The organism is uncultured Tenacibaculum sp. (genome assembly GCF_947498805.1).
Lineage (GTDB): Bacteria > Bacteroidota > Bacteroidia > Flavobacteriales > Flavobacteriaceae > Polaribacter.
Genome location: NZ_CANMLT010000005.1, coordinates 230,685 through 346,027, shown reverse-complemented (window position 1 = coordinate 346,027; position 115,343 = coordinate 230,685). Strand labels below are relative to the sequence as shown.

The following is a 115,343-nucleotide window of genomic DNA, read 5'->3' as shown; positions in this document are numbered from 1 at the left end:
GATTTTTTCTCCTGCACGAAGTGTAAGAGCAAATACAACGAAACACACTTTAGATAATGCAGAAGATACAAAAGAAGTGGTTATCAATGTGGTGAATTATGATATCGTTCAACAAATGTCGTTAAGTAGTACGATGTATCCTAAAGGGGTTAATGAATTTGAAAAAGCAGGATTAACCATGTTACCTTCTGACGAGGTAAAGCCTTTTAGAGTAGCAGAATCTCCAGTTCAGTTTGAATGTAAAGTAAATGATATTATATATACTGGATCTGAAGGAGGAGCAGGAAATTTAATTGTTTGTGAAGTGGTAAAACTTCATATAAATGAGGATGTTTTAGCTGAAGATGGAAGTATAGACCAATATAAGATAGATTTGGTTGCTAGAGCAGGAGGAAGTTTTTATTCTAGAGCAAGAGACGGTTTTTTTGAAATTCCAAAACCAATATCTACTTTAGGAATTGGGGTAGATCAAATTCCGTTTGAAATTAGAAATAGCACTGTTTTAACAGGAAATAATTTAGGAATGTTAGGTAATGTAGAAAAGCTTCCTAGTAATGAAACTGTTAATAACTTTGCTAAAGAACATCCAGAATATGTTTCTATTAGCACTGAAAAAAAGCATACATTTGCACAAGAGTATTTACAAAAAAATGATGTAGAAAGCGCGTGGAAAGTGCTTTTAATTAAATAGTTAAGAATATGGAAGTTATAGGGAAGATTAAATTGATCAATGAAACACAGACTTTTGGATCAAACGGATTCAGAAAGCGTGAAATGGTTGTGACTACTGATGAGCAATATCCTCAAATGATATTAATTGAGTTTATTCAAGATAAGTGTGACTTATTAAACAGTTACCAAGTAGGACAAGATGTAAAGGTTTCTATCAATTTAAGAGGAAGAGAATGGATTAACCCTCAAGGAGAAGCGAAGTATTTTAACTCTGTTCAAGGATGGAGAATTGAAAACTTAGCACAAGCAGCACCACAAGGAATGCCAGCTCCAGATCAGTTTGAGCCAGCTCCAGATTTATCTGCTAACGAACCAGATGATTTACCGTTCTAAACGAGAAAATCAATAAGATATAAAAAAAGCCTATGGATTAATTCATAGGCTTTTTTTATGGAAAAACTTTAAATGCTAGGGATCCAGCAATATGATCGATCTTGTTTTTCGAATAATTTTCTCGTTCTTTTCAAGTACTTTTAAACTTCTTGATATTGCTTCTCGTGAAAAGTTTAAATCTTCAGAAATTTCTAGAAGAGGTATTTTGATTTCTGAACTTTTATAGAGTTTAGATTTTGTTTGTATATAGTTAAGTAAAAGAGTGTCTAAAGGTTGATTACTAATTTCTTGGGTTTTAGAAATAATACTCATATAATGATATTGAAATGAACTAACCATAAAATCTCTTAGTTCAATATAAGTACTTGTCCATTCTAAGAATAAACTATTAGGAATGTTTAAGATGGTTGCATCTTTTAAAACAGTACTACTTATTACTTCAGAAGAGATATTAGGACTATTGGTATAATTCATTATTTGTGGACTACTACAATCAATATGATATAGTAGAATTTTTTTATTGTTATGATTTATTGATATTTTGACAATTCCAGAGGTTAAAATACATACACCTTCGTCGAAGCGACGACAGCTTTGTAATAAATATCCTTTTTTATAATGTAAAAGCTTTCCATGTTTTTTAAAAAGATCAATAACCTCTTTAGATAGGGGTAAGTTTTCTAGCATATGTTTAGTTTGTTAGATTAGTTGGTTATAGCATTTTTTGTCCTTAAAAAAAGGGTAAAAGGAGCCTTTGGATTTACATGTATATAAACCGTGCTCTATAAAATTTATGTAAGTTTAAAATTACACTACCAGCTGTATGGACCTTGGTTTACCAATGATCTTATGCTGATTTTCTAAACGTTTAATAGCTCTAGAAATAGAAGCTTGGGGAGTTTTTAAATCTGAAGAAATTTCAGCTCTTGAAATATGAATTTCCTTTTTCTGATAAATGTTTGATTTGTTTTTTAAATAATAAAACAAACGATTTTCTAGAGAATGCGTTAGTAAGTTCTTTAGTCTATATACCATAGTGCTAATATTATATTCACTAGAGTTGATAATCGCTTTTTTAAAGGACAAATAAGTACTTTGCCATTCGGCAATTTTATCATTAGGAAACCATAATAAGATACTATCTTCTATTGCAGTAATTGAGATAGGAGAAGCCTGAGCTTCCGTCATGTTCATTAGTGCTATAATTGGATTGTTTTCTGGAGATATATGATAAAGTAACAGCGAACTATCGTCTTGATCAAGATGTGCTTTTAAAACACCTTCAATTACAATAGCACTATGATTTAAAGGAACATCCTTAAGTAAAATAGGATCACCTGAAATATATTTCTTTTTAATAGCATAAGATTGAATTAATCTAGTTGTTGATTCGTTACAATTAATGAGGGACTCTAAAATCATTATAAATTATTTAAATTAATTAGTACTTAAATCTGTAAGCCGTTATTTAGTAGTAAATTATATAATGTTCTTACATTATATCTAAACAGTGTATAAAAAGAAAACCCTATGACTCTTTAATATGAAATACTTATGCGTTATAAATAATTCTTATAAGTATAAAATTGAAGCTAAGGAAACCGTTACAGCTTTTTAGAAAAAGTACATGTTTTTTTCATGAACTTGGTTTTAACATTCTGGTTAAAACGAATTTAGTGTAAAATGTTAAATAAATGTTAATTTATTTAATAAAAAAATAAAATTCAAGGCTTTAAGAAAAGTAATCAATGTTAATTTCTTCTGTGTAAAATATAAGTGTCTTAATTCGTGGGTTTTATGGCGGTGTTAAATGTGATGTAGGTCAAATATTGATGTGTGTTAAATAGTGACCGTGGTTAAATGGTGATTTCAGTTAAATCGAATGGTTTTTCTTAATTCAATTTTGTGGGCTTGTAATTAACTACTAGTTAGTTAGAATTTTTAACCATTAAATAAGTATAAATGAGAAAAACAATTTTTTTAATTGGCGCATTGTTATGTGCCAGTTATAATTTAAAGGCCCAAGGGAGTACCCATATAATTTACTTCGATACAGATGGGAGTCACCAGGGATCTGAAGGACTTTATATCAACGGAGGTGTTGGAGGAGGTACCATAACTACTTTTAGATCCTATACAACAGGAAATATTTCTGAAGTAAACTTTAAAGCTAATAGAGAACTAAGAGTTAAAGGTCGCTTTTACTCAGATGGAGATGCTTTTTTTGCACGAGGAGCAAATTTTAGTCGGGGTTTAAGCGCTTCAGGGAACAGTACATTTTCAAGAATAGGAATTGGAACTACTCCCCAAGAAGCGATTCATGTTAGAAGTCAAAATATTCGAGTTGATGGAGGAGAATTTCAAAGTCATGGTCCTTTAGTTTTTCATCCTGATGTAGATAACACTGGGGATGATATCATTTCATTTAGAAATAGTCAAAATGGAGAAATGGCATCGTTGAAAGATGGTGTTTTTACAACCAATAGAGGTGTTTTTAATAATAGTATTTCTGCCGTTGGAGGGACTTTTGGAAGTGTATCCTACAACAATAGTACAGGTAGACTTAGCTTAGGACACGGTGAAAATGAAAAGATAACTTTTATGAATGGTCAAAATAACGAAATGGCCACATTGAAAGACGGAGTTTTAACTTTAGATAAAGTTGTATTAAATGTAGGATCATTTCCAGATTATGTTTTCTCAGAGAAATATAAACTAATGTCTTTGAAAGATGTAGCAACTTTTATAAAGAAAAATAAACACTTACCAAATATGCCTTCTGAAGCTGAAGTAATAGCTAAGGGAATGGATATAAAACAAATCAATACGGTTTTAGTGGAGAAAGTTGAGGAACTAACACTGTACCTTATTTCTCAAGAAGAAAAAATAACAAAGCTATCTGGAGCATTGAATAAAGCAAAAGAAGCGGAGAAAAAAATGGAAATTCTTTTAGAAAGAATCTCAAATTTAGAAAAGGAGTATCATTCGTTAAAAGCTAAAAATTAAAAATGAAGATGTTTAAAAAAATTACATTAGTAGGTTTATTATTAGGAGCAAGTATTACACAAGCGCAACATGTTATCCAAACTGTAAGAGGAATTGATATTAGAGCCGATACCGATGCGAAAGGAGGTAATGAAGGAGTTGTTTTGTATGCTGCAAATAAGAAGTTAGCATATTTTACTCCTGCTAACAACGTACATTTAATGAGAACTTTTTTTGATAAGGAAGTTTACTTCGACGGACTAACTTATTTTAGAAAAAATGTACAAATAAATACCAACTTAAATGTGTCTGGAACGAGTACCTTTTCTAAAATCGGTTTAGGAATAACACCAACCGAAGGAATACATGTAAAAAACAAAAATATTCGAGTAGATACTGGAGAGTATCAAAGTTGGGGGCCAATAATTTTGCATCCAGATGTAGATAACAATGGAGACGATATTATTTCTTTTAGAAATAGTGCAAATGGAGAGATGGCAAAAATTCATGATGGTGTTTTAACAATTAATACTGGTGTTTTTAATAACAACATCTCTGTAAATAGTGCCCAAATTCAAGAAGGTACATTTGGTAGTGTTTCTTATAATAGTAATGGTAGGTTAAGCTTAGGACACAGTACAAATGAAAAAATAACTTTCTTAAATGGTAATAATGTTGAAATGGCAAGTTTAAGAAATGGAGTTCTAACCTTAGATAGTGTTGTTTTGAATGTTGGATCATTCCCAGATTATGTGTTTTCTAAAAACTATAGGTTAATGCCTTTAAAAGAAGTAGCTACCTATATAAAAGAGCATAAGCATTTGCCTAATATGCCATCTGAAAAGGAGGTAGTAGTTAATGGGATGAATCTAAAACAAATCAATACAGTTTTAGTAGAAAAAGTAGAAGAACTTACGCTACATTCTATTTCTCAAGAAGAAAAAATTGAACAACTACAAAAGGAGTTAGCACTTATAAAAGAGGCTATACAATCAACAAAAAAATAAGTAAGAAACATGAAAAACAAATTGATGTTGTTTTTGTGCCTATATGTTTTAGGCGCAGGGATGGTCATTGCCCAAGATATAGAGTTATTTAGGTTCACAAATGCAAATATTGTAGATGGAAACGAAATGGTGTTATACCATAATACTTCTGATAATTCAATTAAGCTATTAAAAAAATCGAGTTCTAATCTAAATGAAAAAGATGGTTATTTACAGTCTTTTATTCTAAAACGATTAGAAAGAGGCAACGTTTTAATAGCATCTGCAAAACAAAAAAATCACTTTTTAAAATTTAGTAACACTTCAAGTGATGTAGTTTTTTCTACTATAGAAAACTCTAATGAGTTAGAAAACTACACATGGAGAATTCAGTTTGCTGGTTCAGGTAAAATATTGATATCACCTCTAAGTAACCTTAACAAAGGCTTGGTACAAAAGGAGGGGAATATCATAAAACTAGAAGAATTTAAAGATGGTAATAATCAAGAGTTAACCACAGGAAAAATAGTGGGAGATCAATACAGGTTTACCATGGAAAAAATAGCAAACGTACTTTAAAATATTAAACATGAGAAAAAATAAAATTATAGGCTGTTTAATAATAGCTCTATTGCATTCATTTTCTTTGTTATATGCACAACAATCGCATGATCTGGCTGTATTGCAAATACAAAGTAAAGGAAAGTATCATAGAATTTTTAACCCTCAAACTAAACTAAATAGTTTATTAAATAACGGAATAAATAATAAAGCAACTATTGAGTTTTGGGGAATGCATAATACAGGCACTTCAGGTACTAATGAAGTGGTAAAATGGCAATTTTCAAACTTAGAAACAGGAGCAAAAGAATTTACTCTTCGTATAGAAGAAGATAAGGTTGCATTAAGAATTGGAAACAATGAACAAGTAGGAGATTTTTTACTTACCGAAAGATTGTTTAAAAATACATGGCACCATTATGCAATTACATTAGATAAAGAGTATAATGAGTTACGAGTATATATTGATGGAGTTGAGTATTTTTATAGCACCAAACTTACCTTTGATGTACAAGAATTGTACTTTTTAACAAATAAAAAGACAGACCTGTTTTTAGCTGAATATAGAGGATGGTCTACGGTAAAAAGTAAAAAACAAATTCAAGAAGAACAGTACCGAACTTTCTATAAAGAAACTCAAAATTCGTTGGAAGAATTGAAAAATAACGGATTGGAGATTGTGTATACAAATACAAATTATAGAAATGAAGATTATTTGGGAGGAAATGTACTTACTTCTATTTCTTGGGATAATTTATTGTATGAATATTTTCCTAACGACAATTTAGTGAAGGAAGCTGAATTTTCTTCAAGCTTAAAAACAAATGAAGTAGGAAGAATAGGTTCAGATATACAACACCCAGTACTGAATTTAAATAAAATTATAGTACGTGCTAGTGATGGAGATGGTATAGATAATACATTATTATCAGGAGCAAATGGAATTTTAATAGAATGGCAACATGTTAGAAATGTTGAAAGCTATGAAATTAAAAGAAGAAACTTAAGAGCAGGAACAACCAGTACAGAAATCCATTCTTTAAAAGATACAGAAACAAGAAGTCCCTCAGAATCTTTATTTTTTGTAGACAAAGGAATACTACCAAATGAATTGTATGAGTATACGGTAGAAGCTAAGAAAAATGGAGCAACAACATTATCTGGTAAAGATGTTGGATTTGTATTGCCAAATGGAAAAGTAAGAGGAATTATAGAAACGTCTTCTCGTGTAGCAACAAAGTTTGCAAAAGTTGAAGCTATTGCTGAAGGAAATGTAAATCCAGGAGGAGCTCTTAAGTTTATACCAGGGAAAAAACCATTACTTATTAAGAATATCAATGCTTTTAGAAAAGCTAAAGGAGGAGCAACCTTAGAGTTTTGGTATAAAACTCCGAGTGTATCTCAAGGAGAAAATAAGATTCTTAAAATCGGAAATAGTGAATTAGTTCTTCAAGAAGATAAAATAGTAGTTAGATTAAATGGAAGTACATACTTAGAAGGAGCAAGAACATCAGATACCAATTGGCATCATTATGCTTTTGCATTTAATACTACAGGAGGAGTTCTTTATGAAGATGGAGAACCAATAAATAATGCAAGTACTTCAACACTATTTAATTTAGATTTAAGTAATGTAAATACATTTTATCTAAGCGAAACAACCAACGTAACTTATTATATTGATGAGGTTCGTTTATGGAATACACCAAGAACATCGCTAGAAGTAAAAAACTATGCAAACCATATTATTGGAGGAGATGTAAGTGATTTGTTTGCATATTATCGTTTTGATTTTAATAGTACTCGTAAAGTATTTAATTTTTCATCAACGAGAAGAGGTGAGTATATCGCTGAAACGGAAGAAGATTTAGAGCGTTTACCTGCGGAAGAACAACCACAAATTACATATGCCACTTTTACAAATGAAACAGGAAATTATGAGTTTAATACGTTGAATACAGGTATACAAGGTGTAACAAACAATGACAATAAGTTTGAGTATACTATAAAACCATCAAAACCACGATTCGAATTTTTACCTAAAAATAGAGTGGTTGGAGTACCAAGAAGATTAAATGGATCGGAGGTAAATGATGTGAACTTCAACGATGTGTCTAGCCTACCTGTTACAGGAGTAATTTCGTATAAAGTAGGAGAAGAACTATACCCTGTAATAAAAGGAACTTCATTAAAAGTAGATGGATCTGTAATTCAAAGTAATGAGGATGATAAAGTAACTACAGATAATACAGGAACATATGCTATAAAAACTGCTCCTGGAAGACATATTATTACTCCTAATCCAGTACCATCATTAACTAATGAAGAATTATTAAATGAAGGAAGTTTACAATTTGATGGAGCAACAGGATATGCTCGTACTTTAAAATCTATAACTAACAATGGAGAAAGTTTTGTATGGTCTGGATTTATAAAACCATATTTAAAAACCAATGTAGATGAGCAAGTTATTGCTGTTCAAACTATTTTAGATTGGGGAGACCTATCATTAAAACTGATAAACAATAGTGTCTTAAAGGTTTATGTAGGTAATCTAGAAAAGCTATCAGAAGTCTTACCATCCAATAGTGTAGGGCAGTTTTCGTTCTTTGCTATAAATTACAATAAGGTAAAAGGAACGATGTCTCTTTATGTAAATAGCAAAAGAAAAAACACATCGTTAAGTAACCTTACAACAGCTGGAAACCTATTTGTTGGAGCAGAAGAAACTGTAGATGGCTATGCGAATTTTTCAAAATCTCAGGTCGATTTGTTAGAGTATAGAACAACTGCTTTGGAAGAAGAAGATATAGTAAAGATATTAGAAGGGAAGTACCTTTCACCTGAAGAATCACAGTTGCAATTATCTTATAGTTTTGATCAGAAACATGGAACCAAAGCAATCAATTCTATTGTAGGTGATGCAGAGAACAACTATTTACAATTTGAAGGAGGATGTAATTTTGATAATACATCGCATAAACAATACGTAAGAGAAATACAATATACATACAAAGCGACTAATACAAGTTTAAATCCCGAAGGAAATAGTTATGAAGTTGTCTTGGAAGAACCTTTACAAAATGTAAATTTTGAAAATACTACCAGACGAAGTTTTATTGGAAATATAGTAGTTCCATGTAACAATAGTGTGGGGGCATGGACAGGAAAGATTGTGCGTACAGATATTGAGTTTCCTAAGTTTGAAAAAACAATTAATGCTGCTAACTTTAATAATGATGCAACCGTTTTTACAGTGAATGATTTATTACCAGGACAATATCGTGTTGAAATTACGAACACAGATACCAATAGACTATTGAATAGTCCAATTATAGATTTAAGACGTAAAAATGTAGTTTATGATTTTGAATTTAGAAACGATATCGAACTAGAAATTGAGTTGTATAAATTCGATATGGCTGGAGTTAGAGATGTAGATAACATGAGAGATTATGTAGGAGAACAAATAAATAGTACCTGCGAGGGAAGTTATACGTTCAATTCTCATGATGGATTTAAAATGGATGTGAAGGTTTTTGAAAGATATGGAGCTAATAAATGTCCGGTAGAAGGTGCTGAAATTACTTTAGGAGGTGATGCTATTTTATCAGATAGTAATTTATCAGGAAATAGTTTAAGTCAAGGAATATTGGAATTTTTTACACAGGTTTCATCTCCTAATTTCTTAGGAGACCATACAAGAAGTTTTTTAATCTCTGCTGAACACAACGGTAGAACAGCTTCCATAACTAAAAAAGCAATTATTTTAGGTGCTCGTCAAGGAAATTCAGACTTTACATTGATAGATCCTCAAGTAGGTTTTGTGCTACATGACCCTCCTGGAGATAATAGTTCTGCAACCTTAGCAAAAGGAGCTACCTACTCTTATTCTTTTTCAGCAGAAAATGGTATAGGTTTAGAAGTAGATAATTCAATAGGAGCGAAGTTAAAAGTTAAAAAACAAATTCTAACTGGAGTTGTTGCGGCACCATTAGGAGTTGGAACAGTGGCAGGTTTTGTGAATCCAGTATTACAAACAAGTAGTGATACCAAAGGTTTAATTGGAGGAAAATTTGACTATGTAAGACATAGTGGTAATTCAGAAACGGTTACTTTAGAACAATCAGTTTCTACACCTTCAGATCCTACTTATGTAGGCGAAGACGCAGATGTATTTATAGGAACATCAAAAGTAATTACGTTTGGAACAGGGCAAGTATTAAAATTGAATGGTTGTTCACCTGTAGTTCAAAATTCAGACAAAGTTGCAAAGCCATCTACGGTTACTCCTTTTATTTATACAAAACAGAGTTTAAATGATATTGTAATTCCTAATTTATATCAGTTGGCAATAGCTAAATATGATAAAAATAACAATATTGAAACAGCGCCAGATGATAGAGATTATTTAGACTTAGAAGGTACTTTAGAAAAACTTTTGGCAAGTACACCAAATGATAGAGAAGATAAAGACATTAAGAATTATTTACATCAAATCTCTAGGTGGAAAGCAATTATAAAAAAGAATCATGATAAGCGTACAAAAGCTTATTTCGATAGTGCTCCTGACTTTAGTTCAACCACTAAAAAACTAACCAATGATAATGATGTTGGTCAGAGTGGTGCAGGGTTAAATGCTTCCGTATTAGATAAGCGAATTACATTTGATGCCTTAACAGAGATTAGTTATACATTATCTAGAGGAAAAACGAAAAGTACTGGAAATTCATTTAGTGGAGGACCTTATGTAGGTGTTAGTTTTTCAACAGACTTTACAGTCTTTGGAGTTGGACTTACGCTAAACAACGAAACCAAAGTACATAACTTTAACAGTAGAACAGATACTGATGAGAATGGAAACAATAGAGTAGATAGTTTCACATTGAATGATGACGACGCAGGAGATCACTTTGATGTGTTGATAAAGAGAGATCCAGAATATGATACGCCAATGTTCTTAACGAATGCTGGAAGAAGTTCTTGTCCTTTCGAATCTGGAACTGTTCCTAGAGAAGGAGTAGAATTAATTGTAGATAAGGTAGTTGGTTATGGTACAGGAGATGAATCTATATTATACAATTTAACGCTTCGTAATACCCAAATAGCAAAAGACGCTACTAGAAAAACCTATATTGTAGGTATGTCAGGTGCTTCGAATCCTTTAGGAGCAGTAGTTAATTTGAATGAATCACCAATTTTTGAACCAACAACATCGTCAAAATTTGTATTTGATTTAGATTCAAGTTCTCCTACTGGGGTAAGAAAAGAAATCAAGGCGCAATTACGCATCTCTAGAGGAACAGATGCTCCTTCAGAAATTTCATATGAGAATATAAAAATTCAAATGTATTCTGAATGCGAACAAACAGGAGATAGGTACCGTTCTTATGGTGTAGATGAGTATAATGAAGTAGGTATAAAACCGTATGCTGAAATATTAGTAACTGCCCATTTTACAGGAGCTTGTATTGAAGAAATCACCTCAGATGCACCACAAAATGATTGGGTGGTAAATGGTTCTGATAAAAAGAAACTCGACTTTAACTTTAGAATTCCTGAGTTAAAAGATATGTCAGATGATACTGATTTCTCTGTAGATTTAGAATATACAATTGAAGGGAATAACTCGCCTAAAATATTAAGAAAGCTAGATTTACAAACATTAAAGAGACATTTAAACTCAAAGACAGATCAAGTAGAGTACAGCGCAGATGTTTCTGGTTTAACAGATGGAACGTATAACTTTAGAATTGTACCCGTATGTGGAGATGGTGGTTCAGATAATCCAAATAATAGGAAAAATCCAACTCCATTTGTAACAGGGAAAATAGCAAGACAAGCACCTCAATTGGTTTTAACAACACCAGATAATGGAGGAATTTTTACCACAGGAACTATTTCAGCTAAATTCTCAGCTCCAATTAATCCAGCAACGGTAAATTTAAATTCATTGGCAATGCGTGGAATCTTAGGAGGAGTACCAAAGCCATTAACGTCGGTGAAATTAGACAATGTATCTGATGTTATTACTGTTCCTCATAATGATAAGTTTAGCTTAGAAGATAAGTTAACTATTGAAATGTGGGTGAATCCATCAAAGTATCCAGCAGGAAGCAACGTACCAATTGTTCAAAAAGGATCAAATTACCACGTTTCATTAATGCCAGATGGTAAGATTATTACAAATGATGGAATAAAATCAACAAGAGGATTACAACCATTTACTTGGACTCATGTAGCGGTTGTATTAGATAAAACAAATGGGAATGCTCTTATTTATTTTAACGGAGGAGAAGTTGGTTCAGGAAATATTTCTACTATAAGTAATGAAGCAAATACAGAGGATTTCATAATATCTCCAATGGGAGCAACAGATTCTTTTGTAGGTTCTATAGATGAAATGAGATTGTGGCAATCTGCAAGATCTCCATTAGAAATTGCAAGTAATTTCAAAAACCAATTACTAGGAAATGAAAATGCTTTAGAAGCATATTTTGTTTTCAATAATAATACATTGGCAAAGCAAGGGATAAATGGAAATCCGGATGAAGCAATTCAAGATTTTACCGGAAATGCGCAAGGTACAACCGCATCAGGTATTGATTTTATAACAAATGAAGAGGCAGCTCCATTAGATGAAACAAAAACTGTGGAGGACATTCAATTTACAACAACCATGTCTGAAAATAATACCATTATTAATTTCAATATGAAAATTTCAGACTTAGAATTCGTAGAAGGAGCAAGATTAACTGTTTTTGTAAAAGATAAAAAGTTAGAAGACCCTTTAGGAAATAAGATAGATAAAACATCTTGGAGTTTTATTGTAAATAGAAGTAAGTTAAAGTGGAGTCATAACAACATCTCGATAACACAAAATCAGGGAGAAGCAACATTGATCGATTATATTGATTTGATTAACGAAGATGGAGGAGTAGATGTGGCATATACTTTTGAAAACTTACCAGTTTGGTTTAGTGTGAACAAAGGTGCAAATCCAGACAAAGATGCATTGAATGTTATTCGAGCTACAGAAACTAATAGAGATTTAGAATTTGAAGTAAAAAATTATCTAAATCCTGGTGTTCATACCGCTACGATTTATATAAAAACGAGTAACAAAGAAACTGGTTTAAAATTAGGAGTAGAGAGTTTTAGAGTTGAGGTAACTGTTCAGTGTCCGGAGCCACCTGTTGAAACTGGATTTGAAAACAAGTATCCATTTTCAATGAACATGAAAGGTAATCTAGTTATTAATTCTCAAACCTCTGCAGACATTAATGATATCGTAAAAGCTTATGTAGGAAATGAAATAAGAGGATATGCAAAAGTTGGAGCTAACGGTTTGGTAGATTTAACTGTATTTGGAAATATTGGAGAAACTACAGCCTTAAACTTTAAAATATGGGATGCTTCAGAATGTACCGAGTATGAAGGAATTATTGAAAACTACAGTTTTAATTCAGATGCTAGAATAGGTTCGAATGCTGCACCAGTTAAGTTTACGGTAGGAGAAAAAGTTAGAAGAAGAATACCAGTTGTAACGGGATATCAAGAATTAAGTTTTAATTTAAAAGATAGCGAAGCATCAAATAAATTATCATTGACAGCAATCAAAGGGTTACCGATTAATTCACAGATTCTTGATTTATCTGATAACAGAATAGCGGTACTTGGTTCAAACAATATTTTTACAGGAGGTTTAACAGAATTAGATATTACAAAAGCATATTTAGTTAATGTAGCGGCTTCTCATGAAGATGTAAAGTATATTGAAATAACTGGTGTTCCTGTAAGTTTAGATAAAAACCTTACTATAAATGGAAGTAACGTTAGAAACGCACTTCCATTTTATCCAAATGATTTGCAGCGCACAGGTTATGCATTGCGATCATTTACCTCAACTAAAGTGAGTGAAGGAGATAGGATTGAAAGAAGAGGTTTATTTGCTGAGTATTCAGCAGCCAATGGTTGGAGAGGTAGTTTAACTCATTTAACTCCGGGATTAGGGTATATTTTTAAATCGCAAAACCCAGGAGCAATTAACTATTCAGGAATTGTTAAGAATGAAGCAGCAAGATCATTTGTTTTAGACAACTCAATAAAAAATGAGTCAATTACTACAAGTGAGCTAGAAGAAACTCCTTCATATAAAGATTTAGATTTAACAATTGACGTTAATAAATACGCTAATTTTATGTACATCAATGGTGTTATTGATGATGAAAATGATGCTTCTGATGAAGCACAAACCATTTTAGCTTTTGTAAATAATGAGTTAAGAGGGGTTTCTAAAGCAGAATATATTAACGGAGCATATCATTATTATATTGGTATTGGGAATAATCATGATATTGAAAAGGTTAAGTTTAAACTATATAACGGAATTGATATTACTGAGCTAGGTAATGCTGAGAAGTTTGAATCGAACCAAGTATTAGGAGATATGAATACTCCATACATTTTTAGGTTAAAAGCTAAAGAAATTGAATCTAGTATAGATTATGGTTTGTCACTATCCCAAAATAGACCAAATCCTGTAGATGGATATACCAAAATCAGTTTTAGTATTTCGAACGAGGCGCATGTAAACTTGAGCTTATATAACTTACTTGGACAGAAGTTACACACATTTATTTCAAGAAAAGTACAGCCAAATACAAAACATGAAATACAATGGAATGGAGAAATTAGGGGAACTAAACTTCAAACCGGAGTATACATGTACGAATTAAGAGCCAATGGAAAAAGACTAAAACGTAAATTAATAATCAAGTAAAATGAGATAAATCAATTAATAAAGGGAGGTTGTAGAAACAATCTCCCTCTTTTATTTAGTTGAAAATCTGATAAATATGTAGGCTTTGCCGAGATAATAAATACAATAGAAATCCTATGAGTTTTTCATAGGGTTTTTTAAACTTAACTTGTTACTTTAATTATTGTTAGGTTTGATGAAAGTCAAATTTTTAACAATTTATGTAAGGAATTTATAAAATAAAGACTGATGCTAATCAGTCTTTTAACCCCCCGAATCTATGATACTAGAATTAAATTCAACTGTCATTATTGAGTTGTTTCATTTATTTTTTTTAATAATTATTTGTGCTATCATTTTTAATGATAGAATTAGATTTACATCAATAAAAAGTAAATTTTTATTGAAAATACTATTCATAAATCTAATGTTTGAATCTATTGAAAGATTATATGAAATCAAGTTTGGGAGCTATATTATTCCAACAAAGTATTATTACTTCTCAATATCTGAAACAATTTTTTATTCTTTTTTAATTGAAACTTTACGAATTAAATCAAGATATATTTATCCCATAATAATTACACATATAGTAGGAATAAATGTTTTATATAATCAATACTATCCGCCATATTTTTTAGCATTTGATTACGTTTATAAGCTTATCATGTTACTATATTTTTATTTTGAACTAAAGACTTTTGTACGAGATAAGTCAAAACGATTTTTTATTCAAAATAAATTTTTCATTTACTTTTTATTTACTTTGATGTTTGTCTGTTTTGCTTATTATATTTCCCATTCATTGTATATGATAGCATTTTATTTTTTTCCTAATTTAATCAAAGAGGTTACTTATCTGGACGGTTTAATCGGTGTTTTTAGTTTACTTTTTTTTAGATATCTAATAAAACAAAAAGTAAGCTTTAAAATAAAAGAGGTTAAAAAGAGAAGCATAGTTTTAAATTCAAAGAAAGTAAAGAGTATCATATATAACCTTAAGGAAAAGAAAGATTTTGATAAATTGTCGGAACTAATACTATTTAGAGGGATTTATAAAAATTCTAAAGTAACAATTTCACATATTTCGGGTATTACGGAAATGCATACGAAATATATATCTAAACTGATCAATACATTTACAGAAGGAAATTTTAATGATTTTATAAATAGATTAAGAATAGAGGAGTTTAAAAAGAATTTAGATAAAAAAGACTATAAAAACTATTCTATATTAGGAGTTGCTAAAGAATCAGGATTTAGCTCAAAATCTACTTTTTATAAAGCATTTAAAAAGCACGAAAAGATGAATCCGAGTGAGTACATGAAAATATTTCATGATGAAAAAAACAATTATGGGGCATAACTAAATAAAAAAGTTGACAACGTAATTAAGAAATTACAAAATTTAAAAGCCAGATGCGTTAATTTATATACGTATCTGGCTTTTTGTGGTTTTTAAAGTTATGTTATGAGACTCTTTAAAAAAATAATATTTAGGGTTGAACTTAATGAGTTTCTTTACAGATAAAAGAGATAATTATTTTTCAAGATATCTAAATAATTTGAAAGTAATGTATATCAAACTTATTTTAAATAAAGTGCTGAGTAACCTTAGAAAGTATTTAGTAGATTCTTTCGTTTTTAATAAAAAGCCTTATAACTGGCAAGTATGTTTTTTTAAAATAAGTCCAATAAAAGGAATGAAGACTTTTTTATTAAAAGGTATTTATATACAAGGTCTCATATTCAGATAGTAGGACTTTATTCGTTTATTTGTCAGGGGGGTAGATTCTGTTTTTGGTGTTTTAACATCATACAAACCCTCGAATATGATTTATCTTACATACAATTTATTCCAACGAATTTGGTTTCTAACAAATACAATTTGCATACAATTACAAGTGACAAATATTGTAGCACGAAGTAAAATTCACGCAGTTATTTTTCAAACATAAATATCAAAAGTCAAATAGTCATTTGATTTAAAATTCATTTTTTCTTGAGATAGTGTTCCATTGAAAATCGATGTTGTTCAATCGATAAAAACGGAAGTTGCAATAGGCTTTTATGAAAAGTAAAAAGTCTAAGGGAACCTTGTTTTTTATTGAAACGGATGATTGACTTCTCATAGTAAAAAATAAATACGGTTTAGATCAATAGAATTGGATTCTAAGCTACCAATTAAGTTGATAAAATAGCTTAAAACATTAAGAAAAAAATAGTCAATTAAATTTAATTCCAACAAGTATGATGAATAGATCTCTGTACTATGTTTTTATTAAAAAATTAAAAAGTAAAATAAGTAGATCTTCCTTTTTTGACCCATAGCTAAATAAACTAAATAGGCATATAAAATATTTAAAAGTAAGAAACTTTTTAGTCTAATAAACAAATAAAATATAGTAACAAATACATAAACAATAATTTAAAAATATATAACAATGAAAAAAATAATATTTATAGGGCTATTACTAATGTCCATGAGTAACTTTAAATTAAATGCACAAGATTTTAAGGAACCAATTCTCAATTTTTTTAGAGAAAAAGTTATTTCGAATGGAAATGCAATAGTCTATAAAGCAGATACTAATGGAGGTTTTATTGATCGTGTAGAAGGTCATGGTTTTGTTATTGGTAATAAACAATATGTTGCATTTTTACCTGAATTTACATGGTTTCGTAATAATATGAAAATCGCGAATGGTTTAGAAGTTAAAAACAATGCGAAATTTTATAGCAGTTTAAGTATAGAAGGTGGATTAACAGTTGTTTCAGCTTCTAGCTTTAGTGGTAAAGCTAATTTTAAAGATGAAGCTAATTTTAACGGTAATGCAAATTTTACGGGTAATGCGAATTTTGATGATGGAACTGTAACTTTTAAAGGAGCTAATTTTTCAGATCTTGTATCTTTTAAAGGAGCAACAAACTTGAGTGGAACAACAAACTTGAGTGGAACCACAAATTTGACTGGAACAACAAATTTCTCTAAAGGGTTTTCAGCTAAAGAAGGAGTAAAGAAATTATTAGTGGTAGATAAAAATAAAGTTGAATCTCAGTTGCCTTTTTCATCATATTCGGTAACAACAGGAGATATAATAGCAAATAAAGTTACCTTAAGAGTAGGGTCTTTCCCAGATTATGTATTTGCCAATAATTATGACTTAATGCCTTTACAAGAAGTAGCATCTTTTATTAAAAAACACCAGCATTTACCAAATATGAAATCTGAAAAAGAAGTGGTAAAAGAGGGGATGGATTTAAAAGAACTTACGTTAAAATTAGTCGAAAAGGTAGAAGAGTTAACCCTGTATACTATAGAACAACAAAAGTTAATAGATGATTTACAAACAAAAATTGCAACAAACAAAAGTAATACGAAATGAAAAAGATAATAACGATAACAGGAATGTTTCTTTTAGCAAGTTTGGGTAACACTTATGCTCAAGATCATTCAGTAAGTGGTGATTGGGAAATTAATGTAGATAACAATAATAACGATATCAAAATCGACCAATTTTGGGTGAGTTATGGTAAAGAACGGAAAAAATTATTTGAAGTTAATCCAGAGGAAATCAAAGCAAATTCTAAAAGATTTGATTTTAGTGCTAAAGTAATAGATCGGTTTGGAATACACCATAATAGTTCAATTTCTTCTGGAGCCTACGGGATTCAACTTCATCAAGGAGAAGGAGGTTCATTATCAATAACTCAAAGTGGTATTAGTGGACAATCTCATGATTCATTTGCATTTAGTTTACCGCATCATAATTCCAATGGAGACTTATTTGAAAATAACTTTAGAGTTACAAAACGCTCTTTAGATGGTAGAATCAATAGAAAATTGATTATTGATGAAAAGAACACTCGAGTTTTTAACAGTTTAGTTGTTCTAACCGATGTAGGAGTAAATAGAGATAAGGTAATATTAAAAGCTGATGAAAACCTCGTGGATGTGCAAGCAGCTTTATTAAAAGGAAAGAAAGCAGTAATAGAAAGTAGTATTTCTGCTAATGAACTCATAGCTTCCGATAAAGTATCAGCGAAGGACATTAATGTTACTAATCAAGTCACTAGTAAAACTATCATTGCAGACAAAGTGACTTTGCGCGTTGGATCTTTCCCAGATTATGTATTTGCTAATGACTATAAATTAATGCCTTTAGAAGAAGTAGCATCTTTTATTAAAAAGCACCAACATTTACCAAACATGAAATCTGAGAGAGAAGTGGTGAAAGAAGGGATGGATTTAAAAGAGCTTACCTTGAAGTTGGTCGAAAAGGTGGAAGAATTAACCCTGTATACTATACAGCAACAACAATTAATCAACAAACTACAAGCAAAACCAGCTGCAAATAAAAAGTAATAGTATATGAAAAAAATAAGCATAACAATACTGCTTTTATTACTTGGAATCGTAGTAAAAGCACAGGATGATATTACCTTATTCAGATTAGTTAATAGCGATTCTTCACTCAATAAAACATTTTTGGCTAGCCATAATCCAGAAAATAATTTGTTAGTGCCAAAAGAGATAACTAACAGTGAATTCAATATAAGAACGGCGTATTTAAATGCACTAATGCTTGTGCCTCATCCAACTTTGAAAAGTAAAGGAGGTGTACTCATAGTGTTGGCCAAAAACAAAAAATTATACCTTAAAAATAATATAGGCAAGGCAATAAGTTTTGAAGATTATTCATTGGATTCTCATGAATCAGAAAAAAACAAATATGTATGGTATTTGAATTATGCCGGAGTGAATAATAAAGTATACTTAACCCCTTTCTATTTCAGTACAGGAGATAGCGAATGGGGAGTAAAACGAGATAATGATAGTTATTCGTATACAATTTTGCACGATTCAAATGATGTAAGAAGAAATGATACAAATAAAGATAAGTGGAAAGTCGATAATCGTTTTGTTTTCAATTTACAATCAATTAAGAATTCACTTTAATTTTAAAACAAGCAAATGAATATAATTACACATAAGTATAAGTTATTAGTGATAGCACTGATAGCTTTATGGAGCCCTTTTGTACTGCTGCAAGCACAGAATAAGTTATCAGTATTGCATGTACAAAGTCATGGGAAATATGAACGAATATTTACGCCACAAACCAATTTAAAAAAGTTATTGCAAGCAGGGAGTAATCAACAGGCAACGGTTGAGTTTTGGGCTAAGCACAATACAGCAGGAAGTACAAGCAGTGCTCCAGTGAATTGGAGTGTGACTAACTTTGAAGGTGGAAACACCAAATTTTCTTTAGATGTTTCTTCAAATGAAGTGTCTTTATCAATAGGAGATAAAGAAACAAAAAGCAGTTTATTGTTAAACGAACAGTTGTTTAAAAATAGCTGGCATCATTTTGCAATTACCTTTGATGGAAATGCCAATGAAGTGAGAGGGTACATAGATGGTCAAGAAAAATTATTTATACAAAACTCTAATTTTGATATTGAAGATTTGTATTTGATAAGTGATGCAAAAACAGACTTGTTTTTAGCGGAATACAGGGCTTGGTCAGCAAAAAAGAGTAAAGAACAAATTCAATTAGAGCAATACCGTAGTTTTTATCAAGAGAGTAAGAATAGGTTGTCGGAGTTGAAAAACAATGGATTACAGACATTGTATACAAACGATATAGTTTCTAATGAAGATGCTTTTGGAGGAAAAGTGATGATAACCACTTCCTGGAAGAATTTATTATATGAACATTTTCCAAATGATAATTTGGTAAAACAAGCCTCTTTTGTAAGTGCATATAAAAATACTGGAATAGCAACGGTTAACTCAAAACTCAAACATCCTATTTTAAGTCTTGATAAAATTATAGTGAAGGCAAGTGATGGAGATGGTAGTAGTCATACCTTATTGTCTGGTGCGAATGGGGTTGTTGTAAGTTGGTTACATGCAAAAGATATGGATGAATATCAAGTACTAAGAAGAAATATTCGCGAAGGAACAATCAGTACAGTAATCCATACAGAGCGCAATGTAAGCAGCAAACAACCTTCAGAGGAAATAGTATATATTGATAGAGAAGTCTTACCAAATGAATTATATGAGTATACGATTCAAGCAAAAAAACAAGGAGGAGATGCCTTAGTAGGTAAAGATGATGGTTTTGTATTACCCAATGGTAAGGTAAGCGGAATCATTGAAACATCTTCACGTGTAGCAACGAAGTTTGCAAAAATAGAAGCAAAAGCAATGGTAAACCCAGGAGGAGCTTTGCATATAGAAAAAGATGCAGCCCCTATTTTTATTAGAAATATAGAAGCCTTTAGAAAAGCGACCAAGGGAGCCACTTTTGAATTTTGGTATAAAACACCGGTGATAGGTGCAGAAACTAATACAATTCTAAAGATAGGGAATGCCGAATTAGAAATGGCTAAGAATACTATTGTTGTAAAGCAGGCTGGTAAAGAATATATAAAAGGAACAAGAACCTCTGATACGAAATGGCATCATTATGCCTTTACTTTTGGAGAAAAAGGAGGAATGTTGTTCGAAGATGGAAAATTATTATCAAACGCCAGTACATCTAATTTATTTACCATTGATTTAAGTGGAACCAATGCTTTTTGCTTAAGTGCAGCTACCAAAACGGGTTATTATTTAGATGAGGTGCGTTTTTGGAATGTAGCAAAAACACCAGTAGAAATAGCAAATTATGCAAGGCATATTGTAGGAGGTAATGAAACTAATTTATTTGCCTATTACCGATTTGATTTTAATGATGCTCATAAGACTTATAATTTTTCTTCTAGTAGAAGAGGGCAATATACTGGAGAAAGCAAGGGAGTTTTAAAACATTTAGCAGCAAATGAGCAGCCTACAATAAGTTATGCTACTTATACTAATGAAACGGGTAATTATGAATTTACATCCTTAAGTACAGGAGTTCAGGGAATAACTAATAATGATAATAAGTTTGAATATACCATTGAACCTTCGAAACCTCGATTTGAGTTTTTGCCAAAAACGAAACAAGCAGGAGTACCTAGGAGATTAAATGGAGCAGAAGTAAAAAATGTAAATTTTACAGATGTATCAAGTTTACCGATTACAGGTGTTATTTCTTATAAAGTAGGAAATGAATTGTACCCTGTAACAAAAGGAACGTCTTTAACAGTAGATGGTTCAGTAATTCAGAGTGCAGAAGATACCAAGGTTACTACAGATAATACAGGAACTTATGCAATTAAAGTAGCTCCTGGAAAACATATTATCACTCCTAATAAGAAACTGACTTTAACTAATGAAGAACGTTTAAATGAAGGAAGCTTAGGTTTTGATGGGAAAACAGGATATGGAGAATCCAATCAAACGGTTGATAGTAATAACGAAAGTTTTATGTGGTCTGGGTTTGTTAAGCCTTATCTTAAAAAGAAGAATACAGATGTTATTCCAACAACCCAAACTATTTTACAATGGGGAGATTTAAGTTTAAAATTAATAAACAATACTACGCTTAAAGTATTTTTAGGAACTCAAGAAAAACTATCGGAAGCAACATCAATTACAGAACAAACTCAATTTGTGTTTTTTGGAATAAGTTACAATAAAGATAGTGGAACGATGACTCTTTATGTTAATAATAGGAAAAAGAGCACAGCAATAAGTGATTTAACTATAGATAGTAAGTTAATAATTGGTTCCGAAAATGTAAATAATAAGTTTATCAATTATGCTAAATCACATGTAGATTTATTAGAGTACAGAAGTACTGCTTTAACAGATGAAGATGTTAAAAAGCTAAGAGAAGGAAAATATATTGCTGAGAGTATATCAAAATTAGCATTGTCTTATAGTTTTGATCAAAAAAATGGTAGAAAAGCAATCAATATTGCTAATATCTCTAAAGTGCAAAATAATTACATACAGCTTAATGAAGGTTGTAATTTCGATAATACAATACGTAAACAGTACATAAGAGAGGTAGAGTATTCGTATAAGGCAACTAATGTAGATTTTGATCCTAAAGGTAATAGTTATGACCTGGTTGTTGAAGAACCCCTACAAAATGTAAATTTTGAAAATACTACGAGACGAAGTTTTATTGGAAATATAGTGGTTCCATGTAACAATAATGTGGGAGCATGGACAGGAAAAATTATACGAACAGATATTGAGTTTCCTAAATTTGAAAAATCAATCAATGCCGCTAACTTTAATAATGATGCAACTGTTTTTACAGTGAATGATTTATTACCTGGACAATATCGTGTTGAAATTACCAATACAGATACTAATAGAGTATTGAATAGCCCAATTATAGATTTAAGACGTAAAAATGTAGTTTTTGATTTTGAATTTAGAAATGATATTGAACTAGAAATTAAATTGTTTAAGTTCGATATGACTGGAGTTAGAGATGTAAATAATATGAGAGATTATGTAGGGAATCAAATCAATAGTACTTGTGATGGAAGCTATACTTTTAAATCTCATGATGGTTTTAAAATGGACGTTAAGGTTTTTGAACGTTATGGAGCTAAGAAATGCCCGGTTGAAGGTGCAGAAGTTACTTTAGGAGGTGATGCTATTTTATCTGATAGTAATTTGTCAGAGAATAGTTTAAGTCAAGGAGTAGTGGAGTTTTTTACTCAAGTTTCATCACCAAATTTCTTAGGAGATCATACAAGAAATTTTTTAATATCAGCTAAACATAACGGTAGAACAGTTTCAATTAGCAGAAAAGCAATCATTACGGGAGCGCGTCAAGGAAATTCAGATTTTACATTGATAGACCCTCAAGTAGGTTTTGTACTACATGATCCTCCGGGTGATAACAGTTTTGCAACCTTAGCAAAAGGAGCAACGTATTCCTATTCTTCTTCAGCAGAAAATGGAGGAGGTTTGGAAGTAGATAACTCTATAGGAGCGAAATTACGAGTAAAAAAACAAGTACTAACGGGAGTTATTGCTGCTCCATTAGGAGTTGGAACAGTGGCTGGTTTTGTAAATCCAGTATTACAAACAAGTAGTGATACAGAAGGTTTAATTGGGGTAAACTTTGATTATGTAAGACATAGTGGTAGTTTAGAAACGATTACTTTAGATAAAGCAATCTCTACTCCGTCGGACCCTACTTTTGTTGGTGAAGATGCAGATGTTTTTATAGGAATGTCTAAGGTGATTTCTTTTGGAACAGGAAAAGTACTTGAAATGAATGGTTGTACTCCTGTAGTCAAAAATTCTGATAAAGTAGCCAAACCTACGTCGTTAACACCTTTTGTATTTACCAAACAAAGTTTGGTTGATAACGTGATTCCTAATTTATACAGATTGGCAATTGCAAAATCAGATAAGAATAACAATATTGAAACAGCGCCAGATGATAGAGATCATTTAGATTTAAAAGGAACATTGGATAAGCTATTGGCAAAAAATCCAAAAGACAAAGAAGATAAAGATATTGTTAATTATTTGCATCAGATTACTACTTGGAGTAAGATTATAGATGATAATCATAAAAAATTACAAGCAGCTGCTTTTAATACGGCTCCTGATTTTAGTAGCACTACAAAAAAACTAACAAATGATAATGATCAAGGGCAAAGTGGAGTTGGAATTAATCCAGCTACTTTAGATAGAAGAATTACCTTTGATGGGTTAACAGAGATTAGTTATACTTTATCAAGAGAGAAAAGTAAAAACTCTGGAAATTCGTTTACAGAAGCTCCTTATGTAGGAGTTAGTTTTTCTAAAGACTTTACAGCTTTTGGTGTCGGATTAAGTTTATCTAATCAGAGTAGGATTCATAATTTTAATAGTCAAGTGAGTTCTACTGATAAAGGAAACAATAGAGTTGATAGTTTTACATTTAAAGATGATGATGCTGGTGATCAATTTGATGTTTCTATTAGAAGAGACAAACAATATGATACACCAATGTTTTTAACCAATGGAGGTAGAAGTTCGTGTCCATTCGAATCAGGAACTGTACCTAGAGAAGGAGTTGAGTTAATTGTAGACAAAGTAGTAGGTTATGGCACTGGTGATGAATCTGTATTATTTAATTTAACACTTCGTAACACACAAATAGCAAAAGACGCTACAAGAAAAACTTATATTGTAGGTATGTCTGGAGCTTCGAATCCTCTAGGTGCTGTGGTGAATTTAAATGAGTCACCAATTTTTGAACCAACAACATCTTCAAAATTTGTATTTGACTTAGATCCAAAATCACCAACGGGTGTGAAACAAGAAATCAAAGCACAATTGCGTATTGCTAGAGGAACAGATGCTCCTTCTGTCATTTCATATGAGAATATTAAAATTCAAATGTATTCAGAATGTGAACAAGATGGAGATAGATACCGTTCTTATGGTGTAGATGAATACAATGAAGTAGGTGTTAAACCGCTTTCAGAAATACTAGTAACCGCTCATTTTACAGGGGCTTGTATTGAAACTATTACGGCAGATGCACCTCAAAACGATTGGGTAGTAAATGGTTCTGATCAAAAAAAGCTAGATTTTAAATTTAAAGTTCCAGGCTTAGTTAAAAAAGATGATAAGTTTCCTATCAATGATTTTTCAATTGATTTAGAATATACTATCAAAGGTAATAATATGCCAAAAGTCTTAAAGAAACTAGATTTAAAAGCGCTAAAAGCAAGTTTAAATGAAAAAACAGGTTTTGTAGAGTATAGTGCAGATGTTTCTGGATTAACCAATGGAGAATACAATTTTAGAATTGTACCTGTTTGTGGAGATGGAGGATCTGATAATCCTAATAACCGTAAAAACCCAACTCCATTTGTAAAAGGAAAAATAGCAAGACAAGCTCCTCAATTGGTCTTAACAACACCAGACAATGGAGGGATTTTCACCTCAGGAACCATTTCTGCTAAGTTTTCTGCTCCAATTAATCCAGCTACTGTTAACCTGAATTCGTTGGCAATGCGAGGTGTTTTAGGAGGTATACCAAAGCCACTAACATCAGTGAAGTTGGATAATGTTCAAGATAAGATTACCATACCGCATAATAGTAAATTCAATTTAGAAGAAAAGGCAACAATTGAAATGTGGGTAAACCCAGCAAAATACCCAACTGCAGGTAGTGTTCCGATCTTGCAAAAAGGAAATAATTATGCTGTTTTACTAGCATCGGACGGTAAAATAGATTTAGGAAACGGTATAAAATCGTCTGTAGGACTGCAACCATTTACATGGACACATGTAGCCGTTATTGCTGATAAAGTAAATGGAAAAGTGACCATTTATTTTAATGGAAAACCTGTTGGCTCTGGAAATATATCAACAATATTAAAAACAAATGAAGATCCTCTTGTAATAGCTCCAGTAGCAAATAATGATGCTTTTGTTGGTTCTTTAGATGAAATACGTTTATGGAGATCTTTAAGAACACCTGCACAATTGGTAAGTAATATGAAAAGCCAATTATTGGGTAATGAAGATACTTTAGAAGCCTATTTTGTTTTTAATAACAATACTTTAGCCAAGGAAGGAATCAATGGACAGCCTGATGAAGCTATTCAGGATTTTACAGGTAACGCTTCAGGAACAACAGCAACTAGTATCACTTTTGTTACCAATGAAGAAGCTGCACCTTTAGATCAAACTAAAACTGTTGAAGATGTACAGTTCACAACAACTATGTCTGAAAATAATACCATTATCAATTTCAATATGAAAATTGAAGATAGAGAGTTTGTTGAAGGGGCGCGATTAACAGTTTTTGTAAAAGATAAAAAGTTAGAAGATCCGTTAGGAAACAAGGTTGACAAGACTTCTTGGAGTTTTATTATTGATAGAAGTAAGTTAAAATGGAGCCATAACAATATCTCTATAACACAGAATCAAGGAAACTCTACACTAATAAATTATGTAGATTTGATAAATAAAGATGGAGGTGTAGATGTAGCTTATACTTTTGAAAATTTACCTGTATGGTTTGAAGTTAAATCAGGAGCTAACCCAGCAAAAGATGCTGTAAATATTATTAAAGCAACTGAAACCAACAGTAACTTAGAATTTGAGGTGAAAAGCTTCTTAAATCCTGGTGTTCACAGTGCAAATATTTATATTAAAACAAGTAATAAAGATACTGGTAAAAAACTGGGAGTAGAAAGTTTTAGAGTTGAAGTAACTGTAAACTGTCCTGAACCTGTAGTTTCTCAAGATTTCGCAACAAAGTATCCTTTCAATATGAATATGAAGGGTAATATACTGATAAACAGTCAAAAATCATTTGATGTCAATGATGTTGTTAAAGCCTATGTAGGAAACGAATTAAGAGGATATGCAAAAGCGGATGCCAATGGATTGGTAGATTTAACTGTATGGGGTAATATTGGAGAAACTTCCGCCTTAACTTTTAGAGTTTGGGATGCTTCAGCTTGTACCGAATATGAAGGAATTAAGGAAAACTATAGTTTAAGCATTAATTCAAATGTAGGAACTAGTTTTGCCCCTATTAAATTTACGGTAGGTACTAAGGTAACTCAAAGAATTCCAATAGTAGCAGGGTATCAAGAGTTAAGTTTTAACCTAAGAGATAATGCAAGTACAAGCACATTATCTTTAAATGCCATTAAAAAATTACCTGAAAATTCGCAAATAGTGGATATTTTAGACCCTACAAAAAGTGCGTCTTTAGGTGGTAATGGAGTATTTACAGGTACACTAAAGACTATAGATATAAATAGAGCGTACCTAATTAATTGCGCTGCTTCACATGATCAGATAACATATTTAGAAGTAAGTGGTACTCCGGTTGATATAAATACCAATATTACGATTAAAGGAGGAAAAATAACGAACGCTATTCCTTTTTATCCGAATGATTTACAACGTACAGGTTATGCATTACGATCATTTACCTCAACAAAAGTAAGTGAAGGAGATAGAATTGAAAGAAGAGGTTTATTTGCTGAGTATTCAACAGCCAATGGATGGCGTGGTAGTTTAACACATTTAACTCCAGGATTAGGGTACATTTTTAAATCGCAAACCCCAGGAGTAATTAACTATTCAGGAATTGTTAAGAATGAAAGAGCAAGATCATTTGTTTTAGACAACTCAATAAAAAATGAGTCAATTACTACAAGTGAGCTAGAAGAAACTCCTTCATATAAAGATTTAGATTTAACAATTGACGTTAATAAATACGCTAATTTTATGTACATCAATGGTGTTATTGATGATGAAAATGTTGCTTCTGATGAAGCACAAACCATTTTAGCTTTTGTAAATAATGAGTTAAGAGGAGTTTCTAAAGCGGAATTTATTAATGGAGCATATCACTACTATATTGGAGTAGGAGGTAATACACCAGTTGAAAATATTAGGTTTAAATTATATAACGGAATTGAAATTGCAGAGTTAGGTAATGTTGAGCAGTTTGAAGCGAACCAAGTATTAGGTGATATGAAACTTCCTTATAGTTTTAGATTAAAAGCTAAAGAAAGTGAATCTAGTATAGATTATGGTCTATCGCTATCTCAAAATAGACCGAATCCTGTAGATGGATATACCAAAATTAGTTTTAGTATTTCGAACGAGGCGCATGTAAACTTGAGCTTATATAACTTACTTGGACAGAAGTTACATACATTTGTTTCAGGAAAAGTAAAAGCAAATACAAAACATGAAATACAGTGGAATGGAGAAATTAGAGGAACTAAACTTCAAACCGGAGTATACATGTACGAGTTAAGAGTCAATGGAAAAAGACTAAAACGTAAATTAATAATCAAATAAAATAAATCAATTAATAAAGGGAGATTGTAGAAACAATCTCCCTCTTTTATTTGGTTGAAAATCTGATAAATATGACCTTTTGCGGAAAACTACATTTTAAATTGCGGAAATCCCATTTTGTAAACTAAAAAGAGGTTGTATGTTTGTGTCATCATCGCCCAGCAATGGGAGAGGAATTTAAGGGGAAAAAATAATCCGCATAGGTTAGACTTATGCGGATTTATTTATTAAAGTATATATTGTTCTTATTTTTTCTCCGGCATCGGACCTCTTAAATGAATAATTAAGCCATTTAAAAAATTACGTAGAAATTGATCACCACATACCATATACTTAGGGTGGTTTTCGTTTCTAAAAATTGCATTTATTTCAGATTTAGAAACTTTAAAGTCAACTAAAGCACAAATTTCAATGATGTCTGTATCTCTTAATTTGTGAGCTACTCTAAGTTTTTTAAATATATCGTTGTTTGTAAGTCCCATATGTGTTTTTTAATTAAGTGCAGAAAAAATCGCCCATGCGTATAAAGCAAAACGCACAAAACGGAATAATCCAACAATTACAACATTTTTAAAAGGATATTTAATCATCCCCGCTGTTAAACAGCTTATAGCAAAAGGTAATGGTAATAAAGCTCCAACTAAAATTAAAAAACCTCCCCATTTACTGGTGTTTTTTAAATTTTTAGCCATTTTTACTTCTAAATAATTTCTTACTGAATCTATTTTAAGTGAAGCTCTTCCTAAAAAGTAAGCGGTTAATCCTCCTAAATATGATAAGGTAGCTAAGATGGCTAAGTTTAAAACAGGATCTGCTGTTTTTTTAGACCAACCAATAAAAATCTCTGGTGGAATTAATCCAAGTATGGTTTCTGAAATAAAGAAGGTAATTAATACTCCTGTTCTAGAAAAAGTTTGTGTCATAGCCTCTAAACCTTCTCCAATATTATAAACGTATTTGTTGAATAATAACAGACCTACTACAGCAATCACTATGGGTAAAAAAGCCTTTTTTAAACTTTCCCATATAAACATATAAAACCCTGTTCGCTGATAATAATTATGCAAACGCTTTACATGTGGTTTTTTGTTTCCTTTTTTCTTTTTTTTCTTGGTCATGATTTTGACATCAAATTTTAGAGACTGCAAAAATACCACTTAACATGAGTATAACCCAAGAAATTACGAAGTATATTTTGCAATTACTGCTTCTGCACATCGCTCACCATCCATAGCGGCAGAAATAATTCCACCTGCATAGCCACCACCTTCACCACAAGGATATAGTCCTTCTATTTGAGGATGTTCTAAATCTTCTTTACGGGGAATACTCACAGGAGACGACGTTCGAGATTCAACTCCAACAATATTTGCCTCATTCGTATAATAACCATGCATTTTTTTTCCAAATGCAGCAAACCCTTTTCGTAACCTTCCACCTATAATTTTTGGAAGTAAAGAGTGTAGAGGAGAGGAGTTTAATCCAGGTTGGTAAGAGGTGTCATTTAAAGAGTTAGACAAACGCCCTTCCACAAAATCGGTTAAACGCTGGGCAGGAGCTACTTGGCTTCTTCCACCAGCATTAAAAGCAAGTTTTTCTAAGTCTTTCTGAAATTGTAATGCTTTTAACTCACCAAATTGCTCATATTTTGGTAAATCCTTTTCTACATTAATTTCAACTACAATTCCAGAATTTGCAAACTTATTGTTTCTTCGAGATGGTGACATTCCATTCACAACTACTTCATCATTTGCTGTAGCAGCCGGAACAATAAATCCTCCTGGACACATACAAAAAGAATAGACACCACGATTGTTTACCTGATGTACTAAGCTATAAGCCGCAGCTGGTAATAATTCATCTCGCTCACCTGGGCAACTATATTGAATTTGATCTATTAATTCTTGAGGATGTTCAACACGAACTCCCATTGCAAATGATTTTGCTTTAATTAGAATGTCTTTTCTATCTAATAATTCAAAAATGTCTCTAGCAGAATGTCCAGTAGCCAAAATCACTGCATTTACAGCCATTTCGGTACCATCTTTTAAAATGATAGCTTTTAATTTGTTATTGGTAACAACAAAATCTGAAACACGTTTTTCAAAATGAACTTCACCGCCATATTTTAAAATTGTTTCTCTAATATTTTGAATAATCTTAGGAAGTTTGTTTGTTCCAATATGAGGATGCGCATCAATTAAAATTTGTTCAGTTGCACCATGATAAACTAGGTTTTCAAAGATTCTGCGAACATCTCCACGCTTTAAGCTTCTAGTATAGAGTTTTCCATCAGAATATGTTCCTGCACCACCTTCTCCAAAGCAATAATTCGAATCTTCATTTACGGTATGAAATTGGTTAATTGCTCGTAAATCTCTACGTCTATCTTGTACATTTTTTCCTCGTTCTAAAACAATAGGTTTATAACCTAATTCGATACAACGCAATGCAGCATACATTCCTGCTGGTCCGAAACCAATGATGTGTACTTCTTTAGCATTCGAAACATCTTTATAGTCGAAAATATAATCAGGAGTTTGAGGAAGAGGTTCGTTTATATAAACGGCAATTTTATAATTAAAAATAGTTTCTTTTTTACGAGCATCAATTGATTTTCGTAACACTTTAACAGCAGTAATGTTTTTTGAGGCTATTTTTAAGCTTCTAGCAGCTTTCTTTTTTAAAATATCTTCAATTCTCTGTTCAACTAAATTTACTCGTACCTGAATTTCTTTAACCATGGTGCAAAACTAGGTAAAATCAATTGATTGATGATGCCAGATTTAAAATATCAGCGAATAACTTAAATAGGTTTTGATTATTTTAGCAAATCAAACTTAGTTTTATAAGCCCTCAATGATAGATTAAGTGTAAAAAGTAATGTTTTTTATATAGCATTATACAATCTAAATTAGGTAGCTGTTTAAATTTTAAATAAATGAAAATTACTCAGGTTATAGAAAATGTATTCAAAAAATACTTACCATCACCTTTTACCATTGCTATCTTACTAACGTTAACTACACTATTACTTGCATTATTATTTACAAAACCAATAGATACTTCCATACCTAACTATACATTAGATATTCTAAAGTTTTGGGAAAATGGAATTTGGTCTAATGGTTTATTAGTTTTTGCTTATCAAATGATGCTAATATTGGTGTTGGGGCATGTGTTGGTTTTGAGTAAACCAGTGAGTAGTTTAATTTTAAAAGTAACAAAGTACTGCACTAATACGGCAACTAGTGCGGCAATTGTAAGTTGTACAACTATGATTGTTGCTTTTTTTAATTGGGGATTAGGTTTAATATTTGGAGCCTTGTTGGCCAGAAAAGTGGCAGAACATGCACAAAAGAAAGGGATAAAATTAAATTACCCAATTATTGGAGCTGCTGGATATGTAGGATTAATGGTTTGGCATGGAGGAATCTCTGGATCGGCACCTATTAAAATAAACGAAAGCGGTCATATTAAAAGTATCATGCAATCTATTTCTTCGGAAGGAGTCTTGGCACAAATTCCAGAGGTAATCGACTATTCTGAAACGGTATTTAGTTGGTGGAATTTGTTGATTTTTTTATTGGTACTTATTGCGGTGTCTTTTACTTTCTATTTCTTAGGAAAGAAAGCAACTCCTACAGAAATAAACTTACCAGAATATAAAATGAATTCTGAAGAAGAAGCTGTTACCAAGGCCGAAAAGCTAGATAGTTCAAAGGTATTGGCAATTTTATTCGGTATGATTATATTGATAGCTTTTGGTTATCGCTATTGGGAAGATATTCAAGAATTAAAAATAACACCTAATCTTATTAATTTCTTTATGCTAGGATTAGGAATTATACTGCATGGAAGTTTTAAGAAATTTACAAATGCAGTAGGAGAATCTATAAGTGATGTTTCTGGAATTTTAATTCAGTTTCCTCTGTATTTTGGTATTATGGGGATTATGAAAAGTACAGGAATGGTTACTTTGATTTCTAACTTTTTTGTGTCAATTTCTACAGCTACTACGTTACCAATATTTACTTTTTTTAGTGCAGGATTAGTAAACATTTTTGTGCCAAGTGGAGGAGGACAATGGGTAGTACAAGGGCCTATTGTTGTTGAAAGTGCTTTGCAATTGGGTGTACCGTTGCCCAAAGCAATAATGGCTTTAGCATATGGAGATCAAATAACAAATATGTTACAGCCTTTTTGGGCATTGCCTTTATTAGGAATAACAAAATTAAAAGCAAAAGAAATTTTACCTTATACATTAATAGCAATGGTTGTAGGGAGTGCAGTATATTTATTAGGATTAGTAGTTTTATAGATGATTTGGTTAAGTAAAGAATTAGTATTTCCTCCGTTGGAATTGGCAACCGAAGATGGTGTTTTAGCCTTGGGAGGTGATTTATCTATAGCTCGTTTAATTTTAGCATATAAAAGTGGAGTTTTTCCTTGGTTTAATGAAGGAGAACCTATTGTATGGTATGCTCCTTGGGAACGTATGGTGTTGTTTCCAGATCAAATAAAGGTATCAAAATCCATGAAGCAAGTACTTCGAAAGAAGAATTTTACAATTACGGAAAACAAAGCATTTGCTGAAGTTATTTTTAATTGCAAACATATTGATAGGAATGATCAATATGGAACGTGGATTACAGATGATATGGAAAAGGCCTACTTAAAATTGCATGAGGTTGGATTTGCTAAGTCTATAGAAGTTTGGCAATTTGATGAGCATTTAAAAGAAAATGTATTGGTAGGTGGTTTATATGGAGTGGATTTAGGAAATGGTGTTTTTTGTGGCGAAAGTATGTTTAGTAGAGCTAGCAATATGAGTAAAGTAGCATTCATACATTTAGCGCAAAACTGCAATTACAAACTTATTGATTGTCAAGTATACAACGAGCACCTAGCTAGCTTAGGTGCTCGTGAAGTCTCTAGAAAAGAGTTTTTAGGATTTTTATAAAAGCTCCTGTTAATCTAATTGAATCAAATCAATATCACTATTTTTTACTTTCTTATTTAACTCTTTAACTTCGTTATTAAAAAGTGCGTTAAGTTTAGTAAGTTCAATATCTATTAATTGAGTAATTTCATTTTTAAAATCAATAGCTTGTTGAGTAGGAGCATAGTTTCCTATTCTAGTTAGCGAATTTAAATGTGCTAGTTTATTATTCAATCGAATCGGAAAGTTTAAAGGATCTTGATTACTCTTACTCTTTGTTTGGTATAAAGTTTCTTCTATAGTAGTCATATTTTTTACCAATTTATCAGCAAAGTCTATTAAGTCTTTATACTTCTTTTTGTCTTTGATAGATTTCTTTAAAGAAGTAACTTTAGTTCGTACTTTCTTTACATTTTTAAGAGCCCTATGAATCTCGGTCATTTTAGAATTGATATCATTAATAAAATCGAACTGAGCCTTCATATCTGCTTCAGTAGCTTCAGACATAGGATTTCTAAGAATAATAAACTCTTGAGATTTTTTTACACCGTTCACATCTAATTCAACATGATAAGTTCCTGGTAAAGCTATCGGACCGTTTAATGAAGCCCACCACAAAATCATTCCTTTTACTTTTTCAGCTCCAGGATACATCATATCCCAATAAAAAATATTGTTTCCGTCTGTTACTTTTAGTTTTCCTTCTTTTTTCTTCTTTTTATCAGGTTTGTTAGTGTACTTTTTGATGAATTTTTTGTTAGCATCAAAAATTGAAAGATTGATGGTGTCATTTTCTGCTATATTTTTGATAAAATAGTTTACAGCTACACCACCAGCATGATTGGTTCCATATCTTTTGGATGTTTTACCCTTTCCTCCCGATAAATTGCAAGCATCTTTAGGTTTGTAAAGAACAATGTTTTCCTTTGTTAAAGAGTTACTTAATTGATGTAATGGTGTTAAGTCATCGATAATCCAAAGTGAACGACCTTGGGTAGCAGCAATTAAGTTATCGTCTTTTATAGCTAAATCTGTAATAGGTACAATGGGTAAATTTTGTTGAAATGATTGCCAGTTATTTCCATCATCAAAAGAAACATACATTCCTCTTTCTGTCCCTGTATATAATAACCCTTTACGTTTTGGGTCTGCACGCAGTGCTCTCGTAAAATCTTCAGAAGCAATTCCATTAGTAATTAACTTCCATGATTTACCATAGTTTTCTGTTTTATAGATATAAGGTTTGTATTCTCCTGTTTTATATTTGGTTCCTACAATATAAGCACTTCCTTTATCAAACGGATGAACTTCAATACAATTAATCATCATCCATTCTGGCATTTTTTTAGGAGTAACATTCTCCCAAGTATCGCCATTGTTCTTACTAATATGTATCAAGCCATCATCAGAACCTGTCCAAATTAAGCCTGGTTCTAATTGAGATTCCGTAGCTGCGAAAATAGTACCGTAGTATTCAACTCCTGTATTGTCTTTTGTAATCGGACCTCCAGATGGACCTAAGGTTTTAGGATCATTTCTTGTTAAATCTGGACTTATGACTTTCCATGACTGTCCTTCATTTTCTGTAACATGCAAATGATTAGAAGCTGCGTATAATCGTTTCTTATTATTTGGTGAAAAGAAGATAGGGAAATTCCATTGAAAACGGTATTTGAAATCTTCTGCTCCATGTCCCATAGGATCATCAGGCCAAACATTAATAGCTCGTGTTTCGTTGGTTTTATGATTTTTTCGAGTTAATAAACCGCCATAACTTCCTCCATAAACAATATCATTGTTTAAAGGGTCTACCGCAATATGAGCGCTTTCTCCTCCTGCTGTAGATTCCCAATTAGAATCGGTAATAAAGCGACCAGAAGTTCTGTGTGAAATTCTAATGGTTGAATTGTCTTGTTGCGCTGCATAAATTCGATATGGAAAATGATTATCGGTGGTAACTCTGTAAAATTGAGAAGTAGGTTGATTTAAATAGGTACTCCAATTTTCACCTGCATCAAAAGAAATTTGAGCGCCTCCATCGTCTCCAATAATCATACGTTGATTATCATTAGGATCAATCCATAAATCATGATGATCTCCATGAGGGGCGTTATAGGTTTTATATGTTTTTCCTCCGTCGGTAGAACGATGGTAACGCACATTTAAAACATATAAAATATTTTCATCTTGAGTGTCGGCATATAAACGGGTATAATACCAAGCACGTTGACGTAATTTTCTTTCAGAATTAATCAATTTCCAAGTCTTACCAGCATCTAAAGATTTATATACCCCTCCTTTTTTATTTTCAATTAAGGCATATACGATATCAGAATTTACTGGAGAAACAGTCACTCCAGAAATTCCCCAAATACCTTTTGGCAATCCTTTGTTCGTAGAAATATTTGTCCACGTTTCTCCTTCATCTGTACTTTTCCATAGCGCAGAACCTTCGCCTCCCGAAGATAAACTATAAGGAGTTCTTCGAACATTCCAGGTAGTAGCATATAAAATTCTAGGGTTGTTAGGATCTATGATTAAATCTACTACTCCAGCATCTGCATTTGAAAACAATACCTTTCGCCAAGTTTCTCCTCCATCGGTAGATTTATAAACTCCACGTTCTTGTGTAGATTTGTATAAATCACCTAAAACACCCGCATAAACAATATCTGGATTTTTAGGATGAATTCTAACTCTTGGAATATGTCTTGAATTTTTTAATCCAACATGACGCCAAGTTTTACCGGCATTTTCAGATTTCCAAATACCATCACCCGAAGAAACATTACCGCGAACGGTTTTTTCTCCCATACCAACATAGATCACATTGTTGTCAGATTCTGAAACAGCAACAGCTCCTACAGAACCTCCAAAAAAGCCATCAGAAATATTCTCCCAAGTATTACCAGCATCATTAGTTTTCCATACTCCACCGCCCGTAGTTCCCATATAAAACAGGTTTGCCTTTTCTGAAACACCAGTTACAGTAGCACTTCGCCCTCCTCTGAAAGGACCAATATTTCTCCACTTAACTGCACTAAAATATTCCTTTGAAATGGTGTTTGAAGTTTTTTGAGCAACAACATCAATGTTTGCTATTAGAAACAAGCATATAGTTGATAAAAGAAGTTTTTTCATGAGGGTTAGTAGTTTGTTAGCTTTAAAAATAAGAATTAAAATTAACCTTTTTCTAATTTTTAAAAACTATCAAAACCATTCTTAGCAAGTTTAACAAAAAAGAAAAAAAAGTTCAAATTTTTTAATCTCTTTTGCACATCTCAAACAAGTAAAAAACGAAGACTATTTTAGTTAAAGTTTATAGAGGTCTATAAAACGATTCTTAGGCTTGTTGAAATAATTCTGGATTGTTTTTTACCAAAACAAAAACAGCTACGATCATTCCAATAATCATTAAAGGAACTATAACTAAAAGTAGTACAGGTATGAACTTCAAAAATTTGACAACAGATTGCGTAAAATTAAGTTTATAGAGTTTACCATATGCATACAGGTAATATAGAATAACAATAAGCATACTTAACATAAAGATCTGTGGATGCACGAAAATGCTTAATAAAAAACAGATAACCATGGTGTACATTGTAGTTCCTTGCAAATAGGCATTTGCTACAATATGCTCCCCATAATTTAAACGTTTGTTATAAGTAAGTTTACTTATAAGTGCATAAAAAGGAAGGAAGAGAAATGTTGAAATATTGAAGTATTTTAATAAAAATGTAGACCATTTCTCTAGAAAACTTATTTGAATTTTGGCAGTACTTTGCTTTATTTTTAGTTTTTCTAACTCTTTTTCTGTAAGTCCTTTTATAGTGGTTAAATCTTTACTTATTAATTCTTTTGCTTCTGCTATTTGTTCCTTATTGAAAGATTCTTGTATTCTTAAATAATCGTCCGAGAAATAGTTAAAAACAATTAACGAAACTGCAGCTCCAACCGCTAAATAGGCAAAAGGGTTTATGTAGCGTTTTCTTACCCCTCCTAAATATTCTTGAATAACCTCATGAGGAGCTGTAAACATCTTTTTTAAAGTAAGGAAATAAATGCTTTCAAATCCCATTGAAGCAAACAATTCCCCTAATAAAAAACGTAGGCTTATTCTGTTTTTGATAACTTTTGCACCACAATGGTCACAAAACAATGCTTCGTCTTCAAGTACTTCATTACAATTTTTACAGTTCATGGCTCATAGTTTATGTTACAAATATGAGCATTTCATTTTTAAATAAAAAGCTCGTGTTATAAACACGAGCTCAAATGATTATTTTAATACAGTAAATTCTATACTGGAATCTGTAAAAACAGAATGTGTTTGCGTTTTAAAATCATCTTCATTTGCTTTGTAGATATTGTCTACATAGGTTTGAGGGTTTAGATCTATCAAAGGAAACCAAGTACTTTGTACTTGAATTTGTAGTTTATGTCCTTTTTTCAACGTATGAAATACATCTTGTAACTTAATGTTAACGGCTGTTTTTTTGTTAGGAACAAATGGTTCTGGATTAGAGAAACTATTTCTGAAACGTCCACGCATAACCTCACTTCTAATCATCATATGATAATTACTTAATTTTAGGTGCGTTTGCATTTCTTTATTATCGTTCTTTAAGTCATGAGGGTGTACATCAATAACTTTAACAATCCAATCAGCAGCAGTTCCTGTTGTAGCAACATTTAGCTTAGCTAATATATCACCAGCTAAAGTTAAATCTTCAGTTAGCACATCAGTTTCAAAAACCAATACATCTGGTCTACGCGCGGCAAAACGCTGGTCATCGGTCATATATTTTCTCGGAGTAAACACAGTCTTAATGTCTTCTGAATAAGGAACAGGACGTTTTATATCACTCACAAAATTTATTTTTGAATCAGATTTTTTTGAAGAGGTTAATTCTTGATTTTCTGATAAAAAGAAAGCTTGTTTCTCTATACCTTCAGGAGGCCAAACGCTATAATCTTTCCATTCTTTTTTACCAGTATCAAAAACATGTGCTTCTGCTAATCCGGAGTTAGGAGAGCCTTCACCTTTTAAAAAGTGGTTAAAGAATTTTGTTTCTATGTTTTTCTGAAAGTTTAATGAAATAGAATCTCCAAAATAATAATTACCTACTTTATTAGGCACTTTATTTCTTGACCATCCACCGTGATCCCAAGGTCCAAATACTAAAGTATTGTAATTATTTGGTTGATTTTTTTCAATATTCTTATACGTTTCTAATGGACCGTAAAGATCTTCAGCATCAAACCAACCACCTACAACCATGGTAGCAACTGTAGAAGGAACTTTGTTTAAATGTTGAATAATACCTTTGCTTTTCCAAATAGAATCATAGTTTGGATGCTCTACAATCTCTTTCCAAAAGAAGTCATCAATACGATTTTTGTTATCAGCAGTTTTAGTATCTAACTTATCGTATTGGAAATATGAATTTAAATTTTTCAACGGACCTTTGTCTAAGAAAAATTGATATTGATCTTGCGTCTTCATATCTGGAAAAGAATACCAAGCAGAATCTGTTGGTTGGTCTTTATAGGTTCCGAATAAAGGAATTACTTTAAAATAGCTTAATAAAAAAGCTCCGTTATGATGGAAATCATCAAAGAAGAAGTCTCCAATACAAGCTTGTGGAGAAGCTGCTTTTAAAGCAGGATGCGCATCAATAGCAGAAACGGTAGCATAATGTCCAGGGTATGAGATTCCCCAAGTACCTACTTTTCCGTTATTATGTTTTACATTGTTAACAAGCCAATCGATTGTATCGTAAGTGTCTGTAGTTTCATCAGCTTGCTTCTCAGTTTTATTAGGAATATAAGCACGCATATTATCATACACACCTTCACTTTTCCATCTTCCTCGAACATCTTGATAAACGATGATGTTTCCTTCTTTCATTAAAATTGGATTTGGACCAATTTTTTTTCTGAATTTATCTTCTCCGTAAGGTCTACAACTGTAAGGTGTACGTTGTAGTAAAATAGGATATGTTTTACTCGTGTCTTTAGGAGAATAAATAGTTGTGTGTAATTTGATACCATCTCTCATTTCAATGGTAACCTCTTGTTTAGAATAATTATCTTGAACAAAAGTGTCTACTTTTTCTTCTTTTTTAGTAATAGTCTTTTTGGTACAGCTCGCTATAATAAATAACGATAATAACAATAGTTTTAGTTGTGATTTCATGAGGTTAATTGTAATAGTGTTGTAAATATATAAAAAGAGACCTAGTAAATTAGGTCTCTTTTATATTTATATTATTTTGGATTTAAAATAGTGTCAATTCTATCAAGTGCATCTTGTAAGTGATAACGGCTAATAGTATTTCTTGCTGATGGAATACTACGTTTAATATCTCTTTTTAAACGATTTAATTCGCCTCTAACTACCGGTTTAATATCCGATTGATTTATAATAACCCCTGTTTGCTTAACATAACCTCCATTGTTAATAGTTTTTTGATCTTTTGCTTTGTTTAGTAAAAAGTCAAGACGTTCTAAATAAGCTCTTTGAAGGTTTCTTCTATAGGTATCTATTGAACGATTATTATATAATTCTCCCCAAATACCTTTGCGTAAATCAGACATCATCTCTACTAGTGAATATGCTTTGCTACCGTTTAAGGTTTCATTTTCAATCATACGTGTCATACGACCAGTTTTTAAAATACGATTCAAAGTCCTTACCTGTAAACGACTAATATCTTCTCCTGAACCAGAGAATTCTGTTTTACTATAAATGTTTTTATCGATTAACCAATTAGGTGTTTTAAATAATTGTTCGTTGATAAAGCGTAGAGAATTTTTCTGATGGTTTTTAGTTACATGGGTATAAACGGCTCCATCTTGATCAGCAGTTTTATAGTTTTCATATACCCCACCAATATTAGAGCTTACATGTCCCATGTATCTATTAAATTGTCCAACAAGTTGTCCGTACATCGTGTTTAGCTCATCATAATTTTCACCTTTTTCTGTGGTCCATTCTTCTAAACGAGGTAAAATACGTTTTAAGTTTTTGATTCCGTATTCACTTGCTTTAATTGCATTATCACCTAAATCTTCTGTTTGAGAACTTGGATCTATTACATTACGTGCTTGTTGATGTCCAAAACGATATAGAGGATTGTCTGCTTTTTCTGTAATCCATTTGTTTAATACTGATTTTTCATCTTCAGCAGCAACATTTAAAATAGGTCTATACCCCCAATTGATGGCATATTTATCATACGGACCAATATCTGGCATCATAGCCACTCCTTTATCTTCTGGTTGTGCAATGTAATTGAAACGTGCATAATCCATAATTGATGGAGCCGTACCAAACTTTTTAGTAAAAGAAGCAGAACGTAATGAATCTACTGGGTAGGCAACAGAACTTCCCATGTTATGAGGTAATCCTATAGTATGACCAACTTCATGAGCAGAAACAAAACGAATTAAGCGTCCCATAACCTCATCTTTAAATTCATTATTTCTAGCATCAGGATTGATGGCAGCTGTTTGAATAAAAAACCAATTATGAAGTAAGGTCATAACATTATGATACCAATTGATATCAGATTCTAGAATCTCTCCAGATCTTGGATCACTAACATGAGGTCCGTTTGCATTTGGTATTGGAGAAGCTAAATATCTAACAACAGAGTATCTAACGTCTTCTGGAGACCAGTCTGGATCTTCTTCTTTTGTAGGAGGATCTTTTGCAATAATGGCATTTTTAAATCCAGCAGCTTCAAACGCAATCTGCCAATCTTCAATTCCTTGCTTTAAATATTTTCTCCATTTTTTTGGAGTAGCTCTGTCTATATAATAAACAATTGGCTTTTTAGGTTCTACCAATTCGCCGCGTTTAAACTTTTCAATATCTTCTTCTTTAACCTCTAATCTCCAACGATCTAAATAGGTTATTTTTTTACTTTTTTGAACATCTAAGCCATAATCAGTTTGAGAACTCGTAAACCATCCTACACGTTGATCAAAATACCTACGTTTCATTGGTTTTTCAGGAAGTAAAATCATTGAATTACTAATTTCTAATGAAATAGAACCTACACTTTTATTTGAAGGAGGTTGATTAGAAGCATATGTTTTTACATGTCTGATCTCAATATTCTTCGGATAACTACTTACTCTATCTATATATGAACGAGCAGCATCTAACTTGGTAATCTTGTAACGTTTTCTTCTAAACTGTGGAAATCCAATTGCTTTTACATCTTTTGTAAATAATGGTGAAGCATCAATTACAGTTGCAGTAGAATCTTTGCTAAATGCTTTGATAGGAAAAGAAAATAAAATAGGTTCGAAGTTAGAATTGGTAACTGCTTCATGAACAGGTAAAATACTATCCGCTACAACAGCATGAGAAACAACTCTTAATAGAATTTTTTTGTGCTTTTTCTCCCAACGGAGTACTTGCGTATTTTGTTTTCCACCACCAAAACCAATACCATTTGCTGTTTTAGCTATTCTGGTTACCATTAGCATTTCTTTGCCTAACAGTGAATTTGGAATTTCAAATAGATAGCTTTGATCTTTTTGATGAACGTTAAACAAACCTTCATCTGTAGTGTGTTTTTTAGTTACTACTTTATCATAAGGTAAAATTTCTCCTTTTTTAGGCTTCTTAGTTTTTGACTGAGGAGCTTTGACTTCAGTTTTTTGATTCTTTTTTTTTCTCTTTTTTCTTTGCGCATCTACGGTGTGTGAAATGGCAAATACCAGAAGAAAAGAGAGAATTCTTATGGGTAATTTTATGTTCATTATGTTAATTAATTGTGAAATTTATCGAAAGTAGCAAATCAATTGCGAGAATGTCTTAATAATATGTTAAACGAAGACGAGGGAATCTTAATAAATACAGAACTATAATAAAATGAGTATTTTTAAACTTTTTAAAATTCAATCATGAAAAAAATCACGTTATTTCTTTTAGTAATTTGTCTGTCTTCTTGTGTAAAGAAAGCAACAACTAAAGTAGGAAAGGAACTTCCAAAAAAGGTTTTTCCGGAGTTGAAAGCCAATAGATATAATGTAGCTTTTTTAATTATGGATGGTACTTATAATACAGAGTTAACAGCTCCGTTTGATATTTTTCAGCATACTATTTTTAGAGAAGGTATCAAAGCTATGAATGTATTTACGGTTGCAGATACGGATGAAGCAATTACTAGTTTTGAAGGAATGAGAATTCTACCAGATTTTAATTACTTAAAAGATTCGTTGCCTAAGATTGATATTTTAGTAGTACCATCTGCAGAACATCATTTAGATACAGATTTAGAGAATAAAAAACTTATTGAGTTTGTTCAGAAAGTAGATAAAGAAGCACAATTTGTTACTTCGCATTGCGATGGAGCGTTTGTCTTGGCAAAGGCAGGTGTTTTGAATAATCAAGTATCTACAACATTTCCTTCTGATATAGATAAGATGCGAACCATGTTTCCAGATTTAGATATTAGAAAAGAGGTGTTGTTTGTACATGATGGAAAATACATTACCTCAGCAGGAGGAGCTAAATCTTTCGAAGCAGCGTTGTATTTGTGTGAATACTTATATGGTAAAGATATCGCAAAATCTTTAGCTGGAGGTTTGGTCATTGATTGGGATGTAGAGAAAGTACCACATTTAATTATAAATAAAAAAGAAGAGTAAAATACTCTTCTTTTTTTCTATTCTGTATAATTCATATCTCCAGCAAGCTTTTTGAAATCTCCTTTTTTAATTTTAGAGCGAACTCTTTTCATTCCTTTTTGAAAAGCTTTACTCATTCTTTTCATATGTTTTTTAAGTTCTTCTTCAGTAAATGTTTTAGACTCTTTTTTAGCTAATAGCTTATTAATTCTTTTAATCTGTTTTGGGTTTTCAAAATCCACAATTTTAAACTTAGCAGCTGCCGAAAAAGCTCCCATGGCTGCATTGGTTTCGACTAAATAAATTTTGTTTGGCTCTAAATTAGCTTCTAGTACGTCAATGTTTTCTGCTTTTATCCAAAAATAAGTTTTACCAGGATCACATTCATATCTTAAATAATTTACTCCTTTGAATTTTCCTATATATGAATCTTTGTTAAAATATCTCATATTCATTAAGGCTCCTAGTGAAGTGGTTCTTAAAAAATAAATAACAGATTTTCCTTCGGAAGGAGGAGTGATTTTATCACTCTTTATTTGAGCAAAAGAACTGATGCTAATAGAACATAATAAGACTAAAGTTAGGATAGTTTTTTTCACGCTTTTTAAGTTTTTGGATTGAGTATCAAAAATATAAAAATCATTTTAACAACAAAAAAGCTCTCTGAATAGAGAGCTTTTAAAGGTTTATTAGAACGCTTTATTAACCTTTTAACCAAGCGTTTCTCAATTTGTTTTGAGTATGGTTAGCATCTTTATTAATGGTTAAGCTTGTGTTTTTAGTAGTGGGTTGTGTATACTCACCTTCTAACTTTACAAGTTTTCCATCTCTGCTAACTTCCATCGTAATTTTGTCACCTGCTTTCCATTGCATAGATTTTCCGATGGCAGGGCGTATGTTTTCTAAAGAAACTTTTTCTCCATTGATAGCTTCTAAAATATCACCTGCTTGTATACCAAGTTTAGTTAAACCAGAATTTGTTCTTTTTGTAAAAAATATTTTTCTATCGTTATTTACAGAAATGAAAGGCTGTCCTTTTTGATCGATAAAGTAAGCTGATTTTTCTGTACTAGATTGTTTTTGCACACCAACTTTATCAAAGTATGTTGAATAGTCGATAGGAGTTGCTCCTTGAACATGTGTTGCAAAAAAGGCACCTACTTTTGGATTAGTCATTTTAATGATTTCATCAATAATTTCGTCATCTTTAAAAGGTTTGTTTTTTCCGTATTTATCCGACAAATCTTTCATTAGGTTTCTTAATCCATATGCTCCATTGGTTTCTTCTCTTAAAATAATGTCGATACACATTCCAATTAAAGCTCCTTTCATGTATACATTAGAATAGTTTGGTGCATATTTCTCATCTAAAATGTTCTTACTCATTTCAGTAAAAGACATGTCATCTTTAAAACGTTTAGAGGTGTTAATTTTAGTATTCATATTAGAAATGAATTCTTGTTCAGAAATTAACCCTTGATTTACTTGAAATAAGTGAGCGAAATATTCAGTAATCCCTTCATACATCCATAGATGTTTAGACATATTTGGTTCGTTAAAATCAAAATTATGAATCTCTTCTGAATGTACCGAAAGTGGAGTTACAATATGGAAAAACTCATGAGATACTACATGGTTAATCATATTATCTACTAATTGCTCTTTTGGTAAAGACTCTGGATATACTACTGTAGTTGAGGTATTGTGTTCTAAAGCCCCATAGATGTCAAACTTATAGGTTTTATCATCAAAAAGGTATACTAAAATATTGTACTCTTTTGTTGTATCAAAACCTTTTAAAAAGTTAGACTGTGCCTGCATCATTTTTTGCAAAGGAGCTCTAAAATCTTCTGCTTTATGTACACCATTCGGAGAGTAAATAACTAAAGAAACATCAATTCCATCTACATTAAAGCTAATTGTGTTTGCAGGAGCATACATAATTGGGCTATCAGAAATCTCATCATAACGAGATGCATGGAAAATATCTTCTGTTTTATTTACGCGATTAGCATTTTTATTTATCAAAGAAGTAGTTTCAATTAAATTCTCTGGATGTTGAACTTTAATTGTATATGGTGATTCTTTTTTACCTTTAAAATACCCGATAAATCCTGGTAGGTTTAAAATAAAGTTCTTGTTCTCTTCAATATTGGTACCTGCCATAACATAAATACCATGTTTTATATCTGAATCAAAAGTATCATCTACTTGATAGGTTAGCTTGTCCATTTGAGCGGCATTTTCTATCTGCCAAGAATTGGTGTCTAATTTCTTTACTGTTAATTCATTTCCGCTATAATCGAAAGCCTTAAAATTTGAAACGAATTGCCCATAATTACTCATCTTATAAGTTCCAGGAACAATTGCCGGAATTTGATAAGTAATGGTAGATGTTTTTATTTTTTGCGGATTAACTTCCACAACAACCTTATCGTCTACCACATTATTTAAATCAATGGTAGTTTCAATTAAAGAACTGGTTTTATGTAGGTTTTTAGTAGATGAACAGCTTGTAATTAATGCTAATGAAGCGATTCCTAATATTACTTTTTTCATTGAATATGTTTAGTTTGATTGATTTGTATATAGGAACGAAGATTTGTTACGTTAAATGTTACGTGTTTAACAAAACTTTAAGAAGTGATGAATAAATTAAAAGGTCGTACCTTTGCAGCGGCATGAGAATTAGACGACTTTCAGATTGGTTACCTACTACAAATAAGGAGGTGAAGTTAAGAGGATGGGATGAATTAGACGTAATCCTATTTAGTGGAGATGCATATGTAGATCATCCATCATTTGGTCCTGCAGTAATTGGACGTATATTAGAGAGTTACGGATTACGTGTAGCTATTGTACCACAACCTAGTGTACATGATAATTTACAAGACTTTACCAAGTTAGGAAGACCACGTTTATTTTTTGGAGTAACTGCTGGTTGTATGGACTCTATGGTAAGTAATTATACTGCAAGTAAACGTCGTAGAGATAAAGATGCTTATACACCCAATGGCGATAAAGGTTTTAGACCAGATTATGCCACTACAGTATATACCAAGATTTTAAAAGAAAAATTTCCAGATGTTCCTGTATTAATTGGAGGAATAGAGGCTTCGTTACGTCGTGTAACGCATTACGATTATTGGTCGAATAAATTGATGCCTTCTATTTTAGAAACTTCAGGAGCTGATATGTTGGTATATGGAATGGGAGAACAACCCTTACGAGAAGTAGTAGAGCTTTTACAGAAAGGTGTTCCGTTTTCTAGTTTAAAGACCATCAAACAAACGGCTGTTTTATTAGAAGAAGGGGAAGGGGTGCCAAAGAATAAAAATTGGCAAGATGTTGAGATTTCTGCTCATGAAGTTTGTTTAAGAGATAAGAAAGCCTATGCTTCTAATTTTAAAGTAATAGAACAAGAGTCTAATAAATTATATGCTCGTAGAATTTTTCAAGTTATAGGAGATAAAAAGTTAATGATTAATCCACCTTATCCAACCATGACGGAAAAGGAGATTGATGGTTCTTTCGATTTACCTTACACAAGAATGCCGCATCCTAAATATAATAAGAGAGGAGCTATTCCTGCTTATGAAATGATTAAGTTCTCGGTAAATATTCATCGAGGATGTTTTGGAGGATGTAGTTTCTGTACGATTTCAGCACATCAAGGAAAGTTTATTGCTAGTAGAAGTCAGGAATCTGTTTTAAAGGAGGTGGATGAATTGACAAAGATGGATGATTTTAAAGGGTATCTATCTGATATTGGAGGACCATCAGCAAATATGTATCAAATGAAAGGAAAGATACAGTCTATTTGCGATAAGTGTGTTGCTCCTTCTTGTATTTCTCCTGTGATATGTAGTAATTTAGATACTTCGCACAAGCCATTAACAGAATTATATCAGGCAGTTGATAAACATCCGAAGATTAAAAAGTCATTTATCGGTAGTGGAATTCGACATGATATGTTAGTGCCAGAATTCAATAAAAATGCAGATCCTAAAGAATTAGATGCATATACTGAAGAGGTAATGACAAAACATGTTTCTGGTCGTTTAAAGGTAGCACCAGAACATACCTCAGATCCTGTGCTAAAATTAATGCGTAAACCATCGTTTACGTATTTTCATAAGTTTAAAGAGCGTTTTGATAAGATTAATAAGCGTAAGAAGTTAAATCTTCAGTTAATACCATACTTTATTTCTAGTCATCCTGCATGTGAGCCAGAAGATATGGCAAACTTAGCTGCAGAAACGAAGGATATGGGATTCCAATTAGAGCAGGTACAAGATTTTACACCTACACCAATGACGGTTGCTACTGTAATTTACTATAGTGGTTATCATCCATATACGTTAAAAGAAGTAAATACTCCAAAAACGAAAAAGGAGAAGTTAGATCAACATAAATTTTTCTTTTGGTATAAAAAGGAAAATAGAAAGTGGATTAAAGATACCCTTACAAAGGTTGGACGTAGTGATTTATTACAAAAACTATTACCGCCAGATAATTCTTGGAGAAAGAACAAGCCAGGAAAAACAAAGAATACTTTCAACGATGCAGTTACCTATAAAGAGAAACCATCGAGAAGAAAGAATAAAGGGTTTAAGAAAAAAAGAAGATAATAAAGAAATAAAAAAGGTTGGATTTTTAATCCAACCTTTTCTTTTATAATGCAATAGGTTCTATAATTGTATTTTTTACTCGTTGACGGATATCACTTAGTTTTTCATTAATTAGTAATTCTCCATTGCGAAAAACTTCTCGAAGTTCCCCTTGTTGTTCTTCTTCCCAATTAACTTGATCTTGTAGTTGATATTCTCCATTTTCAAGAATGATTTTTAGAAGCCCTTTAGCAGATTTTTTAGTTCCATCATCGGTAATAGGATCTTTAAAAATCTCTCTTCCAATACCATCTACTTCTCCATAAGTAGCTTTCATGGCAAAACCGAACGTATCACGAGTATTGTATTGATAGGTAAAAGAACCTATTCCCAAGACTACATTGGTAGAAGCGAAACCGTTTTGTTTTAGGCGTTCGCAAATTTGTGTAGCTCTTTCAATAGTAATACTATCTCCATAAATAGCACCAATATGAGAATCTAATTCTTTATATCCTTTATCATTAGTGGTTCCTCCAAAAGTTTCCCAAAGAAGTTGTATCACTCCTTTTTGTTCAACAATAGTACTTGCATTAGGGTTTCCACAAATGATGTCTACTGGATCTCCACTATCAGGTCGAATCACTACTTTTCCGTCACGAGCTAATACTTCCTCTTTTAAGTTAGGTAAGTATTCAGTTAGTACTTTCCATAAATCCCAAGTATCAGAAACAATAGAAACAATTCCATTTGGATAAACATTGGTAATCAATCGTTTAAAAGTTTCTTGTTCGCCACTATTAGTTCCCATACACATTACAGAGTGTTCCGTAGCGGCAACTGATCCACCAACTAATTCAAGATCAGAATTGGCATTGTAGTATTTTTCTAAGAAGTCAATTGCAGGGATGGTGTCTGTTCCTGTAAAACTCAATAAATGTCCTGCTGCACTTAATTCAGCAGCTTCTAAGCCTGCCATTCCTCTCATAGAAAAGTCATGTCCTTGCCAGTCTACAAACTCTGGAGTAGAAGAGGTTTCTTCTGCGTATTGATCTAATATTTTTCTGTATTGTTTGGCAATGGTAGCGGAGTTGCATGGTAACCAAACGGTCGTAGATAATAAAGTTTCAAAATAATTAGTTAACCAAAAGAATTCTGGTAAGGTGTTGTACATGGTAAACATTGGTACTCGAATTGGTACTTCAACTCCTTCTGGTAAAGCTTTAATGGCCATTGGAATGTATCCTAAATCATGAAGAGCTTCAATATGTTGAATACCCACTTGGTTTGCTCCTAAATAATTATTGATTCGTCTGCTGTATTGTTTGCAAATTTCTTCTTTAGGTTTGTTAAAGAAGTTTGTTTGAAATTCTTCAATAATATATTTTTTAATGAAGTATTGTAGTCCGAAGAATACTACTTTTTCAATTCCATTGATTCTACTTTTTCTTGGGGTCCAGTTTGAATATACTAAGGTAGTTTGATTAGGATATTGTCTTCTGTGATCTACTTTATAACCGTCTGTATATAATAATGGATTCATAGTGTATTGATTTAATTTGCGTCAAAAATACGCAAATTAAATTTAACTGGCAAGAATTTCCATTTTAAAAGATGTTTTAGAAGTCTTTTGGGAAATCTAATTCGATTAAACCTTCTCCATTTAAGCGTTTATTCGCTCTGGTTAAAACTTCCAATTTCAAGTACCATAAGATTTCAAAATCGTTGTTGTTTATTGATATAGGAAGTGATTTGGTTGGGAACTCTGATTTAAAGGAATGTAGGTTTGTAGAAGTAACTTTGGTTATTGGTCCTTCATAAAAAATTTTTGTAGCTGTAGAGCGACTGCTACCATTATCATAGGTTACTTTCTCTTTTGCGATGAGTTGGCAGTTGATATGTTGTATCATTCTAGTTCTTTTTTTTAACCTTAAACTCGTTTGGTAGAAGCTGTCATCTATTGTTGTTAATTTATAATTGATTGCTCCTATGGCTAAAGAGGGGCGGATTTTATAAAAATAGACAAATCCTAGTAGTATCATATATACCGATAAAGATGTATACCATACTTCCAATCTGTCTATTATTGAGTTTATAAAGAGGCTAAGAATAATTACAATAACAAAACCAAAGAATAAAATAGATATTGCTTTGTTAATACCTGGCTTAATACTACCAGAAGTTTTCTTAAATTTATAAGGAATATCTCCTTTGATAACCAATACTGGGGTTTCATGGTAGAAATCTGGCGAAACAAGACCTTTTAGATATCCTCCGAATTTAAAATCAGATAGTTTTTCTTTTCTTAATAGTTTTTCACTTTCTTTTTTAATATCAACTTTTGTGGTTAACAAGATCGTTTGTGTCATGTTTTCACCAATAAAAGAAACACTAAAAGCAGGATTGAATGAAAATTTAGAGGAAATGGTTTGACCTCTTGAAATTTTTTGATAGTCGTTTATGGAATAATAATCCAATGTAATTTCATCCGTTTCTCCTTTTCCTTGATGTTTTATAGATAGTTTAATTTGGATTGTTTCAAGGTCTAGGTGAATAGGACTGTTGTTTTTTACAAAAACTTCTCCTGTAATAGGTTGGTTTACTCGAAATTCGTTTTCATCAAGTACAATTTTAATATCTACAAAGTTAGTATAGCTCATACAGTTCTTTATTGGGATTTAAGAAAAAATCATATAAACATGTTTGAATTGCTCTTAAATTATTACCATGGACTACTAGTAATCTTTCAAGATACTCGTCTTTAACTTGTATAGATTCTTTATCAGAATCTAAACATGCCAATTCAATTCTTTGCTGTACAATTTTTTTCACAAAGTTTATATCTAGTTCTAGTTTGTTGAAATTTACTTTTTCGTATAATTTTCTTCTCGAAAAGTACGGAATTTTATGAGAGTAGTGAGAACCAATAATTAGTTTGTTTTGATTTTTAAGTAGTTGTAGTTTGTTTTGAATAGATAGCAGCTGAAAGGAATCTACTATAAGAATACCTGGCACTACTTGTACATATTCTGACTTTTTCTTTTTTAATTGAACAAAAGTGGCATTGGGTAAGTGGTTGGAATAAAGCGATTGTAAGAGTGTTGATTTTCCTCTTCCTTTTTTACCGTAAAATTCAACAAAGCAAGAACTACTAGCGGTTATTTTGAAAGCTAAATCTTTAAGATTTATTCGCTCTTCTGTTACTGCTAGTAGTTCTTGATCATTTAAATATGAAAAAGGATTGTATTTTAAGTTTAGTTTAGAGTAATGATTGATATCAAGCATATAAAATTGAGCTTAATTGCTTAATCGATCTCTAACTTCCATCAATACATAACCTAAGAGATTATGCCCTTTCCATTTTGTTGGATTCGTAGCATTTGGATTGTCTGCTGCCAAACCAATTCCCCAAATTGGATCAACTGGACTAGCTTCTACAATAATTCGATCTTTTGTATTTACTAGATATTCTTTTAAAGCTTCATTTTGAGAGAATTTTGCATAGTTCGCTTCTAAGACAATTTCAAACTTATGTTCGTTCCATAATTCAGGAGTAAAGTTCTTTACCTTTCGTCCTAATTTTTTAGCATCGTTCGGATGCGTTGCATTAAGAATTTTTTGTAATATTTCTTCATCTTTAAATAAGCGTGCTTTTCCTGCCATCATATAGTGTTCGGCAGTAGGGTAGGTGATTCCATCAATTTCAAATGGAGTTTCCCACCATTGACTAAAACAACTCTTTCCTATGCTTCCGTCTTTATTTGGTTGATGTCCCCAAAAGAATAAGAACTTTAGGGTTTCATTATTATTAAAGCGTTCTATTATTTTTTCGTTAGTGTATTTCATAGTGTTATTTTTTAAAAAAAGATTGCGTCGTTCGTTTACCCTTCCTCGCAATGACGTTTAGTTTCTTCCTTTTTCTTTAGGATATAAATCTTTCAAAGGTTCACTTTGCCAATACTCTTTGGTATCGATATCCATAATGGTTAATGCTCCAGTAAATGCAGCTCCAGTATCTAAATTCCAAATATTTATTGCATTTATAGGTTGCGTACTGTTATAGCGTGTAGTTGGAGTATGTCCAATATAAATTTCGTGATAATGTTTTAATCTATTAGGGTATAACTCTGAATTCTTTTCAATTCTTTTGTCCATAGTGAGCGCCATTTCCCAAAGAGTTCTATCAAAATAATAATTCAATTTGAAAGTTTCTTTTTCCACACCATGCATGGAAGTAAATCCGGCATGGATAAATAAACGATTTTCAGAATCGATATGGTAAGGTTTCATTTCTTTGAAAAAATCTAAATGCTCTTGTTTTTCTTCTTCTGAAAAATCTATGTAGCTATCTTTAGTTTCGTTACCTCCATTAATTTCCCAAACAACTTCTCCTTTTCCAGTTCTCAACCAGTCTTCGCACCATATATCATGATTTCCTTTGATAAAAATACAGTGATGTGTTTTGTTTAGATTGATGAGGTACTCAATTACTTGAGCAGATTCGCTCCAACCATCAACATAATCTCCTAAAAAGATTAAAGTATCTTCAGTGGTTACGTTGGCCTTTTTTAAAATTTGAGGAAGTGCTTTTAGACCTCCATGTATATCTCCAATTACAAATGTTTTCATAGTTTAAATTCTTTTATACATTATATCGGTGCGTAAAACATATTTTACTCCAGATATAATTTCTTTTCCTTCATGTTTTAGTCGATGTCTAAAAACTAATGCAGTACCCTTTTGTGGAGTAACTGTAAACAATTTTCTAAACTCGGTTTCTCCTCCGTCAAAATCGTCATTTAAATAAATAAGAAAAGAGAATAAGCTTTCTTCATTTAAATTCCTTTTGTAACTTCCATCAATATGCATTTTAAAGCGTTGCCCTTTGGAATATTTATAAACTCTAAACATTTCGTTTAAATCTAAAGCTTTATAAAAACCAACTTCTTCTGGTAGAAATTCTTTTATTTTTAGCCAAATATTTTCGGCTAAATTCTTGTCAAAGAAAATATACCGATCATTATTTCTAACACCTTTATTCATGATTTGTTCTCCATGAATAGAAATTTTAGCCTCTTCGAAATGCTTATTTTCATAGTGCTGTAAATAGTTGTTACACTCTTCTTGAGATAGGAAATCTTCAATTAAAAATACCTCTGGATGTAAATCTATCTTTTTCATGACTTTGTTAATTTTTAAAACTCAATATATTTAGTGGGTACTTGATCAGTTAACCATACTCCATTTTCAGATTGATAAAAAGGATGTTTGTTTTTATACATTTCTCCAGTGCGAATTGTTAAGATTACTGGTTTTCCTCTTCTACTCGCCACTTTTATAGCGGTTTCTTTATCTACACTCAAATGAACATGTTGTCTATTCATTTTTTGTAAGCCTTTTTCTTTTATGGATGATATAAATTTAGCTACAGTACCATGATATAAAAAAGTAGGAGGTTCTTTTATTTCTGTAAGTACTTCTACATTTTTAAGCGAGTGTCCTTGATTGGCTCTAATTTTAGTTTTGTCTTCGTTGAAAGCAAAGCGTTGTTTGTCATTGGTTTTCACAACAAATTCTAAATCTTCCATAGAAAATCTAGTTCCCGATTTTTTTGATTTAGAGATTAATTCCTCTACAATAGCCCATCCGTTTTTATCTAATGTTAAACCAATTCTATCAGGTTGATGTCTTAATAGTAAGCTTAAAAACTTACTGATTCTTTTTGTTTCTTTTTCATTCATAATTGTATTTCTTATTCAAAATCATACACTGTGGTATGAATTTGATGTGTTATTAGTTCTTTTGTAATTAGGGGTTCTATTTTATCCCAAGTTCCACCAGCTAAGCCACAGCCAATTCTTGGCATATGTACCGAAGCATTTAATTCTTTTGCTTTCTGACTAACTTTCTGTAATCCTTCTTGAATTGCTTTATATCGAATAGGAGGATTTCCTTGTTCATCTTTCCTAACTTTATGTTGACCAATTACATTGGCAATCCATAGCTCTTTTTCAACTCGTACAAATTGAATAGCTCCTAACTCAAAACCATCTTGAGAAGCATACCAATTGCGATATTCTTGTTCTGGAGCTTTCCATCGTTTAGAAAGTGCCATAACAAACCCTTTTCCCCAACCGCCAATATCATTGCAAATATGTACGATAATTTTATTACCGTTTGCTTTGGGTTGCGTGGCATCTCCTTTTATATATTGTATGTTATTCATGATCTAATAACTTTTTATAAATATTGTAATTTTCCGCATCAAAGCAAACAAAGTTTACTTCTTGAACGACAGGGAAACTTTTAATAGTTTTTATAACTATTTCAGCAGCTACTTGCTTAGGAAAACGATAAATACCAGTGCTAATGCATGGAAAAGCAATAGAATTTAAATTATTTTCTTTAGCAAGTAACATACTGTTTTGATAACAGTTGGCTAATAATTCTTTTTCTTTTTCAGCGTTTTTCCCACCATTGTATACGGGACCAACTGTATGAATTACATGTTTTGCAGGTAGTTTACCAGCAGTTGTTATAACTGCTGCTCCTGTTTTACATTTCCCTTGTTTGTTTCTAATATGTCTGCATTCTTCTAAAATAGCAGAACCACCTGCTTTATGTATAGCACCATCAACACCACTACCTCCTAATAAACTTGAGTTTGCTGCATTCACAATAGCGTCTGCTTTAATTTTAGTGATGTCTCCTTGTAGTACTTTAATTATCATAACGATATTTTTTTGCAAATTGCTCGCTTAATTCAAAAATGTCATTTTTCCTTGCTAAACAATCAATCCAATCATTTGGAATATTGTCTAATCCATAATGCATTCCTGCAATAGCACCGACTACAGTAGCTGTTGTATCTGTGTCATCACCTAAATTAACAGCTTTTAAAACAGCTTCACTATAACTAGAAGTATTTAATAAACACCATAAAGAGGCTTCTAAAGTATACATTACATAACCTCCTGAACTAATTTCTTCTTCTTTTAAGTTTTTTAAATCTAGTTGTAAAACTTTTTTAAAATGTTTTTGTTCATATGCTGATATCTTCCTTTCTTCAAAGAATGCTAAAACATCTTGAACCATATTTTTATGAGAGTCCTCAATAGAACTACCTTGTAATATGTATTCTGCAAGTTTTAAATAAATCAAACATGCAATGGCTGATCGAATATGTGGATGAGTCAAAGAGGAAACATGCCATATAATATCAAATTGTTCAATAATATCCTTGTCTTTGATATAGAATAGCAAAGGAATTATTCTCATTAAAGAGCCATTACCATTTGTGTATTCATCACCAGAGTATTTTAGAAGCTCTAGGTCTTTGTATTCTTTTTTGTTAAGTATACCTATTAATTGATAGATAGCACTTCTAGTTTGTATTCCAATATCAAAAACAGATCCATGAGGAGTCCAAATTTGTCCTCTCATCCATTGTACAAACTTTTGAGAGATATCCACTAAATCATAGTCCTTACATAAGCTGTCGGCTAAACAAAAAGTTAAGGAACTATCATCAGACCAAGTACCTTGGGGTTGATGATGTGTTCCAAAGGCTCTCATATCTGTTACTGGATTATTTTTTAATGCTGCTCTGCTCATGAATTCTACAGGAACCCCTAGGGCATCAGCAACAGCTAGTCCAATAAATGTGGATGTGATTGTATTTTTTTTCATAGTTATTACTTTCAAGCATTAATCTCTTATCTAATTTTTATCAAAAGTATCGGTAAAGGCATCTATAAAAATTGTTTTCTTTGAGTAAATAGCAAAGACAACATCTTTAAAAGTTCCTTTAAATTTGGTATTTAATTGTTCATTAAATAGTTGAGCAATGGTGCTAGGATCGTTTTGAAATACTCCACATCCCCATGCACCAAGTATAAGTGTATCATAGTTTCTATCAACACAAATAGAAAGCATTTTTTCAATTCTCTTACTCATAATTTGAGGTACTTGTGAGACTAAATCAGCTTCTCTAGATTTTACTACTCCAAGGTTTACTGCTGGAGATGTGATGAAATTGCATAAAACACTATTTTCTAAAAGGTTTCCATCAGCGCTTCTAAATACTGGGACATCTGGACTCAAAATCATGTCATCTGAATAAATACCAGATTTCATATTTCTATGCTTCGTATAAAAGTCAAAAACACTATTCTGTGTTACGTATAATGCAGAAGAAGATGCTAGACTTTCTTCTTGTGCTAAAGAGCCATTTAAAAAACCTCCTCCGGGATTTTTAGCAGAAGCGAAATTTAGACACATAATTTTTCTGCCTTCTATTTTACTCAATCGTATAATACAGCTGATAGAATCTTCATTGGTAATGGAGATATTTGTATTAAAATTTGAGTCAGTTTTTATTTTTTGTGTCAAATTCTCTAGTTCTTCCGATTTGAAATACTTTGTGTTTTTTACAGCTTTTTCAATTTCATTTTTTATATCAACTTCGGTACGGTCTTTTGATAAGTACCAGCCTTTTTCAAGAATTGAAACTGTTTCTTCTGCTTGTGTTTTTCTTTGTGCTCTGTTCATAGTCATTCTTTTAATATTTCTTTCAATTTTATTTGTACGCAACTTTTATGTTCAATAGTTTTAAAACTATCTGTTGTAAATATTTTTGTAAAAACTTTTTCCAGCTCTTCAAATCCTCGACTAAAAATACCATGACTCACGGCTAGGTATAAATTGCCTGCATTTTTTGCTTTTAATTCTATTGCGAGTCCTAAAAAAGTACCTCCACCATCACATATATCATCTACAATTAAGCAATCTTTGCCTTGTAAATCATCTGTATATACTTTAAACCCTGTAAGCGCACCCGTTTTTACATCTCTACTTTTTGAGCCTTCTACGACTTGATATTCTTGCAAATGAGCAGCTACTTTATATATTTTCTTTAAAGCACCTCCGTCAGGAGAGATTAATATAAGGTCTTTAGAAAGCTGTTGGGTTACATGTTCAATGAACTTGTAATTATCAATTACCTTACAATTGTTCAATAATGCAGGAGTAACTTCTGAATGTGGATCAAAAATGCTAACTGACTCATAATTTTGACTGTTAATAAGATTAGCATATACTTTTACCGATAAAGCTTCTCCAGTGACCATTAATCTATCTTGGCGAGCAGCTGGAAAATAGGGAAGTACTAAATGTAATTTTCGAACTCCCATATTTCTTAAAGCATCGGTTGCTAACAATAGTATTCCTACATCATTAAATGATTGAATACGATGAGTAATGATTACTTCTTCAATATTTTCTAATGCAGATATGATTTTAATATGCGGTTCTCCTCCCGAAAAAGTAAAAGCTTTATAGGTTATCGTATTCTCTGTTCCGTATGGAGTAAACTCTGTATCTAAATTTAAAATCATATTGCGTAATTTTAACGCAAAAATAAAAAAGTTTTATAGATAGCAAAAGAGTTTTGTGTTTTTTTTACGCAAACTTTATTTCGAAGTGAAATCCTTCTTTTTCAAGCTCTTTGTATTTCTTAGCGTTGAACTTAAAAAGTTTTGCAGGTCTTCCACTAGAAGGTTGGTGAATCTTATTTGTTTCTGTAAGTATTCCAAAACTTAGAATTTTTTTTCTAAAGTTTCTTCGGTCTATTTTTCTATTAAGAATCGTTTGGTATAAGTTTTCTAAATCTGAAAAAGGAAATTCTTTTTTTAGCAGTTCAAAACCGATAGGTTGGTAGTTGATTTTACTCTTAAGCCTTTCTAAAGCAGTATTTAAAATTAGATCATGATCAAAAGCTAATTCAGGAAGTTGGTCAATAGAAAACCATTGTACATCATCGGCATCGGTATCTGCACTAATTTTAAAATGATTTGGACTTACCAATCCAAAATAAGTAACCGAGACTACACGATTTCTTGGGTCTCTCCCAGGAGTTCCAAAAGTGTATAGCTGCTCTAAATAATCTATCGTAACTCCTGTTTCTTCCTGTAATTCTCTTTGTACCGCATCTTCTAGTGATTCATTTTCTAAAACTAATCCACCAGGCAATGCCCAAGTTCCTTTATAAGGTTCAACCCCTCTTTTAATTAATAATACAGAGAGTTCTTTTTGTTCATAACCAAAAACAACAGCATCTACAGCAACTTTTATATTTTGTGGTATCTTCATTTAGTGTTGAGTTTACACAAAAATACTAAAGTTTACTTTTTTCGAATAAATTAATTAAGGTTTCTTCGACCAATAATCCATTGGTTTATATAATAGCAGTATTCATCCCATGGCATCTCCTCAATATCTTCTTTATTAAGTTCATTTTCATGAGCAATTTGATAGAAGTCACCATTGAATTCATTGTACAGACGCCAAATTTTATTCGCACTATCTATTTGTTCGTTTTTAATTTTACGAAGCCAATTTCTAAGTTTTCGAATAGCAGCTTCCGGTGAGTTTCTATGAATTTCAATATCATTCCCCGATAAATCTGAGATAGCTCTTTGATAACGATAGCGTTCTTTATCTAGAATTAATAAGTATTTATAGCGCATTTTTTCTTCTCCAAAGACCTTACAGCCTATATCCATTCCTAATTCGAAGGGCATGTTAAATCGCGCTAATTGATTTTTTTGAGTAGATTCCATTCGAGATAAATCGTGAATACTGTATTGTGCTTGTTGAATCAAGCTTTGAATTCCTGAAACGCGTGACTCTGCAGAATTTACAGTTTCAGATAATAAAGGGTTTAAGCCTAAATATACTGCACTAAATACTACTGCTTTAAGTATTGGTTTGTATTCGTTATCGAAAGGACAATTAATGAAGAGGTTGTTTTCGAAAGCCATAAAATATTATCCAGCAAATTGAACCTTATCTACAGACCCGTCAATTTTGTGTATTACTAATGCTTCTGCATGTTGTAATTGAATAATTTTCTTTCCTTTTAATATGGCACTTCTTCTTGTAGAGTGTTGCGAAATAACTTTTTCGGTTCTTTCTTTAAAAACTACCCATTGTCCTCTACGAGGCATTACATGTAGTTTTTCTCCAGTAGAACCAGCTTTCCTAAACTTAGTACTTAAGTCTTCTTTTCTGTTATTTGCTTTTTCAGTAACCATAATATCAAAGATACAAAATCAACGAGTTAACTGCAATTTTTATTCCAAATTTAATTTCCATTATCGTCCAAACGAAGTTCTTTCCATTTGTATTTGCCTTTGTTAACAATCGATTGAAATTCTGTATGAATTTTAGAAATATATTCTGGATCGTTTTTTTCTTCTTTGGTAGCAAGTTTTGTTTTTAATTCTAGCTCTTTTAATCGATCTCGGGTATCTCCATAAATAACCCATAGTTCTTTATAACTATAAAATCCATCCCAAGCCGCAAAGATGGTACTCATGGCACTAAAAAAAAGTGTTAGGATTTTTATAGTAGTTTTAAAGTTAGGGAAATCATCTCCTACAGCTACCAAAAAAGTGATTAAGGCTGAAGAGATGGCAATACTAATATATATTCTAAATGATTTTTTTTTGTTGTTCTTAGTTCGGTAAGAAGTAAGTTCAATCATTTTTGCTATTTCTGCTTGCAAAATATCAAAGCGAGTGGGGGTGTTTTCCATAGTTTGGTTAATTGTTTCCCAAACATACTTGAAAAAAGTTTTAATTACAAACTTTGCAATCTTCTTTGTCTTGAACTTCACCTACTAATTTACCATCTTCGTTTAATACAAATCCGCAACAATCCATAAAGCCCTTTGCAATCAATTTACGGGCGCGTTGTATTTGAGATTTTGTAGTTGGTAAACTTTGATTGAGTTGATTCGCAACCTCTTGTTGCTTTAACCCTTTAATGTCTGAAAGGAATAAAGGGTCTCTATATTTTTTAGGTAGACTTTCTAAAATACCTCGTAAACAATCTTGTTCGGTGTGCTTATGTGCTTCTATCTTTGTCTCCGTTTCGAAATTTGCCAATTCAAAAGTTTGATTGGTGCTTTTGAAATAATCCATGATAGAATTTCTAGCAATGGTAAAAATCCAAGGTTTTAGTTTGGTAATATCTTTAAGGGTATGGAGCTTAGTGTGTACTTTTATAAAGGTATCTTGTAATACATCTTCGGTAATATCTTTATCCTTCACTTTACTTAATATAAAGTATCTGATATCATCTGCATATTTTGTCCAAACCTGTTGTGTAGTCATATTATAAATTTACAAAAAATGTTTTATTGAGTGGTTTTAAAAATGTATCGAAGCATAGATGCCTCGATACATTTTCTGTTATTTAATTCTAATTTGAATTAAACGAGTAGTTAACAAATGAATTCATTAACAATTGCAATTATTGCAGGTGCAGTTTTCACAAGTACAACTGTTACAGTTTCCATTTTTACATCCTTCACAATTGCAAGTGCATTGATTTTTATATGTCATGATATTGTAATTTAAATATTTCATATAGTAGACTTTGTAATCTTTAAAAAGATGCATAAAAGTTTAAAAATATTTTTGAAGTTCTTTTCGAATAGGAATTGGTTTGATAGGAGAGATGTTAGTACCACCAGTATTCCCTTTTGGTACCCAGATATTAGTGAAGATTAAGGAAGCTAAAATTCTAGTAATTTGTCCGAGAATTTCTTTAAAATTTTTTGATTGAATTCCGTGTAGTAGCATCCAGTAATGAGAAACTGTATGTCGGCACCAATGTTTTTGCCCAAGAATATGAGCGTTTTCAAAATGATAAAATGACACTTTAAAACGTTTGTTTTTAAGTGCCATTTTACCCAATGTTAGTTGTTCTTTAAATGCTTGCTTTCGTAATTGTTGTGTCATGATTTTTATAATCAGACATCAAAAAAGCAAAAAAGATGCATATAGTTAGTTAACTTTTTCTCCATTAACATAGGTTTCTAAAACCTTTGTATGTGGAATCTTTTTTTCATCAGCAGTCATAATATCATTTTCTAAAATGATAAAATCAGCTACTTTTCCAATTTCAATACTTCCTTTTTCAGTTTCTTCAAAATTGGCATAAGCATTCCAGATAGTCATTCCTTTTAAGGTATTCTCTCTAGATAAGGCATTGTTCATTTGATATCCATTTTCTGGATATCCTTTTAAATCTTTACGGATACTTGCTGCGTAAAAAGTATATAAAGGACTTACGTGTTCAATTGGGAAATCTGTTCCTAAAGCAACTTTTCCGTATTGCTTAAGTAAGTCGTTATAAGCATAGGCTCCTTTGATTCTTTCAGCTCCAACACGTTCTTCTGCCCAATACATATCTGAAGTAGCATGTGTTGGTTGTATAGAGGGTAATACATTTTTAAAGAAATGAAAGTCTTTTAAATCTACTACTTGTGCATGTTCTATTCTCCAACGACGGTCTTTTTTGTTTTTTAAGACCTCGTCATATGTTTTTAGCATTACATAATTTGCTGAATCACCTATGGCATGTGTATTCATTTGATATTCTGAATTTGCAATTCGTTGTGCTAAGTTTTGTAGATCATTATAAGAATTCACCAATGCTCCAAAGTGTCCCTTTTTATCTGAATATTCATCTTTTAAGGTAGCACCACGTGAACCTAAAGCTCCATCTGAATATACTTTTACAGAGCGTACATGCAGACGATCGGTTTTTATAACTCCTTTGTTTAAATAATAATCAAGGTTTTCTTTATTGTTGGAAATCATGGCGTAGATACGCATTTTTAAATCTCCTGTTTGTTGAAGGCTATCTACTAACTCAATAACTTGTTTGTCTAAACCAGCATCATCAACCGTAGTTAATCCTAAATCGAAACATATTTTCTGAGCATCTTTTAATGCCTGAATTTGTTCTCTTTTAGATGGTTTAGGTACTTTGATGAAGTTCATTGCATTGTCAATTAAAACTCCGGTTAGTTTACCATCTTTTTGAATAAATTCTCCACCATCAATTTTTGATTCCGTAGAAATTCCTGCTAAGTCAATTGCTTTTTGATTTACAAGCATGGCGTGTCCGTCAATTCTACGAATGGCTACAGGTGTATTAGGGAAGACACTGTCTAATTTTTCTTTGGTAGGAAATTCTTTTACCTCCCAATCATTTTGATCCCATCCACGTCCTGTAATAAAAGTGGTGTTTTTTTCTTTTTGGAAAGTTACCAAACGCTGTAATACATCTTCATAGCTTTTGGTACCTACCAAGTTTACTTTTTGTTGTTGTAAGCCCAATCCGTAAAAATGACAATGACCATCAATAAATCCTGGATATACAGCATTGTTTTGGGCGTCTACCGTTTTTAAAGTAGCGTATTTATTTTGAATTTCTTCATTCGTACCAACTGCTATAAATTTACCATTTTTAACAGCAAAACTTTCTGCTTTGTCAAAGTTGTTGTTTACGGTGTATGCATTGGCATTAATAACAATAAGATCTGCTTTTTCTTGTTGTTTGCATGAGAATAAAAGACCTATTGAAACTAAGGGGATGAATATTTTTTTCATTTAGCTTGGTTCGTTTTTGTTTTTAAGGTTTTAAAGTTTCGTTATTGTATAGGTATTTGTCCATTAAATACACGATACTAGCCATTGAAGCACTTCCTAATTCTAACTCTCTTTTGTTTACTTTGTCAAAAGTATCAGTAGCGGCATGATGGTAATCAAAATAGCGTTGAGAGTCTGGTCGGTATCCTACTAAAGTAACATGGTCATCTTTTAATGGACCTATATCAGCACCACTACCTCCAGCTGTAATATCATGTAAGCCATAAGGTGCTAACAATTTTCTCCAACTTTGTAAAAGAGTTCTATTTTTTTCATTTGCATCAATAGAAAATCCTCTAGGTGTATGTCCTCCAGCATCAGATTCAAGTGCACCAATGTGTAATTCACCATTTTCTTTTGCCAATCGAGCATATTCTGTAGCTCCTCTTAGACCGTTTTCTTCATTCATAAAGAATACAATACGAATAGTATTTTTAGGCTGAATGTTATTTTTCTTTAATAAATAGGCTACTTCTAATGATTGTACAATTCCAGTACCATCATCATGGGCTCCATCACCTAAATCCCAAGAATCTAAATGACCACCAATCACCATAATTTTATCTGGATTGGTACTTCCTTTAATTTCTCCTACGACATTATGAGAAGGTGCATCTGGTAAGGTTTCACAACTTTGTTTGAAATAGAATTTTAATGTTGGGTTTTCCTTTAAGTGCTTGCTTAAATTTTCTGCTGCTCTAGAACTAATTGCTGCTGCAGGAATGTATTCTGATTTTGGAATTTCTCCATATCCCATAGAACCTGTATGAGGATAATCATCAAGACCATTGGTCATGGAACGAACAATCATACCCTTTGCTCCAAATTTACCAACCGTTGCAGCTCCTGCAAAACGTTGTCCAACACAACCTCCATAGGCTCTAAAAGTGTTGATTAATGTATTGTCAAAAGCACCGTTAAAGAATACGATTTTACCTTTTGCTTTTTCTCCTAGAGTTTTAGCTTCTTCAAGGCTTTTTACTTCAATAATTTCAGCAGTAATTCCACTTGAAGGTGTGGCTATAGAGCCTCCTAAAGCACAAATAGGAACATTAATTTTTTCTCCATTAAATTCGTAATTCGCAACTTCTTTTTCTCCACGTACCCAATGAGGAACCATTACAGGTTGTAACCAAACAGAATCTAATCCAACCTCTTTCATTAATTGTTCTCCCCAAATAACGGATTTAGCAGCTCCTTCTGAACCAGATAATCGACTTCCAATGTTTTGTGTTAAGTCTCTTAACCATTCATAGGATTTTCCTTGGGTTAATGCAGTATTGAAGATTTCCTTTATTTGTACTGAATCTTGTTGGTATTCAGCATTAGAAATAGGAGTTTTTGAAGTTTCCTTTTGTTCTGTTTTACAAGAAAACATAAGGAAACTAAGACATATAAATGCAAGTGTTTTTTTCATTAGAGAAATTTATTTGGATATAAAACTACAAAATAGAATTAAGAATTTTTGTGAATGGCAGTTTTATATCTTTTTAATTCCTGAATTACTTTAGGTGCTAATAGAATTAATCCTATCATATTTGGGACCATCATTGAAAATACCATCGCATCTGAAAAGTCGATTACTGCATTTAACGTAGCAGCAGCTCCAATAACGGTAAATACGCAAAAGATGATTTTGTAAATGTTTCCAGTTCTTTTTTCTCTTCCAAAAAGGTATGACCATGCTTGGTAGCCATAATAAGACCACGATATCATTGATGAAAAAGCAAATAAAATAACAGCAATTGTAAGTACATAAGGAAACCAAGAAATACCACTTTCTAAGGCTTTTGAGGTTAAAATGGCTCCTTGTTCAAAAGAAACTTCATTACCAGCAGTTATTTGTCCTGTAATAATTAAAGCTAATGCAGTCATGGTACAAACAACTACAGTATCGATAAAAGGTTCAAGTAATGCTACTAGACCTTCACTTGCGGCATAGTTTGTTTTTACAGCGGCGTGGGCAATTGACGAAGAACCGATACCCGCTTCATTAGAAAATGCTCCTCTACGAAATCCTTGAATCATTACACCAATTATTCCTCCTGCAATTCCCGTAGGGTTAAATGCTCCTTGTATAATTTCGTTGATAGCATTGGGTATTTGTGTGTAATTCATTACGAGAATGGTAACGACGGCAAGTATGTAAACGACTACCATTATAGGAACTACTTTATCAGTTACTTTGGCTATTTTTTTAATTCCTCCAATAATTACAATACCAGCAAAAATTGCCATGATAAGTCCAAATAACCATCCTTTTCCATAGATAAAACTTTGTTCACCGCCTGTTACATATTCAAATAGTTTAAAGGCTTGATTAACTTGAAACATATTTCCTCCTCCAAATGATCCACCAACACACATGATGGCAAATAGAATAGAAAGTCCTTTTCCAATTTTACTGAATCCAATTTCTTTTAGACCATTTTTTAAATAGTACATAGGTCCGCCAAAAACGGTTCCGTCTGCTTCAATTTCTCGGTATTTAACTCCTAAAGTACATTCAACAAATTTTGAGGCCATACCTAAAAGTCCTACAACAATCATCCAAAAGGTAGCACCAGCACCTCCAATAGACAATGCAATAGCAACACCAGCAATGTTTCCTAATCCAACCGTAGCAGAAAGGGCGGCGGTTAATGCTTGGAAGTGCGAAACTTCTCCTTCTCCTTCAACTTTAATAGTTTCAGGAATATCACTTTTGTTTTCAGGTTTGTCTACAGCATCGTATTTACCTCGTACTACATTAATGGCTGTTGTAAATCCACTGAAATTGATTCCTTTAAAATAGATAGAGAAATAGGTTGCGCCACCTACAAGAATGATAAGCACCCAAGGAATTGAAATATTATCGGTAATTGGAATTTGATATAAGATGGTATCGGTAAACCAACTAGTAGCATTGTGAAAGGATTGATTGATTTTTTGATCTACTGTTTGTTGATTTTCTTGTGCATTAATTGAAAATGACAAGAAAACGATAAAGAATGAGATAAACCGTTTCATTATTTAATTTTTAAAATTGATGGATGCTAAATTGCTTACAATCAATTGTAAATGAAAGGTTACGTAGTGATGATTTTTTTTAATTTTTGTAATTAAGTATATGGTTAAGTATATCGTTTAATCACATTGAATGGTAGCAAATTTTAGTAAGTCGTTGTTGATGGCGTAGGTAATTAATTGTTCTTTACCGCCAGAACCAGAAATGTTTAATACTTTTTTAATTTGATAAATATGTGCTTGAAATCCGTCTACACTAATATTCATTGCTTCGGCAATTTCAGTATAGGATTTTTTAGCGCCACAAACACCAAGGTTTGCCAAAACTTCTTTTTGACGATCTGATAATTCAACTTTTGAAGATTTTTTAAGTTTTTTATATTTCTTTTTCTGTTGTTGAATTTCTGATTTTAAATGTTTAATCGTGTCTAAATGACTTTCGTTAGCTATTAACAAAGTTTCTTTGTCTTTTTCTAGCTTGTCTTTTCGCTCTTTTATTTTGATGAATTCAGATTGTTGTTCTTCTTTTTCTGCTAACAATTTCCAGCTGTATAACAAAATTGTAAACAACAGAATAAAAAGAAATTTAAATGAAAGAGCTGTCACTATACCAAGTATATTCCATGTGTTTAGGTTGATCCAATTGGGTAAGTTTTCTGTAGGAATAATTCGATGTGTAACTGCTATGACTATTAAAACAAATAGGGCAAAGGTTGGGAGATACATAAACTGCATGCCTCTATTTTTAAAAGCTTTATTTAGTTCTTGTAATAAAGCAAAAGCTACTACAAGAGAAAAAGGAATGTCTATTAACCAAATAACATTGTTACTTGAGTTTTCTTGATATCCACTGTAAAATGAAATTAAAAAAACAGAGGCAATCATGAATAGAATTCCTCCAAAAATTACAAATACTTCTTTGTTAGAAAATCGCTCAATAATTCTAATGACTAAGTTTCTTTTTTCATAATGTTTTATAGAAGGAATAGACATTAGAATAAAGACAGAATTGAGGAGTGAAAATAGTACTCCTAAGCTAACAATGATTTTGTGTTGGCTATGAATACCTAACACAGATATTAGAAGAATATTTATAAAAGCACCCAATCCCCAAGAAAAAATAGCTAAAGAAAACCATTGGATTCCTTCGACCGATTGAGTATCGGTACTTCTATTTTTTTCTTTCACATATATTCGTTGAATTACAAAAGCTGTAACCAAACAAACAATTGCTGTAATATAATTAGATACTAATACAAACATTCTTCGAATGTAAGATTTTTCTGCTAACTTTAGAAAAGTGTATCAAACTTCCACGTTAAACCTCCCATGGCTTGAAATCCTTGTACGTTGAAGTTTGTGTATTGCTGATAACTGTTGTTTAATACGTTTTTTAAGTTTAAGAATACAGAAAAAGAGTCGCTGAAATGATACCCTCCATTAAAGTTAACATCAATATAGCTTTTTAGATTCACTACATTGGTCGTAGTTGCTGGAAGTAGGTCATATTGAATTCCTTTTCGTTCTCCAACAAAAAAGATGTTACTTCCTGCATACCATTTGTCTAATTTATAGGTTCCAAAAAACTCTGCTCTAATCTTTGGTGTATTCCATGCGTGTGCTATGTTCGCTAGTTTGAAATTATTAAACTCAAGATTAGCACCTAGGCTTACTTTTTTATCTAATTCAAAGGCAGCTTCAGCAAAAACAGTAGTTCTCTTCATATTATCATAAACTACATTGAAAGAATTTCCGTATTCATAACCAAAGAAGGTAAATCCATTTCCACCAGCACTATTAGTACCATTAGATTTTGAAGGATTTAACAAGAAAAAAGGATTGTTTTCAATATCAGCATAACTTGCTTTTACCTTATAGCTAAATTGTGAATTAAATCTTCCTCTTACTCCAGCGAAAGCATTGTACTTTTCATTGGTTGGTGCTATAGTAAGGGTAGGGGAAACATATTGATTCTCCTGAGATAATTTTTTATAGGTGTTGTTTTCTAAGCCTCCCGTAGCTCCAATGAATACATTAGCAAAATCTTTTACAACAGGGTAAGAAATTTCTACGTCTGGATAAACAAAGAATTTGTTGGTGCTGTTTTGAGTATCCATAGAAAAATAACCTTTTGCACCTATTTGAATTAAAAAGTCGTGCATTAAGAACTTGTATTTAGGAAGTAATCCGGCTGTTAAAAATCCATGTTTTAAACTAGTAATATTACTTAGTGGGTCATTTATATAAGTACTCGCAAATTCACCTCCAAAATAATTAAGATATACCCCTAAATTTAAATCGTTTAATTGCCTGTGAATTCTGTCTAAAGGAAATTCTAAATTTCCTAAAGCTTCAAATTCAAATTCACTACTACTTAAACCATCCGACATAAAGTTTACGTTTCCGTTGATGTTTTTAATAAATGACTCATCGAAATCAATTTTACCAAAAGCTTGGTAATAATTATAAACTTGTTCTTCCTCTATGTTTTCTATAGTTGCAATTGTATAAGGTATATTTCCTGGTAAACCGTACCAGTTATATTTGCTTCGTTCAGCATCTAACCCCGCTTTCCAAGTATAATAGCGTTCTTTTTGTTCGTAAAAAAGGTTAATATTTATGTTGTAGAATGTACTACTTAGCTGCGTATTTGCAACAGGGTCTGAGTTTAATAAAAATCGTAAACTTCCTCCTAGCTCACTGTTGTAATACTCACTTTGTCTAACATAAATCTCAGCAAAAGGCGCAATGTTATTTCCCATTCCAATAGAAGCGTAGTTAGGGTATAAGCGTTCTCTTTTGCCTAAGTCTATTTTTTTCATTGTTCCTCGTTGAGGAATAAATGTAGAGGCTACAGGAACTGAGAATATTTTATAGTCTAAAGCTTTTCTCTCTGTTTCTTTAGTGTGCTTTATAGTAGGCTTTTGTTTTATTTTAAAGGCATCGGTAATTTTAGGAACATAAGAAGTAACTACGTTTACGACTTCTGTTTTTATAATTGTATCCTTTGCTTTTTCTGTGTTTGTTTTTTCTTGCGCATTTGCTATCGCAACAGCAAATACTAAAAGTAACCCTAAATGCTTTTTCATTAGTTTCATCTTACGTTTGTTAATCACAAATTTTAGTTTTGGGTAGTTACTGATTCGTTTGTTTTTGCTTCTTTATTCTTAATTGTACTTAGTTCGTTTTTAGCTTCTTCAACTAAGTCTCTGTATTGCGTAAAGTTTTTAACAATGTTTTCTAAGATATACGTTGCTTGGTATGCATCTTTTAAAGCGTAATAATTCTTAGCCATAATGATATAACTTTTTACACCCCAATATTTATAGGAAGAATAATTGGCGATTAAACCTTGAATTGCTTTATTTGATAATTCATATTCTTTTTCATCATTTAAAAAGAAAGCATTGTAATAAAGTGTTTCAGCTTTTAAAGCTCCTGTAGCTTTTTTGTCAACTTCACTGAAAAAGTCTCTGGCAGTTTCATAATCATCTGTTTCAAAGGAAGCACGTGCTATGATTATTTTTGCGTCTTCTATTATTTTGGTGTCTATTTTTCCATTACTTAAAACTTTCTCAGCATAAGAAATTGCATTTTCGTAGTCCTTTTTGTTGTAATGTCCTTTCATCAAATTACTTTGAGCAAAAATGATATTTTGTGGGTAGTTAGCGTCATTTTCTAGTTTAGCCAATACCGTCATACCATTATCCCAATCTTCTTTTTCAAGATAAATATTAGCAAGTTTTGTAAGTGCTTCTTCTGTAAACTCACTTTTCTCTTGATTCATTACATACGTGTAATGTGGAATTGCATTGTCAAATTGATTGGTGTTATTGTATGCTTGCGCTAAATAAAAATGAGCTTTTAAAGCATGAATTCCATTTGGAAAACGATTTAAATATTTATTAAATCCTTCAATCGCTCTTGTGTTATTGTTTTCTAAAAATTTGTTTTCAGCAGATTGATAGCTCGCATTGTCTAAATCGGCATCTGATACGTTCACAAATTTTACGTTTTTTACCCAGTCAGCATATTCATCAACTTTACCAATATCTATATATACGTTTCTAACATTGGTTACAGCTTGTTTAGCCTCATTTGAATTTGGGTGCTTAGCTACAATCTCTTTAAATTTAGTAAGTGCTTTAGTGTTACTATTGTTGTTGTAGTATAAAAGTCCTTGACGCAATAATACCGATGGTACATAATTACTTCTTGGATGTTTGGCTAATAATCTTTCGTAGGTGTTTTGTGCTTTAGTTTGATTATTACTACTAGTATAGGTAGCAGCTAATTGGAATAAAGCATCGTCTTGTAATTGTGACTCGGTATAGTCATTTACAAGCGTGTTTAAGTTTTTAATTTTTAAATCACCATTCCCCATAAAACCATTACTCATTGCAATTTGATATTGGGCATAATCAGAACCTACGCCTCCTTGCTGAATAATATTATCATAAGAGCTAATAGCTTTTGAGTATTCTTTAGTAGCATAATATGAATCTCCAAGTCTATTTCCTGCATCATCATTTAAATCGTTATTGTCAATTTTAGCGTCTAAGAATTGTTGAAAGTGTTTTGCTGCATCCTCATATCTTTTTAATTTGAAGTAGGTGTAAGCAATATTATAATCTAACATTTTTCTTTCTTCAATTTCATTATTGGTGAACAATAAATACTCTTGTAAAGCTTCATCATAGTTTCCTTGTAAATAATTAGTTTCAGCTAGCCAATACCTAGCTTTATTATTTACTTCACTGGAAGAAGATTTTGTAGCAGCTTCAAAATAAGGTTTAGCTTCATTTAACTTTTGATTGTTAAATAATTGAATTCCTCTGTATAAAGAAACTTCGCTAATTAATTCTTCATTCTCTGGCGATTTGTTTTCGTTTAAATAAGAAAGAGCTCCTGTATAGTCTTGTTGGTGTAAATATGAAGTTATTAATAGTTCTTTAATTTCTGCAGTATTTACTGATGTAGGGTACTTTGCTAAGTAATTTTTTAAAACATCTGGAACACTTTCATAAGGGTTTCCTTGCTCGTAACTTAGTTTAGCGTAGTTTAAAAAAGCACTTTCATTAATTTGAGGATCAAAATCCATCTCACTAGCATTTTTAAAAGCGTTTAAAGCTTCTACTTTTTTATCTAGTTCTAAATAACATTCTCCAAGATGGTAGTATGCATTTTGAGCTACTTTATTGGTTCCTCCAATAATTTTATTAAAAGTACTAATGGCTTTTTCGTAGTCCTTTTGTTTATAGTAAGCATACCCTAAGTAGTAATAATCTGTATTGGTCCATTTTCCTTTTTTTCCTTTGTAGGCCTTTAAATAAGGAATGGCTTTTTCATATTGTTTTAAATTGAAATAGCTTTCTCCAATGATTTTTGAAATTTGAGGAATTTGTTTTCTATCCTTGGTGGTTTCTAATAATTTTTCTCCAATCTGAACCGATTTATCAAACCTTCCTGCTTTAAAACTAATATCTAAAATATAGTAGTTAGCCTTTGCTTGATAAGTAGCATCGTTAGCTAATTGACTCAGATTGTCTTCCGCTTCACCAAAATTTTCTTGTTTGTAAGCTACATATCCGTAGTAATAACGAGCATCATTCCCATAAATAGGATTTCCTAATAAGGTTTTAAAACGAGCTTTAGCATCTTTTAAATAGTTAGAGACTAATAGTGCATATCCCATTTTATAATTCAACTCATCTTTTTCTTCTTGCGTAAGTAATTTTTCATTTACTTTTTGATACCATTTTAAGGAATGAGAAGCTTTTCTGTTAGCGAAATAATGATTACCAACGTTTAAATAGGCTTTTTCTTTTTTATTGTGATACGGATAGTTCTCTACAAAGTCAATTACTTTATCATCTGCATAGTCTTGATTTAACTTAATAGCACTCATTGCATCGTAGTAGTCTGCATCTGCTTTTAAGTTATTTGCATCTTGTGATTCTGAAGATACTTTTTGAAAAAGTTGCTGCGCTGCAGCATAAGATTTATTATTGTATAATTCTTTAGCCTTGTGAAAATCAGAAGACTCAGATACATGTAAAGCAGTTTTTTGTGCAAAAAAAGATGTTGTAAACCCTAAAAAAAGTAAAGACAGATAGCCTTTTTTGAAATAAATGATTCTCATATTTTTAGTTATCTAGAAACTATAACGTATGTTTTTTAATTTTGTTGGAGGGATTTTATCAAAAGTAATAAATGTTATAGAATTACGTAATAAAATTTTAGATTTGTAAAAACAATATTTTAACTATGGAGCAACCTGTTTTACACTTAGAAAATGCTGATATCTATCAGTTGGATAATTTAGTGTTATCAAAAGTAAATTTCACATTGAATAAAGGTGATTTTTATTACCTAATTGGGAAAACAGGAAGTGGGAAAAGTAGTTTGCTAAAAACGCTTTATGGAGATCTTCGTTTAAAGCGTGGTTTGGGTAGTATTGTAGGCTTTGATTTAAAGAAGATGAAAGAAAAAGACATTCCTTTTTTAAGAAGAAAGTTAGGAATCGTTTTTCAAGATTTTAAATTATTAAATGACAGAAATGTATTTGAGAATTTAGAGTTTGTATTGAAAGCTACGGGTTGGAAGGATAAAACTGAAATGAAAGATAAGATTTATGAGGTTTTAGATAAGGTTGGAATGAAAGAGAAATATTACAAGAAGACCTTCGAGCTTTCAGGAGGAGAGCAACAGAGAGTTGCTATTGCAAGAGCCTTATTAAATGATCCTGAGTTGATTTTAGCAGATGAGCCTACTGGAAATTTAGACCCAAAAACTTCTTTAGAGGTGATGGAGCTTTTAAATGAAATTCATAAAAGTGGAAAAACCATTTTAATGGCTACGCACGATTATCAATTAATCGTAAAGTTTAAGCAAAAAACGGTTAAATGTGAAGGCGGAGAATTGTTTGAAGTAGTACAGCAAGCTACCGCATAAAATAATAAACCCACTCCAAGAAATGAAGTGGGAAAATTGCTATGAAAAACTATGAAAAAGAAACTCTACTATTGTTTCTTCCAATTAATAGACGATTGATTGTCTAAAGTCTTACAGTTACTGAATGTATTTAACATTTTTTTATAAAAAAAACCTGAGCGAAACTCAGGTTTTAGTATAATTGTTAATGAATTTAACTTAGAAAGTTAAAGCTTCATTGTTTTTCTTAACAGCTTCTGCAGAAGAAGTTAATTGAGCTTTTTCGTCTTCACTTAAGTTGATTTCAACTATTTTCTCAATACCATTTCTTCCTAAAACTACAGGAACACCAATACATAAATCAGATAATCCGTACTCTCCTTCTAATAAAGCAGAACAAGGGTAGATTTTCTTTTGGTCACAAGCAATAGCTTGAACTAAACCTGATACAGCAGCACCTGGAGCATACCAAGCAGAAGTACCTAATAATCCAGTTAATGTAGCACCACCAACTTTAGTGTCTTGCTTCACTTGGTCTAATCTTTCTTCAGATAAGAATTCAGATACAGGAACAGAATTACGAGTAGCTAAACGAGTCAAAGGAACCATTCCTTTATCTGAGTGCCCACCGATTACCATACCATCAACATCTGAAATAGGAGCTTCTAAAGCTTCTGCTAATCTATATTTGAAACGCGCAGAATCTAACGCACCTCCCATACCAATAATTCTATGCTTTGGTAAGTTTGTTGCTTTGTGTACTAAATAAGTCATTGTATCCATTGGATTAGAAACCACAATGATAATAGTGTTAGGAGAATGCTCAATTAAACTAGCTGATACAGACTTTACAATACCTGCATTGATTCCCATTAACTCATCACGAGACATACCTGGCTTACGTGCAATTCCTGAAGTAATTACACAAATATCAGAACCGGCAGTTTTAGAATAGTCACCAGTAGTACCTACTATTTTAGTGTCAAATCCATTTAAAGAAGCTGTTTGCATTAAATCCATAGCTTTACCTTCGGCAAAACCTTCTTTAATGTCTACTAAAACAACTTCAGAAGCAAAATCTTTGATAGCAATGTATTCAGCACAACTAGCACCTACTGCACCTGCTCCTACAACTGTTACTTTCATTTTATATATTTTTTATTGAAAATTATTAATAAGATGCACAAAAATAGCGATTTGACTATGGATAAAAAAAGAAAGTCCATTGAAATTTCAATGGACTTTACAGAAGGTGTTTTTATGATTTTGTCATCATCTTAGTGTATTCTAAAACATACTCACTAAAATAACGCCACTTTAAGCTGTCTTTAGGATATTTCTTAACGAACTCTTCGCAGTCACCAAATAAACTTTCGTATCTTACATCAAGTTCTTTCTTACGCATCCAGAAAATTTTCCCATTTTTCTTTATGTAATAAGATTTAGCTAAGCCACCAGCTACATTTAAACCAAACATACCTAACTTAGTAGTTTCTTTAGCAAAAGGGTCTCCAAAAACTTGAATGTATTTGCTAAACGTAGGGTTGATTAATTGCATTAAATACTCTTTCTCTCTTTTTTTGTTCTTAAGAGATACTTTTTGATTTTTAAAGTAGATGTATCCTTGCTTAATGATATCGCTCTCTAAATCTGATCTTTCCCATTGTCTTACATCATGAATGTGTCTCCAAGACTTTGAAAATTTTTCAATACCGCCTGGGTACAAATACATTTCTTTAATTTCGTCAGAATCTAACTTGTGCTTTTTCTTCGTTCCTTCTTCTTTTAATTTGATGTAATAAATCTGACCTTTTTTTCTGTCTACATCTTTTTTGTAACCTTCAATTCGTTTACCATCTTTTAAAATTACAACAGATAACTTATTCCCAGAATAAGAATTGTAAACTTTGTCAAATAGGTTTTTTCCTTTTAAAGCTTCATTGTCTTTTTCTTGTCCATGAAATACCGCAGTTACCATAAGTAAAAGGGCTAATAGTTTTTCTTTCATAAATTACGTTTTTAATAATTGAAGCCCGAAAATAAAAAATAAAAGGAGCTTACTGAAATAGTTAGCTCCTTTTTATTAAGATTTTTTTAACAATTAAATATTATCTGAAACTAAATGCCATTCCCGCATTTAACGTGTTTTGTTCTTGTAATGTATAACTTCCAAATATTTTAAAGAATCCTAGACTTAATCTAGCTCCAGCGGTAGCGTTAAATCCTCCGGCACTATTATTTATTGATAAAGGATTTGATACGGTTTCTTGAACTTGTACTGATGGAGTTGTGTTTGTTTGATAGGTTAAGGTGTAGTCTCCTAACATATCTAAATTGGTAGTACCTCCATTGTAACCAACACCTCCGTAAAAATTAATAATCGGTAAGTTCAATGAAGCAATAGCTTGTATTGTATATGAATTTAGTTTGAATTCTGCTGAACCATTGGTTGTAGCAACTTGTCCAGAAACATTTCCAATTTCATAATCAACAGTCATATTTGTGTATGCTGCTAATAAAGAAATGTGTAAAGGAGTTTTGTCCATTGGCCCGAACCAATCCGTAATTTCTTTTTTAATACCAATACCAAATAATCCTGCTTTTACATCATCTGTACCTACTTTAGGAACAAAACGAGCCATAGCTTCAAATTTAAAAGGAAGTCCTATTCCTACTTGAACCATTGGTGCTGGTGTAATGTTTAGTGATTCTCCTGTTGGCATTCCGAAGTTTGCAGAAACATTTTGACCTGCAACCGTACTATTAAATGTAACTGTAGTTGCTGGTACATTTTCTTCAGCAGAAATGGTTGGAGAAGTATTATTTGTAAAAGTAGTGTTGCTCGACAACCCTAATTTTGTTAAATCAAAAATATCGTCTTTTGAAGGAGCAAACGAACCACTGGCTCCGATAGTAATATCAAATCCAAGTTTTTTATGAACTTTTGCTGTGTGGTACCAACCACTGTTAGAACTATATATCAATCCTTTCATAACAGGGTTAATATATGCTTCGGTTAATTTAGCAGCATCATCTTTTGCTAATAGAATGGTTTCTAGTTCTTGTCCTTTTGCACTAAAGGCTAAAACGAACATCGTTATAAAGGAAAAAGTAATTTTTTTCATACTAGGGGTTTATTTTGTTTCACTCGGACAAATGTACTAAATAATAAATGTAAAAAAAGCTCAACTTGTTAAAGTTGAGCTTTTTGTTTGTTGTTGATTTATATGATGTTATGCATCGATATTTGCATATTTTGCATTTTTCTCAATAAACTCTCTACGAGGCGGTACATCGTCTCCCATTAACATAGAGAATACTCTGTCAGCTTCCGCTAAGTTATCAATTGTAACTTGACGAAGAGTTCTGAATTCAGGGTTCATAGTAGTGTCCCATAATTGTTCAGCATTCATCTCTCCAAGACCTTTATAACGTTGAATGTTGACACTTCCACCCATTTTTTGAGCAATTAAATCACGTTGGTTATCATCCCAAGCATACTCGCGCTTTTGTCCTTTTTTAACTAAATATAAAGGAGGAGTAGCAATGTATACATATCCTTGTTCTACCATTTCTCTCATATAACGGAAGAAGAAGGTTAAGATTAAGGTTGCAATGTGAGATCCATCTACATCGGCATCACACATAATAACTACTTTATGATAACGTAATTTTGTTAAGTTTAAAGCTCTTGGGTCTTCTTCTGTACCAATAGTAACTCCTAATGCTGTAAACATGTTTTTGATTTCTTCATTTTCAAAAACTTTATGTTGCATTGCTTTTTCAACATTTAAGATTTTACCTCTTAAAGGAAGTATAGCTTGGAAATTACGATCACGACCTTGTTTTGCAGTTCCACCTGCCGAGTCTCCCTCAACAAGGAATATTTCACAAGCTGCTGGATCTGTTTCAGAGCAATCAGATAATTTACCAGGTAAACCACCAATACTCATAACAGTTTTACGTTGCACCATTTCACGTGCTTTACGTGCCGCATGTCTTGCTTGTGCTGCTAAAATTACTTTTTGAACAATCGTCTTGGCATCGTTAGGATTTTCTTCTAAGTAATCTGTAAGCATTTCAGCAACGGCTTGCGATACTGCAGAAGTTACTTCACGGTTACCTAATTTCGTTTTTGTTTGTCCTTCGAATTGAGGTTCTGCTACTTTTACAGAAACAATTGCAGTTAATCCTTCACGGAAATCATCACCAGAAATATCAAACTTTACATTTTTTAATAATCCAGACTCATCTGCATATTTCTTTAAAGTATGTGTTAATCCTCTACGGAAACCAGATAAATGTGTACCTCCTTCATGTGTGTTGATGTTATTTACATATGAATGTAAATTTTCAGCATATGAAGTGTTGTAAACCATGGCAACCTCTACAGGAATTCCGTTTTTCTCACCTTCCATAGAGATTACTCCTGCGGTTAACTGCTCACGTGTACTATCTAAATACTTTACAAACTCAGATAGTCCTTCAGTACTATGAAAAGTTTCAGAAATAAAATTTCCTTCGTCGTCTTTGTTTCTTTTATCTGTTAAAGTAACTGTAATACCTTTGTTAAGGTATGCTAATTCACGCATACGAGTAGCTAGGGTATCATAGTTATATTCTATTGTTTGTTGGAAGATAGAAGTGTCTGGTAAAAAAGTAACTTCAGTTCCAGTAATATCAGTTTCTCCAACTGTTTTTACGGGATACATTGTTTTTCCACGTTCGTACTCTTGTTGCCAAATTTTTCCATCTCTATGTACTGTTGCTTTTAAATGATCAGAAAGTGCATTCACACAACTTACACCAACACCGTGTAAACCACCAGATACCTTATAAGAATCTTTATCGAATTTACCTCCAGCACCAATTTTGGTCATTACTACTTCAAGAGCAGAAACACCTTCTTTTTTATGAATTCCAACAGGAATACCACGTCCATTATCACGAACGGTAATAGAATTGTCTTCATTAATATCTACCGAAATAGCATCACAATGACCAGCTAAAGCTTCATCAATAGAGTTGTCAACTACTTCATAAACTAAGTGATGTAAACCACGCACACCAACATCACCAATATACATGGATGGACGCATACGAACATGCTCCATTCCTTCCAATGCCTGAATACTATCGGCGGAATAATTATGTTTTTTTTCTTCGCTCATAAAAAGTGAATTAAATTAAAATCATTTCATAAAAAAATCGCTCGAAAGCGACTTGTAATCTTTACAAATTTACAATTTTTAAGGTTTAAAATAAAGTTTTTAAGCAAAGTAATTATAATTTTATCAACAATTAGTTTTTGTAAAAAGTGTCTTAAAACGCTTAAAAACACCTTTAGGTAAGGTTTGAGGTTTTTTTGAGATTTAGGCAAAAGACAAAAAGTTAAAAGTTCTTTAAAAGCGTTGTTTTAAAGAAGGTTGTTTTTTAAATATTGCGATAAAAATAAATGTTCTTTAATAAAATAACATATGTTAATAAGATGTTAAAAAAATGTTTTATTTTCATCAATTATGTGGTTAAGATATGGTTTTGATAAAAAATTAACAAATATGTTGTTTTTAATTTTAAAAATTCAGATGTTTGTTGCTCAATATTAACCAAATAAATTTTAAAAAATGAGAATCCCCCGTATTCTATTAGGCATGGCTATTGCCTCAATTTTACTTGTTAGTTGTAATAACTCTGAAGAATTAACAAAGAACCCCACAAATGAGTTGTCTAACCTTGATTTAGTAAACAAAAAAGAAGTAACCTTAGATTTCATCGATTTAATGAAGAATGATGATTTTAAAAAGGTTACTCTAGAAATGCTGAGTAAGCAAAAGCCAAGTGTTGAAATGTCTAAGATATTAGATGGAGCATCTGGTTTTGTTTCAGAGCAAAAAGCTTTTAAAGACTTAGATAATAAGACTTCAGAATTAAAATCTAAAGCAAATGCTGAAACTGCTCCTGAGAAAATAGAAATCTTAGAGGTTTGGATGCATCTTCCAGAAGGAGTTGATGCACGTGCTTCAAATGACTTATTGTTTTCTTTTGCTCCTAAGGGAGAGGAAAATGACTGGAAACAAATTGAAGCTTATACTTTAGATAAGGAGTTGGTGTATTTAGATGCACATGAGGCTCCAAATCGACCTGTAATTGTTATCGAAACAGATGGTTTTGAAACATTGAAAAAAGAGGTTGAGTACATGAATAAGTTTTTGAGAGAAGAAGGTGTACAAAACAATCGATTCAATGGAAAGAAAATAATGAACGTTGTTAACCCAGCAAAAACATCTGGTTTAGAAACTACTAAATTGAATAAAATTCGTTTGAATGATGACGAAGAACCATGGATTAGTGGTGCAGCTGAAGTATATGCGATAACTTCAGGTATTAAGGATGATAGTAAATCACCAGAAATTAAAATCATTCCAATGTACTACTTAGATTATGATGGTACAGATTACTATCCAAATCAAGTACTATTATTTTGGGATGATTATAAGTATCAAGCTGCAAACATTCAATTGTTTGAGAAAGATGATAATGTAAATTATAAAGATTTAGTTTCAACGATCGTAAGTGGAGTTTTTCAAATTATTGGTACAGTATCAACACAGCCTTGGGTAAATGTTTTAGGACAAGTTGCTGGGGCTATAATTCAGGCGATGCCTAATAGTTGGTATACTAATAATGATGATTATGTAGATTCGTTTTACACAATTGAGAAGAACAAAAGCTACAATAATCACTATGGAGCTAGAGGTAATGCTAAAGTAAATTTAGCACCTTATTTTATAGCTTCAAATTAATTTGAGTTTAAAATCCCGCGAAAGCGGGATTTTTTCTTTCTAGCAACTTTCCCAATAAAATCGAGATTTTTAATGTGTTTAGTTAAACGAACTAACCTTAGATAAAGTTGGTTTTTACGTTTTTTTGTGTACTATAAAGGCCTGTCAAACCTCTTGTAAAAGAGTAATTGTTTGTTTTTAATTGGTTACGGTTTTATAACTTTCTTTTACCTAATTGGTAACGTATTCCAAGATTATAAATAGAAGAGTCAGGTTTAAATCTTTTACTGAAAATAATACCTCTTGATTCTTTTGTTTTAGCTCCACCTGCGAAAAAGGTTTCTGCAGATAATAGCAAATGAAGTTTTCTATTTAGTTTGTAAGAAAAACCAATTCCTAAGTTAAAATTGACATATGTATTGTTGTTGAGGTTAGGAGTTAGATTTTCTGTTAAAATGAACTTTTCTTTAATTTGAAAGTTGAAGGCGACTCCAGTATTAAAGAAAAAATTTAGGTTAGGTAAAATAAAATGGGACTCCCATTTATAATTTAAGGGAAGGCTTACAATGTCTCCTTGGTAGATTATTTTATAATATGGGTTTAAGCTAAATCCTGTGTTAGAGGTGCTTCCTCCTTCTGTATTTATGGATGTTTTTAAATACTTAGCTCTTAATGAAAAACTACTTTTTTTTGAAATGAAGTATTCAATACCAATACCAAAATGGATGTTGGTTTTGTTGTTCGGATTTTGATATCCAGTTTCTGTCAGAAAGAAAAAAGTATCTTTTTGTTGAGAAAACATGAAGGATGTAGTTAGAAAAAAGAAAATGAATAGATTTTTTTTAGTGTTCATAGTTTAGCTTTTAAAATTCCAGTTTATAAAAGGGAGGGTACGTTTTTCATTTTTATTCCATAGCCCTATTTGAATTCCCTTTGATTTTTTTGAAGTATTGAATATTCCAATTTGAACTCCATTTAGGTGTTTGGTTTCATTATATCCGCCGATTTGCATCCCGTTTAATTTGACTGTTGAGTTTCCTGAAATTGAAGCCGAAATTCCGTTGGTTTTATAAGTCTCATTTCCAACAATTGCTACAGAAATTCCGTTGTTTCGTTCTATAAGATTTCCAAGGGTAGCAAAAGAGATACCATTCATTTTTATGAGATACTGTCCGATGAGTGCACCCGAAATTCCATTTATTTGAGTATTAGCCAATGAACCAGATGATAGATTGATTCCGTAAACAACTTCAATAGGTTCTTGATGTAAACTTGCTTGGTAACTTTTTTCGCTTGTTGAAATAGGGCTTCTAGGTGCCAAGGGTAATAACAAGCCCAAACCAGGAGCTTCAATTCGTACACCAAAAGTTCGGGTTAATGTGCTGTCTCTAAAGACCTCTTTCGGGAGAATACCAATAGAGGCTCCTATTATGTCGGTGTTTTTGGAGTGTATTGTCCATAGAATAGGTCTTAATTTTCTTTTTGACTTTTGAGCATTAATTCCGAATGAAAATAAAAAACAGGTAATTATAATAATTGTTCTCATTACGATTTACATTTTAGATTCGGTTCAAAGTTATTGTGATAGTTGCGTTTTTGTTTGTGTAAATCAAAGTGTCATAAAATATTATTTGTGATTATCGCAAATAAAAATTACATTAGTAATATGTTTCAAGAAGCTCTACTAGAAAAGATCAAAAAAGAATTACCTAAGAATACTTCTTTAAATGAAGCATTGGCAACCGTATTAGATATTAGTTATGATGCAGCTCATAGAAGGACTAGTCTGAAGAGTAAATTTTCGTTAGAAGAAAGTGTTTTGTTGGCTCGTTATTTTAATGTTTCATTAGATGCATTGTTTGGAGTGACACAAAAGGAATTTGTTTCTGTTGAAAAAACAAAACAAATAACGAATGAAAATGAATTGAAAGAATATTTTGAAAGTTCTTATCAATCATTATTTCCATTACTAAGCGTAAAAGAATCTGAAATTTATTATTCAGCTAAAGATATTCCGCTGTTTTATACTTTAGGAAATACCACATTAAGTAAATTCAAACTTTATGTATGGCTAAAACTGTTAGATAAGAATTTTAGAAAGAAAAGATTTGAAGAATATCATCCAAGTTTATCGATTGTACAATCGGCTGAGAAATTGGGGAGTTTATATCAAGATTTATCGGTTACAGAGATATGGGATGTTACAACGATTAATAGCACGCTAAAACAGATTCATTTTTATTATAAAGCAGGACAAATTTCTACAGATGTTGCTGTTAAAATATGTGAAGATTTGAAAGGGTTGTTGAAAGAAATTTCCTTAAAAGTGATTTCTAAAAGTGAATCTTTCAAACTCTATTATAACGAGCTTCTGCTAATGAATAATAATGTGCTCGTAATAGCACCACAGGTGAAATCATTATTTGTTCCAAATTCAATGCTTTCTTATTTTACTACAAGTGATAAGAGAACAACTGAAGAAGCTGAACGATACTTTAATGAGCAATTTTACCATTCTAAACTATTGAATAAAGCAGGAGAAAAGGAACAAAATATGTTTTTTCATAAAATGTTAGAAAAAGTAACTGCTTTGGAAAGGTTGATAGAAGCTGAAAATATTTTAGATTTTGAATAAATAGAATATCCCGCTCATGGCGGGATATTTCACAACTAAAAATTTAATAAGAACATTAGGAGCTTTTAATAAGCATCCTCGTGTACCGCTTTAATGGCTCTACCACTAGGTTCGTTTTGGTTTTGGAAACTAGCATCCCAAGCCAATGCTGTTGGAGTACTACATGCAATAGACGGAACTGATGGTACCGTTAATGCAGCAGTTTCACTTGAAAAATGCTCTTCGAAAATAGAGCGATAATAATATTCTTCTTTTGCTCGTGGAGTCTGAGTTGGAAATCTATGAGCGGCATTTGCCATCATCTCATCTGTTACAGCAGTTTCTACAACCTCTTTCAAAGTATCTATCCAGTTGTAACCAACTCCATCAGAAAATTGTTCTTTTTGTCTCCATGCTACTTCTTTTGGTAAATAGCTTTCAAAAGCTTTACGTAATACCCATTTTTCCATTCGTTCTCCATTAATCATTTTATCTTCTGGGTTAATACGCATCGCTATATCCATAAACTCTTTATCTAAGAAAGGAACTCTACCTTCAATACCCCAAGCCATTAAGCTTTTGTTGGCTCTTAAACAATCATACTGATACAATTTATCCAGTTTACGAACAGTTTCTTTATGGAATTCCTCTGCATTCGGAGCTTTATGGAAATATAAATATCCACCAAAAATCTCATCAGCACCTTCACCTGAAAGCACCATCTTAATTCCCATTGATTTAATAACACGTGCCATTAAATACATTGGAGTAGATGCTCTAATGGTAGTTATATCATAGGTTTCTAAGTTATAAATTACATCCTTAATAGCATCAAGTCCTTCTTGAATAGTAAAGGTGATCTCATGATGAATGGTTCCAATATGATCAGATACTTTTTTGGCAGCAGCTAGATCGGGAGACCCTTCTAAACCAATAGAAAAAGAATGTAATTGTGGATACCAAGCCTCATCTTTATCATCAGATTCTACTCGTTTAGAAGCATATTTTTTTGCGATAGCTGAGGTGATAGAAGAATCTAATCCACCTGATAATAAAACTCCATATGGTACATCACTCATTAATTGGCGGTGCACAGCGTCTTCTAGAGCATCGCGTAATTCGTCAATAGAAGTTTGGTTTTCTTTTACCGCTTCGTATTCCATCCAGTCTCTTTGATACCATTTTTGTAAACCATCTTCTCTGGTGTAATAATGTCCTGGAGGAAATATTTCAATTTTGTTACAATATCCTTCTAATGCTTTTAATTCTGAAGCAACATAGAAAGTTCCGTTTTTATCCCATCCCATATATAAAGGAATGATTCCCATATGATCACGTGCAATTAAATATTCATCTGTAGTAGAATCGTATACTGCAAATCCAAAGATTCCGTTTAAGTCATCTAAAAAATCTACTCCTTTCTCTTTGTATAAAGCTAAGATTACTTCACAATCTGACTTTGTTAAGAATTGGTGTTTTTCTTTTAATTGAGATCTTATTTCTTTGTGGTTGTATATTTCTCCATTGGCAGCTAATACAAAACGACGATCATGACTAAATAACGGTTGTTGTCCAGATGTAGGATCTACAATTGCTAACCTTTCATGAGCCATAATAGCTTTTTGATCATTATAAATACCACTCCAATCCGGTCCACGATGACGAATCTTTTTTGCCATTTCTAAAATTTGTGGTCTTAGCTCTTCTGAAGACTGCTTTAAATCAAACGCACATACAATTCCACACATAACTATATCTTTTTAAAATTTTATTCTTTTTGGTTTATTTCTGGTACAAATAACCAACATATGTTTTTTAATTGTAACTAAAAATTAAATTATAGTTATAAATTAAAACTTTTAAGTTGTTTTTTGTGTTGAATTGAAATCTGTTTATTGCTATTTGTTCAAAGAGACTTACTATTTTGTAGTTGAATTAAATAATTTGAAAGAAAAGTTTGCAAAATCAAAATGACTTTATACATTTGTACCACAATGATGAAACAATTATTAAATAACTGGTGGTGGAAATCTCGTAACTTACGTTAGTGAGACCATACTGTTATATCTATAATACAACGAAAAGGCTTATCTCATGATAAGCCTTTTTTGTTATAACAAATTTAGAAATTAGAACAAATGTCACCTCGAGCGCAGTCGAGAGGTCATTTAAACAAAAAGAGATTTAAAAATGGTCTCAACTGCGCTCGACCTGACAAAGAAATAATGGATAAAATCAAGTTTACAACAATTTCCAAACAACAATTAGCTGATACTATTACTCCAGTGAGTTTGTATTTACGTACTCGTGATAAATATGCAAATAGTTTATTGTTGGAAAGTTCAGATTATCATAGTAAAGAAAATAGTTATTCTTTTTTATGTATAGAGCCAATGGTTACAATAAAAGCTGAAGAAAATAGTATTTCGGTATCCTATCAAAAAGAACTTCTAGAAACACAACCTATAGAACGAGATTTTTATCAAAAATTTGAGGAATATAGCAAATTGATTGAAGTAGATTGTACAGATGAAATTAAATCATTTAATGGTTTGTATGGATATACAACTTTCGATGCTGTGCAGTATTTTGAAACCGTACAATTTAACTCTCAAAAGGCACCATCTGCAATTCCAATGTTACAATACAGCTTTTTTAGATTTATAGTTGCAATTAACCATTTTAAGAATGAATTAATTTTAATTGAAAATATTCCAGAAGGAGAGGAATCTAGATTATCTGAGATTGAAAATTTAGTGAATTCTCAATCTTTTGCGAAGTACGATTTTAATTTCATTGGAGAAGAAACTTCTAACGTAACAGATGAAGAGTTTAAATTAAATGTTACCAAAGCAAAAGAACATTGCAAAAGGGGAGATGTATTTCAATTGGTATTATCTCGTCAGTTTCAACAACAGTTTAAAGGAGATGAGTTTAATGTATATAGGGCGTTACGTTCAATAAATCCATCACCATACTTGTTTTATTTTGATTACGGAAGTTTTAAGTTAATGGGATCTTCACCAGAAGCACAAATTAAAATAGAAGATAAACAAGCTATTATCAACCCAATTGCAGGGACTTTTAGAAGGACAGGAGATGATGAAAAAGACAGAGAGTTAGCAAAAGAATTAGCAAATGATCCTAAAGAAAATGCGGAGCATGTAATGCTTGTAGATTTAGCGCGTAATGATTTAAGTAAACATGCTACCAATGTAACCGTTGAAACCTACAAAGAGGTACAATATTTTAGTCATGTAATACACTTAGTTTCTACGGTTACAGGGACTATTAAAGGAAACTCAATGAATATTGTAGGAGATACCTTTCCAGCAGGAACTTTAAGTGGTGCTCCAAAATATAAAGCTATGGAGTTAATTGATAGGTATGAAAATCAAACACGTGGTTTTTATGGTGGATGTGTAGGTTTTATTGGCTTAAACGGAAATGTAAACCAAGCAATTGCAATTCGTTCTTTTGTAAGCAAAAACAATACATTGTATTACCAAGCAGGAGCAGGGATAGTAATCAACTCTAAAGAAGAAAACGAGTTACAAGAAGTAAATAACAAATTAGCAGCATTAAAGAAAGCTTTGGTGTTGGCAGAAAATATTTAAGTGTAAAAGTTGAAAAGGTTTAACAAGTTAGAAAGCAATAAAACTGAATAAACTATAAACATTCAAACTTTAAAACTAAAAAAGATGAAAATTTTAATACTAGATAATTACGATTCATTCACCTATAATTTGGTGCATTATGTAGAAGATATTACTGGTGAGTTACCAGATGTGTATCGTAATGATGAAATTTCTATTGAGGAGATTCAAAACTATGATGCAATTATTTTATCACCAGGACCTGGAATTCCTGATGAAGCTGGAATTTTAAAAGAAACGATAAAGACTTATACAGGAAAGATTCCAATTTTTGGTGTATGCTTAGGATTACAAGCTATTACAGAAGTTTTTGGAGGTGAGTTAGAAAACCTAAATGATGTATTTCATGGAGTTGCTACAGAAATGAAAGTAACTAAAAACAATACCATTACTTTTAAAGATATTCCTGAAACTTTTGAAGCTGCACGTTACCATTCTTGGATTGCTTCTCACCATAATTTTCCAGCAGAACTAGAAATTACAGCAATTGATGACGCAGGAAGTATTATGGCACTACGTCATAAAGAATATTTAGTGGAAGCAGTACAATTTCATCCAGAAAGTATCTTAACACCAGAAGGTAAAAAGATGATAGAGAATTTTATTACTTCAGTTGAAAGTCTCAAAATTAAAGCTTAAAGCCGTTCCAATGAAAAAAATATTAAATACCTTATTTGAGCAAAAAAGATTGACAAAAGAACAGTCGAAGGAAGTATTAATTAATATCGCTCAAGAGAAATATAATGCATCTCAAATAGCAGCTTTTATTACAGTTTTTTTAATGCGTCCAGTATCGGTTGATGAACTTTCTGGATTTAGAGAGGCTTTATTGGAGTTGGCAGTAAAGGTTAATCTGTCGGATTTTAATACAATTGATTTATGCGGAACGGGAGGAGATGGAAAGAACACTTTTAATATTTCTACGTTAACGTCTTTTATTGTAGCAGGAACAGGAAATAAAGTAGCAAAACATGGTAATTATGGAGTTTCTTCAGCTTCTGGATCTTCAAATATGTTAGAGTTTTTAGGATACCAGTTTACGAATAATGAGAGTACCTTAAAAAGACAATTAGAAGAAGCTAATATTTGTTTTTTACATGCACCATTGTTCCATCCAGCGATGAAGGTTGTGGCACCGATTCGAAGAGAATTAGGAGTAAAGACATTTTTTAATATGTTAGGACCTTTGGTAAATCCAAGTTCACCGCAAAATCAATTGGTAGGAGTGTTTAATCTAGAGGTAGCCAGGGTATACAATTATATGTTACAACAAACCAATGTAAATTATGGGGTTGTTCATGCTTTAGATGGTTATGATGAGATATCTTTGACGGGAGATTTTAAATTGTTTACTAAAGAAACAGAACAACAAATATCTCCACTAGATTTAGGACAAAAGCAATTACAACAATCAGATATTTTTGGAGGGGATACGGTAAAAGAAGCTGCAAAAATATTTGTTGATATTATCAATGGAAAAGGAACTGATGCGCAAAATAATGTGGTTTTAACCAATGCTGCATTCGCTTTAAAAACCTTTGATAAAAACAAATCGTTTGAAGTAGCTTTTGAAGAAGCAAAGGATTCTTTATTAGGGTTAAAAGCGAAAAATTCATTAGAAAAATTAGTAGGTTAAAATTAAATGTCTGTTCGAGTGAATTTACGAGGAACGAGTAAATTTGTATCGAGAACTAAATACAATTTGATACATTATTCTTTATAAGTAAAAACTATTCGAAATAGAATAAAATTCATAATTACTCATTCGTAATTTATAATTAAAAAGTATGACCATTTTAGATAAAATTATAGCATTTAAAAAACAGGAAATAGCAAAGATTAAAGCAGAGATTCCTGTGAAAAAATTAATAGAAAGTCCGCATTTTAAAAAGGAGGCTATTTCTTTAAAGAAATCTTTATTAGAGCCATATTCAACAGGAATTATTGCGGAATTTAAAAGACAATCACCATCTAAAGGTGTTATCAATGAGAAAGCTACAGTGAGTGAGGTTACCAATGGTTATTTAGATGCTAATGTAGCAGCACAGTCTATCTTAACAGATACCTCTTTTTTTGGAGGAACTATGGCGGATTTAATGGAAGCTAGAAGTATTAATACAACAAAACCTATTCTTAGAAAAGATTTTATTGTTGACGGATTTCAAGTAGTAGAATCGAAAGCAATTGGGGCGGATGTAGTATTATTGATAGCAACTTGTTTGGATGAAGTACAGTTAAAAAATTACGGACAGCTAGCAACCGATTTAGGTATGGAAGTGTTGTATGAGGTACACTCTCAGGAAGATTTAGATAAGATTGGAGATTTGGATAATAAGATTATCGGGATTAACAATAGAAATTTAAAAACGTTTGAAGTTGATTTAGAACACTCGATGAAGTTGGCAAGTCAAATACCGAATACTGCATTGAAAGTTTCAGAGAGTGGAATTTCAGATCCTAGAATTATTACAGGATTAAAAGAGCACGGTTTTCAAGGTTTTTTAATAGGAGAAAACTTTATGAAAACTGAAGATCCAGGAGAAGCTTGTAAAGAATTTATTGAGCAAATTAGATAAAGCCCTCCCAAAGGGAGGGATTTAAAGGAACGATTTAGAGTAAAAAAAGAGAGATGTATTAAGGTTATGCAAAAAAAGAATAGAAATAAAACAACGAATTGTCCCCCTTTGGGGGAACGGGGACTTTTACTAAAAGTTTGCGGAATGAAGTACGTAGAAAATATTCAGCAAGTTGCTGAAGTACAACCCGACTATTTAGGGTTTATTTTCTATGATAGGTCTCCAAGGAATTTTGAAGGAATTATTCCAGAGTTGCCTAAAGGAATAAAAAAAGTAGGAGTATTTGTAAATGAATACATAGAGATTGTAGTTTCTTTAATTCAAGAGTATCAATTAGATGTAGTGCAGTTACATGGAGATGAGAGTGTTGAGTATATTGAGAAGTTAAAAGAAGCATTTCAAACGGCGGAGGAAGAATTGATAGCGCAATTAAAGAAGAAGCGTAAACCCAAAACGATTGAAATAGTAAAGGTTTTTGGAGTAAAAGATGAGTTTGATTTTTCAATATTGAAACCTTTTGAAGCAATTGTAGATTTCTTTTTGTTTGATACGAAAGGAAAAGAAAGAGGAGGGAATGGAATTACCTTCAATTGGAAAGTTTTAGAAAATTACAATTCAACAGTACCATTTTTTCTCAGTGGAGGTATTGGTTTAAAAGAATTACCAGAAGTACAAAACCTTCTAAAGTCAAACTTACCTATTCATGCACTAGATGTGAATAGCAAATTTGAAACAAAGCCAGGAATAAAATCAGTAAAAGACATTAAGAAATTAAGGCATATAGCAGCGAGCTTATAGCCAAAAGCGAATCATATGAAATTTCAACCAGATCATAACGGATATTACGGACAGTTTGGAGGAGCATTTATTCCAGAATTGTTATATCCAAACGTAAAGGAACTAGAAGATAATTATATTCAAATTATCGAATCTGAAACTTTTCAAAAAGAGTATAAAGATTTACTAAAGCATTATGTAGGGAGGCCAAGTCCGCTGTATTTAGCAAAACGATTATCAGAAAAATATGGTGCTACTATCTATTTAAAAAGAGAAGATTTAAACCATACTGGTGCACATAAAGTAAACAATACTATTGGTCAGATTTTAATTGCAAAACAATTAGGAAAAACCAAGATTATTGCAGAAACAGGAGCAGGGCAACATGGAGTAGCTACGGCAACAGTTTGCGCATTAATGGGCTTAGAGTGTATTGTGTTTATGGGAGAAACCGATATCAAACGTCAAGCGCCAAATGTAGCTCGTATGAAAATGCTAGGAGCAAAAGTAATTGCTGCAACTAGTGGAAGTAAAACATTAAAAGATGCGACTAATGAAGCTATTCGTTATTGGATACAGCATCCAGATACGTATTACCTAATTGGTTCTGTAGTAGGTCCACATCCATATCCAGATATGGTAGCTCGTTTACAAGCAGTTATTTCAGAAGAAATGAAGTGGCAATTAAAAGAGCATACTGGAAAAGAAAACCCAGATACGGTAATTGCTTGTGTGGGAGGAGGTTCAAACGCAGCAGGTGCTTTTTATCATTATTTAGATGATGAAGATGTAGAACTAATTGCTGTTGAAGCTGCTGGTTTAGGAGTACATTCTGGAGAAAGTGCAGCTACTTCGCAACTGGGAGAAGTAGGGGTAATTCATGGTAGTAAAACGATTTTAATGCAAGATGAATATGGGCAAATAGTAGAACCATATTCAATTTCAGCTGGGTTAGATTATCCAGGAGTAGGACCGTTGCATGCCTTTTTATTTGATGAAAAGAGAGCAACATTTATGAATGCAACTGACAAGGAAGCATTAGAAGCTGCATATGAGTTAACAAAAATAGAAGGAATTATTCCTGCATTGGAAACGGCACATGCATTAGCAGTTTTACCAAAGATGGACTTGAAAAAAGATCAAACAATTATCATCAACTTATCAGGTAGAGGAGATAAAGATTTAGAAACCTATATTAAACATTTAAGCTAATTCGTCATTCCGAATGAAATGAAGGAATCTGTATAACAAGATTGCCAGGTCTTTTCATTCCTCACAATGACCAAAAAAGAAAATATGAATTCAGTTCAACAAATATTTAAACAAAAAAATAAAGACTTATTGTCTATATTCTTTACAGCGGGTTTTCCAAAATTAGAAAATACCACTAGTATTATCTCTGAATTAAGTTCGAATGGAGTTGATTTTATAGAAGTAGGTTTACCTTATTCTGATCCTTTGGCAGATGGACCTACGATACAACATAGTAGTTCTGTTGCTTTAGATAATGGAATGAATTTAGATGTGGTTTTTGAGCAACTAATGTCTATTAAAGAATCGAATAAAACGCCATTGGTTTTAATGGGATATTTGAATCAAATTATCAAATATGGAGAAGATGCATTTTGCCAAAAAGTAAAGGACTGTGGAATTGATACTGTAATCATTGCAGATTTACCTATGGTAGAGTTTGAAAGTCATTACCAACAGTTATTTGATAGTTATGGAATTACAAATGTGTTCTTAATTACTCCACATACATCAGAAGAGCGTATTCGAAAGATAGATGCATTAACCAATGCTTTTATTTATGTGGTAGCCTCAGCATCTATTACTGGAGCTAAAGGAGAAATTTCGCAAAAACAAGTAGATTATTTTAATAGAATCAAAGTAATGAATTTGCAAAGCAAGTTAATTGTTGGTTTTGGAATTTCAGATAATAAAACATTTACTACAGCTTGTGAATATATGAATGGAGCTATTATTGGTTCTGCATTTATCAAAGAATTAGATAAAAATGGAGTTGAAGGAATAGGGAGTTTTGTTAAAAGCATAAAGAATTGTTAAGTTATTGCTAAATTTTTACAAAAAAGAACTTAAAAAAGTACTTTAGTAGTTTAAATGATATATAATGACTACTAGAAGATTACTATTAGTAATTGCGGTACTAACCAGCAATATTTTACTGGCACAGCATACCTTAATTAGAATGCCAGCTATTAGTCCAGATGCATCTCAAATGGCGTTTAGCTATCACGGAGATATCTGGACTTATAATTTCAATACAAAACAGGCAAACCGATTAACAATTCATAAAGGATATGAGAGTAATCCGGTTTGGAATACAAAAGGAACAGAAATCGCTTTTTCTTCTAATAGAAAAGGAAACGATAATGTTTTTATTACAACATTAAATGGTGGTGTTCCTAAGCAATTAACTTATTATCCAACCGCAAATATTCCTACTGACTGGACTTCTAAAGGAGAAATTTTATTCTCTACAGGAAGAGTATATAGAGGTCCAGAATGGGATCGTCAAATGTATTCAGTAAACCAAAATGGAGGAACTCCAAAACGTTTGCTAACAGCATATGGAGAAGATGCACAATTATCACCAAATGGTAAATTCATAGCATTTACAAAAGGAGCTTGTAGAATATCTCGTGAAGACTATTCTGGTTCTGCACAACGTGATATTTGGATTTATAACACTACCACAAAACAATATAACCAAATAACAACAAGCAATAAGAACGACCATTCTCCAAAATGGGATGCAGCAGGAAACTTATATTATATCGGAGCAAAAAGTGGTCGTTATAATATCTATAAACAAACAATTTCTGCAAATGGAACCGCAAATGGAACTGCTTCAAAACTAACTACACAAACGAAAGATGGAGTACGTACATATTCTGTAAGTAATAATGGTACAATTGTTTATTTAAGTGGAGTAGATACGTATAAGTTAGAAAACGGTAGTGCTAGGAAAATTAAATTAAACATTGCTTCAGATAATCGTTTTGCAGAAGAAGAAACAAAAACGGTTTCTAATGGGATTCAAGGATATGCAGTTTCGCCTGATGGTAAAAAAGTAGCCATAGAAGTCAATGGGGAGATTTTTGTTAAAGAAAATAACAAAGAGAAAAAGCGTTCAAATAACGTTAGTAAGCACCCATATAGAGATCGTAGTCCGCAGTGGTTAGATGATAAAACCGTTGTTTTTACTTCTGATAGAGATGGTCACTTCGAATTATATAGTGCGGTATCAACCGATACTTTAGTAGGATTACATAGAAGTTTAAAGACAAAAGTTGCTAAGTTAACCAATAGTAAAGAAGATGTAGAAAATCCAATAGTATCTCCAGATGGTAAGAAGATTTCTTATCAAGTGGGAAGAGGTACTTTAATGATAGCAGATATCAAAGACGGAAAAATAGTAAAACCGCAAGTATATTCAGATTCTTGGGCAGCAGCAGAAGGATTATCATGGAGTCCAGATAGTAAGTATATTGCCTATTCTCAAGAAGATTTAAATTTCGATAGTGAAATATTTATCCAATCGGTTGCAAATAAATCTCAGAAGATGAATGTTTCTATGCACCCAAGAAGTGATAGAAGTCCAGTTTGGAGTGCTGATGGAAAAAAGTTAGCCTTTATTTCAAACAGAAACGGAATTAATTATGACGTTTGGATGGTTTGGTTACAAAAAGAAGATTGGGAAAAATCGAAGCTAGATCACGAGGAAGGTTCTTATTATCCTGAGAAAAAAGAAGACAAAAAATCAGATAAAAAAGATAAGAAGAAGTCTAAGAAAAAGAAGGAAGTTAAAGTAACGATTGATGCAGATAGAATTTTTGATCGTTTAGTTCAAGTAACTTCTCTACAAGACAATGAATTTAGTTCAGTATTTAGTGCTGATAGTGATTTTATCTATTTTTCAGCTACAAATCCAGCAACAAAGAAAAGAGGATTGTACAAGATTAAATGGGACGGAACAAAACCAAAAGCTATCAAAGGAGTATCTAGAGCAGGAGGTTTTGATATGAATAAAGGAAAAGTATATTTTGTTTCTGGAGGAAAACTAAAAGAGTTAAATACAAAATCTGATAAAATTACTGGCTTACCACATTCAGCAACTTATACTAAGAATAAAGAAAAGGAATACGCACAAGTGTTTGATGAAGGTATTAGAGCATTAACTGCAGGGTTTTACGATCCGGAATTCCATGGGTACGATTGGAATGGATTGGTGAAAAAATACAGACCATGGGTACTGTCTGCTTCTACACATCAAGATTATTCATATATGTATAACCTGTTACTAGGGCAATTAAATGCCAGTCATATGGGATATAGAGGAAGTGCTCCTCGAAATACCAATGATAAAATAGGATTATTAGGATTAGAAGTTGAAAATACTTCTGAAGGAGCTCGTGTCGTATATGTCTTAGAGAACACTGTTGCCGATAAGTCAAAAAGTAAGTTAAACGTAGGAGATGTTATCACTTCTGTAAATGGACAAGAAGTTAAGAAGAATACGAATTTTTATAGTTTATTAAAGAACACACAGAAAAGTGAAATTCTATTGACTTTGAAGAATGGAAACGATGTAATTATCCGTCCGCAACGTTCATTAAGAACAGCGCAATATGAAGCATGGGTGGCATCTCGTAAAAAGTTAGTAGATCAATATTCAAACGGTCAATTAGGCTATATACATATTCAAGGTATGAGCATGCCGAGTTTTGAGCGTTTTGAAAGAGAATTGAAAGCGAGTGGATATGGAAAGAAAGGAATTGTAATTGATGTACGTTATAATGGTGGAGGTTGGACTACCGATCGTTTAATGGCTGTATTAAATGTAGATCAGCATGCATATACAATTCCGAGAGGAGCAGAAAAAAGCTTAAAAAATCATAAGAAATATAGCAAGAACTATCCATTTAATGAGCGCGCAATACTATCTGTAAATACAAAACCTGTAGTAGCTTTATGTAATGAGAATAGTTATTCTAATGCAGAAATTTTTTCGCATGCATTTAAGAACTTAGGATTAGGGAAATTAGTAGGTCAACCAACTTTCGGAGCCGTAATTTCTACAGGAGGTAAACGTTTGCAAAATGGATTTATCCGAATGCCATTTAGAGCTTGGTTTGTTAAGAAAACAGGTGAGAATATGGAAAACGATGCTCCTGCAGTGCCAGATTATTTAGTAAAGAATGCTCCAGGATGGAAAGAAAGAGGAGAAGATGCACAATTGAAAAAAGCAGTGGAAGTATTATTGCAAGATATCAAATAGTACATTCTTTAATAGAATAGATAAAATCAAGCGTAGAATTTAAATTCTACGCTTTTTTTATGGTTACTTTTGTCCTATGATGCAGATAACAGAGAACGAATTATTAGAAAGACTTAAAACTAATTTTGGATACGATAGTTTTCGATTAGATCAACAAAAGATTATAGAAAATGTATTGGATAAAAAAGATACATTGGTCATTATGCCTACAGGAGGAGGTAAATCTATTTGTTATCAGTTACCCGCATTGTTTTTCGAAGGAATTACGCTGGTTATTTCTCCTTTAATAGCTTTAATGAAAGACCAAGTAGATAGCTTAAAAGCAAATGGAATTTCAGCAGCTTTTTACAATAGCACTCAATCTCAAGAGGAACAAAAAGAAGTATTTGATGGAGTAGCAAATAAAACCATTCGTTTACTATATGTTGCTCCCGAGAGTTTATCTCTACTTCAACACATCTTAAATCAAGATTATATTAGTTGTGTAGCGATTGATGAGGCGCACTGTATTTCTGCTTGGGGACATGATTTTAGACCTTCCTATAAACAACTTTCTTTTTTAAGGAAAAGTTTACCCGAGGTGCCTATAATCGCTTTGACAGCAACGGCAGATAAAGCAACTCAAGAAGATATATTAACCCAACTAGTCATATCAAACGCAACTCGATTTGTTAGTTCTTTTAATAGGGAAAATATAAGTTTAGAAGTACGACCAGCAAATGATCGTGTACAACAAATTGTAAAGTTCATCAATAAAAGACCCAATGAGTCTGGAATAATCTATTGTTTAAGTAGAAAGGCAACTGAGCAGTTAGCCAGTAAACTAAATCAGAGTGGTATTAATGCAAAGGCGTATCATGCAGGATTAAATCTCGAAGAAAGAACAAAAACTCAAGAAGACTTTGTAAAAGATGATGTGCAAATTATTTGTGCAACCATTGCTTTTGGAATGGGAATAGATAAATCCAATGTACGCTGGGTGATTCACTATAATATGCCTAAAAACATAGAGGGGTATTATCAAGAAATAGGTCGTTCTGGAAGAGATGGGTTACAAGCACATGCTTTACTTTTTCATAGTTATGCAGATGTAATACAATTAAAGCAATTCATAGCCAATACTGGAAATAGAGAAGTTCAAGAAGCAAAATTGGATCGAATGAAGCAATTTGCGGAAGCTACTGTATGTAGGAGAAAAATATTGTTAAGTTATTTTGGTGAACTCATTGAGAAAAACTGTGGAAATTGTGATGTCTGTAAAAATCCTCCGCAATTTTTTGATGGAACGGTTATAGCTCAAAAGGCGTTGTCTGCAATTTATAGATTGCAAGAAAAAGAAGCTATGGGAACTGTAATTGATGTACTTAGAGGAGCAAAAAATGCCAATGTATTAGATAAAAATTATCAGACCTTAAAAACCTATGGAGTAGGGGCAGGAATTTCTTGGAGAGATTGGCAACATTATATCATTCAGTTGATAAACCAAGGGTATTGTCAAATTGCCTTTCATTTAAATAATGTATTGCAATTAACCGAATTTTCGAAAAAAGTATTGTTTGAAGGAGAAAAGATTGAATTAACTACACCTGTTGAAATCAAAAAAGAAACAAAAGAAGTTATCAAGGAGAAAAAATCTAAAAAGGCTGCATCTGATACTTTGTTTGAACGTCTAAGAAAGTTGAGGTATCGCATTGCGCAAGAAGAAGATATTGCTGCTTATTTAGTTTTTAGTGATGCCACTTTACGCGAAATAGAGAGGGAACGACCGTTAACAGATGATGATTTTTTAGCAATAAGTGGGGTAGGACAACGTAAATTAGAAGTATATGGAGGGGAATTTATAGAAGAAATAAAGACCTTTTTAGGTGAGAAAAAACGAAAGAAAAAAGATACTACGCTAGAAACATACAATCTATATAAAGATGGACTTTCTGTAGATGAAATAGCACATAAAAGGAACTTAAAACCTCAAACGATTTTTTCTCATTTGTCAAAATTATACTTGGATGGGAAAGATGTGAGCTTGGATGAGTTTATCGATGCAGATATTGTAAAACAAATTGCCAATGCTAAAAAAGTACTAGGAAATGAAACCGCTTTAAAACCCTATTTTGAATTTTTAGGAGAGAAAATTCCTTACGAGCAAATACGTATAGGATTGACGATTTTACAAAAGAGAAAATAATTTTTTGCATTTAAAGAAAGTATTCAAAATCATTTATATTTGAGTACTTGCAAAAGATGTAAATTACTATGAAAACAACTGTAGCGTCTCCCGACATGAATGTATGGAATAAATTTTTACTTCGATTTATACTCCTGTATTTTATATTTTATATATACCCCTATGGATTGGAGTACATTCATAACTTTAAATTTGATGATTTTTCTTTTTGGAAAGGAATAACCATTTGGTTCGGAGAAACTTTTTTCGGGTGGGAATTTAATAGGAATCTACTCTATAATGGATTCGATTCCAAATACGATTTTAGTAGGTTTTCCTTAATAGCTGTGTTATCTATACTGTTTTCTTGTATTTGGATTTTTCTAGATAGAAAGTTCAAATGGTACTATGATGTAAAAGTAAAGCAGCTACTAAGAACAATTTTAAGATACCATGTTGGACTTACATTAGCATTATATGGATTAGCAAAATTAATACCTACTCAATTTGGAGTAATGAGTTTTGACAGGTTGGAAACCCCTTTAGGAGACTTTACTGGAATGGGACTTTTATGGGCATTTATGGGATGCTCTAAATTTTACACCATAGTTACAGGATTGGTGGAGTTTATAGGAGGTGTTTTGTTATTGTTTAGAAGAACTACTTTTTTAGGAAGTTTCATTTTATTAATAGCTATGTTAAATGTGGTTATAATAGACATTGGTTATGATGTTACTGTAAAAATGTTTGCTGTTCATTTGTTATGTATGATCATTGTATTATTAGGGCCTTATGCAAAAAACTTACTTAATTTTTTTGTGTTTAATTTACCTACCACTAGTATTAAAGAGAAATCACTTTTTGATAAAAACAAAAAAATAGCAAACTATATAAAAGCTGGAATACTGATACTATTTTCCATTTCGCTTTACCACCACAAAGTAGAAGCTTTAGAATATGCTAAAGAAGATACAACGCCAACGATATCTGGAGAATATGAAGTAATAGAACAGGTTCGTAAGAATGATACTCTAAAGATTGAGAATGATGGGAGATGGAAAAGTTTTTCTATTAATGGATCTTCATGGAAAAGAGGAAGTTTTCGATTAGAAAAAATGGATGGAGAAAATTATTATTATGATTTTAAGGCAGATACTGTAACCAAGACGATTGAGCTAATTTCAAAAAAAGATACTGTAAATAGTCCGTATAAATTTCGCTATTCAAAAACGGGAAAAGAAGTTGTTTTTGAAGGGAAATATAAAGGGGATTCTATAATGGTTAAGACTAAATCAAAAACGCTCTTAGATTATCGTTTGATGAGGAAGACCAAACTGATAAGAGACCTAGAAGATTAATAGATAAACTTAAACTCCGAAGTATCATTTGTACTTCGGAGTTTGTTATTAATTTTTTATTTCTTCAATTTCATTGATAACATCATCTAGCTTAGATATAAGAGTTCCATATACTATCTTGGTAGAAATTTTAAAAACAATCAAGCCAATTATTCCAACGGTTACTGTAACAACAAGGCCAATGCCTGCCATTTGAAGTAAGGAAGTATCTTCGGAAATAAATTTTGAAAGAAAACTGGTTTCTTTAATATTATGGGCTAAAATAAATATAGACAATACGGCTAATGGAATGGCGAAAATAAATAGCTTTTTTGTCGCATTGGTTACGTCAGTTATAATAGCTCTATAGTTTTTTAAATAGGTCAAATTATCAGATTTCACATCAATAGTGTTGAATCTACTTAACAATTTAGTGTTGAATACATATAAGCATAAGATTAAAAAAGCACCATATGCTCCGATGATTGTTTCTGATAAGAGAATTCCCCCAATAACTACAATACCAGCCATAGGAAGTAGTCCTTTATTATCAAGTTCATAGGTTCTTTTAATCCTATTAATGATTGACTTTGATTTTTTGTTGTATATATCGATTACTTTTGGAGCAATTAGAGATTGTTCATCTATAAACGCTTCGTTCCATATTTTTTCAATTGATCTTTCCATCAAGTAATATTTTTAATTGTTTTTTAATTCTGTTAATTTTAACTGCAATATTGTTAGCGCTAGTTCCAATAATAGCAGCAATTTCTTTGTAAGGATTTTCTTCTAAATGCAATAAGATGATTGCTCGATCTACTTCAGATAGTTGTTTAATAGCATCATATAATAAATTCAGATTTTCATTTTCAAAAGCTCTATTCTCTTCAGATTCCTGTTGTATGTTGTTTGTAGCATATCCTTTTCTATTGTTTTTTTTAGAAAGAGTTAAACAAACATTTAAAGTAATTCTGTAAATCCAAGTAGACCACTTTGATTTGTTTTGAAAAGCATTTCTACTTTTCCAAATTTGTAAGCAGGCTTCCTGATAGAAATCTTCAAAATCTTCTTGAGAGTCTGTATAGGCTCTACAAATTTTAATGATAAGTCCTGAATGAGGTAAAATGGATGCCGTATAAAAATCGTTACTCAAAATTGTATTTTCTTGATAAGTAATCTTAGAATTAAAATTATTACATCAATATCTATTTTTTTTTCGTTTTTCTAATAATTTAAAAATTCGATAATAAATCTGATACTGCTTTTCTATTTTTTCCTTAGATCTTCTTTCTATTTGATATGAACCTTGGGCTATAAAAATTTGAGTTGTAGAATAACCCAAAAGAGTAGCTAATACAGGCAACAAAATATCTAACCCCCAACGTTCATTGAAATCTATAACTAATTGATTGTTTAATAGTTTTTGAATTAAAAATGCATCGTAAAGCTGAACTCCTGATGAGATAGGTTCATAGTTTTTAATATTAAGTTCATTTACTAGGTAAGAATTCATTTTGTTTTTTTCTACAATTTCAAAATCAGAACAATTCGAGTTCTCATTTAGTTTCCTGATGCCAATTAAAAATGAATGATTGGTTATATGCTTATTAATATAAGGTAGAAATTTTTTTAGAATGATAGGATGTGAAAAATCTGTATCCATATCACATTTTAAAAGATAATCTGGTTTTTGTTTGAGAGCTGCTGAAATAAGATTTTTAGTAGCTTCAACAATACCTTTATTTTCTTTATGATGCATTAAATGTATAAAAGAGTATTTATTTTTAAATTTTTGAAGTATTTCATAAGAGTTGTCTGTACTACAATCATCAAGAATAAACAATTCGAAATTTATAGAGGGATGCAAAGGAAAAGAATTAATAATTTGATTAAGCACGGTTTTTATATGGGCTGCCTCATTATAACAAGGAATAATAATTATTAAACGTTTCATAAATTGAATATAATCATATTGATTTTAATAAAAAGATATTTTATTTTCAATAATTATTGAAAGTTTTAAAAATAGTTGTATATTTGAACCATGCAATTAGAAGACGCAAAAATAAAATACATTCATACTTGGGGTAGTTTGGCTACGAGTTGGGGAATTAATAAAACCATGGCACAGGTACATGCGCTGTTATTAGTTACTTCCAAACCGATGTCTGCCGATGAAATTATGGAGGCCTTAAAAATTTCAAGGGGAAATGTAAATATGAATGTACGTGCGTTGATTGATTGGGGAATAGTACGTAAAGAATTTATAGCTGGAGAGCGTAAAGAATTTTTCGTTGCCGATAAAGATATTTGGGAACTGTTCAAACAAGTTACTAAAGAACGTAAGAAGAGAGAAGTGGAGCCGGTATTAAAGGTTTTAGATGAACTCCAAGAAAATGTAAAAGGTGAAGGAGAGGAAGTAGAGCAGTTTAAAAAATTAATGGGAGACTTATCTTCAGTAACCAATACAGTAAATGGTATTTTAGATAAAGCGATTAAGGCAGATGAGCATTGGCTGCTCTCTAATTTTACCAAAATGATTAAAAAGTAAAAAAATTTAAACCTAAACTTTCAAAAATTTCTGAAAGTTTAAAATTGTAAGAAAATGATTGAAGTATTAAAGAGAGAAAAGAAATGTACTAATGAGGAAGAAATGATTAAATTGTATAATGAGGCAACTAAAGATTATTCATTTTGGAGTAAAGATTTAAACATGCACTTTGGGTATTATATACCTTTTAAAACCTCGCTATTAAAGAGAGATTCTATGTTAAATCAGATGAACGAACAACTATTCTCATTACTTGAGGTAGCAAATAAAGAGAAACATATTATAGATTTAGGATGTGGGATTGGAGGTACCATGAAATATGGTATAAATAACCATAAAAAATTGCGAATTACTGGATGTACAATAGTACCGTTTCAAGTAAAATATGGGAACAACTTTATAAATAATGACCAAGCGAAGATTGAAAATATTGATTATAAGCATACTCAATTTTCTGATAACAAGTTTGACGGTGCTATGGCTATCGAGAGCTTTTGCCATTCAGGATGTTCAAAAGAGGCTTTAGAAGAAGCATATCGAGTTTTAAAGCCTAATTCAAAATTTGTTATGGCCGATGCTTTTGTAAAAAGAGATTATAAGGAAATGAACATTTTCTCAAAAAAAGTACATCGAGGTTTATCTAAATGTTGGAGTTTAGAAAGGTTAGGAAATATTAATAGGGTAAAGGAGGATATGGAAAACATTGGTTTTAAAAACGTCAAAGTAAAGAATATATGGTATAGAGTAGCCCCTTCAGTATTGCATGTGCCTTTTGCTATTTCAGGGTTTATTTTAAGAAAAATCATAAACAATGAAGAATTAAAAGAAGAGAGTATTCATAATATGAAGGGATCTTTTTATGCATTATTAACAAGTTTATGCATGCAAGATTTTGGTTATTATATAGTTTCTGCAGAAAAAAATAAGTAAAAGAATAAAGAATGAGAATCCTTATAACAATAGTTTGGTTAATTAATGGGCTATTCTGTAAAATATTAAATTTAGTTCCGAGGCATGAAGCCATAGTTTCGAGGATATTAGGAGATAATTATTCGAGAGAATTAACCGTTGCGATTGGAGTTTTAGAGGTTATAATGGTACTCTGGATTCTGTCAGAATTTAAGTCAAGGTTAAATGCACAAACACAAATTAGTGTAATACTCTTAATGAATATTATTGAATTTATTTACGCGCCTGACCTTTTATTATGGGGGAAATTCAACATTCTTTTTGCTTCACTTTTTGTTGTTATTATTTATATGAATGAATTCAAATTAATTCCCAAAAAACTTTTGTCATGCTAGCATCTTTAAAGAATCATCCATTTTCTGTAGCGGCATTTTTTAAAAGGTCTCTCGTTTTAACTTTTGCAATTCCAAAAGAGGATTTAGAACCATTAATTCCTGAGAGTTTATTATTGGACGTTTTTGATAATAAATGGGCTTTTTTAGCAGTAGCAATGGTTCAAACGAAAGACTTGCGTCCAAAAGGATTCCCAAAAATTATGGGAAATGATTTCTTTTTAATAGGATACCGCGTTTTTGTAAAATATACTACAAGTAAAGGAAAAAGATTAAGGGGGTTATACATTTTGAAATCAGAAACAGATAGCAAGAAGATGGAGATAGGAGGGAATATATTTACCCATTATAACTATACTACCACTGATATACATCAACTAGAATCTAAGAAAGAAAAAGTCATTTATTCAAAAAAGTCTGATTTTAGAGTAATGTTTACTGAAGAAGAAGACAATACACAACTTCCTCAAGATTCACCATTTTTAAATTGGAAACAAGCAAGGAGGTATGCGGGACCATTACCGTTTACTTTCACTTATGATAAGCATAAAAAAGAAATGCTAATTATTGAAGGAGTAAGAAGAAATTGGAAACCTAAGCCTATTAAAATTCTCGATTATAATTTTTCATTTATAAGAGATCTTGAATTAAAAGATGCAAAACTTGCAAATGCATTTGTTATAGAAGACATTCCATACTATTGGAAAAAAGGGAGAATTGAACTATGGAAATAAATAGAAAAAGAAAAAGGTTTCAAGGGGTATTAAATATACTCAGTTTTAATAGGCATTTTTATATTATAGGTGTTTCTGCGTTAATTGTATTATGGTGTTTACAATCTTTTTTTAATTGGCCAGAATATATTAAATGGGTCATCTTGTTATTCTTTAGTTATGGATTGCTAATTCCATTAATAGTATCAGCTTATGTATATGATTATTCGAGATATTATGATTTCGAATGGTTGGAAAAATTAGAGTTAGTTGATTCAAGAAATACGAAAATATTGAATATTAATGCAGGGTTTGATGAAACAAGTTTTATCATAAAAAGGAAGTTGTCAAAATCAACTTTAAAGGTTTTTGATTTTTATGAGGAGCTTAAGCATACAGAAAGAGCTATTAAAATAGCTAGAAAAGTTAGTCAAGTTTACCCGAATACAGAAGTCATAAAAACAAATAGGATACCCTTAAAAGATAAATCGGTTGATACTATTTTTTTATTATCAGCAGCGCATGAAATACGTTCGAATAGTGAGAAGGTAACTTTCTTAAAAGAATGCAATAGGGTTTTGAAATATAAGGGTAAGATAATTTTAGTAGAACACTTAAGAGATTTGCCTAACTTTTTAGCGTTCTCTGTTGGATTTACACATTTCTTTTCTAAAAACACATGGAAGAATGTGTTTAAAGAAGCGGGTTTAAGCATTAAAAATGAAATAAAATTTACCCCGTTCATGTCAATTTTTAATTTTTCAAAATCAATTTGAATATTATAACCTATGGAAATACATTTTTATATTATTGGCTCGCTATTAGTTTTATTGGCTATAGTTCATATTATTTTTCCAAAGTATTTTAATTGGAAAGAAGAATTGGAAAAATTGAGTTTGATGAATCATCAGATGATGAAAGTTCATACTTTTTTTATCGGATTAACTGTTTTTTTAATGGGAATATTACTGTTGACATCTACTAGAGATTTATTAACAACTCAGTTAGGTAAAACTATAATTTTAGGTTTCGCAATATTTTGGACAATTCGATTTTTTATGCAGTTATTTGTATATTCTTCTCAACTTTGGAAGGGAAAATTATTTGAAACAGTTGTACACATTTTTTTTACTTTTTTATGGCTATATATGAGTATAGTTTTTGGAATTGTCTCAATGAATTAAATAAAACAATATGAGTTTTTTAAAAGCAGCATGGCGCAAATTAATAATGATTAATTACAAGGTAAATCCAGAGGTACTACTTCCTTATGTACCGAAAGGAACTGAGCTCGATTTTTATAAAGATGCCTGTTATGTAAGTGTAGTTGGATTTATGTTTTTAGATACCAAGTTACTCGGTGTTAAAGTACCGTTTCATGTGAATTTTGAAGAAGTGAATCTTCGATTTTATGTGAAAAGAAAAGTTGGAGATGAGTACAAAAGAGGAGTAGTTTTTATTAAAGAAATTGTTCCAAAACCTGCTATTACCTTTGTGGCAAATACCATATATAAGGAAAATTACCAAACACTTCCAATGAAGCATATTTGGAAAGAAGAAAATGATAAGAAGACAATAATTTATCAGTGGAAGACAGGAAAAAGATGGAATACCATTTCAGTTGAAAGTGAAGTCAAATCTCAACCTATTCAAAAAAATACGGAGGTAGAGTTTATTGCAGAACACTATTGGGGGTATGCAAAGGATGGGAATAAAACAACTGAATACGAGGTGAAACATCCAACATGGGATTCTTATCAAGTTAACAATTTCCTAGTAGATGTAGATTTTTCAATAACCTATGGTAGTGATTTTTCTTTTTTACAAAAGGAACAACCAAGTTCTGTATTTCTATTAGAGGGTTCAGAAATAAGTGTAGAGAATAAAACTGTTTTGTAATAATGTAATAAAAAGAAAACCTCATAAGATATTTCTTATGAGGTTGTAAAATTTTATATTGAAATAGAAGCTATTTAGTATAAGTCAATAAGAATAACTCCATTGGCTCCTCTCATTCCATAGGTTGCTAATTCATCAGGTTTTTTAAGTATCGTAATTCTTTTAACCTCATTTATATTAACGTTACTAACATCATGTACTTGAGTTCCGTTTAATAGAATTAAAGGTTCTGTAGATGAATTAAAAGAATTAATTCCACGGATATATACTTTTTGTCTATTAACAATTACACCAGGTCGTCCACGTAAGTAATCATAAATATTATTAAATCGAATATACCTGCTTGTTCTTAATACAGGGCGTTTATCCTTCATAACAATACTCATAATACTATCTCCCTTATATTCTATTTCTTTTGTACCATGTTTTTTGTGAACAAATTTTATCTTCTTAGGACTTTCATCACAGACAATTAAGAAAACTCCTTGACGATCCGTCCTTCTCTTCGTGTTTTTATTGTCAATATAAATGGAAGCTTTCTTTACAGGTGCATCTTTATCCGTCTTTAAAATTCCTCTAATAACAATTTTTTTACTCTCATCTTGAGCATACATGTTAAGAGCGAAAAAGAATAAAGATACCAATGTTAAATTTCTTAGTATCATAATTTGAATTTTTTAAATAGAGCTAAATATATAAAAAAATACCCTCACAAACTTGTGAGGGTATTTAAATCTTTCTTAAAAGATAACTTCTTTTACATATTTCGTCTGTATTGACCACCTACTTCAAATAGGGCTGAGGTAATTTGACCTAAAGAACATACTTTAGAAGCTTCCATTAATTTTTCAAAAATATTCTCGTTTTGAATAGCTGCTTTCTGAATTTTTGATAACTCTTCTGAAACTTTGGCTTCATTAGCCTCATTAAGGTTTTCCTTTGTTTTAATTTGGAATTGTTTTTCTTCTTCTGTTGCTCTAATTACCTCCTGTGGTGTAACCGTTGGAGACCCTTTAGAACTTAAGAAGGTATTAACTCCAATAATTGGGAATTCACCTGTATGCTTTAAAGTTTCATAATATAAACTTTCTTCTTGAATTTTAGAACGTTGGTACATTGTTTCCATTGCCCCTAAAACTCCACCACGTTCTGTGATTCTATCAAACTCTGTTAATACCGCTTCTTCTACTAAATCTGTTAATTCTTCAATAATAAATGAACCTTGTATTGGGTTTTCGTTTTTCGCTAATCCTAATTCCTTATTAATAATTAACTGAATTGCCATGGCTCTACGTACACTTTCTTCTGTAGGAGTAGTAATAGCTTCATCATAAGCATTTGTGTGTAGCGAGTTACAGTTATCATAAATAGCATACAATGCCTGTAAGGTTGTACGAATATCATTAAAGTCAATTTCTTGAGCGTGTAATGAACGACCAGAAGTTTGAATATGATACTTTAACATTTGCGCTCTTGGGTTTGCATTGTACTTATATTTCAATGCTTTTGCCCAAATCTTACGAGCAACACGACCAATAACTGCATATTCTGGATCAATACCATTAGAGAAGAAGAATGATAAGTTTGGTCCAAACTTATTAATATCCATTCCTCTCGATAAATAATATTCTACATACGTAAATCCGTTTGCCAATGTTAATGCCAATTGCGTAATCGGATTGGCACCTGCTTCAGCAATATGATATCCAGAAATAGAAACAGAATAGAAGTTTCTAACATTTTTCTCAATAAAATACTCCTGAACATCTCCCATTAAACGCAACGCAAATTCCGTAGAGAAAATACAAGTATTTTGAGCTTGATCTTCTTTTAAAATATCAGCTTGAACAGTACCACGTACTTGTGCCAATGTAGCTGTCTTAATCTCAGCATATACATCAGCAGGTAAAATTTGATCTCCAGTAACTCCTAAAAGTAATAACCCTAATCCGTCATTACCTTCTGGTAAATCTCCATTGTATTTAGGGCGATCAATACCTTTATCATCGTATAACTCTTTTAACTTGGCTTCAACCTTAGCTTCTAAACCGTGTTCCTTAATGTATTTTTCACAGTTCTGATCGATCGCAGCATTCATAAAGAATCCAAGTAACATTGGAGCTGGCCCATTAATGGTCATGGAAACTGAAGTCATGGCGTGACTTAAATCAAAACCAGAGTATAATTTCTTAGCATCGTCTAAACAACAAATAGAAACCCCAGCATTACCAATTTTACCATAAATATCTGGTCTGTGTCCAGGATCGTTTCCGTATAATGTTACAGAATCGAATGCTGTAGATAAACGTTTTGCTGGCATTCCTAAACTTACATAGTGAAAACGTCTGTTAGTTCTTTCTGGACCTCCTTCACCAGCAAACATTCTTGTTGGATCTTCTCCTGTACGTTTAAAAGGATATAATCCAGAAGCATAAGGAAACTCACCAGGAACATTTTCTTGTAAATTCCAACGTAATAAATCTCCCCAAGCCTGATACTTTGGTAATGCTACTTTAGGAATATCAGAGTGTGATAATGATTTAGTATGTGTTTCAATCTTAATTTCTTTATCACGTACTTTAAATGTATAAATAGGATCTTTATATTTCTTAACTTTTGCATCCCAGTTTAAAATGATTTCCCAGTTATGTGGATCTAAGTTTAATTTAACTTTGTCAAATTGATCAAATAATAACTTAATAAAAACCTGGTCATCATCCTGAACTTGTTTTAGAATCTGATCTTGGTCTAATCCGTTTTTTGTAAGGAAAGATTCCTTCACTTCGTTCGGAATGACAGATAAAATCGTTTGATAAACTCCGTATAATTTTTGAGCAACTTTTTCTTGAGTATCTACCTTCTTGTCGTATGCTCTATTGTTTTCTGAAATTTCAGATAAGTAACGGGTTCTTGCTGGTGGAATTACAAAAATCTTTTCAGACATTTCTTTTGTAATTTCAAAAGTAGATTGCAAATCTGCTCCAGTTTTTTCAACCAATTTATCCATGATTGCCTTGTAAAGCGAATTCATTCCTGGATCATTGAATTGAGAGGCGATAGTACCAAATACAGGCATGTCATCCATATGAACATCCCATAAATTATTGTTACGCATGTATTGCTTCTTCACATCACGTAACGCATCTAAGGCACCACGTTTGTCAAACTTGTTGATGGCTACTAGGTCAGCAAAATCTAACATGTCGATTTTCTCTAACTGTGTAGCAGCACCAAATTCAGGAGTCATTACATATAATGACGTATCTGAATGTTCGATAATTTCTGTATCAGATTGTCCAATACCAGAAGTTTCTAAAATAATCAAATCAAATTCTGCTGCTTTTAATACTTCAACAGCTTCATTTACATATTTAGATAAGGCTAAATTAGATTGACGTGTTGCTAATGAACGCATGTATACACGTTCATTGTTAATTGCATTCATACGAATACGGTCTCCTAATAAAGCTCCTCCTGTTTTTCGTTTAGATGGATCAACAGAAATTAATCCTATAGTTTTATTCGGAAAGTCAATTAAGAAACGACGAACTAATTCATCTACTAAGCTTGATTTTCCTGCACCACCAGTACCGGTAATACCAAGTACAGGAGTTTTTGAATTTTTATTCTTTTCATGGATAGCATCCAAAGCGTCTTTTGCTACATCTGGAAAGTTTTCAGCAGATGAAATAACACGAGCAATACTACCAATCTCTTTGTCAGCTAATTTGTTAACTTCACCGTTTAAGGTATCACCAACAGCAAAATCTGATTTTTCAACCAAATCATTGATCATTCCTTGTAATCCTAATTCACGACCATCATCTGGAGAATAAATACGGGTAATACCATAATCCATTAACTCCTTAATTTCTTCAGGAAGGATTACTCCACCACCACCACCAAATATTTTAATATGTTCCGCTCCTTTTTCTTTTAAAAGGTCGTACATGTATTTAAAATATTCGTTGTGTCCTCCTTGGTATGATGTCATTGCAATGGCATTGGCATCTTCTTGTATGGCACAGTTTACTACTTCTTCTACACTTCTATCATGTCCTAAGTGAATTACTTCAACCCCAGTAGATTGAATAATTCTACGCATTATATTGATAGCTGCATCGTGTCCATCAAATAATGAAGCTGCAGTAACAATTCTTACTTTATGTTTTGGTTTATAAGGAGCTATTTGTTCCATTCGTAAATTGTCTTGATTTTCGGGTACGCAATTTACGGAAATATTAAAAAATATGGAGATTTATTGTGAATTATAATGATAAATGTAATGTTAAAATATTCACAGTTTTTTTATTCTGAATACTAAAGAAAATAAATGCACCGTTCTTGTAACAATCTCTAGAATAAAGCTTCTTACTAACTAAACTTATAGAATCATTGAAAACTTTAGAAATTTTATCACTGTTTTTAGATATGTTATCCACTTTTTCTGGAATAACAATTGGAATTTTACTTTTTACGTTAAAAGTTAAAGAGCAAAAAGGAAATATTTATTTAGTGTTGTTCATTTTAAGTTTATCAATAGGTTTCTTAGAAGATATTATAGAAGATCGAAACTTAGGAATGATTTCCGACCATGTTACCTTATTAATCGAGACAGACTTTTTTATCATACCATCTATTTTCTTATTCATGCTTACTGTGGCAAGGAAAAATATTTCTCGATTTTGGCTCTTACTTTATGTTCCAGGAATTGTTTTGAATTTAACCCATTTTGGAGACCCTGAATTAGGAGAAATTTTACATGCATTTTTCTATTTATTTTTAAATATACCATTGCTCATTTATTCTTTTAGAATACTAAGAAAGTTTAAGCTTAAACTAGAAAGTTATTACTCCAATGTGGAGAGTAAAAGTATTACTTGGGTAAAGACCATTATGATGACTGTAATATTGGTGCATGTTTATTTATTCTTTGAAGGAATAGTTTTCTTGTTTTTTGAAAACAGTTTATTAGAAGCGGTATTAGAGTTAATCTTGAGTTTGGTAACCTTCTTTATAGTATACTGGGTTGGTTATAGTGGATTTAGACAAATAGGTTTTATCAATGAAGTTTCTGAAGTTGTATCTTCCATACCGGAAATTGAAAATAGTAGCGACAAAATTGTTACTACGAAGGAAAGTGTATCTAAAGATGAAAGAGAAATTAAGTATCAAAAATGTTGTGAAAGTATTTTAAAAGAAAAGTACTTTGCTAATCCAGATTTGTCTTTAAAATCATTATCACAAGATTTAAAAATTAAAGAAAGAGAATTATCTGAGCTTATAAATTCGTGTGCAAAAAGCAATTTTCATAGCTTCATTAATCGGTTTAGGGTAGATGAGTTTAAGAGACTTTTAAATTCAGATAAAGTAGCACACTATTCTATATTAGGACTAGCAAAAGATGCTGGTTTTTCTTCTAAATCAACCTTTTATAAGGTTTTTAAAGATGCAGAAGGAGTAACTCCAAGTGAGTACAAAAACGGATTAAAGAGTCCGAATACGTGTTCTAGGACTTGTTAAAAAGAATTTTTTTTATCGTGTAGCGTTTCTTTGCTGACGAGTAGTTTTTAATACTGGAAAAAAGATTGAAAATTACTTTTCTAAAAGTACATGTTGAATTTAAAAAGAAGAATCACGATGAAAAAAATAATAATAACAATCATTATACTTTGGTTAGGAAATGCTCCTGCACAATGTCAAGAAATATCAAAACAAATTTTTGGTAAATGGGAATTGAAAGAAATAGAGATAATGGGACAAAAAGGAACTCCATTAGAAGTCTTTGGAGTTGCAGAAGCCTATCAAGAATATCAAAAGCCCAATAAATTTACTGGTTTTTTAGGAGAGAAAGTAAGTGGAGCATTCGTAGTAAACGAGAAGGATAAAACAATTAACGTAAAAATTGATAATGAAAGCACCGTTTTTAAAGTAAAGAGTTTTACTAAAGAAAAAATGGTCATAAATATTAATACCGAGGAAGGAACGCTCACGCTTCATTATCTGAAAAAATAGCAATTACATAACATTTCTGAATCCTAATGAGTAGTCAGTTTTAGGCTACTACATGAAAGGAAAACTATTCGTCTTAGGTCATGTTTATAAGTTAAACATGCCTAGGATAGGATAACTACACCCATCAACCAACCAAAAAAAAATTACATCATTTAAAAAAAAGAACCTACTATGTCTGTATTTTATGAAAACCCATTGGTTTTACAATTAATCGTTTATGCCTTTATTATTCTATTTTTTTGGGGATTAGAGCTTATCTTATTTTCTCAAAAGTTAAAACACAAAGCACTCCATTCATTATTAAATGCAAAGTTCATTGTATTTGTGTTACCTGTACAAATAGGTTTATCTACAGTTGTGTTTATGGTAGCTAATTGGACGGTAAATAAGCAATGGGGGTTGCTATATCAATTGCCTTTAGAAGAATACTCTTTATTGCATTTTATTGTTGCTTTTATATGCATTGATTTTTTTGATTACTGGTACCATGTAATGATGCACAGAGTTCCATTTTTCTGGAGATTTCATCAAATACATCATAGCGATATGGATGTCGATATATCTACTACCGTTAGAGAGCATCCTGGGGAAACAGCTGTAAGAGTTAGTTTTTTAATAGGGATAGTTTTTATTTTAGGAGTACCTGTTCAGTTTTTATTAATAAAACAGTTTATACAAAGTTTCATCAACTTAACTTCTCACTCAAAGGTAAAACTTCCAGAGAAATTAAACAATATTATCTCACTTTTATTTGTAACTCCAAATACCCATCATATACATCATCATTATGTTTTACCGCAAACAGATAGTAATTACGGAGATATATTTTCTATTTGGGATCGTTTGTTTTCAACCTTCAGTAAAATGAAGCAATCGGAAATTGTTCATGGTATAGATACCAATATGGATAAAGAAGAGAACAAAGATTTTAAAAATTTAATTACCAGGCCGTTTGACGATAGTAGAGAACATTCAACGAATCCTATTTACAAAAAAGTAAAGTTAAAAGCAGTAAAATAACATTCGAATGAAGATGAAGATGAAGTTTGCAGTAGTACTTATATGTTTATGTACTGCACTAAACGCGCAAACAAAAGTTAGCGGAAAAATATTGGATGAAAACCAGGAACCTTTGCCTTATGTAAATATTTTTTTTAAGGGAAGTACTGTGGGTACTGTAAGTGATGAAAGAGGAGAGTTTTACATTCAAAGCTCTGAGAAACAAACTACAGTTTCTATTGCTTTTTTAGGCTTTAAAACACAAGAAATTCAGCTGAAAGATAGGATAACAAATGGGTTGCAAGTAACATTAAAAGAAGATAATACGACATTAGAAGAAGTAGTAATTGTTAAAAAGCCCACAAAACGTGTAAAGAAAAAAAGTAACCCCGCTTATAGAATACTTAAAGAAGTATGGAAAAAGAAAAAAAAGAATGGATTGTCATTAGTTAATGCATATCAATATGATCAATATAATTCTAGAGAGTTAGGGTTTGGAAACATGGATAGTGCTTTTATTCGTAAAGTATTGCGAAAAAAGTTTGAAGACCTAAAAGACCATGTTCAAAAAAACTATGATAGCGATAACTATTATTTGCCTGTTGAGTTTATCGAAAAAACTGAAAAAGTTTATGGAAGTAATATCTTAAAAAAGGAAAGAAGAGATATGGATGGAGAACGGAAAATTGGAATTCATCAATTGGGAAAATATGTAGATAGAGCAACTACCATTTTTAAAGAGATAGATGTATACAATGACAACATTTTTATTTTAGATAAAACATTTGTGAGCCCTATTTCTACCACTGGTTTTGGAAGTTATGATTATGTATTGTCAGATAGTACTATGGTCAATGATCAAAAGGAATATACAATTCACTTTTTTCCAAGACAAGAAGGAGACTTGGTATTTAAAGGACATATGAAAATAGCCGATAAAAGCTTTGCCTTAACAGCTATTGAAATGGATATTTTAAAAGATGTAAATCTAAATTTTGTAAGAGATTTATCGATAGAGAAAACATTTTTATTGAAAAATGATAGTATTTATTTACCCAAAACAAATACCTATAAAGGAGAATTCACTTTTTTAACAAAGAACAATAAAGAAAAAGGGATTTATTTAGTGAAAAAAGAAAAATTTTCGAAGTATGTTTTTGATAGAGAAAAACCATCAGATTTTTATGATGTAAAAATTGTTCAGACTTCCTCCAATCAGTTTAAGAAACCAGATACGTATTGGAATACGAAGCAAGATGAAAAAGCTAAGAATACTTTTAAGTTAGTCAATAAAGTAAAAACGAGTAGTAAAGTAAAAAAGATAACAGGTACGATATATACACTTTCAGATGGGTATTTTACACCAATATCAGGAATACAACTAGGAAATTTATTTACAACAACAGCCAGAAACGATATTGAAGGAATAAGATTGCGTTTAGGGTTTAGGACTTTTAAGACAAACAATGATAGAGGTAAATTATTGGGATATGGAGCATTCGGTTTCAAGGATAATAAATTTAAGTACGGTATAGAAGGAAGATATTTATTATCATCAAAACCAAGAATAACCTTTGGTGCAGCATATCAAGATGATGTGGAACAAATGGGGTTTACAAGATTTAACGAAAGAAATTTAATCCCACTACCAGATAAAGGACCTAAAGCAGTTTTTGTAAGAGGAGATAACTATTTCTTAGCTAAAGTGAAAAAGAAGATGTTTCGATTTGATGTAGAGGTAGCTAAAAATTTGAATGTAGGAGTTAAGTTAGCTCATGAGAAAATTTCTTCCGCGGATCCTAAACGTTTTTCAATGGCTTTTTTTGATAAACAAAAGAATAAAGAAATCAATGTAACTAAAGATGTGTATTCAGATTTCTATTTGAGTTATCAACCTGGAAGAATTACAGAAGGCTATGGTGTAGATAGGCAGTTCGGAACAAAATTGCATCCGAAGTTATTGGTGAATTATAAAAAGGCGTATAAAGGTATTTTTGGAGGAAATGTAGATTATGAAAAGCTTTCTGTTTTGTACAACCATCCTTTACCGGTCGGAAAATTTGGAGTATTTGACCCAACCATTATCGCGTCAAAAACATTTGGAAAAACACCCTTATCTGTATTAACAGCAGTGCCATCTAATCAAACCTATTTTTTAACGCCAAACACATTTGCACTATTGGATTATTACGACTTTGTTGCAGATAGTTCAATTGAAGGGCACTTTGAACAGCATTTTAATGGATTATTGTTAAATCGTATTCCATTCATAAAAAAGTTAGGTTTAAGAAGTGTTATCACGTTCCGAGCGGCGTATGGAAGTATTTCAAATAGAAATAAGAGTATTAACAGATCCACAATAAAATATGTAGCACCAGATAAGAAACCTTATTTCGAATATGGATTCGGTATAGAAAATATAGGCTATGGAAACTTACGTCCTTTAAGGGTTGATTTTATATGGCGTGGAGATTTTAAAAACGTAAATGGGCCAGTAAGTCCTGGCTTTGGAATAAGAGTTGGATTTAAAACATCATTTTAAGATATGAAAAGTAAATTTCAAATAGTATTTGTAATGTTTGTAGCAAACATTGCATTTGTATCTGCACAGGAGTATACATATGACGTAAAAGTGTTTGGAAAAAAAATAGGAAGTGTGATAGCCTATAGAACTCAAGAAGGAACAAAAACGATATATAAAACAACATCATTGTCGACTGTTAATTTTTTTGGAAAAAAAGAAATAACAACACTAATGGAAACAGTGTATCAAGATGATGTTTTACAAAGTAGTTTTTACGAAGTGAAAAAAAATAGTAAAATAAAGGAAAAGGCAGTTTTAGAATATGTAGATGATCAATATTTCATTACCACAAATGGTAAAGAAACTAATTATGATAAGCCTATTTCAATGAGTACAATTATGTTAACCTACCATAAGCCTCAAAACAACCAAAATATATTTGAAGAGGTAGGAGGTTTTTATAAAAAGATGGTTAAAATAAATGAAAATGAGTTCGAATTGGTGAGTCCTAAAAGTAGACATAGAGATACATATATCTATTCTGAAGATGGAATTTTAGAGAAATGTATTGTAAGAAAAACACTTTTTAATTTTGAAATGATTTTATCATCAGATTCCAAGAAAAAAGAAATAAGTAAGTTATAGGTAGTTAATAAAGCTCCAAAACTTTCTGTTCTCTAAATAATACAGGTTAGATTCATTTAAATAGGCCTCGCGTTCAAAACTTAAATTCTTATAAGCTAAACTCGGATTTCTATAAATACATAATTTGATAATCCATTCAGTAAAATAAAAAAGGAAAAAGAAAACAATGAGAAGTTCTCGCTGTTGTTTTAAATGTATTTTTTCATGATTGATAAGTTCAGAGTCATGCTTTAAATCTTTTCGTTTTAAAAAGATAAAAGGATATAGGGTAATCCCTATAAAACCTCGTGGAACCATATGTTTAGAAACAAATATCATAGGTTGTATAAACAACTAAAATACAGTTGTAAAAGTAATTAAATTAAAATAAAGTTGTTTTAAATAGTGGTTGAAATCATTTTTAAAAGAGAGTTCAATAGAGGGTTTCGATTGTTTTTGTCCCAAACAACAGAAAGGGTTGTGTGCTGTTTAATATTGCTTAATTCAATGAATTTTACATTCATATTATATCCTTGTTGTAGAGATTTGGGAACAATTGACAAACCAAAATTATTTTCTACCAATTTGTAAATGGATGCGGCATGAATGGTATTGTGCGAAACGATTGGAGCAAAGCCACTATCTGTAAAGATTTGCATTACTTTTTCATAATACGATGGGCTATAGGAAGGGTCAAACAAAATAAATGATTCATTTTTTAATTGATTCAGTCCTTTAAAGTTATCATTATTTACAGGATGGTCTTTTGGTAGCACCAAGCAAAAGTTTTCCTTTAAAATGGGTTGAATGTTCAAACCTCTTGGAACTCTATCTAACCTAACAAAACCAATATCAATTTTTTGATGTAATAAGCTTTCAATTTGTTTTTGGTTGTCCATTTCTTTTAAACCAAATTGAATGTGTTCATGCTCTTTCTTAAAACGAATTAATAAATCTGGAATAATATTATGCATTGCCGATCCTACATAACCAAATTCAAGTTTTCCATATTTTCCTTCCTGAAGTAGTTTTGCATGGTTAATTATATTATCCAAGTTTTTAAGATTTCTAGCAAATTCATTTTTTAAGTACTCGCCAGCAGGCGTTAATACTACTTTTCTATTATGTCTTTCAAATAGTTGAATTTCTAAATCATCTTCCATTTGCTTAATCTGTCTGCTTAAACCAGGCTGTGAAATAAATAAACGCTCAGCAGCTTTTCTAAAGTGTAAATCTTCAGCAACAGCTAAAAAATAACGTAGATGTCTTAATTCTATTTGATAACTCATGGTTATTGTTTGTTGATAAAAATGATCTTGTTAAGCATCAAAAATACAAGTAATTTTGTGAAAATAGAAGTAAAGAATATGTTTAAATACGGAATAGATCATTTAACAGTAGATAAAGTAATTGCCATTGCTAATGGTAAGTTGGAAGCAGTTATTACAGAAGCTGCTAAAGAAAAAGTTAATGTTTGTAGAGATAAGGTAGAAACAATGGCAAATTCTGATGCTGCGGTATACGGAATTAATACAGGTTTTGGACCTTTATGTGATGTGCAAATTACTCCTGAAGAAACGAGTAAATTACAAGAGAACTTATTAATAACACATGCTGTAGGAGTAGGGAACCCGATAGATAAAACCTTGTCTAAAATAATGATGATATGTAAAGTACATGCATTATGCCAAGGATTTTCAGGAGTTCGATTAGAAATGATAGAACGTATTGTTTATTTTATTGAAAATAATATTTTACCAGTAGTTC

Annotated in this window: 90 protein-coding genes (2 of these 90 cut by a window edge); 42 read left to right on the top strand and 48 right to left on the bottom strand. The window is 31.7% G+C overall.

What is annotated here, in order from left to right; translation table 11 throughout:
* Both Q0873_RS12115 and Q0873_RS12110 read left to right on the top strand, forming a co-directional pair.
* A protein-coding gene (locus Q0873_RS12115) for a flavin reductase family protein (RefSeq protein WP_299107564.1) crosses the window boundary here: on the top strand, window positions 1-691 show its 3' portion. The gene continues 170 nt to the left of window position 1, outside the view; 691 of the gene's 861 nt are visible here — the last part of the coding sequence; its start codon lies off the left edge, out of view; the stop codon is at window positions 689-691.
* Window positions 692-699: 8 nt separating this feature from the next.
* Window positions 700-1,065, top strand: a complete 366-nt coding sequence (locus Q0873_RS12110) for a DUF3127 domain-containing protein (RefSeq protein ID WP_299107562.1) — start codon at window positions 700-702, stop codon at window positions 1,063-1,065.
* A 75-nt stretch (window positions 1,066-1,140) separates the two neighbouring features.
* On the opposite strand, the gene Q0873_RS12105 is transcribed toward Q0873_RS12110, so the two are convergent.
* Both Q0873_RS12105 and Q0873_RS12100 read right to left on the bottom strand, forming a co-directional pair.
* A complete protein-coding gene (locus Q0873_RS12105) occupies window positions 1,141-1,752 on the bottom strand; it encodes a hypothetical protein (protein WP_299107560.1) in 612 nt (203 codons plus the stop codon).
* Between the two features lie 120 nt (window positions 1,753-1,872).
* Entirely contained in the window at window positions 1,873-2,487 is a 615-nt protein-coding gene (locus Q0873_RS12100; protein ID WP_299107558.1) for a Crp/Fnr family transcriptional regulator, read from the bottom strand.
* Window positions 2,488-3,027: 540 nt separating this feature from the next.
* On the opposite strand from Q0873_RS12100, the gene Q0873_RS12095 reads away from it, so the two are divergent.
* The 9 genes from Q0873_RS12095 (at window position 3,028) to Q0873_RS12055 (ending at window position 28,099) form a co-directional block, all read left to right on the top strand.
* Complete coding sequence (locus Q0873_RS12095; RefSeq protein ID WP_299107555.1) at window positions 3,028-4,071, top strand: hypothetical protein; 1,044 nt, start codon at window positions 3,028-3,030, stop codon at window positions 4,069-4,071.
* A gap of 2 nt (window positions 4,072-4,073) precedes the next feature.
* Window positions 4,074-5,057 (top strand): hypothetical protein, encoded by a 984-nt coding sequence (locus tag Q0873_RS12090; protein ID WP_299107552.1) that lies wholly within the window; start codon window positions 4,074-4,076, stop codon window positions 5,055-5,057.
* 9 nt (window positions 5,058-5,066) lie between these two features.
* Window positions 5,067-5,615: a hypothetical protein gene (locus Q0873_RS12085; RefSeq protein WP_299107550.1), complete on the top strand. Its 549-nt coding sequence runs from the start codon at window positions 5,067-5,069 to the stop codon at window positions 5,613-5,615.
* 10 nt (window positions 5,616-5,625) lie between these two features.
* A complete protein-coding gene (locus Q0873_RS12080; RefSeq protein WP_299107547.1) occupies window positions 5,626-14,379 on the top strand; it encodes a LamG-like jellyroll fold domain-containing protein in 8,754 nt (2,917 codons plus the stop codon).
* A 790-nt stretch (window positions 14,380-15,169) separates the two neighbouring features.
* Window positions 15,170-15,724 carry a helix-turn-helix domain-containing protein gene (locus tag Q0873_RS12075; protein WP_299107545.1) on the top strand — a complete coding sequence of 185 codons (555 nt, stop codon included), beginning with the start codon at window positions 15,170-15,172 and terminating at the stop codon, window positions 15,722-15,724.
* A gap of 1,078 nt (window positions 15,725-16,802) precedes the next feature.
* A complete protein-coding gene (locus Q0873_RS12070) occupies window positions 16,803-17,744 on the top strand; it encodes a pentapeptide repeat-containing protein (protein ID WP_299107543.1) in 942 nt (313 codons plus the stop codon).
* Window positions 17,741-18,724 (top strand): hypothetical protein, encoded by a 984-nt coding sequence (locus Q0873_RS12065; RefSeq protein WP_299107541.1) that lies wholly within the window; start codon window positions 17,741-17,743, stop codon window positions 18,722-18,724. Before Q0873_RS12070 ends, Q0873_RS12065 begins: the two co-directional genes overlap by 4 nt.
* Before the next feature lie 6 nt (window positions 18,725-18,730).
* Window positions 18,731-19,318 carry a hypothetical protein gene (locus Q0873_RS12060; protein WP_299107539.1) on the top strand — a complete coding sequence of 196 codons (588 nt, stop codon included), beginning with the start codon at window positions 18,731-18,733 and terminating at the stop codon, window positions 19,316-19,318.
* A 15-nt stretch (window positions 19,319-19,333) separates the two neighbouring features.
* The gene (locus Q0873_RS12055; RefSeq protein WP_299107537.1) at window positions 19,334-28,099 is read left to right on the top strand and encodes a LamG-like jellyroll fold domain-containing protein; all 8,766 of its coding nucleotides are present in this window, start codon (window positions 19,334-19,336) and stop codon (window positions 28,097-28,099) included.
* 245 nt (window positions 28,100-28,344) lie between these two features.
* On the opposite strand, the gene Q0873_RS12050 is transcribed toward Q0873_RS12055, so the two are convergent.
* The 3 genes from Q0873_RS12050 to Q0873_RS12040 form a co-directional block, all read right to left on the bottom strand.
* Entirely contained in the window at window positions 28,345-28,581 is a 237-nt protein-coding gene (locus tag Q0873_RS12050; RefSeq protein WP_299107535.1) for a DUF1456 family protein, read from the bottom strand.
* Window positions 28,582-28,590: 9 nt separating this feature from the next.
* Window positions 28,591-29,217, bottom strand: a complete 627-nt coding sequence (locus Q0873_RS12045; protein ID WP_299107533.1) for a VTT domain-containing protein — start codon at window positions 29,215-29,217, stop codon at window positions 28,591-28,593.
* A 63-nt stretch (window positions 29,218-29,280) separates the two neighbouring features.
* Window positions 29,281-30,843 (bottom strand): FAD-dependent protein, encoded by a 1,563-nt coding sequence (locus tag Q0873_RS12040; RefSeq protein WP_299107531.1) that lies wholly within the window; start codon window positions 30,841-30,843, stop codon window positions 29,281-29,283.
* A 197-nt stretch (window positions 30,844-31,040) separates the two neighbouring features.
* Here Q0873_RS12040 and Q0873_RS12035 point away from each other — a divergent pair, with 197 nt between their 5' ends.
* Window positions 31,041-32,420 (top strand): TIGR00366 family protein, encoded by a 1,380-nt coding sequence (locus Q0873_RS12035; RefSeq protein ID WP_299107530.1) that lies wholly within the window; start codon window positions 31,041-31,043, stop codon window positions 32,418-32,420.
* Window positions 32,421-33,062 carry a leucyl/phenylalanyl-tRNA--protein transferase gene (gene aat, locus Q0873_RS12030; RefSeq protein ID WP_299107528.1) on the top strand — a complete coding sequence of 214 codons (642 nt, stop codon included), beginning with the start codon at window positions 32,421-32,423 and terminating at the stop codon, window positions 33,060-33,062.
* Between the two features lie 9 nt (window positions 33,063-33,071).
* On the opposite strand, the gene Q0873_RS12025 is transcribed toward aat, so the two are convergent.
* The 4 genes from Q0873_RS12025 to Q0873_RS12010 all read right to left on the bottom strand — a co-directional run bounded on the left by Q0873_RS12025 (window position 33,072) and on the right by Q0873_RS12010 (window position 41,822).
* Window positions 33,072-36,182, bottom strand: a complete 3,111-nt coding sequence (locus Q0873_RS12025) for a glycosyl hydrolase (protein WP_299107526.1) — start codon at window positions 36,180-36,182, stop codon at window positions 33,072-33,074.
* Window positions 36,183-36,384: 202 nt separating this feature from the next.
* Window positions 36,385-37,245, bottom strand: coding sequence for a DUF3667 domain-containing protein (locus Q0873_RS12020; RefSeq protein ID WP_299107524.1), 861 nt, complete (start codon window positions 37,243-37,245; stop codon window positions 36,385-36,387).
* 78 nt (window positions 37,246-37,323) lie between these two features.
* Window positions 37,324-39,243, bottom strand: a complete 1,920-nt coding sequence (locus tag Q0873_RS12015; RefSeq protein WP_299107522.1) for a CocE/NonD family hydrolase — start codon at window positions 39,241-39,243, stop codon at window positions 37,324-37,326.
* A 71-nt stretch (window positions 39,244-39,314) separates the two neighbouring features.
* Window positions 39,315-41,822 (bottom strand): zinc-dependent metalloprotease, encoded by a 2,508-nt coding sequence (locus Q0873_RS12010; RefSeq protein ID WP_299107518.1) that lies wholly within the window; start codon window positions 41,820-41,822, stop codon window positions 39,315-39,317.
* A gap of 144 nt (window positions 41,823-41,966) precedes the next feature.
* Between Q0873_RS12010 and Q0873_RS12005 the strand changes: the two genes are divergently transcribed.
* Complete coding sequence (locus Q0873_RS12005; RefSeq protein ID WP_299107516.1) at window positions 41,967-42,713, top strand: DJ-1/PfpI family protein; 747 nt, start codon at window positions 41,967-41,969, stop codon at window positions 42,711-42,713.
* A 17-nt stretch (window positions 42,714-42,730) separates the two neighbouring features.
* Here the strand turns inward: Q0873_RS12005 and Q0873_RS12000 are convergent, their stop codons facing one another.
* Both Q0873_RS12000 and Q0873_RS11995 read right to left on the bottom strand, forming a co-directional pair.
* Entirely contained in the window at window positions 42,731-43,291 is a 561-nt protein-coding gene (locus Q0873_RS12000) for a hypothetical protein (protein WP_299107514.1), read from the bottom strand.
* Between the two features lie 103 nt (window positions 43,292-43,394).
* The gene (locus tag Q0873_RS11995; RefSeq protein ID WP_299107512.1) at window positions 43,395-45,251 is read right to left on the bottom strand and encodes a peptidase M61; all 1,857 of its coding nucleotides are present in this window, start codon (window positions 45,249-45,251) and stop codon (window positions 43,395-43,397) included.
* Between the two features lie 122 nt (window positions 45,252-45,373).
* Here Q0873_RS11995 and Q0873_RS11990 point away from each other — a divergent pair, with 122 nt between their 5' ends.
* Window positions 45,374-47,323: a YgiQ family radical SAM protein gene (locus Q0873_RS11990; RefSeq protein WP_299107509.1), complete on the top strand. Its 1,950-nt coding sequence runs from the start codon at window positions 45,374-45,376 to the stop codon at window positions 47,321-47,323.
* Window positions 47,324-47,366: 43 nt separating this feature from the next.
* Here the strand turns inward: Q0873_RS11990 and Q0873_RS11985 are convergent, their stop codons facing one another.
* The 17 genes from Q0873_RS11985 to Q0873_RS11905 all read right to left on the bottom strand — a co-directional run bounded on the left by Q0873_RS11985 (window position 47,367) and on the right by Q0873_RS11905 (window position 59,475).
* Window positions 47,367-48,842, bottom strand: a complete 1,476-nt coding sequence (locus tag Q0873_RS11985; RefSeq protein ID WP_299107506.1) for a nicotinate phosphoribosyltransferase — start codon at window positions 48,840-48,842, stop codon at window positions 47,367-47,369.
* A gap of 76 nt (window positions 48,843-48,918) precedes the next feature.
* Window positions 48,919-49,959, bottom strand: coding sequence for a hypothetical protein (locus Q0873_RS11980; RefSeq protein WP_299107504.1), 1,041 nt, complete (start codon window positions 49,957-49,959; stop codon window positions 48,919-48,921).
* Complete coding sequence (locus Q0873_RS11975) at window positions 49,946-50,584, bottom strand: hypothetical protein (RefSeq protein WP_299107502.1); 639 nt, start codon at window positions 50,582-50,584, stop codon at window positions 49,946-49,948. The genes Q0873_RS11980 and Q0873_RS11975 overlap by 14 nt, the downstream gene beginning before the upstream one ends.
* Window positions 50,585-50,596: 12 nt before the next feature.
* Window positions 50,597-51,145 (bottom strand): NADAR family protein, encoded by a 549-nt coding sequence (locus Q0873_RS11970; RefSeq protein ID WP_299107500.1) that lies wholly within the window; start codon window positions 51,143-51,145, stop codon window positions 50,597-50,599.
* A 57-nt stretch (window positions 51,146-51,202) separates the two neighbouring features.
* Window positions 51,203-51,928 (bottom strand): metallophosphoesterase family protein, encoded by a 726-nt coding sequence (locus tag Q0873_RS11965; protein ID WP_299107497.1) that lies wholly within the window; start codon window positions 51,926-51,928, stop codon window positions 51,203-51,205.
* A gap of 3 nt (window positions 51,929-51,931) precedes the next feature.
* On the bottom strand, window positions 51,932-52,480 hold the full coding sequence (locus Q0873_RS11960) for a 2OG-Fe(II) oxygenase (RefSeq protein ID WP_299107495.1): 549 nt from the start codon (window positions 52,478-52,480) through the stop codon (window positions 51,932-51,934).
* A 14-nt stretch (window positions 52,481-52,494) separates the two neighbouring features.
* The gene (locus Q0873_RS11955) at window positions 52,495-53,040 is read right to left on the bottom strand and encodes an RNA 2'-phosphotransferase (protein ID WP_299107493.1); all 546 of its coding nucleotides are present in this window, start codon (window positions 53,038-53,040) and stop codon (window positions 52,495-52,497) included.
* Between the two features lie 11 nt (window positions 53,041-53,051).
* Entirely contained in the window at window positions 53,052-53,525 is a 474-nt protein-coding gene (locus tag Q0873_RS11950; protein WP_299107490.1) for a macro domain-containing protein, read from the bottom strand.
* Entirely contained in the window at window positions 53,518-54,030 is a 513-nt protein-coding gene (locus tag Q0873_RS11945; RefSeq protein WP_299107488.1) for an O-acetyl-ADP-ribose deacetylase, read from the bottom strand. The genes Q0873_RS11950 and Q0873_RS11945 overlap by 8 nt, the downstream gene beginning before the upstream one ends.
* Window positions 54,020-54,988 carry an ADP-ribosylglycohydrolase family protein gene (locus tag Q0873_RS11940; RefSeq protein WP_299107486.1) on the bottom strand — a complete coding sequence of 323 codons (969 nt, stop codon included), beginning with the start codon at window positions 54,986-54,988 and terminating at the stop codon, window positions 54,020-54,022. Before Q0873_RS11940 ends, Q0873_RS11945 begins: the two co-directional genes overlap by 11 nt.
* A gap of 30 nt (window positions 54,989-55,018) precedes the next feature.
* On the bottom strand, window positions 55,019-55,849 hold the full coding sequence (locus Q0873_RS11935) for a TIGR02452 family protein (RefSeq protein WP_299107484.1): 831 nt from the start codon (window positions 55,847-55,849) through the stop codon (window positions 55,019-55,021).
* Between the two features lie 2 nt (window positions 55,850-55,851).
* Entirely contained in the window at window positions 55,852-56,694 is an 843-nt protein-coding gene (prs, locus tag Q0873_RS11930) for a ribose-phosphate diphosphokinase (RefSeq protein ID WP_299107482.1), read from the bottom strand.
* Between the two features lie 64 nt (window positions 56,695-56,758).
* A complete protein-coding gene (locus Q0873_RS11925) occupies window positions 56,759-57,448 on the bottom strand; it encodes an NUDIX domain-containing protein (protein WP_299107480.1) in 690 nt (229 codons plus the stop codon).
* A 50-nt stretch (window positions 57,449-57,498) separates the two neighbouring features.
* Entirely contained in the window at window positions 57,499-58,119 is a 621-nt protein-coding gene (locus Q0873_RS11920) for a hypothetical protein (RefSeq protein WP_299107478.1), read from the bottom strand.
* Window positions 58,120-58,125: 6 nt separating this feature from the next.
* On the bottom strand, window positions 58,126-58,392 hold the full coding sequence (locus Q0873_RS11915) for a DUF2188 domain-containing protein (RefSeq protein ID WP_299107476.1): 267 nt from the start codon (window positions 58,390-58,392) through the stop codon (window positions 58,126-58,128).
* 50 nt (window positions 58,393-58,442) lie between these two features.
* Entirely contained in the window at window positions 58,443-58,895 is a 453-nt protein-coding gene (locus Q0873_RS11910; protein ID WP_299107474.1) for an SLATT domain-containing protein, read from the bottom strand.
* Between the two features lie 40 nt (window positions 58,896-58,935).
* Window positions 58,936-59,475: a sigma-70 family RNA polymerase sigma factor gene (locus Q0873_RS11905; RefSeq protein ID WP_299107472.1), complete on the bottom strand. Its 540-nt coding sequence runs from the start codon at window positions 59,473-59,475 to the stop codon at window positions 58,936-58,938.
* Between the two features lie 117 nt (window positions 59,476-59,592).
* On the opposite strand from Q0873_RS11905, the gene Q0873_RS11900 reads away from it, so the two are divergent.
* Complete coding sequence (locus Q0873_RS11900) at window positions 59,593-59,721, top strand: hypothetical protein (RefSeq protein WP_299107469.1); 129 nt, start codon at window positions 59,593-59,595, stop codon at window positions 59,719-59,721.
* 48 nt (window positions 59,722-59,769) lie between these two features.
* On the opposite strand, the gene Q0873_RS11895 is transcribed toward Q0873_RS11900, so the two are convergent.
* The 7 genes from Q0873_RS11895 to Q0873_RS11865 form a co-directional block, all read right to left on the bottom strand.
* Entirely contained in the window at window positions 59,770-60,105 is a 336-nt protein-coding gene (locus Q0873_RS11895; protein ID WP_299107467.1) for a DUF3703 domain-containing protein, read from the bottom strand.
* Between the two features lie 45 nt (window positions 60,106-60,150).
* On the bottom strand, window positions 60,151-61,764 hold the full coding sequence (locus Q0873_RS11890) for an amidohydrolase (RefSeq protein ID WP_299107465.1): 1,614 nt from the start codon (window positions 61,762-61,764) through the stop codon (window positions 60,151-60,153).
* Between the two features lie 22 nt (window positions 61,765-61,786).
* The gene (locus Q0873_RS11885) at window positions 61,787-63,220 is read right to left on the bottom strand and encodes a M20/M25/M40 family metallo-hydrolase (RefSeq protein ID WP_299107463.1); all 1,434 of its coding nucleotides are present in this window, start codon (window positions 63,218-63,220) and stop codon (window positions 61,787-61,789) included.
* A 38-nt stretch (window positions 63,221-63,258) separates the two neighbouring features.
* Window positions 63,259-64,812 (bottom strand): alanine/glycine:cation symporter family protein, encoded by a 1,554-nt coding sequence (locus Q0873_RS11880; RefSeq protein WP_299107461.1) that lies wholly within the window; start codon window positions 64,810-64,812, stop codon window positions 63,259-63,261.
* Window positions 64,813-64,929: 117 nt separating this feature from the next.
* Window positions 64,930-66,072 carry a hypothetical protein gene (locus Q0873_RS11875; protein ID WP_299107459.1) on the bottom strand — a complete coding sequence of 381 codons (1,143 nt, stop codon included), beginning with the start codon at window positions 66,070-66,072 and terminating at the stop codon, window positions 64,930-64,932.
* Between the two features lie 29 nt (window positions 66,073-66,101).
* Window positions 66,102-67,898, bottom strand: coding sequence for a hypothetical protein (locus Q0873_RS11870; protein WP_299107457.1), 1,797 nt, complete (start codon window positions 67,896-67,898; stop codon window positions 66,102-66,104).
* Window positions 67,899-67,930: 32 nt separating this feature from the next.
* Window positions 67,931-70,951, bottom strand: coding sequence for a tetratricopeptide repeat protein (locus Q0873_RS11865; protein ID WP_299107455.1), 3,021 nt, complete (start codon window positions 70,949-70,951; stop codon window positions 67,931-67,933).
* Window positions 70,952-71,076: 125 nt separating this feature from the next.
* On the opposite strand from Q0873_RS11865, the gene Q0873_RS11860 reads away from it, so the two are divergent.
* Window positions 71,077-71,763, top strand: a complete 687-nt coding sequence (locus Q0873_RS11860) for an ATP-binding cassette domain-containing protein (RefSeq protein WP_299107453.1) — start codon at window positions 71,077-71,079, stop codon at window positions 71,761-71,763.
* A 198-nt stretch (window positions 71,764-71,961) separates the two neighbouring features.
* Here the strand turns inward: Q0873_RS11860 and mdh are convergent, their stop codons facing one another.
* The 4 genes from mdh to gyrB form a co-directional block, all read right to left on the bottom strand.
* On the bottom strand, window positions 71,962-72,888 hold the full coding sequence (gene mdh, locus Q0873_RS11855) for a malate dehydrogenase (protein ID WP_299107452.1): 927 nt from the start codon (window positions 72,886-72,888) through the stop codon (window positions 71,962-71,964).
* Between the two features lie 112 nt (window positions 72,889-73,000).
* Window positions 73,001-73,750, bottom strand: coding sequence for a hypothetical protein (locus tag Q0873_RS11850; RefSeq protein ID WP_299107450.1), 750 nt, complete (start codon window positions 73,748-73,750; stop codon window positions 73,001-73,003).
* 100 nt (window positions 73,751-73,850) lie between these two features.
* On the bottom strand, window positions 73,851-74,867 hold the full coding sequence (locus Q0873_RS11845; RefSeq protein WP_299107448.1) for a DUF6588 family protein: 1,017 nt from the start codon (window positions 74,865-74,867) through the stop codon (window positions 73,851-73,853).
* Window positions 74,868-74,975: 108 nt separating this feature from the next.
* Entirely contained in the window at window positions 74,976-76,913 is a 1,938-nt protein-coding gene (gene gyrB / locus Q0873_RS11840; RefSeq protein ID WP_299107446.1) for a DNA topoisomerase (ATP-hydrolyzing) subunit B, read from the bottom strand.
* Between the two features lie 453 nt (window positions 76,914-77,366).
* Between gyrB and Q0873_RS11835 the strand changes: the two genes are divergently transcribed.
* Entirely contained in the window at window positions 77,367-78,545 is a 1,179-nt protein-coding gene (locus Q0873_RS11835) for a DUF3103 family protein (RefSeq protein ID WP_299107444.1), read from the top strand.
* A gap of 193 nt (window positions 78,546-78,738) precedes the next feature.
* Here Q0873_RS11835 and Q0873_RS11830 read toward each other — a convergent pair whose 3' ends face one another.
* Both Q0873_RS11830 and Q0873_RS11825 read right to left on the bottom strand, forming a co-directional pair.
* Complete coding sequence (locus Q0873_RS11830; protein WP_299107441.1) at window positions 78,739-79,326, bottom strand: outer membrane beta-barrel protein; 588 nt, start codon at window positions 79,324-79,326, stop codon at window positions 78,739-78,741.
* 54 nt (window positions 79,327-79,380) lie between these two features.
* Entirely contained in the window at window positions 79,381-80,070 is a 690-nt protein-coding gene (locus Q0873_RS11825) for a hypothetical protein (RefSeq protein WP_299107439.1), read from the bottom strand.
* Between the two features lie 120 nt (window positions 80,071-80,190).
* Here Q0873_RS11825 and Q0873_RS11820 point away from each other — a divergent pair, with 120 nt between their 5' ends.
* Window positions 80,191-81,159 carry a hypothetical protein gene (locus Q0873_RS11820; RefSeq protein WP_299107437.1) on the top strand — a complete coding sequence of 323 codons (969 nt, stop codon included), beginning with the start codon at window positions 80,191-80,193 and terminating at the stop codon, window positions 81,157-81,159.
* 65 nt (window positions 81,160-81,224) lie between these two features.
* Here Q0873_RS11820 and asnB read toward each other — a convergent pair whose 3' ends face one another.
* The gene (asnB, locus tag Q0873_RS11815) at window positions 81,225-82,886 is read right to left on the bottom strand and encodes an asparagine synthase B (RefSeq protein WP_299107435.1); all 1,662 of its coding nucleotides are present in this window, start codon (window positions 82,884-82,886) and stop codon (window positions 81,225-81,227) included.
* A gap of 477 nt (window positions 82,887-83,363) precedes the next feature.
* Here asnB and Q0873_RS11810 point away from each other — a divergent pair, with 477 nt between their 5' ends.
* The 10 genes from Q0873_RS11810 to Q0873_RS11765 all read left to right on the top strand — a co-directional run bounded on the left by Q0873_RS11810 (window position 83,364) and on the right by Q0873_RS11765 (window position 96,971).
* Window positions 83,364-84,755 carry an anthranilate synthase component I family protein gene (locus tag Q0873_RS11810; RefSeq protein ID WP_299107433.1) on the top strand — a complete coding sequence of 464 codons (1,392 nt, stop codon included), beginning with the start codon at window positions 83,364-83,366 and terminating at the stop codon, window positions 84,753-84,755.
* A gap of 84 nt (window positions 84,756-84,839) precedes the next feature.
* On the top strand, window positions 84,840-85,433 hold the full coding sequence (locus Q0873_RS11805) for an aminodeoxychorismate/anthranilate synthase component II (RefSeq protein WP_299107431.1): 594 nt from the start codon (window positions 84,840-84,842) through the stop codon (window positions 85,431-85,433).
* Between the two features lie 10 nt (window positions 85,434-85,443).
* Window positions 85,444-86,430: an anthranilate phosphoribosyltransferase gene (gene trpD, locus Q0873_RS11800; protein ID WP_299107429.1), complete on the top strand. Its 987-nt coding sequence runs from the start codon at window positions 85,444-85,446 to the stop codon at window positions 86,428-86,430.
* Between the two features lie 151 nt (window positions 86,431-86,581).
* On the top strand, window positions 86,582-87,370 hold the full coding sequence (gene trpC, locus Q0873_RS11795; RefSeq protein WP_299107427.1) for an indole-3-glycerol phosphate synthase TrpC: 789 nt from the start codon (window positions 86,582-86,584) through the stop codon (window positions 87,368-87,370).
* Between the two features lie 144 nt (window positions 87,371-87,514).
* Window positions 87,515-88,168: a phosphoribosylanthranilate isomerase gene (locus Q0873_RS11790; protein WP_299107425.1), complete on the top strand. Its 654-nt coding sequence runs from the start codon at window positions 87,515-87,517 to the stop codon at window positions 88,166-88,168.
* A gap of 15 nt (window positions 88,169-88,183) precedes the next feature.
* Window positions 88,184-89,359, top strand: coding sequence for a tryptophan synthase subunit beta (gene trpB, locus Q0873_RS11785; RefSeq protein ID WP_299107423.1), 1,176 nt, complete (start codon window positions 88,184-88,186; stop codon window positions 89,357-89,359).
* A gap of 84 nt (window positions 89,360-89,443) precedes the next feature.
* Window positions 89,444-90,214 carry a tryptophan synthase subunit alpha gene (gene trpA, locus Q0873_RS11780; RefSeq protein ID WP_299107422.1) on the top strand — a complete coding sequence of 257 codons (771 nt, stop codon included), beginning with the start codon at window positions 89,444-89,446 and terminating at the stop codon, window positions 90,212-90,214.
* Window positions 90,215-90,278: 64 nt separating this feature from the next.
* Window positions 90,279-93,449, top strand: a complete 3,171-nt coding sequence (locus Q0873_RS11775; RefSeq protein WP_299107421.1) for a S41 family peptidase — start codon at window positions 90,279-90,281, stop codon at window positions 93,447-93,449.
* Between the two features lie 79 nt (window positions 93,450-93,528).
* On the top strand, window positions 93,529-95,634 hold the full coding sequence (gene recQ, locus Q0873_RS11770) for a DNA helicase RecQ (RefSeq protein WP_299107839.1): 2,106 nt from the start codon (window positions 93,529-93,531) through the stop codon (window positions 95,632-95,634).
* A 68-nt stretch (window positions 95,635-95,702) separates the two neighbouring features.
* The gene (locus tag Q0873_RS11765; RefSeq protein ID WP_299107420.1) at window positions 95,703-96,971 is read left to right on the top strand and encodes a DoxX family protein; all 1,269 of its coding nucleotides are present in this window, start codon (window positions 95,703-95,705) and stop codon (window positions 96,969-96,971) included.
* A gap of 48 nt (window positions 96,972-97,019) precedes the next feature.
* Here Q0873_RS11765 and Q0873_RS11760 read toward each other — a convergent pair whose 3' ends face one another.
* The 3 genes from Q0873_RS11760 to Q0873_RS11750 are packed head-to-tail and all read right to left on the bottom strand — an operon-like array spanning window position 97,020 to window position 98,904.
* Window positions 97,020-97,637, bottom strand: a complete 618-nt coding sequence (locus Q0873_RS11760) for a hypothetical protein (protein ID WP_299107419.1) — start codon at window positions 97,635-97,637, stop codon at window positions 97,020-97,022.
* A complete protein-coding gene (locus tag Q0873_RS11755) occupies window positions 97,621-98,103 on the bottom strand; it encodes a sigma-70 family RNA polymerase sigma factor (protein WP_299107418.1) in 483 nt (160 codons plus the stop codon). Before Q0873_RS11755 ends, Q0873_RS11760 begins: the two co-directional genes overlap by 17 nt.
* Before the next feature lie 45 nt (window positions 98,104-98,148).
* Window positions 98,149-98,904: a glycosyltransferase gene (locus Q0873_RS11750; protein WP_299107416.1), complete on the bottom strand. Its 756-nt coding sequence runs from the start codon at window positions 98,902-98,904 to the stop codon at window positions 98,149-98,151.
* A gap of 90 nt (window positions 98,905-98,994) precedes the next feature.
* On the opposite strand from Q0873_RS11750, the gene Q0873_RS11745 reads away from it, so the two are divergent.
* The 7 genes from Q0873_RS11745 to Q0873_RS11715 are packed head-to-tail and all read left to right on the top strand — an operon-like array spanning window position 98,995 to window position 103,414.
* Window positions 98,995-99,501 (top strand): helix-turn-helix domain-containing protein, encoded by a 507-nt coding sequence (locus tag Q0873_RS11745; protein WP_299107414.1) that lies wholly within the window; start codon window positions 98,995-98,997, stop codon window positions 99,499-99,501.
* A gap of 54 nt (window positions 99,502-99,555) precedes the next feature.
* Complete coding sequence (locus Q0873_RS11740; protein WP_299107412.1) at window positions 99,556-100,431, top strand: class I SAM-dependent methyltransferase; 876 nt, start codon at window positions 99,556-99,558, stop codon at window positions 100,429-100,431.
* Between the two features lie 11 nt (window positions 100,432-100,442).
* A complete protein-coding gene (locus Q0873_RS11735) occupies window positions 100,443-100,805 on the top strand; it encodes a DoxX-like family protein (RefSeq protein WP_299107409.1) in 363 nt (120 codons plus the stop codon).
* Window positions 100,799-101,536: a DUF2071 domain-containing protein gene (locus Q0873_RS11730; RefSeq protein ID WP_299107407.1), complete on the top strand. Its 738-nt coding sequence runs from the start codon at window positions 100,799-100,801 to the stop codon at window positions 101,534-101,536. The genes Q0873_RS11735 and Q0873_RS11730 overlap by 7 nt, the downstream gene beginning before the upstream one ends.
* Complete coding sequence (locus Q0873_RS11725; protein ID WP_299107405.1) at window positions 101,527-102,291, top strand: methyltransferase domain-containing protein; 765 nt, start codon at window positions 101,527-101,529, stop codon at window positions 102,289-102,291. Before Q0873_RS11730 ends, Q0873_RS11725 begins: the two co-directional genes overlap by 10 nt.
* 12 nt (window positions 102,292-102,303) lie before the next feature.
* Entirely contained in the window at window positions 102,304-102,699 is a 396-nt protein-coding gene (locus Q0873_RS11720; RefSeq protein WP_299107403.1) for a hypothetical protein, read from the top strand.
* Between the two features lie 10 nt (window positions 102,700-102,709).
* Window positions 102,710-103,414, top strand: a complete 705-nt coding sequence (locus Q0873_RS11715; RefSeq protein WP_299107401.1) for a DUF2071 domain-containing protein — start codon at window positions 102,710-102,712, stop codon at window positions 103,412-103,414.
* 74 nt (window positions 103,415-103,488) lie between these two features.
* Here the strand turns inward: Q0873_RS11715 and Q0873_RS11710 are convergent, their stop codons facing one another.
* Together Q0873_RS11710 and Q0873_RS11705 are read right to left on the bottom strand one after the other, a co-directional pair.
* A complete protein-coding gene (locus tag Q0873_RS11710) occupies window positions 103,489-104,079 on the bottom strand; it encodes a TonB-dependent receptor plug domain-containing protein (RefSeq protein ID WP_299107399.1) in 591 nt (196 codons plus the stop codon).
* 92 nt (window positions 104,080-104,171) lie between these two features.
* Window positions 104,172-107,612, bottom strand: coding sequence for a methylmalonyl-CoA mutase family protein (locus Q0873_RS11705; protein WP_299107397.1), 3,441 nt, complete (start codon window positions 107,610-107,612; stop codon window positions 104,172-104,174).
* Window positions 107,613-107,809: 197 nt separating this feature from the next.
* Between Q0873_RS11705 and Q0873_RS11700 the strand changes: the two genes are divergently transcribed.
* The 5 genes from Q0873_RS11700 (at window position 107,810) to Q0873_RS11680 (ending at window position 113,597) form a co-directional block, all read left to right on the top strand.
* On the top strand, window positions 107,810-108,937 hold the full coding sequence (locus tag Q0873_RS11700) for a helix-turn-helix domain-containing protein (protein ID WP_299107395.1): 1,128 nt from the start codon (window positions 107,810-107,812) through the stop codon (window positions 108,935-108,937).
* 117 nt (window positions 108,938-109,054) lie between these two features.
* Complete coding sequence (locus Q0873_RS11695) at window positions 109,055-109,429, top strand: hypothetical protein (protein ID WP_299107391.1); 375 nt, start codon at window positions 109,055-109,057, stop codon at window positions 109,427-109,429.
* A gap of 171 nt (window positions 109,430-109,600) precedes the next feature.
* Entirely contained in the window at window positions 109,601-110,449 is an 849-nt protein-coding gene (locus Q0873_RS11690) for a sterol desaturase family protein (RefSeq protein ID WP_299107389.1), read from the top strand.
* Window positions 110,450-110,456: 7 nt separating this feature from the next.
* A complete protein-coding gene (locus tag Q0873_RS11685; RefSeq protein WP_299107387.1) occupies window positions 110,457-112,970 on the top strand; it encodes a DUF5686 and carboxypeptidase-like regulatory domain-containing protein in 2,514 nt (837 codons plus the stop codon).
* 3 nt (window positions 112,971-112,973) lie between these two features.
* Window positions 112,974-113,597: a DUF6134 family protein gene (locus Q0873_RS11680; protein ID WP_299107385.1), complete on the top strand. Its 624-nt coding sequence runs from the start codon at window positions 112,974-112,976 to the stop codon at window positions 113,595-113,597.
* Between the two features lie 377 nt (window positions 113,598-113,974).
* Here the strand turns inward: Q0873_RS11680 and Q0873_RS11670 are convergent, their stop codons facing one another.
* On the bottom strand, window positions 113,975-114,865 hold the full coding sequence (locus Q0873_RS11670) for a LysR family transcriptional regulator (protein ID WP_299107381.1): 891 nt from the start codon (window positions 114,863-114,865) through the stop codon (window positions 113,975-113,977).
* Window positions 114,866-114,943: 78 nt separating this feature from the next.
* Between Q0873_RS11670 and hutH the strand changes: the two genes are divergently transcribed.
* On the top strand, window positions 114,944-115,343 hold the 5' portion of the coding sequence (gene hutH, locus Q0873_RS11665; protein WP_299107837.1) for a histidine ammonia-lyase. The gene runs 1,088 nt beyond the window's last position; only the first 400 of its 1,488 coding nucleotides appear in the window; the start codon lies at window positions 114,944-114,946; the stop codon falls past the right edge of the window.

What these genes read in the sequence shown, in the direction of transcription:
- Q0873_RS12035 (WP_299107530.1), top strand. Translation starts at nt 31,041, where the DNA reads ATGAAAATTACTCAGGTTATAGAAAATGTATTCAAAAAATACTTACCA.
- Q0873_RS11735 (WP_299107409.1), top strand. Translation starts at nt 100,443, where the DNA reads ATGAGAATCCTTATAACAATAGTTTGGTTAATTAATGGGCTATTCTGT.
- trpC (WP_299107427.1), top strand. Translation starts at nt 86,582, where the DNA reads ATGACCATTTTAGATAAAATTATAGCATTTAAAAAACAGGAAATAGCA.
- Q0873_RS11680 (WP_299107385.1), top strand. Translation starts at nt 112,974, where the DNA reads ATGAAAAGTAAATTTCAAATAGTATTTGTAATGTTTGTAGCAAACATT.
- Q0873_RS11895 (WP_299107467.1), bottom strand. Translation starts at nt 60,105, where the DNA reads ATGACACAACAATTACGAAAGCAAGCATTTAAAGAACAACTAACATTG.
- Q0873_RS11980 (WP_299107504.1), bottom strand. Translation starts at nt 49,959, where the DNA reads ATGAGCTATACTAACTTTGTAGATATTAAAATTGTACTTGATGAAAAC.
- Q0873_RS11915 (WP_299107476.1), bottom strand. Translation starts at nt 58,392, where the DNA reads ATGGTTACTGAAAAAGCAAATAACAGAAAAGAAGACTTAAGTACTAAG.
- Q0873_RS11945 (WP_299107488.1), bottom strand. Translation starts at nt 54,030, where the DNA reads ATGATAATTAAAGTACTACAAGGAGACATCACTAAAATTAAAGCAGAC.
- trpA (WP_299107422.1), top strand. Translation starts at nt 89,444, where the DNA reads ATGAATTCAGTTCAACAAATATTTAAACAAAAAAATAAAGACTTATTG.
- Q0873_RS11905 (WP_299107472.1), bottom strand. Translation starts at nt 59,475, where the DNA reads ATGACTACACAACAGGTTTGGACAAAATATGCAGATGATATCAGATAC.
- Q0873_RS12090 (WP_299107552.1), top strand. Translation starts at nt 4,074, where the DNA reads ATGAAGATGTTTAAAAAAATTACATTAGTAGGTTTATTATTAGGAGCA.
- asnB (WP_299107435.1), bottom strand. Translation starts at nt 82,886, where the DNA reads ATGTGTGGAATTGTATGTGCGTTTGATTTAAAGCAGTCTTCAGAAGAG.
- Q0873_RS11950 (WP_299107490.1), bottom strand. Translation starts at nt 53,525, where the DNA reads ATGAATAACATACAATATATAAAAGGAGATGCCACGCAACCCAAAGCA.
- Q0873_RS12045 (WP_299107533.1), bottom strand. Translation starts at nt 29,217, where the DNA reads ATGACCAAGAAAAAAAAGAAAAAAGGAAACAAAAAACCACATGTAAAG.
- Q0873_RS12070 (WP_299107543.1), top strand. Translation starts at nt 16,803, where the DNA reads ATGAAAAAAATAATATTTATAGGGCTATTACTAATGTCCATGAGTAAC.
- Q0873_RS11810 (WP_299107433.1), top strand. Translation starts at nt 83,364, where the DNA reads ATGGATAAAATCAAGTTTACAACAATTTCCAAACAACAATTAGCTGAT.
- Q0873_RS11885 (WP_299107463.1), bottom strand. Translation starts at nt 63,220, where the DNA reads ATGAAAAAAACACTTGCATTTATATGTCTTAGTTTCCTTATGTTTTCT.
- Q0873_RS11970 (WP_299107500.1), bottom strand. Translation starts at nt 51,145, where the DNA reads ATGAAATACACTAACGAAAAAATAATAGAACGCTTTAATAATAATGAA.
- Q0873_RS11965 (WP_299107497.1), bottom strand. Translation starts at nt 51,928, where the DNA reads ATGAAAACATTTGTAATTGGAGATATACATGGAGGTCTAAAAGCACTT.
- Q0873_RS11935 (WP_299107484.1), bottom strand. Translation starts at nt 55,849, where the DNA reads ATGAACAGAGCACAAAGAAAAACACAAGCAGAAGAAACAGTTTCAATT.
- Q0873_RS11730 (WP_299107407.1), top strand. Translation starts at nt 100,799, where the DNA reads ATGCTAGCATCTTTAAAGAATCATCCATTTTCTGTAGCGGCATTTTTT.
- Q0873_RS11925 (WP_299107480.1), bottom strand. Translation starts at nt 57,448, where the DNA reads ATGAAGATACCACAAAATATAAAAGTTGCTGTAGATGCTGTTGTTTTT.
- Q0873_RS12025 (WP_299107526.1), bottom strand. Translation starts at nt 36,182, where the DNA reads ATGAAAAAACTTCTTTTATCAACTATATGCTTGTTTCTAATAGCAAAC.
- Q0873_RS11745 (WP_299107414.1), top strand. Translation starts at nt 98,995, where the DNA reads ATGCAATTAGAAGACGCAAAAATAAAATACATTCATACTTGGGGTAGT.
- trpB (WP_299107423.1), top strand. Translation starts at nt 88,184, where the DNA reads ATGAAATTTCAACCAGATCATAACGGATATTACGGACAGTTTGGAGGA.
- Q0873_RS12005 (WP_299107516.1), top strand. Translation starts at nt 41,967, where the DNA reads ATGAAAAAAATCACGTTATTTCTTTTAGTAATTTGTCTGTCTTCTTGT.
- mdh (WP_299107452.1), bottom strand. Translation starts at nt 72,888, where the DNA reads ATGAAAGTAACAGTTGTAGGAGCAGGTGCAGTAGGTGCTAGTTGTGCT.
- Q0873_RS12055 (WP_299107537.1), top strand. Translation starts at nt 19,334, where the DNA reads ATGAATATAATTACACATAAGTATAAGTTATTAGTGATAGCACTGATA.
- Q0873_RS11975 (WP_299107502.1), bottom strand. Translation starts at nt 50,584, where the DNA reads ATGCTTGATATCAATCATTACTCTAAACTAAACTTAAAATACAATCCT.
- Q0873_RS12100 (WP_299107558.1), bottom strand. Translation starts at nt 2,487, where the DNA reads ATGATTTTAGAGTCCCTCATTAATTGTAACGAATCAACAACTAGATTA.
- Q0873_RS11910 (WP_299107474.1), bottom strand. Translation starts at nt 58,895, where the DNA reads ATGGAAAACACCCCCACTCGCTTTGATATTTTGCAAGCAGAAATAGCA.
- Q0873_RS11995 (WP_299107512.1), bottom strand. Translation starts at nt 45,251, where the DNA reads ATGAAAAAAGTAATATTAGGAATCGCTTCATTAGCATTAATTACAAGC.
- recQ (WP_299107839.1), top strand. Translation starts at nt 93,529, where the DNA reads ATGCAGATAACAGAGAACGAATTATTAGAAAGACTTAAAACTAATTTT.
- Q0873_RS11750 (WP_299107416.1), bottom strand. Translation starts at nt 98,904, where the DNA reads ATGAAACGTTTAATAATTATTATTCCTTGTTATAATGAGGCAGCCCAT.
- Q0873_RS11830 (WP_299107441.1), bottom strand. Translation starts at nt 79,326, where the DNA reads ATGTTTTCTCAACAAAAAGATACTTTTTTCTTTCTGACAGAAACTGGA.
- Q0873_RS11880 (WP_299107461.1), bottom strand. Translation starts at nt 64,812, where the DNA reads ATGAAACGGTTTATCTCATTCTTTATCGTTTTCTTGTCATTTTCAATT.
- Q0873_RS11835 (WP_299107444.1), top strand. Translation starts at nt 77,367, where the DNA reads ATGAGAATCCCCCGTATTCTATTAGGCATGGCTATTGCCTCAATTTTA.
- gyrB (WP_299107446.1), bottom strand. Translation starts at nt 76,913, where the DNA reads ATGAGCGAAGAAAAAAAACATAATTATTCCGCCGATAGTATTCAGGCA.
- Q0873_RS12095 (WP_299107555.1), top strand. Translation starts at nt 3,028, where the DNA reads ATGAGAAAAACAATTTTTTTAATTGGCGCATTGTTATGTGCCAGTTAT.
- Q0873_RS11875 (WP_299107459.1), bottom strand. Translation starts at nt 66,072, where the DNA reads ATGTTTGTATTAGTATCTAATTATATTACAGCAATTGTTTGTTTGGTT.
- Q0873_RS11870 (WP_299107457.1), bottom strand. Translation starts at nt 67,898, where the DNA reads ATGAAAAAGCATTTAGGGTTACTTTTAGTATTTGCTGTTGCGATAGCA.
- Q0873_RS12110 (WP_299107562.1), top strand. Translation starts at nt 700, where the DNA reads ATGGAAGTTATAGGGAAGATTAAATTGATCAATGAAACACAGACTTTT.
- Q0873_RS11685 (WP_299107387.1), top strand. Translation starts at nt 110,457, where the DNA reads ATGAAGATGAAGATGAAGTTTGCAGTAGTACTTATATGTTTATGTACT.
- Q0873_RS11960 (WP_299107495.1), bottom strand. Translation starts at nt 52,480, where the DNA reads ATGAAAAAGATAGATTTACATCCAGAGGTATTTTTAATTGAAGATTTC.
- Q0873_RS12060 (WP_299107539.1), top strand. Translation starts at nt 18,731, where the DNA reads ATGAAAAAAATAAGCATAACAATACTGCTTTTATTACTTGGAATCGTA.
- Q0873_RS11765 (WP_299107420.1), top strand. Translation starts at nt 95,703, where the DNA reads ATGAAAACAACTGTAGCGTCTCCCGACATGAATGTATGGAATAAATTT.
- Q0873_RS11920 (WP_299107478.1), bottom strand. Translation starts at nt 58,119, where the DNA reads ATGGCTTTCGAAAACAACCTCTTCATTAATTGTCCTTTCGATAACGAA.
- Q0873_RS12085 (WP_299107550.1), top strand. Translation starts at nt 5,067, where the DNA reads ATGAAAAACAAATTGATGTTGTTTTTGTGCCTATATGTTTTAGGCGCA.
- Q0873_RS11710 (WP_299107399.1), bottom strand. Translation starts at nt 104,079, where the DNA reads ATGATACTAAGAAATTTAACATTGGTATCTTTATTCTTTTTCGCTCTT.
- Q0873_RS11725 (WP_299107405.1), top strand. Translation starts at nt 101,527, where the DNA reads ATGGAAATAAATAGAAAAAGAAAAAGGTTTCAAGGGGTATTAAATATA.
- Q0873_RS11720 (WP_299107403.1), top strand. Translation starts at nt 102,304, where the DNA reads ATGGAAATACATTTTTATATTATTGGCTCGCTATTAGTTTTATTGGCT.
- Q0873_RS11900 (WP_299107469.1), top strand. Translation starts at nt 59,593, where the DNA reads ATGAATTCATTAACAATTGCAATTATTGCAGGTGCAGTTTTCACAAGT.
- Q0873_RS11845 (WP_299107448.1), bottom strand. Translation starts at nt 74,867, where the DNA reads ATGAAAAAAATTACTTTTTCCTTTATAACGATGTTCGTTTTAGCCTTT.
- Q0873_RS11705 (WP_299107397.1), bottom strand. Translation starts at nt 107,612, where the DNA reads ATGGAACAAATAGCTCCTTATAAACCAAAACATAAAGTAAGAATTGTT.
- Q0873_RS11715 (WP_299107401.1), top strand. Translation starts at nt 102,710, where the DNA reads ATGAGTTTTTTAAAAGCAGCATGGCGCAAATTAATAATGATTAATTAC.
- Q0873_RS12015 (WP_299107522.1), bottom strand. Translation starts at nt 39,243, where the DNA reads ATGAAATCACAACTAAAACTATTGTTATTATCGTTATTTATTATAGCG.
- Q0873_RS11985 (WP_299107506.1), bottom strand. Translation starts at nt 48,842, where the DNA reads ATGAATCCATTATTATATACAGACGGTTATAAAGTAGATCACAGAAGA.
- Q0873_RS11990 (WP_299107509.1), top strand. Translation starts at nt 45,374, where the DNA reads ATGAGAATTAGACGACTTTCAGATTGGTTACCTACTACAAATAAGGAG.
- Q0873_RS12080 (WP_299107547.1), top strand. Translation starts at nt 5,626, where the DNA reads ATGAGAAAAAATAAAATTATAGGCTGTTTAATAATAGCTCTATTGCAT.
- Q0873_RS12010 (WP_299107518.1), bottom strand. Translation starts at nt 41,822, where the DNA reads ATGAACATAAAATTACCCATAAGAATTCTCTCTTTTCTTCTGGTATTT.
- Q0873_RS11775 (WP_299107421.1), top strand. Translation starts at nt 90,279, where the DNA reads ATGACTACTAGAAGATTACTATTAGTAATTGCGGTACTAACCAGCAAT.
- Q0873_RS11805 (WP_299107431.1), top strand. Translation starts at nt 84,840, where the DNA reads ATGAAAATTTTAATACTAGATAATTACGATTCATTCACCTATAATTTG.
- Q0873_RS11740 (WP_299107412.1), top strand. Translation starts at nt 99,556, where the DNA reads ATGATTGAAGTATTAAAGAGAGAAAAGAAATGTACTAATGAGGAAGAA.
- Q0873_RS11760 (WP_299107419.1), bottom strand. Translation starts at nt 97,637, where the DNA reads ATGGAAAGATCAATTGAAAAAATATGGAACGAAGCGTTTATAGATGAA.
- Q0873_RS11820 (WP_299107437.1), top strand. Translation starts at nt 80,191, where the DNA reads ATGTTTCAAGAAGCTCTACTAGAAAAGATCAAAAAAGAATTACCTAAG.
- Q0873_RS12075 (WP_299107545.1), top strand. Translation starts at nt 15,170, where the DNA reads ATGATAGCATTTTATTTTTTTCCTAATTTAATCAAAGAGGTTACTTAT.
- trpD (WP_299107429.1), top strand. Translation starts at nt 85,444, where the DNA reads ATGAAAAAAATATTAAATACCTTATTTGAGCAAAAAAGATTGACAAAA.
- Q0873_RS12040 (WP_299107531.1), bottom strand. Translation starts at nt 30,843, where the DNA reads ATGGTTAAAGAAATTCAGGTACGAGTAAATTTAGTTGAACAGAGAATT.
- prs (WP_299107482.1), bottom strand. Translation starts at nt 56,694, where the DNA reads ATGATTTTAAATTTAGATACAGAGTTTACTCCATACGGAACAGAGAAT.
- Q0873_RS12020 (WP_299107524.1), bottom strand. Translation starts at nt 37,245, where the DNA reads ATGAACTGTAAAAATTGTAATGAAGTACTTGAAGACGAAGCATTGTTT.
- Q0873_RS11670 (WP_299107381.1), bottom strand. Translation starts at nt 114,865, where the DNA reads ATGAGTTATCAAATAGAATTAAGACATCTACGTTATTTTTTAGCTGTT.
- Q0873_RS11940 (WP_299107486.1), bottom strand. Translation starts at nt 54,988, where the DNA reads ATGAAAAAAAATACAATCACATCCACATTTATTGGACTAGCTGTTGCT.
- Q0873_RS11860 (WP_299107453.1), top strand. Translation starts at nt 71,077, where the DNA reads ATGGAGCAACCTGTTTTACACTTAGAAAATGCTGATATCTATCAGTTG.
- Q0873_RS11850 (WP_299107450.1), bottom strand. Translation starts at nt 73,750, where the DNA reads ATGAAAGAAAAACTATTAGCCCTTTTACTTATGGTAACTGCGGTATTT.
- Q0873_RS12050 (WP_299107535.1), bottom strand. Translation starts at nt 28,581, where the DNA reads ATGGGACTTACAAACAACGATATATTTAAAAAACTTAGAGTAGCTCAC.
- Q0873_RS12105 (WP_299107560.1), bottom strand. Translation starts at nt 1,752, where the DNA reads ATGCTAGAAAACTTACCCCTATCTAAAGAGGTTATTGATCTTTTTAAA.
- aat (WP_299107528.1), top strand. Translation starts at nt 32,421, where the DNA reads ATGATTTGGTTAAGTAAAGAATTAGTATTTCCTCCGTTGGAATTGGCA.
- Q0873_RS11790 (WP_299107425.1), top strand. Translation starts at nt 87,515, where the DNA reads ATGAAGTACGTAGAAAATATTCAGCAAGTTGCTGAAGTACAACCCGAC.
- Q0873_RS11695 (WP_299107391.1), top strand. Translation starts at nt 109,055, where the DNA reads ATGAAAAAAATAATAATAACAATCATTATACTTTGGTTAGGAAATGCT.
- Q0873_RS11690 (WP_299107389.1), top strand. Translation starts at nt 109,601, where the DNA reads ATGTCTGTATTTTATGAAAACCCATTGGTTTTACAATTAATCGTTTAT.
- Q0873_RS11955 (WP_299107493.1), bottom strand. Translation starts at nt 53,040, where the DNA reads ATGAATGAAAAAGAAACAAAAAGAATCAGTAAGTTTTTAAGCTTACTA.
- Q0873_RS11825 (WP_299107439.1), bottom strand. Translation starts at nt 80,070, where the DNA reads ATGAGAACAATTATTATAATTACCTGTTTTTTATTTTCATTCGGAATT.
- Q0873_RS11865 (WP_299107455.1), bottom strand. Translation starts at nt 70,951, where the DNA reads ATGAGAATCATTTATTTCAAAAAAGGCTATCTGTCTTTACTTTTTTTA.
- Q0873_RS11890 (WP_299107465.1), bottom strand. Translation starts at nt 61,764, where the DNA reads ATGAAAAAAATATTCATCCCCTTAGTTTCAATAGGTCTTTTATTCTCA.
- Q0873_RS12065 (WP_299107541.1), top strand. Translation starts at nt 17,741, where the DNA reads ATGAAAAAGATAATAACGATAACAGGAATGTTTCTTTTAGCAAGTTTG.